Source organism: Mesorhizobium sp. M0491 (assembly GCF_040321265.1).
Lineage (GTDB): Bacteria > Pseudomonadota > Alphaproteobacteria > Rhizobiales > Rhizobiaceae > Mesorhizobium.
Genome location: NZ_JAMYRE010000005.1, coordinates 166,531 through 281,873 on the forward strand (window position 1 = coordinate 166,531; position 115,343 = coordinate 281,873).

The window sequence follows — 115,343 nt, forward strand, 5'->3', positions numbered from 1 at the left end:
CGGCCGTGCCGGCACCTTGAAGAAGGAAGGCGCGCCGGTCAGCTTCTCCTTCGACCAGGGCGTGCTGACCGCCGACTGCATGGTCATCCCCAAGGGCTCCAAGAACAAGGAAGCCGCGATGAAGGCGCTGGCGATGTTCGTCAGCCCGCAATTGCAGGCCAATCTGCCGCTCTATGTCGACAATGGCCCGGTCAATGAGAAGGCTTTCGAGACCGGCAAGATCCCGCAGGACAGGATCAAGGATATCAATTCGGCGCCCGAAAACGTCAAGAAGCAGGTGTTGCAGGATGCAGAATTCTGGCGCGACAATTTGGTCGAGGCGACGGAAAAGTTCAACAATCTGATCCAGCAATAGGCTGCGGCCGCAATCCAAACCACGGCAGGGCGACGCCTCGCCCTGCTTTCGCCGCCTCAGCCCCTGGGAGAGAAAAATCTTGTCCATTGCGCCATCCGCGTTGCCGATCGGCATGCGCGGGATCGAGAAACGATTTGGCAGCGTGCCTGTGCTGCGCGACCTCAACCTCGACGTTGAGGCTGGTGAATTCCTGACGCTGCTGGGGCCTTCCGGTTCCGGCAAGACGACGCTGCTGATGATCCTGGCCGGTTTCGTGCGGGCCAATGCCGGCTCGATCAGGGTCGGCGGCGACGAGATCATCACCACGCCGCCGCACAAGCGCAACATCGGCATGGTGTTTCAGAACTACGCGCTGTTTCCGCATATGAACGTCTTTCACAACATCGCCTTTCCGCTGAAGCAGCGCGGCGTCGCCGCCGCCGAGACGGCCGAGCGTGTCGAGAAGGCGCTCGATCTGGTGAAATTGCAGGGGCTGGGCGAGCGCCGGGTCGACCAGCTCTCCGGCGGCCAGCGCCAGCGCGTGGCGCTGGCGCGCGCCATCGTCTTCGAGCCGCGCATCGTTTTGATGGACGAGCCCCTGTCGGCGCTCGACAAGGGCTTGCGCGAGCACATGCAGATCGAGCTGCGCAGCCTGCACCGGCGGCTTGGCATGACCACGGTCTATGTCACGCACGACCAGCGTGAAGCCATCACCATGTCGGACCGCATCGCGGTGATGAACGCCGGGCGCATCGAACAGCTCGACAAGCCCGAAAGCCTCTACGCCAGGCCGCAAACGCAATTTGTAGCCGGCTTCATCGGCGAATCGAATTTCATTCCGGTCGAGTGCCGCAACGGCTCCGTCTGGTACGAGGAGCGAAGAATCCATACGGCGGCGGCGACGCCGGCGGCAGGCCAGTACCTGATGGTGGTGCGGCCGGAAAAGCTGCGGCTGCTCACCGATGCCGAACCGGCAAGCGGCGTCAACGTGCTCAACGCGACGCTCAGCGACATCATCTACCAGGGCGACAGCTTCGTCTGCTATGCCGTGCTGCGCGACGGCCGGCAGCTGACTTTGCGCGACTATTGCCGCAGCGATGTGCTGGCGAAAATGCCCGCACCCGGCCATCCAGTCTCATTCGGTCTCGATGCGCAGGACACGATCCTGGTGGCGGCAGACTGATGAGCGCGCAGACCGCCCTCATGCAGGAGAAAGCCGGCCGCGCGGGCCCGGATTTGAACACGCAGGCGCTGCGCACGGACGCGCGGCGCGAGTCGTTGCGGCTGCTGGCGCTGCTGTCGCCAAGCCTGTTGCTGGTCTTCGCCATCATCATCGTGCCCATCGGCTGGCTGTTCTGGCTGTCGCTGTTCGACGAAGCCGGCGCCTTCAGTCCCGCCAATTATGCGCGCTTCTTCGAACAGGCCTCCTACATCAAGACCTTCATCACCACCTTCAAGGTCGCCTTCATCGTCACCGGCGCCTGTGTCCTGCTCGGCTATCCCCTGGCTTATATGCTGTCGCAGCTGCCGCGCCGGGCGGCGTCGATCTGCCTGATCTTCGTCATCCTGCCGTTCTGGACATCGGTTCTGGTGCGCACCTATGCCTGGCTGGTGATCCTGCAGCGCAAGGGCCTGATCAACAGCTGGCTGATCGACCTCGGCGTGATCAGCCAGCCGCTGTCGCTCGCCAACAATTTTTCGGGCGTCGTCATCGGCATGACGCATATCCTGCTGCCGTTCCTGGTGCTGCCGCTTTACGCCTCGATGAAGACCATCGACACCGACTGCCTGCGCGCCGGCATGAACCTCGGCGCCGGCCCGGCCGCCACCTTCCGGCAGATCTTCTTTCCGCTGTCGCTGCCCGGCCTCGCCTCGGGCGTGGTCATCGTCTTCGTGCTGTGCCTGGGCTTCTTCGTCACGCCTGCGCTGATGGGCGGCGGCAAGGTCATCATGTGGGCGATGCGCATGGAACAGACCACCAGCCTCTATTCCAACTGGGGCGCGGGTGCCGCACTCGGCGTGGTGCTGCTGGTGGTCACGCTGGCGCTTCTCGGCCTGTTCCAATGGCTGCTCGGCGCGCGCGCCACAGGTGTCTGGAGTTCGCGATGAGCGAGGATGTCGGCCTGCCGATCTCGCACCGGCAACGTCTGTGGCTCTACTGCCTCGGCGGCCTCGTGCTGCTGTTCCTGATCGCGCCGTCGATCATCATCGTCATCATGTCGTTTTCGGATTCGACGCTGCTGCAATTCCCGCCGCAGCAATGGTCGCTGCGCTGGTACCAGACCTATTTTGGCTCACTGGAATGGCGCGACGCCACGATCGTCTCGGTCAAGGTGGCTGTTATGACCGTGCTGGTGGCGACGCCGCTCGGCACTGCTGCCGCATATGCCATCAACCGGGGCACGCTGCGCTTCAACGGCACCATCAACGCGCTGCTGACCGCATCGCTGATCGTCCCGGTGATTCTGATCGGCATCGGCACCTTCTTCCTCTATGCCCGCATCGGGCTCAACAACACGCTGACCGGGCTGGTCATCGCGCACACGGTGCAGGCCTTGCCGCTGGTGGTGCTGACGGTGCTGTCGGGCTTGCGCTCCTACGACATGAACCAGGAGCGCGTGGCGCGCAGCCTCGGCGCCGGACGTGTCGCCGCGTTCTGGCAGGTGACCATGCCGCAGATCCGCTTCTCGATCGTCTCGGGCGCGCTGTTTGCCTTCATCACCTCCTTCGACGAAGTGGTGGTTTCGCTGTTCATATCGGGCGGCGAGACCACGACATTGACGCGCCGCATGTTCAATGCGCTGCGCGACCAAATCGACCCGACGATCGCCGCCATCTCGACCTGCCTGATCGTGCTCTCGGTCGTGCTGTTGTCGGTTGCGCAGATCTTCGGCCGGCGGCATTGATTTCACCAGACCAATTCGCAGAAGTGACCAACTTGCAGACGTGACCAGGGGATATCCAGACAGAATGCGTGATTTCCAGTTTCCCGGCCGCTCGCCGGTTCGTGCCACCGAGGCGGTTGCCGCGACCTCGCATCCGCTTGCAACCCTTGCGGCCATCGACATGCTGCGCTCCGGCGGCAATGCCATGGATGCCGCCGTCTGCGCCGCCGCCGTGCAGGGCGTCGTCGAGCCGCAATCGACGGGCATCGGCGGCGACTGCTTCGTGCTCTATTCTCCCGGTGGACAAGGCAATGTACTGGCCTTCAACGGCTCGGGGCGGGCGCCGGCCAAGGCGACGGTCGACTGGTATCTGGACAAGGGTTTTAGCGAGCTTCCGAAACAGGGTGCGCATGCGGTCACCGTGCCGGGCGCCGTCGATGCCTGGAGCCGCCTGCTCGAGGACCATGGCCGCAAGGGCCTTGCCGAGGCGCTGGCGCCGGCCATCCATTATGCCGAAAACGGCTATGTCGTGCACGACCGCGTCGCCTTCGACTGGGCCGAGCCGGAAACCGACCTGTCAGCCGACGAGCATGCCGCGCGCATCTTCCTGCCCGGCGGCAAGGCGCCGAAGGCGGGTGACGTCCACCGGCAGCCGGAACTGGCGGCGACCTTGCGCATCATCGCCAAACACGGCCGGTCCGGTTTCTACGAAGGCGCGGTCGCCAACGATATGGTGGGCCGGCTCAACGAATTGGGCGGACTTCATTCGGCGGAGGATTTCGCCGCGACCAGAGGCGATTATGTGGCGCCGGTCAGCACCTCCTATGGCGGCCATGAGATCCACCAGATGCCACCAAACAATCAGGGGCTGACGGCGCTTTTGATGCTCAATTTGCTCTCGGGCTTCGAGCTTGGCGGGCTCGACCCGAATGGCGCCGAGCGCCTGCATCTGGAGATCGAGGCCGGGCGCCTGGCCTATCGCGACCGCGACCGCTATGTCGGCGACCAGGACCATGTCCCAGTGCCCGTGAAGCAGCTCCTGTCCGGCGCCTATGCCGACCGGCTGCGCGCCGAGATCGACCGCGACCGCGCCATGACGCATCTGCCGCGCGTGGAGCTGCCCGGCAGCGACACGGTCTACATCTCCATCGTCGACCGCGACCGCAACGCGGTCTCCTTCATCAACTCGACCTATTACTCGTTCGGCAGCGGCGTCGTCGGCCCCAAGACCGGTGTCGTGCTGCAGAACCGTGGTTCCAGCTTCCGCCTTGAGCCTGCGCACCCGAACGCGATCGCGCCCGGCAAGCGGCCGATGCACACGATCATGCCCGGCATGGCGACGAAGAACGGCCGCGTGGTGATGCCGTTCGGCGTCATGGGCGGCGGCTACCAGCCGTTCGGCCATGTCCATCTGCTGACCAACATGATCGACTTCGGCATGGACCCGCAGCAGGCGCTGGATGCGCCGAGGGTGTTCTACAATGACGACACCGCGGAGGCCGAGCGTGGCATTCCCACTGATGCGATCGAGGGCCTGCGCCGGCGTGGCCACCGCATAGCCGAGCCGCATCATCCGCTGGGCGGCGGGCAGGTAGTGCTGATCGACTGGGAGAAGGGGACGCTGACCGGCGCTTCCGATCCGCGCAAGGATGGTTTGGCGCTTGGCTACTGACGCAATCCGTTGTCCAATGGCGTATCCATATCGAGGCAAGCCCGTCAGCGGGGCTGCCGCCAATAGTCGTTCGAAATCCAGCCGGTGATCATGACCCAAACTGAAACCCACGCAGATCTCTCCCGCCGTCTCGCAGCGGGGGCGGACGATGCACCCGCCATCCTGGCACCCGACAGGGCGACGCTCAGCCATGGCGGATTGCGCAGCCTGATCGCCGACACGGCAAAACAGCTGCATGCGCGCGGCATCGGCCGGGGCGACAGGGTGGCGATCGTGCTGCCGAACGGGCCCGAGATGGCCACCGCCTTTATCGCCGTGGCGGCCGCCGCTTCGACGGCGCCGCTCAATCCCGCCTACCGGGCCGACGAGCTCGATTTCTACCTCACCGACATCGGCGCCAAGGCGATCCTCGTTGCGGAGGGCGAGACCGGACCGGCGGTGACGGTGGCCGAACGCCTCGGCATCGGCGTGCTGCGGCTTGTCGTGCAGCCCGGCACACCCGCCGGCAGCTTCACGATCGAGGGCGCAGCGATCGGACCGCAGGCCGCGCCCGACATGGCGCAGGACGGTGACATCGCGCTGTTGCTGCACACTTCGGGCACGACGTCGCGGCCAAAACTGGTGCCGCTCAGCCATGCCAACATCGCAGCCTCGGCTGCCCATATCGGCGGCACGCTTGGCCTGACGGCCGATGACCGCTGCCTCAACATCATGCCGCTGTTCCACATTCACGGCCTGATCGCGGCGGTGCTGTCGTCGCTGGCATCGGGCGGCAGCATCTACTGCACGCCCGGCTTCAACGCGCTGCGCTTCTTCCAGTGGCTGAGCGACGCGCGGCCGACCTGGTACACGGCGGTGCCGACCATGCATCAGGCGATCCTGCCCCGCGCGGCACGCAACACCGAGGCGCTGGCGGCGGCGCGTCTGCGCTTCATCCGCTCGTCCTCGGCGTCGCTGCCGGCACAGGTGATGGCTGAACTGGAGGCGACCTTCGGCTGCCCGGTGATCGAATCCTACGGGATGACCGAGGCCGCCCACCAGATGGCCTCGAACCGGCTGCCGCCGGGCCAGCGCAAGCCCGGCAGCGTCGGTGCCTCCGCCGGTCCGGACGTGGCTGTCATGGCGCCCGACGGGCGGCTGCTCGAACCCGGCGAGACCGGCGAGATCGTCATTCGCGGACCCAATGTCACGGCGGGCTACGAAAAGAACCCGGATGCCAACGCCACGGCTTTCGCGCATGGCTGGTTCCACACCGGCGACCAGGGCGTGCTCGACGAGGACGGCTATTTGCGCGTCACCGGTCGGCTCAAGGAGATCATCAACCGCGGTGGCGAAAAGATCTCGCCGCTCGAGGTCGACGACGTGCTGATGGACCATCCGGCGGTGGCGCAGGTCGTCACCTTCGCCATGCCGCATGACAAGCTTGGCGAGGAGGTGGCCGCGGCGGTTGTGCTGCGCGAAGGCATCAGCGCCACCGAGGGTGACATCCGCACCTATGCCGCGACGCGGCTTGCCGATTTCAAGGTGCCGCGCAAGATCCTGATCCTGGACGAGATCCCCAAGGGTGCGACCGGCAAATTGCAGCGCATCGGCCTTGCTGCCAAACTCGGGCTTTGACGATGAAGATCACCATCTTCGGCGCCGGTGCGATTGGCGGCTATCTCGCGGCCAAGCTCGCCATCACTGGGCGGACCGATCTTTCGATCGTCGCGCGCGGCGCCCATCTGGAAGCGATCAAGACGGATGGCCTTCGCCTGATCGAGGATGGCCAGGAGATTTCGGTCCCCGTCCGGGCCGCCGCCAAGGCCGAGGAGCTTGGCGCCCAGGATTACGTCGTGCTGGCGCTGAAGGCCCATTCGCTCTCCCCAGCCCTTGACCAGATCGCGCCACTGCTCGGGGACCACACATCAGTCGTCACCATGCAGAACGGCGTGCCCTGGTGGTATTTCCACGGCGTCGGCGGGCCGCTGGAAGGCACCAGGCTGAACGCGGTCGACCCCGGCGGCGCGATCTGGCAGCGGATCGGACCGGACCGCGTCATCGGCTCGGTCGTCTATCCCGCCGTCGAGGTCGATGCGCCGGGCCTCATCCGCCATGTCGAGGGCAAACGTTTCTCGCTCGGCGAACCCTCCGGCGAGCGCCGCGAACGGGTCACGCTTCTGGCCGAGGAGATGGTCAAGGCCGGCTTGCAAGCGCCGGTACGCGAGGACATCCGCAGCGAAATCTGGGTAAAACTGTGGGGCAATCTCTCCTTCAACCCGATCTCGGCGCTGACCGGCAGCACGCTGGCCGCGATTGTCGCCGACGATGGCACCCGCGCGCTCGCCCGCACCATGATGCTGGAGGCGCAGGCGATCGGCGAAAGCCTCGGCGTGCGTTTTCCCATAGCGGTCGACCGGCGCATCAAGGGCGCCGGCGATGTCGGCGAACACAAGACCTCGATGCTGCAGGACCTGGAGCGCGGCCGGCCGATGGAGATCGACGCGCTGGTGAGCGCGGTGCAGGAACTTGGCCGGCTAACGGACAAGCCGACCCCGACCATCGATGCCGTGCTGGCGCTGGTGCGCCGGCTGGCGGTGGAACGCGGGTGTTATGGGTGAGGTGAAAGGACAGGGCAAATCAGAGCCGTGGCGCGCGACGATCCAGGCCCTGAAGTACCTCGGCCTCATGTCCCAGCTTGACCAGGGTTAGCAGCATGCTGAACGCTATTCACCACGTCGCGCTCATCTGCACCGACTACGACCGGTCGCGACGGTTCTACGTCGAACTCCTCGGCCTCGATCTGATCCGGGAGGTTTATCGGGAGGAGCGGCAGTCATGGAAGGCGGATCTGCGGATCGGTCGGCCCAACTGGAATTGTTCTCCTTCCCTGCACCGGCGATGCGGCCATCCCACCCAGAGGCTACAGGCCTGAGACATCTGGCATTTGCTGTGGCTAATCTTGAGCCCGCAATTATCCGCCTGGAAGCCGCAGGCGTTGCCGTTGAGCCAATCCGGATCGACCCATACACAGACCAACGGTTTACTTTTTTCAGAGATCCGGATGGATTGCCGCTGGAACTTTACGAAGCCTCATAAGGAACGGTTCGCTTTCGCGGCGGGCGCTGTGTACTGACGGTCTCGGTATCGGCGGACCGCGAATCTGTGCTAAGCGCCGCCCAACCAACCAAAGGACGACACCAATGAGCGAACTGACCGTGGCCGAGGCGACCGAGAGCATCTATGCCTCGCTCCGGGCGGACAATGCCGACATCGACGCACATATCGCGACGCTTAAGGCGGCGCTGACGCGGGAGGGGATAAAACAGGCGGTGTTCGATCCTACCAAACTGGCGCAGAACAACCGCTCGGGCCGCAAGTTGATGCAGGCTTATTTTCGGCAGCGCGGCGTGAGCGTGAAGTTCTCAGACTAGAGCCGCGCGCGCTCCAACCGCACCACTGGGAGTTCTCGGCCGGTCCGTCGCCATCCGGACGTCGGGACTGTAAGTTCTAGTCCATGGGAGTTGTTTCAAGGCCGATCCTGGATCGCGGAGGGGATGTGACATGGTGGATTCTGACCGGATCGACAAGCTGATCGCAGCGGTGCCCCCCGCCTTGGCGCTTCGCGCCGGATTGGACCTTGGCATCTTCACCCGGCTCGGTGAAAGCGCGCTGACTGCTGACAGCCTCGGGGCCACGCTCAAAGTCGAACCCGATCGTCTGTCGCGGCTCCTCTACGCGCTCGCCAGCATCGGCCTCCTTGAAGTCAAGGATGGTGAATTTCGCAACGGAGCCGAAGCGTCGGCCTTCCTCGATGCGTCCAAGCCAAGCTATCGCGGCGGCGATCATGCGCTCCTGCGCGAGCTCTGGGGAGCCGACTTGCTGACCGCGGACTCGCTGCGACAGAACCGGCCGGCCGCGCTGCACGACTTTTCCGAAGCGGGACCTGAGGCCGCGGCCGCCTTCAGCCGCATGCTCGCGCCGGGCGGGGTGATTTTCGGCCGACATCTGGCCCAGGAGATGGACCTCTCGGCGGTCGGTTCGGTGATCGACATCGGCGGGGGTGCCGGGACCATACTGGTCGGGCTTCGCGAGCGGTGGCCGCACATTGCGGCGACGCTGATGGAACTGCCGACGGTCTCAGCGGTCGCGCCAGCCATCCTGTCGGAATACGGTGCCGACGACGTGGTTGTCGAAGAGGGGGACATAACCGTCGCGCCATCGGTCGGTCGGCACGATCTGGCGATCCTGAAGGCCGTCGTCCAGGTGCTTCCGCCGGACCAGGCGCGCAGTTCGATCCTGAACGCGGCGCGTTGCCTTACACATGGCGGCGAGATCGCAATTGCCGGGTGGGGTGTCGTCGATGACGACCGCCTCGGCCCGCCAGAGGGTGTCTTTCTCAATCTCACCTTCCTGAACCTCTATCGCCACGGCGAATCGTACACTGAGGGTCAGTATCGCGCGTGGATGACCGAGGCCGGATTCCGGGATATCTCCAGGTCGCGCCTGACGGACGGCTGCACGTTGTTTCGTGGACGCCTCACGGGCTGACTCAATAACAGCGATCTGCCGCGGCAAGTGCTTCGACGCGGTGAGCTTCGTCCAGTGCGCCAATCCGCCGGACCGATGCATAGAACCTGACATAGTCGCCCGAGCACAAGTCGAACAGGCGCAGAAACGCGGTCACCCGATCGCTATAAACGGACGTCGCGGCGAGCTTCGCGTTGTTGATCGGGGAGGCGAACCAGGCATCGTATCCCCGGTATCGGCCCCAGCGTCTGTCGCGCATGTGCCGGTAGCGCATCCGCAGCCGTTCAATAGCGGCCGTCTTTGCGGCCAGTTTTTGCTCCGAGGTGCCGGCGTTGGAATAGACTTGCGCCAACTCGTCCCGGGTCCGCGACACCAGCGCAAGAAATTCAGCCTTGCGTCTCCGGGCGGCTTCGTAACGGCGCAATGCGGCGGTATCGCCAGTCATGCGCAACCATTTTCTCACGCCGGTTGTTTCGACGGCGACAGCGAACGCCTCGTTGAATGCGGAATCGTCGTGCACGTAGACGCGCTGGTGGGCGAGTTCATGGAAAATCAGCCCTGCAAGATAGGTTTTATCCTCGCCGAACATCGTGCTTAGCAGCGGGTCACTTGACCAGCCGAGCGTGGAATATGCAGTGATGCCCGTCACATAGACGTCCATGCCCTGTTCTTGAAGTTCGACAGCGGTTTCAGTCGCGGACTTCCTGGAGAAATACCCCCGGTAGGGAACACAGCCGAAAACAGGAAAACACCATGTTCGCGGCGTCAGCGAAAATGCCGGCGCGGCGAAGACAGCCCATGTCACCGAGTCCCGACCAATGTCGACATAGCTGCGGTAGCTGTTGTTGTCGGGCAGCGCCAGTTCATCCGTTGCGAACTGTCGTATAGCGCTCGCCGATGCCATTCGGGCGCGCAACGCCTTCGGCGTCGAAGGATCCTCGATCAGTTTTCCGACATCCTGGCGTGCGGTCATGATCTGCAGATGACCCTTCATGGATTGCGCGTAGTAGGAAATGCTGGTGCAGCCGGTCACGCCGGACACCACGGTCATAACCGCAACCAATCGAAAGAATGCACGCATCACGATTTGTCCACAGCAGTGCTCACCCGTTCCGATGGGGTCGCGATTGCCCCAGGTCGCAAGCAGTCGCCTCGATTGATCGAGGTCTATAGTTTTCTGAAGAATCCGGACAGGTGCTCATTGTGGTGACGCATGTCACCACGCGCAAACCGCGTCCCACCAACCTGCAGCTGATCAGTCCTTTCCCGCCCGCCCGAAAATCCGCGCGTAAAATTCGCCGACGATGCCGCGCCGGAAGATCAGCACGCACACCATGAAGATCAGGCCGGTGGCGATGGTCACCGGAAAGCCGGAAGTGGCAAGCGTGTTTTCCAGGCCGATGACAAGGCTGGCGCCGATGATCGGCCCGACCATCGTACCGATGCCGCCGAGAAGCGTCATCAGGATCACCTCGCCCGACATCTGCCAGGTGACGTCGGTGAGCGTGGCGAACTGGAAGACGATCGCCTTGAGCGAGCCGGCCAGCCCGGCCAGCGCCGCCGACATGACGAAGGCGCCGAGCTTGTAGTTGGCGACGGAATAGCCCAGCGAAATGGCGCGATTCTCGTTTTCCCGGATCGAGCGCAGGATCATGCCGAATGGCGAATTGACGATGCGCCAGATGGCGAAGACGCCGATCAGGAACACCGCCAGCACGAAATAATACATGTTCAGCGAGACGTTCAGGTCGAGGACGCCTAGCAGCATGCCGCGCGGTATGCCCTGAATGCCGTCCTCGCCTTGCGTGAACGGCGCTTGCACGCAGAAGAAGAAGAACATCTGCGACAGTGCCAGCGTGATCATGGCGAAATAGATGCCTTGCCGGCGAATGGCGAAGAAGCCCATGACGAGGCCGAGCAAGGCCGCACCCACCATGCCGAGCAGAATGCCGGCTTCCGGCGGCCAGCCCCAGACCTTGACGGCATGCGCGGTGAAGTAGGCGGCGCCGCCAAAGAAGGTTGCGTGGCCGAATGACAGCAGCCCGGTGTAACCAAGCAGAAGATTGAACCCGCAGGCAAACAGCGCGAAGCACAGCATCTTCATCAGGAAGATCGGATAGACCAGGAAAGGCGCCACCAGCAGCGCCAGGATGCCGAGCCCGACCAGCGTCCATTCAAGCCGTGCCGAGGTTTTGGCCGATGTCTCGCGAAGCGTCAGTTCCGACATGTCAGGCGTCCCTTCCGAACAGGCCGGCCGGCCGGACCAGAAGCACAATCGCCATGATGACGAAGACCACGAGGTTGGAGGCCTCGGGGTAGAAGACCTTGGTCAGGCCTTCGGCAAGGCCAAGCATGTAGCCGGTGACGATGGCGCCAAGGATCGATCCCATGCCGCCGACCACGACGACGGCGAAGACGACGATGATGAGATCCGACCCCATAAGCGGGCTCACCTGATAGATCGGCGCTGCCAGAATCCCGGCAAGCCCGGCCAGCGCGGAGCCGAGGCCGTAGGTCAGGGTCAGCAGCAAGGGCACGTTGACGCCGAAAGCCTGGACGAGGCGGGGATTCTCCGTCGCGGCGCGCAGGTAGGAACCGAGCCTGGTCTTCTCGATCAGCGCCCAGGTTCCGAAGCAGACGATCAGCGAGGCGACGACGACCCAGCCGCGATAGTTGGGCAGGAACATGAAGCCGAGATTGGTGCCTCCCGAAAGCAGCGGCGGCACGGCGTAGGGGTTTCCCGAGACGCCGTAATAGTAGCGGAAGATGCCTTCGAGCACGAGCGCGAGGCCGAAGGTGAAGAGCAGGCCGTAGAGCGGATCGAGATCGTACAGTCTCGACAGCGCAAGGCGCTCGACCACGATGCCGAAGGCACCGACGATCAGCGGCGCAAGGATCAAGGCGGGCCAGTAGCCGATGCCGAGATAGGTGAGAAGCAGATAACCGACGAAGGCGCCGAGCATATATTGGGCGCCATGGGCGAAATTGATGACCCGCAGCAGGCCGAATATGACAGCCAGGCCCAGGCTCAGCATGGCGTAGAACGAGCCGTTGATCAGGCCGACCAGCAACTGGCCGAGGAAAGCCTGAACGGGGATGCCGAAGATCATCGTCATGGCGCCATCATACACCCAGGACTTCGTGGAGCTGCGTCATGCGGTCCGGCAGCTCGCCGACCGGAAACCCCGCCACCACCTTGCCGTGCTCCATCAGATAGAAACGATCGGCGACACGGCTGGCGAAGCGGAAGTTCTGCTCCACCAGCAGGATCGTCATGCCGCGCTTTTTCAACGTCGCCAGCAACGCGCCAATGCGCTGCACGATGACGGGGGCCAAACCCTCCGTCGGCTCGTCGAGAAGCAGCATTTTCACACCGGTTCTCAACATGCGCGCGATCGCCAGCATCTGCTGTTCGCCGCCCGACAGCCTCGTGCCTGGACTGTTGCGCCGCTCCTTCAGATTGGGGAACAGGTCGAAAATCTCCTCGACGCTCATGCCGCCCTGCGCGACGACCGGCGGCAGAACCAGGTTCTCGTCGACGGTCAGCGTCGCGAAGATACCGCGCTCCTCCGGCACGAAGCCGATGCCTTGATGCGCGGTCCGGTGCAGCGGCAGCCGCATCAGATCCTGGCCGTCGAAAGCGATCCGGCCGGTTCGCTTGCGGATCAGCCCCATGATGGCGCGCAGCGTCGTCGTCTTGCCGACGCCGTTGCGGCCGAGCAGCGTGACCGTCTCGCCGGCAAACACCTCCAGATCGACGCCGTGCAACGCATGGCCCTCGCCATACCAGGCGTTGAGGCCGCTGACTGCAAGCAGAGGTGCGGCACTAGTCATCGGCGGTGCCCATATAGGCGATCTTGACGCGCTCGTCGCGGCTGACGCTGGGGTAGTCGCCGGCGGCCAACACCTCACCGCGCTGCATGACCGTTATCCAGTCGCAAAGGTCGGCCACCACAGTCAAATTGTGCTCGACCATCAGAACGGCGCGATCCCTGGCCACCGAACGGATGAGGTTGGAAACGGTGGCCACGTCCTCATGCCCCATGCCGGCCATCGGCTCGTCCAGCAGCAGCACTTTCGGGTCGAGCGCCAGGGTCGTGGCGATCTCGAGCACGCGTTTCCTGCCATAGGAAAGGTCGCCGGCGAGCCTGTTCCTGGCGTCGTCGAGACCGACCGAGCGCAGCAATTCCTCGGCGCGCGGCGTCAGCCGGTCGAGCGCCGCCAGCGAGCGCCAGAACTGAACGCTGAGCCCGCCCGGCCGCTGCAGCGCGACGCGCACATTGTCGAGCACGCTGAGGTGCGGAAAAATCGCCGATATCTGGAACGAGCGCACCAGGCCCATCCGCGCGACCCTGGCCGGCGAGGTGCGGGTGATGTCGTGGCCGAGCAGCTCGATCCTGCCGCTGGTCGGCGCCAGGAACTTGGTGAGCAGGTTGAAGACGGTCGTCTTGCCGGCGCCGTTGGGTCCGATCAGGGCATGGATGTTGCCATGGCGGACATCGAGATCGACGTTTTTGACGGCGATGAAGCCGGCAAAGTCGCGCCGCAACCCGCGGGCGGAAAGCACCACAGGCGGCTCGTTCGCGCTCAGGTCAGTCGGCGCCATCGGCCGCGCCGATCACTGGCCGGCCGTCGGACAGCCGCTTTCCTTTTCGCTAAGGAAGGCCTCGTTGCCAGGAATGGTGGCGAGATATTTGTAGTAGTCCCACTCCTTGGTGCTCTCGGCTGGCGACTTGACCTGATAGAGGTACATGTCATGGACCATGTTGCCGTCCGCCTGCACTTTGCCGTTGGTTATCGCGGCGTCGTCCACGGGCATCGAATGCAGTTGCTTGGCGACCGCTTCGGTCTCGTCCGTGCCGGCCTTGTCGATCGCTTTCAGGTACTGCGTCACCGCCGAATAGGTCGAGGCCTGGATCATGTTCGGCATGCGGTTGGTGCGCTTGAAAAAGCGCTGCCCGAATTCGCGGCTCTTGTCGTCGCGATCCCAATAATAGCCTTCGGTCAGCACAACGCCCTGCGCCGCTTGAAGGCCAAGCCCATGCACCTCGGCCAGCGTGAACAGGAGTGCGGCAAGACGCTGACCGCCCTGCACGATGCCGAATTCGGCCGCTTGCTTGATCGAGTTGGAGGTATCGAGGCCGGCATTGGCCAGGCCGATGACCTTGGCGCCCGACGATTGCGCCTGCAGCAGGAAGGACGAATAATCGGTCGATCCCAGGGGATAACGCACCTCGCCCAGCACCTTGCCGCCATGGCTCTCGACGAACTTGGTGGTCTGATCCTTCAGCGAATAGCCGAATGCATAGTCGACGGTGACGAAGAACCAGCTGTCGCCGCCCTGCTGCACGAGAGAGCCGCCGGTGCCCACCGCTTGCGAATGTGTGTCATAGGCCCAGTGGAAGCCATAGGGCGAGCATTGTTTGCCGGTCAGCTCCGTGGTCGCCGCGCCGGTGACGATGTCGATCTTCTTCTTTTCCTTGGAAATCCCCTGGACGGCGAGCGCCACCGAAGAGGTCGTCAGTTCCATGATGGCATCGACCTGTTCGGTGTCATACCACTGCCGCGCGATGTTGGAGGCGATATCCGGTTTGTTCTGGTGGTCGGCGCTGATGATTTCTATCGGCGCTCCCTGCACCTTGCCGCCGAAATCCTCGACCGCCATCTTGGCCGCCTCGACCGACCACTTGCCGCCGAAATCGGCATAGACGCCCGACTGGTCGTTGAGGATGCCGATCTTGACCTTGCCGTCGGAAATTTCGGCGGCCGAGGCGGGGATCGCGGATGCGGCGAGAAGCGCTGCGGAAACGAAAAGGCTTACCTTCATGGTTGACTTCCTCCCATAGCGATGAATCCGACCGACCCTCCTACGATCGATCATCGCAATGGTATTGAACATGAGGAAGATAGGGACAGAGGGCAAGAGGCCGTCCCGGATTTCGTGTTCGAAGCGATGCGCTTTGGGGACAGAATGCCGGCGTTGAGCCCGAGATAGAAACACAAACACGTGAACCGCGACCCGCGGCGGTACTTGCCTCAGCCCTCGGCGGCGACGAGGTGGCCGTTGCCGACATCCCTCAGCGCCAGTTTCAACGGCGCCTCGCCGATCCTGCGGGTGGCGCTCGGGATCTCCTGGTCGAGGCGGGCGAAGCGGCTTCGCCGCTTAGCCGGATCGGGCACGGGCACGGCTTCGATCAGCCGCCTGGTGTAGGGATGACGCGGGTTGGAAAAGACCTGGTCGCGCGTGCCCATCTCGACGATCTGGCCGAGATACATGACGGCGACGCGGTCGGAGATGTTCTCGACCACAGCCATGTCATGCGAGATGAAGAGATAGGCGACGCCGAATTCGCGCTGCAATTCCTTCAACAGATCGAGCACGCGCGCCTGCACCGAGACGTCGAGCGCCGAGACGCTTTCGTCGGCGATGATCAGCTTCGGCCGCAGCGCAAGGGCACGCGCAATACAGACGCGCTGGCGCTGGCCGCCGGAGAATTCATGCGGATAGAGTTCCATCTGATCGGCCGACAGGCCGACGCGCTCGAACAGCGCGGCCACACGGTCGCTGCGCTCTTGCTTCGAGGCGATGCCATGGATCAGCAGCGGCTCGGCGACGAGTTCGCCGACGCGCATGCGCGGGTCGAGCGAGGCGTAGGGATCCTGAAAAATCATCTGCACGTCGCGGCGCACCGCCTTACGCTCGTCGCGGCCAAGGCCCGACAGATTGCGCCCGCCGATGACGATGTCGCCGCTGAAAGGCACCAGTCCGGCCAGCGCCTTGGCAGTGGTCGACTTGCCGCAACCGGACTCGCCGACCAACGCCAGCGTCTCGTTGGGCGCGATCGAGAAGCTGACGCCTTCGACGGCGTGAACGCGCCGGTTGACCCGACCGAAGAAACCGCCATGCAGGTCGAAGCGGACATGCAGGTCCTTGACCTCGGCGACATTGGCCGATGCCGTCGTCGTATCGGCCTCCCTGGATGTCTGTCGGCCGACGCCGCTGCCGATGCGCGGTACGGCGGCAAGCAGTTCGCGCGTGTAGTCGGCTTGTGGCCTGGAAAAAATGTCGGCGGTTTTCCCCTCTTCGACCATGCGGCCATGCCGCATGATGATGACGCGGTCGGCCATTTCGGCGACGACGCCCATGTCGTGGGTGATCAGGATGACACTGGTGCCGTGCTGGCGCTGCAGGTCGCGCAGCAGCTCCAGCACCTCGCCTTGCACGGTGACGTCAAGTGCCGTCGTCGGCTCGTCGGCGATCAGCACGTCCGGCTCGAGCGCCAGCGCCATGGCGATCATCACCCGCTGGCGCATGCCGCCGGACAGTTCGTGCGGAAACTGCTTTAGCCGGCTTTCGGCTTCCGAAATGCGCACCGCTTTCAGAGCCTCGATGGCGCGCCGGCGGACTTCGCCCTGCGACAGGCTGGTGTGTGCCTCAATGGATTCGGTGAGCTGCCGGCCGATCGACAGCACGGGGTTGAGCGAGGTCATCGGCTCCTGGAAGATCATGGCGATGCGGTCGCCGCGGATGCGCCGCATCCGGCGCTCGTCCAGAGTTGTCAGATCTGTATCGCCGAGATGGATTTTCCCAGACGATATGCGTGCCGAGGGCTGCGGCAGCAATTGCATGATGGCCAGTGCGGTCATCGATTTGCCGGAGCCGGATTCACCGGCAATGCAGAGCGTCTCGCCACGCGCCAAAGTCAGCGACAGGTCGGAGACGACCTCGCGCTCGCCATCTTCGCCGCGCACGCTGACGCAGAGGTTGGCGATGTGGAGGATGGGTTTGCTGGCGGCGATCATTGCGCGTGTGACCCGGAGGGGGATTTACTCCGGCACACCCCCCTCTGTCCTGCCGGACATCTCCCCCGCAAGGGGGGAGATTGGCGGCTTTGCCGCGGCGTCCATTCGTCACCGTTGAAAAGTGGCGAAGCCCGTCGTGACATCCGATCTCCCCCCTTGCGGGGGAGATGTCCGGCAGGACAGAGGGGGGTGCAGCGCCGGCCCAACCTCATTCAAACACGCAGCGCGGGAAGTAGAACGACACCACCCAGTTCGGCATGTCGACGATCTCGCTGATGCGGAGATCGCCGCAGACCGAGGCCAGCATGTAGGCCTCGACGGGGTCTATTCTGTAGCGGGTGGAAAGCAGGTCGACCATCTGGGCAACCGCCTCCTTTGCACCCGTCATCAGGTCCGGCCCAACTCCCGTCGTCACCTCATAGCCCTTGGCGTCGAGATGGCGCGTCACCGGGCCTGGCGTGGTGAAGCGCGGCGTCTTCAGCCTGGCATCCTTGACCAGGTCGAGCTTGAGCACGACGTCCATCGGACTTTCGATCGCCGTGCCGCAGACCTCGCCGTCGCCTTGCGCGGCATGGGTGTCGCCGACCGAAAACAGCGCGCCCGCCACTTCCACCGGCAGGTACAGCGTGGTGCCGGCGGCGAGATCGCGGATGTCGAGATTGCCGCCGACGCGTCTTGGCGGGACCACCGAGTGGTGACCCTTTTCCGCCAGGGCGTTGCCGATGGTGCCGGCGAAGGGTTTCAGCGGCACCCTCGCATTTTTGCCGAACAGCGCCGGCTCGAGCGAGGCAGCGTCGTACTTCCAGATGTTCAGCGCCGGCTCCTTGAAGTCGTCGGCGAGCAGCCCGAAGCCCGGAATGTTGGCCGTCCAGCCGAAGCCGGACGGTTTGAACATCTCGATCGTCACCTTCAGTGCGTCACCCGGCTCGGCGCCCTCGACGAAGATCGGCCCGGTCACCGGATTGACGGTGGCGAAGTCGAGCTTGGCGACGTCGGCGACCGTGCTGTCGGCCTTCAACTGGCCACCAGAGGAATCCAGGCACTGGAACTCGATGGTCGAGCCGGGCGCCACCCGCTCGACCGGGGCAAACGAATTGTCCCAGCCGAAATGATGTTGGCGCCCGTGGATGGTGTAGTCGCAGTTATTGCACATCTTTTACGTACACATTGTCGTAGTTGATCGGGATATGGACCGGGTCGACATAGAGGTTGTCGGCGCCGCCCATGCGCGCCGATTTCATGGTGAAGCGCTGCTCGTTGAAGACCGGCGCCCAAGGCGCGTCCTCCATCACCTTGTCGTAGATGGCGCTCCACATCTTGTCGCGTTCGCCAGCCTTGGCGGGATCGACCACCGAGTCGGCCTCGGCCGCCTTGGCGTCGAGATCCTTGTTGCAGTACCACGACCAGTTCCAGCCGCCCGGCACCGCACCGGCGCAGCCGAGGATCGGGCCGTAGAAGTTCGACGGATCGGGGAAGTCGGCGATCCAGGCCATGCCGCCGGACCAGATCATCGGTGCGCCGGCCTTGTCGCCGCCGGCGGCAATGACATTGGCCTGCGCCAGCGACTGGATGCTGGCCTTGATGCCAATGGCCGCCAGGTCCTGCTGGATCGCCTGGGCGATGCGCGGGTTGGGATCGGTGTTCATGGCGAACAATTGCGTCTCGAAACCATCGGGATGGCCGGCCTCGGCAAGCAGGGCCTTGGCCTTGGCGACGTCATAGGGATAGCCCTTGTATTCCTTGTCGTAGCCCGGCATCGACGGCGGCAGCGGCTGATTGGCCGGCACGGCGCGGCCGTTGATGATCTGGATCACGCGCGCCTTGTTGATCGCCATGTTGACCGCCTGGCGCACCTTCACATTATCGAACGGCGCCATGGTGGTGTTCATGGTGACATAGCCGGTGTGCAGCTGGCCGCCTTCGACGACGCGCGCCTTCTGCTCGGGATCAGCCATCACCTCCTGGAATTTTGCCGGCGGAATGCCGTCGCCGGGCACGTCGATCTCGCCCTTCTGCAGGCGCAGCAGCGCAACGATCGGCTCCTGGCCGATCTCGAAGGTGATCTTGTCCAGATGCGGCAGGCCCTTGTGCCAATAGTCCGCATTGCGCTCGAAGACGATGCGCTGGCCGAGTGTCCACTCGGCGAGCTTGAAGGCGCCGGTGCCGACCGGATGCTTGCCGAAATCGGCGCCGTATTTCTCGACCTCTTCCTTCGGCACGACATGCGAGAAGTTGATGGCCATGACATGCAGGAAGGTTGCGTCGGGGCGGGTCAGTTCGAACTTGACCGTGTAGGGGTCGACGACGGTGACGCCGGAGAGGCTCTCGGCCTTGCCGGCGGCGACATCGTCATAGCCCTTGATCGAGCCGAAAAAGCCGGCGCCGGGGCTCTGGGTCTTTGGATTGGTGACGCGGTCGAGCGAATATTTCACGTCGTCGGCGGTCATTTCGCGGCCATTGTGAAATTTCACGCCATGGCGCAGCTTGAAGGTGAAGGTCTTGCCGTCGGGCGAGATCTCGTTGCTTTCGGCGAGGTCGGGTTTCAAATTGGTGGTGCCCGGCTCGTAGTCCATCAGCCCGTCGAACAGGCTCTTGATCATCGACCAGTTCTGCCAGTCATAACCGATCGCCGGATCGAGCGTGGCGACATCGTCCTTGTAGGTGATGGTGATGGCGCCGCCCTGCTTGGCGTTCGGGTCGACGGCGTCTTCGGCGCGAACACTTGTCATGCCGAGCATCAGCGCCAGCGCCGATACCGCTACCGTGGATGCGAGAAACTTTTTCATTTTTATGTTCCCTTTCTCTGTCTGGTTTTCATTTTCATCTGAGCTTGATGCGGGGGTCGATGAAGGGCGCGATGACGTCGGCCAGCAGATTACCGAGCACGATGGCGAAGGCCGAGATCAGGGTGACGCCCATGATGATCGGGATGTCCACGCGCTGGATGGCCTGCCACGCCAGCTGGCCAATGCCAGGCCAGCCGAACACGCTTTCGACGACGACAATGCCACCCATGAAGATGCCGATGTCGATGCCGATCATGGCGATGACCGGCAGGATGGCGTTGGGCAGTGCATGGCGGAACAGGATGGCTCGCCGCGCCAGGCCCTTGGCGCGGGCGGTGCGGACATAATCCTGGCGCAGAACATCGATCATCGACGAGCGCATCATGCGGGCGTACCAGCCGGCGCCGAGTATGCCCATGGTCAGCGACGGCAGCACGAGATGACGCCAGGTGCCATAGCCGCCGATCGGGAACCAGCTGAGCCGCACGGCAAAGACGTAGAGCAGCAGCAGGCCGACGACGAATTGCGGCGCCGAAACGCCGACGAAGGAGGCGACCATCAGCGTCTGGTCGGTGGCGGTACCGCGCTTGACGGCAGCGATCAGGCCCATGCTCAGGCCGAGCAGCAGCTCGCACAGGATGGCGCCGACCATCAGCAACAAGCTGGCCGGCAGCCGTGAGACGATCAGCTCGGTGACTTCGGAGCGCTGGATGTAGGAGCGGCCGAGATCGCCGCTGATGAGCTTCGTGAGATAGCGCCAGTACTGGACGATGAAGGGCTGGTCGAGGCCGAGCTGCTGGCGGATGTTCTCGACCGTCTGCGGCGTGGCGCTGCGACCGGCGATCTGGCGCACCGGATCGGCGGGCAGGAGATAGAGCAGCGCGAAAGTGATCAGCGAGACGCCGAGCAGGATCAGCAGCGACTGGATCAGGCGGCGGCCGAGATAGGCGATCATGCCCGGCCCCTCTGCGTCGGATCGAGGATGTCGCGCAGTGCGTCGCCGATCAGGTTGAAGGCCAGCGCCAGCGCCAGGATCGCGGCACCGGGGAAGAACACCAGCCAGGGTGCGGCCTGGAAATAGGTCTGGTTCTCGAAGATGATGTTGCCCCACGACGCCGTCGGCGGCTGCACGCCGATGCCGAGGAAGGAGAGTGTCGCCTCGAGCAGCACCGTGGTCGAGATGCCGAGCGTGCCCCAGACGATGATGGTCGGCAGCAGATGCGGCAGGATATGGCGAAACAGGATGCGCGGTGCACTCGCCCCAATGGTGCGTTCGGCGTCGATGAATTCGCGCTCGGCCAGCGAAGAGGTTTCGGTGTAGATGACGCGGGCGGTCTGCACCCAGTTGACCAGCGCGATGACCATGGCGACGATCCACAGGCTGGGCTCGAACACCGCCGCCAGGCAAATGGCGAGCAGCAGTGCCGGAAACGCCATCATCAAATCGGTGAAGCGCATCAGCGCGCTGCCGATCCAGCCACGGAAATAGCCGGCGACAACACCGACCAGCGTGCCGATGAACAGCGCCACGCCATTGGCGACGATGCCGATGATCAGCGAGGTGCGGGCGCCGTAGAGGATGCGGGTCAACAGGTCACGGCCGAGCAGGTCGGTGCCCAGCCAGAATTTTGCATCCGGCGGCAAGGGCGAGCCCTCGATGGTCAGGCCGTCGAACATCTGCTCGTTGGGATCATAGCCAGTCAGCCATGGCGCCAGCACGGCGCCGGCAACGACAATGGCGACGATCATCAGCCCAAGCAGTGCGAGACGGCGCCTGACCAGCCGGCGCCAGACGCCGGCGCGTGGTTTGACCGGCATGCGCCCTGGCGCGGTGAGATCAGGCGCGATGGGACTGGTCATCGCCGCCTTCTTCCCCTGTTGCTTCTTCACTTGTCATTGCCACGATCCGCCGCGCGGCATCCTCGACGCTGATCTGCCAGCTCATAGCCAGCGAGCGAAGCTGCGCATAGGCGCGGCCGTCATCGGTGCCTTTCGCCAGTGCGGTGACCGCGCGCACGATGGTCTGGCGCTCGGCGACGCGCTGGCGAAGCGAGGCAATCTCACTGGCCAGGTGTTTTCGCGCCTCGAAACTCTGGCGCGCGATCAGCAGCGCGCTGTAGACGCCGGCATTGCCGACCGGCTTCAGGAGCTGGGCATCGGCCTTGTGCGACAGCGCCCATTCGATGCGGCCCGGCGCCTCGGAGCCGATCAGCGCCACCAGCGGCATCGGCGCCTCGCCCGGCTTCCAGGGGAACTGCTCGTCGAAACCGAGATCGGCGTCGAAGAACACGAAATCGGCCGCCAGCGCCTCGGGCGGCAGTTCCGGCCAGCAGTCCAGCGTGATCAGGCCGATGGCCGACAATTGCCTGGTGATCGCCTGCACCGTCGGATGCGGGCGATGCAGGATAAACGCCTTGGCGCCGCCGAGATTGGGGATGCGTGGGGCTCTCGTCACGACACCACCCTCAGGCGTGGGCGGCCGAATGTTTTTGCCGGGTCGTAGCGCGACAGATAGGGATCCGGCGCGACTTCGTCTTCGCGGCTGACGACCTCGAAGAAGCCGTCCGCGATCCGCCCGATGATCACCGGCAATGTGGCGTGCTGCGAGTGCGCGTCGATGGCGATCGGCCCGAGCCGGGTGGAGAAGCGGCGTTCTGCGAAGGCTCTGGAAAATTCCGCCGGACCGGCTTCGGGATTGCTGGAGAGCACGTCGGCCATCACCTGCACGGAGGCATAGGCGGAGGCCTCGAAAGACGAGGCGAAGGCGGCCGGCCGCGGCGCGAAGTACGGCCCGACCGATAGATGTCCCTTGCCGGATTCACCGATCGCCGGCAGCTCACCTTCGGTGAGGTTGCAGGAGATGACGGGACAAGTCTCGGGACTGAAGGCGGCATCCTCGTGACCTAGGTCGCGATAGGCCGCGAGGAAGGCGTAGGACGAGGTGCCGATCAGGTTGTTGAGGATGAAGTTCGGCCGCGTGGCGCGGATTTCCGCGATCAGACGCGACACGTCGGTCTCGCCGATGCGCAGATAGCGTTCGCCCAGAACCTTGCCGCCGGCATCGGCGATCAGGTCGCGGGCGACGCGGTTCATCTCCCAGCCCCAGATATAGTTCGAGCCAAGCAGGAAACCGTTGGCGCCGAAACGCGGCACGACATGCGCCATCAACGGCACCAGATGCTGGTTGGGGCAGGCGTGCATGTAGACGACGTGCTCGTTGGCCTCGAAGCCCTCATAGGGGCAGGCGTACCACAGCATGCCGCCCGCCTTCTCGAGCACCGGAATGGTTTCCTTGCGGCTCCACGAGGTGACGCACCCGACGACATGGCGCGCGCTGCTGGTCCTGAAAATATCCTCGCACAGCGTTGCGTAGCGGTCGGCATTGCTTTGCGGATCGCGCTCGACCGGCACCAGTTCGATACCTGAGCTGCGATCGGCGTTGATGTCGGCGATGGCGCGCATGGCGCCGATGCGGCACGCATCGGAGACGAGCTGATAGCTCCCCGAGCGGGAATATAGGACGCCGATCTCGATACGCCGTTTCAAACAGATCCCCAAAATGACAATGCCTCGCAGCCAGCGCCGGGAGGGCGAGGCATACGAGGCATTCTTGCCGCCCGGCGATCAGAGCCGGTATTTTGCGCTAGCGTATTCTGTCCGGCGGGTCAGTCAAGCCCTCAACGATATTTGCGTGACCGTCATCGCCGTTTCGCTGCCACTGGCCTCTGACCGTGTTGACGCGCATAGGTCACGCAGGCGTCCACCGTGCTGACACAAAGCGCGTCGCGCCTGTTCGGCATATTGTTGTCGCCGGCGTAGGCAACTTCGGCGACGCGACCGTCGACCATGCGAATTTGCGTATCGCAATAACCGCCGGGAGCGACATTGACGGAGCCACCGACCGCCGGGATCGCGCCCAATGCCATGGTTGGGACGACGATGCTGAGATTGCCGCGCTGAACGACGCGCTTATAGGACCAGATCTGGCCCGATCGGCCGGCGTCCGCGGTGGCGGTCGGAAACCCCGCGCACATGCGGACGTCGGCTTCGCTGAGGCCGACCATCTCCTTGCGAGCCGCCGCCGCGGTGGGGTCAACCTTGGCCACGCGCGACGTATCGTCGGGAACGACGCAGGAAGACTGGATGCCAACGAAGAGAATAGGAAGGGCAAGCTTTTGAATGCAGGAAAATATCATGCCGACCGTCAGATTGGTCCGATGTCAGATTTGCGTGGCACCCGCCGCTCCTTTCTACCTAGGCAGGCAGGCGAAGGGATCAACCCGTTCAGCTTCACGAAAAAGTGGCTGTGGCTGCAACATCGAGGATTGCGCGTCACGGGGTCTGCATTTCACGCAGGATCAATGGCCCTGCAAGTGCTTCCGGCGCCAGGCGGCGGGCGCTTCGCCGACTCGCGCGCGAAAGAACCGTGAAAAATACGCCGGGTCGTCGAAGCCGATCTCGTAGGCGATGTCCTCCACCGTGCGTACGGTGAACAGCAGCAGGCGCTTGGCCTCCAGCAGCCGCCTTTCGCTGACGACCCGCTTGACGCCGGCGCCCAGAACCGCATGGGCAGCCTTGTCGAGAAGATGCGGCGTGGTGGCCAGCGCCTCGACGTAGCGATCGACCGGCCAGTTGTCGCGGAAATGCGTGTCGGCGAGCCGACGCAGGCCCCGCGCCAGCGAAGCATCGGAAGAGGCGGCGGAGGCGGTCACGCCGGGGCTGAGGCGCGCAATTTGGGAGAGTGCGACGGCGATCAGCGCCGGCAGGACCCTGTCATTGCCGGCTTGCGCCTCGGCATATTCGGCGGCGATCATCTCCAGCACCGCCGCCAGTCTCGCCCACGCTGCGTGTCGTGGCAGACCGTCGGCAAAGACCGGCCTGTCCAGCGGCAGCAGGCTGTGAGCGGCGATGGCCGCGAGCGCGCCGTCGGCGACCGAGACGACGATGGCATCGGTGCCGGGTCCGATCGAGAAGCCATGCACGACAGCGCTCGGCACGAAGCTGACGGCAGGCGCCGAAAAGTCCCAGGATCGGTCTTCGATACGGTAGGTGCCGGAGCCGCTGGTCCAGTAGGTGATCTGGCCCATCTGCGGATGCTTGTGCGCCGCAACCTGACCAAGATGGATATTGCTGCGCGCAAGCACCGTCTCGACATGCAGGAAACCGACATCGAGCGGCCGCACAGGCTCGCCATAGACGAAGAAGTCGGGGATGGAATTCTGGCTCATGGCGCCTGAAAAAGTCCAATCGGTTTTGCCGTTCCGTCCATAACCGATGCATGCCCAAGGCGCTAGTGTTGCGACTCAAGAGGAGGACCATCATGCGATCAGAAGACTTCCGCGCCGACAAGGCACGGCCGTTCACCGGGGCCGAGTATCTGGAGAGCCTGCGCGACGGCCGCGAGGTCTATATCAATGGCGAACGCATTGCCGATGTCACCACGCACCCGTCGATGCGCAATTCGGCGCGGTCGCTGGCGCGCCTCTACGATGCGCTGCATGATCCCCTGCGACGGGACACGCTGACTTCGCCGACCGACACCGGCTCGGGCGGCTACACCCACAAATATTTCCGCGTCGCCAAATCCTCTGGCGAACTCGCCGCCCAGCAGACGGCGATCGCCGAGTGGTCACGCATGTCCTATGGCTGGATGGGGCGCACGCCCGACTACAAGGCGGCGCTGATGAATACGCTCGGCGCCAACGCAGACTGGTACGGGCCGTTCAGGGACAATGCCCTGTCCTGGCACAGGCGTGCCCAGGAAGCCGTGCTGTTCATGAACCATGCCATCGTCAACCCGCCGATTGACCGCCACAAGCCGGCCGAACAGGTGAAGGACGTCTTCGTCCACATCACCAAGGAGACGGATGCCGGCATCTACGTCTCCGGCGCCAAGGTGGTGGCGACGTCCTCGGCGCTGACGCACTATAACTTCCTGGCGCAGGGATCGGCGACGGTCACCGAGGATCCGTCGCTGTCGGTGATGTTCATCGTGCCGATGAATGCGCCGGGGATAAAGATGTTCTGCCGCGTCTCCTACGAGCAGACGGCCAACACGGTGGCGGCGCCGTTCGACTATCCGCTGTCGTCACGCTTCGACGAGAACGACGCGATCCTAGTGCTCGACAATGTCTTCATCCCCTGGGAGGACGTGCTGGTGCTGCGCGATGCGCAGAAGATCCTGTCCTTCCACCCGGCGTCCGGCTTCATGCATGGCTACTGCTTCCAGGGCTGCACGCGTTTCGCCGTCAAGCTCGATTTCCTCGCCGGCCTGCTGGCCAAGGCGCTGCGCGCCACGGGCGGCGATGCTTTCCGCGGCAACCAGGCGGCACTGGGCGAGGTCATTGCACTGCGGCACATGTTCTGGAGCTTTTCCAACGCCATGGCCTACAACCCGATCCCGTGGGCGAATGGTGCGGTGCTGCCCAATCTGGAAGCCGCGCTCGCCTACCGCACCTTCATGTCGGAAGCCTATCCGCGCGTCATCGACACCGTGCGCCGGGTGATCGCGTCCGGGCTGATCTACCTGCCGTCGTCGGTGCGCGACTTCAACAACCCCGAGATCGACAAGTATCTGGCGCAATATGTGCGCGGCTCCAACGACATGGGCCACATCGAGCGCATCAAGATCATGAAGCTTTTGTGGGACGCGACCGGCACCGAGTTCGGCGGCCGTCACGCGCTCTACGAGCTCAACTATGCCGGCGCGCCGGAAGAGGTGCGGCTGCAGGTGCTGAAAGGAGCTGAACGCGGCGGGCGGCTGAAGGCGATGGAAGAGCTCGTCGACACCTGCATGGCCGACTATGACGAGAATGGCTGGACGGGCGATACCTGGTTCAATCCGCTTGTCTCAACGGCCGAGTGAAACCAGATGGCCACGCAGATTTCGAAAACCGATTTCCGCGACGCCATGGCGAGGGTCTGCGCGCCGGTCAACATCGTCACCACCGATGGCCCGGCAGGGCGCGGCGGCTTCACCGCCACCGCCATGTGCAGCGTCTCCGACGAGCCGCCGACGCTGCTGGTGTGCATGAACGGGCGCTCGACGCAGGCCGCCATGTTCCTGTCCAACCAGCGCTTCTGCGTCAACGTGCTGACGCATGACCACATGCATCTGGCGGGAAAGTTCGCCGGCGCGACCAGGGACATGGAAGCGCGCTACTCCGCCGCACGCTGGCAGACGCTGACCTCCGGTACGCCGGCGCTGTCGGATGCGATCGTCAATTTCGATTGCGAGATCGAGACTGTGCATATCGTCGGCACGCACAATGTCATGATCGGCCGCGTCATCGATGTCCGGCACGGCAGCGGCGGCTCGGCCCTGCTCTATGTCGACCGCAGCTATACGCAGCCGACGCGGCTGGGCAGCTTTGGCGGGTGAAGCCGGGCGTCAGACGGTTTGGTGGCGGGAAGGCCTCCGCCTATCCCGTCCCCGGCCGTGCCATCAGCCAGTCTTTCACCCCCGCCGATCCAGCCTCGCCACCAGCCGGTCCCCCGCCCACTGGATGCCGCAGACCAGGATGATCAGCACGATGACCACGGCGATCATGATGGACGTCTCAAATCGTTGATAGCCGTAGCGGATGGCGAGGTCGCCGAGGCCGCCGGCACCGATGGCGCCGGCCATGGCCGAGGCACCGATCAGCGTCACCAGCGTCACCGTGAAGCCGGCGACAATGCCGGGCAGGGCTTCCGGCACCAGCACCTCGCGGATGATCGTCCAGCGGTTGCCGCCCATGGCGCGCGCCGCCTCGATCAGCCCGCGATCGACTTCGCGCAGCGACACTTCGGCGATGCGCGCATAGTAGGGCGTGGCGGCGATCGACAGCGGCACGATGGCCGCCCATGTGCCGATCGAGGTGCCGACGATCAGCCGCGTCACCGGGATGAGCGCGACCAGAAGAATGATGAAGGGCACCGAACGGAAGCCGTTGATGACGGCGCCAAGCGACCGGTTCACCCACAGGCTTTCGGCAATCCCGCCGCGTTCGGTGGCGATCAAGGCCAGGCCGAGCGGCAGGCCGAAGACCAGCGAGATGAGGCCGGAGGCGGCCGTCATCAGCACCGTCTCCCAGATCGAACGCAGCAGAAGTTCAAACAGGATCGGCGACATGGCCAAGCACCTCCACCCGCGCCTGGCGGGCCTTCAGGAATGTGATGATGTCAGCGAGATGATTTGCATCGCTGCCGGGAACCGAAAGGAACAGCGTGCCGACCGGCTGCTGCTGGATATGGTCGATGCCGCCATGGACGAGGCGGAAGGTGCCTGGAACAGCCGTGGCAAGGTCGGACAGCAATGGCCCGCTTGCCGCTTCGCCGGCCACATCCACGCGCAGGATCGTCTCCGCGCCGGCCCCCGGCAGCAGCCGGGCCGCCAGTTCGGCTGGCAGCTGCGGCCGGATGGCGCCGAGCAGGCTTCTGGTGATGTCCGAGCGCGGGTCGGCGAACACCGACCAGACCGGGCCTTCCTCGACGATGCGCCCGGCATCGATCACCGCCACGCGGTCGGCGATCGAGCGGATCACCTCCATCTCATGGGTGATCAGCAGGATGGTCAGGCCGAGCTGCCGGTTGATATCCCTGAGCAGCGCAAGGATCGAGCGCGTCGTCTCCGGATCGAGCGCCGAAGTGGCTTCATCCGACAAAAGCAGCGCCGGCCGTGCTGCCAGCGCCCTGGCGATGCCGACGCGCTGCTTCTGGCCACCCGACAGCGACGCCGGATAGGCTTTTGCTTTCTCCGACAGGCCGACGAGATCGAGCAGTTCGGCGGCGCGCTTCAGCCTCTCGGCTTTCGGGCGGCCCTCGATCTTCAGCGGCAGCGCCACATTGTCCTCGACGGTCTTGGCCGACAGCAGGTTGAAATGCTGGAAGATCATGCCGATGCGTCGCCGCAACGGCTGCAGGTCGCGCTCGCCTAGCCGGCTGATCTCGCGGCCCTCGATGAACACTTCGCCGGAGTCAGGCCTTTCCAGCCCGTTCAGGCAGCGGATCAGCGTCGACTTGCCGGCGCCGCTGCGACCGATGATACCGAGGATCTCGCCCTTGCGCACGGTCAGCGAAATGCCGTCGAGCGCCGCCGTCACACCGAAGCGGCGATTCAGGTCGACGAGGCGCACGACATCCTGAGATGCGTCGGGCCGGGCGCGGGTCGGATCGGTGGTGTCCCCGGATGCTGTGATATGCTGGTTCATGAATGTTCCTGTTCTCCGAAAACGCAATCGCGGCCCGCGCCTGAGCGCGGACCGCTGTTGCTCTCGAACCGGGCGTCCGGTCGACGATCGGATCAATAGGCGCTGAGGCCGGTGCCCTTGTAGACCTTGTCGAACTCGGCCTTCACCGCCTCGTTCTGATAGGAGGCCACCAGCGTCTTCACCCAGGCCTCGTTCTCGTTGCCGGCCTTCACCGCGATGAAATTGCGGTAGGGATTGTCGGCGATGGGCTCCTGCGCGATGCGGTTTTCCGGCGTCAGGCCGCTTTTCAGCGCCCAGTCGGTGTTGACCACGGCCGCGTCGAGATCCTCGACCGAGCGGCCGACGATGCCGGCGTCGAGTTCCTTGATCACCACCTTCTTGGCATTCTCTGCGATGTCGGCGGTGGTGGCCAGAATGCCGGTGCCGTCTTTCAGCTTGATCACGCCCTCGTTCTGCAGCACGCGCAGCGCCCGGCCTTCGTTGGATGGGTCGTTCGGCACGCCGACGACCGCGCCCTCGGGCAGGTCGGCGACTGCTTTGTACTTCTTCGAGTAGAGGCCGATCGGCCAGACGCCGGTATAGCCGACACGCACGATGTGATAGCCCTGTGTCTTGATCTGGTTGTCGAGATAGGGCTGGTGCTGAAAGGCGTTGGCGTCGATTTCGCCGCGCTCCAGCGCCTCGTTGGGCTGGGTGTAGTCGTTGAACACCACGGTCTCGATGGCGAGGCCCTTTTCGGCGGCTTGCGCGACGACGACGCGCCAGACATCCTCGTCCTCGCCGCTGATGATGCCGACCTTGATCGCCTTCTTGTCCTCGGCGAACGATGCATGCGGTGCCATCAGGCTACCGATCGCTACGGCCGATGCGAACAGCAGAGCCAAGCCGCTGCGCCGGTTGATGGTTGACCCTAAGGAAGATGGCAAAGTGTTTTTGAAGTCGGACATGATTGATCTCTGCGGTTGTGAAGTCATGCGGCCAAGCGGACTGCCTAGCCTTGATCACATCGTCAGGAATTCTATTGATTTAATCAAAGAACGCGTTTCGCCGTTCTCGCCAAAGCCAGGAATATTCTCTCAAAAATTCCAACGAAGAGAGAACAAGATGGCGCTCGGCCGACCGCCGCCGGATCTAAGGCGATCCTGGGCATCTCCGTGGGAAGGTCAGATTCGGAGGCAGGCCAGCGCCACGGTTGGTCTCAAAGCGCGATCCACGCGGTCTTGAGTTCCAGATATTTCTCCAGCGCGTGCAGCGACTTGTCGCGGCCGAAGCCCGACTGCTTGACGCCGCCGAGCGGCACGGTGATGTCGGCGCCGCCATAGGTGTTGACGTGGACGACGCCGGCATTGATGGCGCGCACCATGCGATGCGCGGTGGAGAGGTTGGCGGTCCACACCGCGGAGGCAAGCCCGTAGACGGTCGAATTGGCAAGCCGAACCGCCTCCTCCTCGGTTTCGAAGCGCATGACGCCGAGTACGGGCCCGAACACCTCCTCACGCGCAAGCTGCATGTCTTGCGTGACGTTCTCGAAGATCGTCGGCGCCATGTAGCTGCCGCCGGTCTCTGTCAGGATCCGTTCGCCGCCGGTGACGAGACGGGCACCTTCTTCCGTGGCCCTGGTGACGAAACCGAGGTTCTTGTCCAGCTGTTCGGCGCTCGATACCGCGCCGATGTCGCTGGAGAGATCGAGCGGGTCGCCGACTTTCAGCCGGGTCGTTGCCAAGAGAAGCTCGTCCATGAAACGGTCATAGACCGACGCCTGGACGAGCAGGCGCGAGCCAGCGACGCAGACCTGGCCGGAATTGCGAAAAATGCCGTTGGCCGAGACGACCGCCGCCTGTTTCAGGTCGGGAGCATCGGCAAAGACGATGTTGGGCGACTTGCCGCCGAGTTCGAGGAAGGCGCGTTTCAGGTTGGAGCGAGCGGAATATTCGAGCAGCCGTCGGCCGACCGGGCCGGAACCGGTGAAGGCGATGGCGTCGACATCCATATGCAGGCCGAGCGCCTCGCCGGTAACCGAACCACGGCCGGTGACGACATTGAGCACACCGGCGGGAAGTCCGGCCTCGCTTGCCAGTTCGGCCAGCCGCAGCAGCGTCAGCGAAGCGATTTCCGGCGGCTTGACCACCACGCAATTGCCGGCGGCAAGCGCCGGCGCAATCTTCCAGGCGCCGATCATCAGCGGAAAATTCCACGGCACGATGACGCCGACGACGCCGAGCGGCTCCTTGTGGATCAGTCCCAGAACATTGTCGGCCGTCGGCGCGATCTCGCCATAGACCTTGTCGATGGCCTCGGCGTAGTAGCGGATGGTGCCTGCCGCCGACAGCGGTTCGGCCTTGTAGGCCATGCCGATCTCGGTGCCATTGTCGCGCACGCCGAGCACGGCGAGCTCGTCGGCATGCTTTTCGACCAGCTCGGCGAATTTCGTCAGCACCTTCTTGCGAAAGGCCGGCGCTGATCGCGACCACGAGCCCTTCTCGAACGCCTTGCGCGCCGACTTCACGGCGCGGTCGATATCGGCGGCGTTGCCGTCGGCGATGCTGGCGAAAGGTCGGCCGTCGATCGGCGACGTCACCGGCAGGCTTGCGCCGCTTGTTGCCTCGATCTGCACGCCATCGATGAACAGCCCCCGCGCGCCGATCTCCGTCTTGCGCAGCGTGTCGATGGCATTCTGACTGATCATGGATGACGGACTCCCAGGGACACATGCAATGTGGTGGGCGCGCGGAATTCCCAGCCGCGAAACACCGGTTCCTTGCCGTGCACAAGGCTGAGATCGGGGAAGCGTTGGAGCAACAGCCTTACCGCAAGGCACATCTGCTCGCGTGCGAAAAACCGGCCCGAGCAGAAATGATGGCCGAAGCCGAAGGCGGCATGGTTGCCTTCGTTGCGGTTGATGTCGAAGCGGTCGGTATCGGCAAAGCGGCTCTCGTCGCGGCTTGCCGAAGAGACGAGGGCGGCCACCGCTGCACCGGCCGGGATCGTCACGCCGCCAAGCTCGACCGCCCGCGTCGTCTGCCGTGTCTGGGTGCCGATCGGCGCGACCCAGCGCAAGCCCTCGTCAACCGCTTTGGGCACGAAGGTCTCGGGATCGGCGAGCACCTGCCGCATCTGTTCGGGATGGGCCAGCAGGCCGGCGACGATCGAGCCGGCGCCATGTCCGGGCTCCTGCATGCCGCCGAGCAAGATCACCTTGATGCTCGGCATCAGGAAGTCGATTGGCCGCGTCGTGCCCTCCGGCATGCCGTCATGCAGCATATGCGACAGCGCGGAATCATCCGGTGCGTGGACAAGCCTTTCCAGCGTCGGCAGGATGGCGTCGCCAACCTCGGCGCTGATCGCGTCGGCGATCTCCTGCCGCTTCGGGTCGTTCTCGAAATTGATGGCGCCCTGGGCAAGGCCGTAGAACCAGCGGCGCAGCGTCGGCATCTCGATGTCGGCAAGGCCGAGCGAGCGCGCCAGGCTGAGCGTCGACACCGGCTCGAAATAGTCGGCCATTAGTTCGGCCGCACCCTGTTCGGCGATCCGGTCGAGGTAGGGCTCGGCGATCGATCGTACGAGGTCGCCGGCATAGGCGGCGACGGTGCGCGGCCGGTATTTCGGGTCGACGCCCTGTCGCAGCTGTTTGTGCGTCTCGCCATCGGTGGTCAGGATGGTCGGCTTGCCGAAGGAGCGCTCGACGGGCGACGAGCCGACAACGGCGGAGAAGATGTCGGGAGACTTGGCGACGCTCTCGACATCCTTCCAGCGGGTGACGAACCACAGATTGACCGCCGGCACGAAAGCGACAGGCGCACTGCGCCTGAGCTCTGCATAGATCGGGTAGGGATCTGCTTCCAATGCCTCGACGGTGATATTTTCGGCAAAGCTCAAATCCGCCACTCCCCTTTGTGGTGTAAGGGGCGGCGTGGCACGCCCCCCTTTGCTTTTCTCAATCTTTCAGCGGCTGGCCGAGGTTTTTGAACGCGACCGGATCGCGGCTCTTCAGCGCGCTGGCCAGCAGCAGGCCGACGATCGCGGCGATCAGCACCAGCCCCGGCAGGAACACGCCAAGGAAACCGCCGGCCCCGGACAGGCTGCCGAAATTGATGACGATCAGGTAGATGATGATGACGAAGGCGATGAAGGTCAGCCCGGGCAGGATGGTGGTCTTCATCGCGTTCTCCTGCGTCGATGGATTGGCGCGGAAGAACATCACTACGGCAAGCGAGGCCACCGCCATCATGACGATGACGCCGAGTGTCGCGACGTTAGTCAGCCAGGAGAACAGCGCCAGCACCGGATCGAGGCCGAGCACGGCGAAGAGGCCGACGACGACCGCGGCGAGCACGCTCTGGATGATGGAAGCGACATGCGGGCTCTGGTGCACCGCATGCGTCACGCCGACCGTCTGCGGCAACAGTTTTTCGCGGCCCGAGACATAGATATAGCGCGCAACCGCATTGTGGAACGCCAGCACGCCGGCAAACAGGCTCGACACGAACAGGATGCTCATCGCCTGCGACAGCATCGTGCCGGCGTAACGATCCGACAGGCCGAACAGGAAGGTCGTCGGATCCTGCAGCCCTTGCAGCGTCGGCAGCAGCTTGTCGACACCGGCGCCGACCGCCATCAGCCATGCCGTGAGCATGTAGAAGACACCGATCAGCACGACCGAAAAATAGGTGGCGCGCGGAATGGTGATCTTTGGATCGCGTGCCTCCTCGGCATAGATCGTCGTCGCCTCGAAACCGATGAAGGCGGCAAAGCAGAACAGGATGGCGATGGCCGGCGAGCCGCTGACGATCTGGCTCCAGCTGAATGGCGCCGCCGACAGGCCGCTGTCGCCGCCGGTCTTGAGGATGGCGATGTCGAGGACCAGCACCACAAGATATTCGCACAGCACCAGCACCGTCAGGATCTTGGCGGAGAGGTCGACCTGTCGGTAGCCGAGCACGGCCACCAGCGCGATGGCGATGAAGCTCCACACCCACCAGGGCAAATTGATGCCCCAGCCGGCGAACAGGCCTGATGTCGCGGCACCGAGCAGGCCCATGACCCCGATCTGCATGGCATTGTAGGACAGGATGGCGATCAGCGCCGTGGCGCCGCCGGCCATGCTGCCGAGGCCGCGCGCGGCATAGGCATAGAAGGCGCCGGCATTGCCGACATGGCGTGACATGGCGACATAGCCAACCGCGAACAAAAGCAGCAGCACCGTCACGATCAGATAGGTGCCGGCAAAGCCGGGGCCATTGCCCATCAGCATGCCGAGCGGCGTGCCGCCGGCGACTGCCGTGAGCGGGGCGGCCGCCGAAATCACCATGAAGGTGATGGCGCCGACGCCAAGACTGTTCTTGCGCAGCCTGTTGGCCGGCGCCTGTTCTGCAACTGCCGTCATTGATCCCTCCTGTTTGCAAACCCTCAGGCTCGCCGGCCGAATGGCCTGTCCCATGCACTCTGGTGGTCGGTTCATTATTTGAACCGTTATTTTGAATATAGACTTGCAAACAATGCCGATGCCTGTCAAGTTAATTCACACGTTAAATGATTGCCCGGAACCGGGAGGCAAATTTGAGTACGGTCGGAAAAGCGATCTCGCTTCTGGAGCTGTTCAGCGTCGACGAGCCCGAGCTCGGCCTGTCCGATCTGGCGCGCCGCTCGGGCTTCGACAAGGCGACGACACGGCGGCTGCTGGTTGCGCTGGCCGGCCATGGTTTTGTCGAGCAGGATATCGGCACGCGGCACTATCGCCTCGGCGCCGGCCTGTCGCGGCTGGCGCGCATCCGCGAAGCGCGCTTTCCCTTCCTGCAGACGGCTGTTCCGCTGGTGCGGGACCTGGCAGCATCGACGGCCGAGACCGTGCATTTGTCGGAATTCGGCGTCGACAGCCTGGTCACCGTCCATGTCGAGCATCCGGCATGGGCGAACCGGGTCAACATCGACATCGGTCAGTTGCTGCCCCTGCATTCGACCGCGTCAGGCATCGCCTATCTGGCCTTCGCCCGCGACGAGACCGTCAAGGCATGCCTGACGGGTTCGCTCGACGCTTTCACGGCCCATACGCTGATCGAGCCGGCCGCAATCTCAAGATCCATGAGCGAGGCGCGCGAGCGCGGCTATTCGATCTGCGACCAGGGCTATGAGGAAGGTGTGATCAGCGTCGCGGCGGCAATCCGCGGGGCGGATGGCTTTGCGCTCGGCACCATCGCGGTGGCGGCGCCAAAGGCCAGAACGACGGCAGCCGCGATCGCCGAACGGGGACTTGCCGTGAGGGAGGCGGCACGGGAGATTTCCATGCGCCTCAACGGCGAAAACCTGCAAATCTTGAGGAGGCAGGCCTGATGCCCTTGGAGACAGCGCCCCGCATCCTGGTCATCGGCACCGGCGACACAAAGGCCGAAGAGCTGCTGTTCATGAAACAGTGCATCGATGCGTCGGGCGGCAGCGCCGTGATGATGGATGTCAGCGTGCTGGGCGACCCGCCCTACAGCCCGGACCACGACAAGCACGCCGTGGCCCGGGCTGTAGATGTGACGATCGCCGAGATCGTTTCGAGCGGTGATGAGAACACCGCCATGACGCTGATGGCCGGCGGCGCCGTGCAGCTGGTGCGCAAGCTCCATCAAAGTGGCGAGATCGACGCCTTCATTGCCATAGGCGGCTCCATGGGAACCGATCTGGCGCTCGACGTGGCGCTTTGCCTGCCGCTCGGCGTGCCGAAATTCGTCGTCTCGACCATCGCCTATTCGCATCTCATCCCGCCCGAGCGCGTCGCCCCCGACCTGATGATGATCCTCTGGGCGGGCGGACTGTACGGCCTCAACAACATCTGCAGGCTGGTCCTGTCGCAGGCCTGCGGTGCGGTCGTCGGCGCGGCTAAAATCGTACTGGCGTCTCGCGCGTCGGCGCAGGCACCGGGGCCGACCATCGGCATGACCTCGCTCGGCAGCAGCTGCCTGCGCTACATGAAGACGCTGAAGCCGGCCCTGGAACGGCGCGGCTATGACGTTGCGGTCTTCCACACCACCGGAATGGGCGGCCGCGCCTTCGAATCGATCGCGGGCCAAGATCATTTCTGCGCGGTCTTCGACTTCAGCCTGCAGGAAATCACCAATCATCTCGCGGGATCCGTCGTCAGTTCCGGCGCCGACCGGCTGGAGAATGCCGGCGCTCGCGGCATTCCGCAGATCGCCGCACCCGGGGCGGTCGACATGGTCGATCTGCCGACCTGGCAGGATTTGCCGGCTAAATTCTCGACGCGGCCGTTTCATGCCCACAACAGGCTGATCGCTTCGGTCACCGTCGATGCCGACGATCGCCGCCAGGTCGCCAAGACCATCGCCGCCAAGCTCGGTGCCGCGAAAGGCCGCTCCGCCTTCATCCTGCCAACCGGAGGCATCCAGGAATGGGACGTGCAGGGCGAGCCGCTCTATGAACCCGAGGCTCTCGCGGCCTTCACTGACGAAATGCGCAGGGCTATTCCCGCCGGGGTCGAGTTCCACGAGATCGACGCTCACATCAACAGCGACGACTTCGTCGGCAAGGCGCTCGAGATCTTCGACCGCTGGGTCGAGGAAGGCATCGTCCCGCGCGGCAAGCCGGCCAAGGGAGTGGCAGCGTGAGTGCTGTTCCCGCCCAGGCGCTTGTCCTTGATTTCGGCGGCGTCGTCACCCGCACACTGTTCGAGACCCACGCCTTGACCGAACAGGCGCTCGGCCTCACGCCGGGGACGCTGCAATGGCGCGGGCCGTTCGATCCGGACAGCGATCCGCTCTGGCGCGCCATGCAAGCCGACGAGATCAGCGAGCGCGACTATTGGCGCACCCGCACAAGCGAGGTTGGCCGTCTCGTCGGCGAGGACTGGCAGGCGATGGAAACCTTCGTCCGGCGCGCGCGTGGCGCGGAGCCGGAAAAGGTGGTGCGGCCCGAAGCTGACAGCGCCATTCGCACGGTGCATGCGGCCGGCTTTCGACTGGCCATCCTGTCCAATGAACTCGACCTGTTCTACGGCGCCGACTTCCGCCAGCGGCTGCCGTTGCTCGGCCTGTTCGACACGATCGTCGACGCCACTTACACCGGCATCCTCAAACCCGACCCCCGCGCCTATGCCTTGGTCACCGAAGCGCTCGGCCTGCCGGCGGGTGCTTGCGTCTTCGTCGACGACCAGCGGCGCAATGTCGATGGCGGCTGTGCCGCCGGCATGCGCACGGTTCATTTCGACGTTGCTCACCCGGCCCAATCCTATGCCGAAGCACTCGGCCATTTCGACCTCGTTTCAGCAGCCTGAGATTATGCGGAGCCCTTTCATGCGCGACATCAATTTCCTCACCGAGACCAACGCCAAGCCGATCTGGCACCCAATGGCGCATCCGGCCGAGATGCGGGCCAACCCGCCAAAGGTGATCATGAAGGGCGAGGGCGTGATGGTCACCGACATCGCCGGCAACACCGTGCTCGATGCCGTCGGCGGCCTGTGGAACGTCAATCTCGGCTACAGCTGCGCCCCGATCAAGAAGGCGATCGCCGACCAGCTTGGCGCGCTGCCCTATTATTCCGGTTTTCGCGGCACCTCGACTGGACCGTCGATCGAACTCGCCTACGAACTCTGCGAATGGTTCGAGCCTGAAGGCATGGTGCGGACCTTCTTCACCTCGGGCGGCTCGGATTCGGTCGAAACGGCACTGCGACTGGCCAGGCAATATTGGAAGATCCGCGGCCAGGCCGACCGCACCAAGTTCCTGGCGCTGAAGAAGGGCTACCACGGCACCCATTTCGGCGGCGCGTCGGTTAACGGCAACGCCAATTTCCGCCGCAACTACGAGCCGCTGCTGCCCGGCGTCTTCCACATTCCCGCGCCTTGGACCTTCCGCAACCCGTTCGATGAGACCGACCCAGTGCGGCTGGCAAAACTCTGCGCCAGGGCGCTGGAGGACGAGATCGCCTTCCAGGGCGGCGACACCATCGCCGCTTTCATCATGGAGCCGGTTCTCGGCGCCGGCGGCGTCATCGTTCCGCATGAGAGCTTCATGCCACTGGTGCGTGAGATCTGCGACCGCCACGAGATCCTGCTGATCGCCGACGAGGTGGTGACGGGCTTCGGCCGCACCGGCGCATGGTCGGGCTCGCGTCTGTCCGGCGTGAAGCCGGATTTCATGACCATCGCCAAGGCGATCACGTCAGGTTATTTCCCGCTCGGCGCGACCTTGATCGGCGGAAAAGTCGCCGATGTCTTCGAGGCCGACAAGACCAGTTTTGGTGCGATCGGCCACGGCTATACCTATTCCGGCCACCCGGTCGGCTGCGCGGCGGGTCTGGCGGCCCTTGCCGAGACCAAACGGCTTCGCCTGAACGAGAACGCGGCGGCACGGGGCGTCGAACTCGCGGCCGCGCTGGAGGGGCTGAAGGCCAGGCATGCGATCGTCGGCGATGTCAGGTACAAGGGCTTGATGGCGGCGCTGGAGTTGGTCTCGGACCGCACGACGAAAAAGCCGACCGACAAGAAGACCATGGCCGTGGTTTCGGAGGCCGCCTATGAGGCCGGCGTCATGCTGCGTGTGTCGGGCAACACCATCATCCTGTCGCCGCCGCTCATCATCACCGCCGCCGATGTGACGAAGATCGGCGAAGCGCTGGATGCAGGCCTGTCGAAGGCCTGACGGGTTAGCTGGCCACAACGGAGTTTCAAGACGCAATGAGTCAATCGCAAGAAGCACTGGTTAGCCGGCGTTCCCGCCTGCTCGGCGCGAAATCGCAATTGTTCTATGACGAGCCCGTGCATCTGGTGCGCGGCGAAGGCGTCTGGCTCTACGATGCCGACGGCCGCAAATATCTGGACGCCTACAACAATGTCGCGCATGTCGGCCACTGCCACCCGCATGTGGTCGAGGCCTTGTGCCGGCAGGCAAGCCTGCTCAACACCCACACGCGCTACCTGCACACCGCCATCCTCGATTATGTCGAGCGGCTGACCGCGACCTTCGACACCAGCCTGTCCACAGCCATCCTGACCTGCACCGGCAGTGAGGCCAACGACATCGCGCTGCGCATGGCGCAGGCCGCCACCGGCCGCATGGGCATCATCGCCACCGACGCCACCTACCATGGCAACACCACGGCGGTTTCGCAGCTCAGCACCCGCATGCCGCCGGTCGGAGGCCGCGCCCGCAACGTCAGGCTGGTGCCGGCGCCCGACAGCTATCGCCATCCGGATGCGATGGCCAACGGCAAAGCCTTTGGCGACGCGGTGCGCGAAGCCATCGCGTCGCTGGAAGAGAACGGCATCGGCCTGTCCGGCATCATCCTCTGCCCGCTGCTCGCCAATGAAGGCTTTCCGACGCTACCCAGCGGCTTCTTCGACGGTGCCATGCGCGCGGTGCGCGACGCCGGAGGACTGGTCATCGCCGACGAGGTGCAGCCCGGTTTCGGCCGAACCGGCAGCCATTTCTGGGGCCACCAGCGCGCCGGCTTCGTTCCCGACATCGTCACCATGGGCAAGCCGATGGGCAACGGCCATCCGGTCGCCGCCGTGGTCACCACCAAGGACACATTGGCGACCTTCCGCAACGCTTTCCGTTACTTCAACACCTTTGGCGGCAATCCGGTTTCCTGCGCGGTGGCCAATGCCGTCCTCGACGTCATCGAGCAGGACGATCTCGTCGCCAACGCACGCGATGTCGGCGCCTATGCGCTCGGTCTGCTGCGCCCGCTGGCCGAGCGCCATGAATGCATCGGCGAGGTCAGGGGCGCCGGCCTGTTCTTCGGCGCCGAACTGGTTCACGACCGCGAGACGCGCGAGCCGGCGCCCGACATTGCCGAGCAGGCCGCCAACCGCATGCGCCATCGCGGAGTGCTGATGGGCAAGACTGGTATCCACGGCAATGTGCTGAAGATCCGCCCGCCAATGCCGTTTTCACGCGACAATGCCGACGTCCTGATCGGGCTGCTTGACGAGGTGCTTGGTGAAGTCGGCGGAGTGAAGGCGTGAGCGCTGTTTCCGCGCAGTCCGAGCCCGAGACGGCAGCCGATGTCACGGCGCTTGCCAGGCGCGCGCTCACCCATTGGGGCATTGATGAGGGTGAGCCGGAGCTGCTGAAATTCCGCGAGAACGCGGTGTTTCGCGTCATCTTGCCAACAGGCCAGCCGGCCGCCATGCGCATTCATCGGCTTGGCTATCACACGGACGCCGCCCTGCGCTCGGAACTGCAATGGATGGGCTTTCTGCAATCGGCCGGCATCGCCACACCCTCGCCGGTCGCCACGCCGGCCGGCGATCTGTTCGTGCTTGTCAGCGCCAACGCCTCAGTGCAACCCCGTCAAGTCGATTGCTTGAGCTGGCTGGAAGGCCGCGCCGTCGGCGCGCGAGGCGTGCCGCTGGATTTTACGCCCGAGCAGGCAAGACAGGTCTTTACCGCGATGGGGCGAACCATCGCCCACATGCACAATGTCACGTCTGCCTGGACGCCGCCCGCCGGCTTTGCCCGCCATGCCTGGGATTTCGATGGCTTCTTCGGTGCGAACCCGATTTGGGGCCGTTTCGAGACCTCGCCCTTCCTCGACGGCCCTCGTCGCGAGCTGATTTTCCAGGCGCGGGAAAAGGCCGTGGAGGCGCTGTCGGAGCATGAACGCAGCGCCCGCAATTTCGGCATCATCCACGCCGACCTGGTGCGCGAGAATGTGCTCGTCCATGACGGCGCGATCCGCATCATCGACTTCGACGATTGCGGCCATGGCTGGCACATGTACGACCTTGCCGTCGCGCTGTACCAGAACCGCGAGGAGGCGATCTATCCGCTGATCGAGGCCGCTCTGCTCGACGGCTATCGGCAGGAGCGGGAGCTGACGGCGCGCGACATCGCCGCGCTGCCGCTGTTTTCGGCTCTGCGCGCCTTCGCCTTTCTTGGCTGGGTGCAGAGCCGCGTCGAAGGCGACATCACCAGGGATGTCGGCATGCGCATGTCGGCCATCGCAGCCGATGTGGTGGTTGCCTATCTGCGTGGCGAATAGAGGCTGCCGTGCGGGTTGGCGGCGGAACCGTCAGCCCTTCGCGAAGTGAATGCTGACCGTGCCCGAACTGCCGAAATCGGCGACGATTGTGTCGCCGGGCCGCGCCTCGACCGGGCGCACGAAAGAGCCTGACAGCACCACCTCGCCGGCCGCGATCGACATGCCGTAGCGGGCGAGCCTGTCGGCCAGCCAGGCAATGCCCATCGCCGGATGGTTGAGCACGCCGGCGCCGAGCCCGGTTTCCTCGACCTCGGCATTGCGCGAAACGATGGCGCCGATCCAGCGCATGTCGGCCTCATCAGGCCGCTGCGGCCGGCCGCCGATGACGATGCCGGCATTGGCGGCATTGTCGGAAATCGTGTCGAAGAAGGTGCGTGCCTTCTTCGTCTCGGCATTGATGCGTTCGATGCGCGTGTCGAGGATTTCCAGCGACGGGGTGATGTAGTCGGTGGCGTTGAGCACATCGGAGATGGTCACGCCGGGGCCTTTCAGCGGCGCCTTCATGACGAAGGCGATCTCGGCCTCGACGCGAGGCTGGATGAAGCGGCCGGCCGGCACCGTCGCGCCGTCATTGAAGAACATGTCGTCGAACAGCACGCCCGAATCCGGCGTGTCGATGGCAAGAGCGTACTGCATCGCCTTGGAGGTTAGCCCGATCTTCCAGCCCTTCGGCTTCAGCCCGGCATCGATCTTGCGCGTCACCAGCGCCGCTTGCACGCGGTAGGCGTCCTCCATCGTCGCATCGGGAAAATCGAGGCTGAGCAGACGGATCTGGCGGCGCGACCGCTCGGCCTCGAACAGCCGTGCCGCGGCGTCTTCCACTTGCTCCGGGGTCATTGCGCTGCCCCGTCGACGACACCGTTTCTGAGCACGCCGATGCCATCGGCCTCCACCTCGATCACATCGCCGGGCTTCAGCCAGATCGGCGGATCGAAGCGGGCGCCGGCACCCGTCGGCGTGCCGGTGACGATGATATCGCCCGGCACCAGCGTCGTGAAGGTCGAGATGTAATTGATGATCTTGCGGAACGGGAAGATCATCCGGCTGGTGCGATCCTGCTGGCGCAGCTCGCCATTGACGCGGGTGGTCAGCGCAATGTCGGCAATCTGCGCCTCGTCGGTGAACGGCACCAGCCAGGGGCCGATCGAACCCGTGCGGTCGAAATTCTTGCCTTGCGTGACGTTGAACTTGGCATGGCGCACCCAGTCGCGGATGGTGCCCTCGTTGCACAGCGACAGCGCCGCAATATGGCCGAGCGCGTCGGCTTCCGCGATGCGCCGGCCTGCCTTGCCGATGACGATGACGATTTCGCCCTCATAGTCGAGCTGGGGTGATTCCGGCGGCCGCACCAGCGGCGCGCCATGGCCGACGAATGAACGGGGAAAGCGGATGAACAGCGACGGGTTGGAGGGCGCAGCCTGGCCGTCCTTGTACTCCTCGTTGCGGTCCGAATAGTTGACGCCAACGCAGATGATCTTTTCCGGCGACGGGATCGGGATTTCGTAGGCGATGGCGCCGAGCGGGAAATCGGCGGCGAAGGCCTCAGCCCCTTCCGCCAGCCGGCGCAAGGCGCCGGCCTCGATCACTTCGCGCAGCGTCGGCCACTGTCTGTGGCGCGCCGACAGGTCGACGACGCCCTTGCCCGTGATCGCGCCATAGCGCGCCTTGCCGCCGACGGTGAAGGTGGCGAGCCGCCCATGTCCAGTCATCCGGGTCTCCTCGTCCATCGTCACGGCGCAATGATCGGCGAAGCCGCCAAATCCGGCTGGCGCACCGCAGCTCCGGCAAATACACTACCCTCCTCGAACCAGCTTTTCGGCGCCGGCGCGCCCCACAGCGTCTGGCGCTGCGGGTCCTTGAGGTCCCATTTGATCGGCTCGAGGTCCGGATCGACCGTCTGGTAGTCCGAACAGTAGATCTCGATGCGGTGGTTGTCCGGGTCTCTGACATAGAGGAAGAAGGCATTGGAAATGCCGTGCCGGCCGGGGCCGCGTTCGATGTTCGGCAAATAGCCCGTCGTTGCCATCAGATCGAGCAGGTCGATGATGTTGAGCGGCGTCGGCACCCAGAAGGCGACGTGGTGCAGGCGCGGGCCGATGCCGTTGGTGAAGGCGATGTCGTGCACGCCGCCCTTGCGGTGCGTCCACGCCGCCCACAGTCTTCCGCTGCTGGCGTCCTCGGTATACTCGGTCACCCGGAAGCCGAGCTCGTTGTAGAAGGCGACGGACTCGTCGACATTGGGCGAGAAGCAGTTGAAGTGGTCGATGCGCAGCGGCTTCACGCCCTTGTACAGCGCGTATTTCTGGTGGATCGGCGGCAGCCGCTCCATCTCAGCGTAGAATTCGAGCGGAATGCCGTGCGGATCGCGGGTGCGGAAGGTTCGCGACTGGTAGGGTCGCTCGACCCATTTCACCGGCAGGCCTTTTCCCTTGAAGAAATGCACCGCTTTGTCGAGATCCTCGTCCGAGAAGACCTTGAAGCCGAGGTCGCGGGCTTCGGCCGTGGCCCCCTTCTTCAGCACGATACAATGGTGCCCGCGCTCCTCCAGCGCCCTGAGATAGATGGTGTCCGAAGTCTCGTCGGTGACCTGGAGGCCGAGCGTATCGACATAGAACGCACGGGATTTGGCGAGGTCGGTGACGGCCAGCTCGACATGGCTGAGGCGCACGATGTTGAAGGCGGGATAGAGATTGGGCTTGGGCAAGGGCATCTGATTTCCTCCGGTCAGCCGCCGAGTTTCTGGATCGCGTGCGCGGTCGTCGCGAAGGCTACGTTCTTCGTCTCCATGTAGAAGTCGAAGGAATGGTCCCCGCCGTCGCGGCCGATGCCGGAACTCTTGACGCCGCCGAACGGTGTCGGCAAATGGCGCACATTCTCCGAGTTGACCCAGATCATGCCGGCATCCAACGCATCGGTGAAGCGGAAGGCGCGGGTGACGTCGGACGTCCAGAGATAACCGGTCAGACCGTATTGGGTGTCGTTGGCCAGCGCGAGCGCTTCAGCCTCGTCCTTGAAGGGAATAGCGCTCAGCACCGGCCCGAAAATCTCCTCCTGCGCGATACGCATGCCGTTGGAGACGTTGGTGAACAGGGTCGGGCCGACATAACAGCCGCCGCCCGGCCCATCGACCTTGCCGCCGCCGACGGCGAGCGTGGCCCCCTCCGACCTGCCGATCTCGATATAGGACAGCACCTTCTTTTCATGCACCGGATGGATCAGCGGCCCGACCACCGTTTTCGGATCGAGCGGGTGGCCGACGACGATGCGCTTCGCCCTCTCCGCGACTTTGGCGGTGAAGCTCTCATAGACCGAGGCTTCAACCAGCAGCCGCGACGACGAGGTGCAGCGTTCGCCATTCAGCGAATAGATCATGAATACGACGGCGTCGGCGGCGCGTTCGAGATCGGCGTCGGCAAAGACGATCACCGGGTTCTTGCCGCCAAGCTCGAAATGCACGCGCTTCAACGTGTCGGCGCCTTGTTTCATGATCATCGAGCCGGTGCGGCTTTCGCCGACAAAGCCGATCGCCTTGATGTCGGGATGCTCGGTCAACGCCTTGCCGGCATCTTCACCCAGGCCGTTGACCAGGTTCCAGACACCCTTCGGCAGGCCAGCCTCCTCGGCGATCTCGACGAGCAGGCGGGCGGTCAGCGGCGAAAATTCAGCCGGCTTATGAACCACGGTGCAACCGGCCGCCAGCGCTGGTGCGATCTTCCAGGTCGACAGCATGAACGGCGTGTTCCACGGCGTGATGATGCCGACCGGGCCGATTGGTACCCGCGTGGTGAGGTTGACCTGGCCCGTGGTCCGCAGCGTCTCGCCGTCGCGCGCTTCGGGCGCACGGTCGGCGAAGAAGCGGAAATTCTCGGCACCCCGCAACGCCGCCTTGGCCATAAATTTCAGCGCCTGGCCGGTATCCATGCATTCGACGAAGGCGATCTCCTCGGCACGCGCCTCGATCGCGTCGGCGATTCTGTGCAGCAGCTTCTTGCGTGCCTCGCCAGGCATGGCGGCCCAGGCCGGGAAAGCCGCCTTCGCCGCCCTGGCGGCGCGGTCGATGTCGGCAGCCCCGCCGCGCGCGACGCTTGCCAGCGGCTTCAGGTCGACCGGCGACAGCGTTTCGAACGTCGTGCCGTCGAGCGCCGGCACCGCCTCGCCGCCGATCTGGTTCAACACGCCATCGTGCTTGAAGCGGGCCAGATAGGCCTCGGCCTTATTCAGATTGCCTTGCAGGTCGGACATGTCGGGTTCCGTCACTTGCCGCGCAGTCGCGGGTGGATTGCGTTTCTCTTCCAGCTGAGCACCGGGTCGATTTCCCGGATTTCGAGCGACAGGGCGAAATGCGGGGTCTCGAACAGCGTGCCAAGGTATTCGCTCACCGCCGCGGAGACAGCCTCGCCAGTCCGCTTCTTGTCGTCGGCGCTGCGGCCGGTGCCGATGCGAAACGACATGTCGAGAAAGGCGTTTTCCGGCAGCCTGTCGGCCATCGCGTAGGCCTCGGCGCGAAACGCCCGCACCCGCACGGCGCCGGTTTCGAACAGCCCGGTGTCCAGCACTGTGCGCAACACCAGAGCGCACAATTCGCCCATATCGACCTTGGCATCGAGATTGGCCGAATACTCGATGGAGAAGTGAGGCACGGCGTTTCGTTCCCTGGGTTATTGCCTTGTAGTTAACGCGTTAATTACATGCAGCATGCGCGAAGTCAAGCCTTGCATCGGGCTTGGCGCAACGATACGGGATGGCGGGAACGGGCCCTGGCAGGCGGATTCGGCCGAGGGAGGCCTGTTTCGATCGCAAGCGTGGGAGGCTCTTTTCTTGCTGCCGGAAAATACCCGTCGTTCTCTGCCGATGGCGCTGCTTCATGCCCGCGAAGCGGTGATGGCGCGGTTTCGGCCGATGCTTGCCGCGCATGACGTGACCGAACAGCAATGGCGCGTGCTGCGCGTGCTGAGCGAAGCCGGCCCGGTCGAGGCGACGGAACTCGCCGACCGCGCCTCGGTTTTGCCGCCCAGCCTGACGCGCATCATCAAGGCGCTCGAGGGACGCAAATTCATCACCCGCAACAAGGCCGAAGGCGACGGCCGCCGCGTCGTTCTAACCATTGCGCCCGCGGGTTCCGCCTTGATCGACGCCCTGTCGCCCGAGCGTCGTGTCATTTATGACGACATCGAACAGCGCTTCGGCCACGAAAAGCTCGAGCAGTTGCTCGATTTGCTGGAGACGCTGATCGATGGCGAAAGCTGATCGTTCCGGCTACCGCAGAAGTTTCGACGGTCGCTCGGGTTGACGGACCGCATACCTTGGACAGGCCGAAACACCCGATGGGGGTCAGCTAACCTCGCAACCTCACACCTTCCGGATCGAAGAACGGTATCGGCGCCACGACCGCACGCGTCGGCTGACCACCGATATCAATGTTCAATTCGGTGCCGACAGCCGTGAAGGGCAGCCGCAGATGCGCGGTGGCCAGCACCTTGCCGAGGGAATAGCCGTGGTCGCTGTAGGTGACGATGCCGGCGTCCTCGCCATCGGCCAGAACCTTGGCATCGGTCGCGGCCGGCTTGTCGCCGTCGAGGATCAGTCCGACCCATTGTTCGTCGAGGCCGGTGTCGCGGACCTTGAGAAGCGCCTCGCGGCCGACGAAATCGCCCTTGTCGAACTTGATCCAGCGGTCGAGGCCGACATGGAACGGGGTGCGGCTCTCGTCCATGTCGATGCCGTGCGCCGGGTAGGCCTTTTCCAGGCCCAGCGTGAACATCGCCAGCACGCCATAGGGTTTCAGGCCAAAGTCACGGCCGGTGCGCATCAGCGCGTCCCAGAGCGAGGCCGCCTCGTCGGCCGGCACGAACAATTCGAAGCCGAGTTCGCCGGTCACGCCGGTGCGCGAGATCAGCACCCGCGTGCCGTTGATATGGCCCGACGTGAACGACCAGCGCTTCAGTCCATCCAGATCGGCATCCGCAATCAACGCTTTCAGCAGTTCGCGCGAGCGCGGGCCCTGGATGGTCGGGAAGGCGATGGCCGCCGTGATGTCGGTGACATAGGCCTTGCGGCCCTGGGCGTGATGATGCAGCCAGGGCAGCATCTTCAGGCGGTTGACCGAGCCGGTCACCAGCATGAAGTGCTCCGGGCCCAACCGAAACACGGTGAGGTCGTCCATGATGCCGCCATCGTCGCGACAGACGGTGGAATAGCGCACCTGCCCCGGCTTCATCGCGGCGGCGTCATTGACGATGACATGGTTGACCAGCGCCTCGGCGTCCGGCCCCTTGACGTCCATCTTGCCCATCGTGCTGAGATCCTGCACGCCGACATTTTTGCGGGTGTTCAGGTGCTCGTCGGCAATGTCGGAATAAGTTTTGGCCGAGATGAAATCGCCCCCGACACGACCCATGGTCGCGCCCAGCCCGACGATGCTGCTGTAGAAAGGGGAACGCCGCTCAGCCAAGGAAGTCTCCATCATCCAAGAAAAACGGCAGCGCCAGGCGGCGCTGCCGAAGGTGATTGCGTCAGGATCAGCCGCCGTAGACGTCGAACGCGAAATATTTGTCGTTGATTTCCTTGTATTTTCCGTTGGCGCGCAGCGCGTCGATGGCCGTATTGAGCTTGTCGGCCAGTTCCTTGTTGCCCTTCTGCAGCGCGATGCCGACGCCGGGGCCGTGAATGGCCGGATCGGCCGTCAGAGTGCCGAGCAGCTTGCAGCAGGCGCCGTCGGGCTTCTTCAGCCATTCGGTCAAGATGATCGAGCCGTCCATCATCGCGTCGAGGCGGCCATTGGCCATGTCGGTGCGGGCGTCGTCGCCGGTCGGATAGGCCTTGACGGTGGAGCCTGAATATTTCTGCTCGGCGAATTTCTGGTGGATGGTCGCGGTCTGCACGCCGAGCGCCTTGCCTTTCAGGTCGTCCGGCGAGGTGCCCGCGACGGTTGAGTCCTTCGGTACGGCGATGGCCGGCGGTGTCTGGTAGTATTTGTGGGTGAACTCGACCTTCTCGGCCCGCTCGGGCGTGATGGTGATGTTGATGATGGCGTCGAACTTGCCGGCCTGCAGCGCCGGTATGGAACCATCGAAATCCTGCACGCTGAACTCACACTCGGCCTTCATCTCGGCGCACAGCGCCTTCCCCAAGTCGATGTCGAAGCCACCCAGCGTGCCGTCGGCACTGGCGTAATTGAAGGGCGGATAGGCGCCCTCGGTACCGATCCTGAGTTTTTTGTCCTGGGCGGAGGCGGCGCCCGTGGCAAGGGTGAGAGCGACGGAAGCGGCAAGCACGAAACGACCGGAAAGACGCATGTTCGAGTTCCCCGTTGAAAGCGGGAAGTCTACGGTCTTCCAGGCGTGTGACGGAGACGGAAACGACATGCGCTGCGGCGATCGCGGCGCGGCGGGCGATCCAGGCCAGGCGATCGGTGGTGCGTTACCCGGCGCGCTGCTTGTTGGTCGCCGCCCGGTCGATGGCCAACTCCCCGGCCGAGAGGACAACGCCAAACTTTTCGGTGGCTTCCTCTGATGTGTAGTACCCCAGCGCCACGTCGCGCAGCACCAGATCCGGATCGCGCTGCAGCGGATCGCCGTAGCCGCCGCCGCCCGGCGTGCCGACGCGCACGCGGTCGCCGGCCTTGAGCGCAATGTCCTGCTCCTTCGAAAGGTGCAGCGGCACATGTTCCTCGCCGTTGCGGAAGACGGTCACCGTGTTGACCGCGCCATCCCTGCCGCCGAGTGCGCCCTGTGGGCCGAAACGGCCGTGGTCCATGACGAAGGAGGCCCGGGCGTCACCGCGCAGGATTTCGACCTCATAGGCGAGGCCGAAACCGCCGCGATGCTTGCCAGCGCCGCCCGAACCCTCGCGCAAGGCATAATGGCGGTAGAGCACCGGGAATGCCTGTTCCATGATCTCGACCGGTGGCGACTTCGAGATGCCGATGGTCGAGCAGCCATTGGTCAGCCCGTCATGGCCTGAATTGCCGCCATAGCCGCCGCCGGAGATCTGGTACATCACATAATCGCGGCCGCGCGCCGGGTCGTTGCCGCCAAGAGCGAAATTGCCGCTGGAGCCGGCGGGCGCCGCCGTCACCTTGTCGGGCAGCGCCTGCACCATGGCCGCGAACACCGCCTCGGCGATGCGCTGCGACACTTCGGCGGCGCAGCCCGAGACGGGGCGCGGGTATCTGGCGTCGAGGAAAGTGCCTTCCGGCCGCTTGACTTCAAGCGGTTCGAAGGCACCGGCGCTGATCGGCACATCAGGGAAAATGTGGCGCATGGCGAGATAGACCGAGGACAAAGTCGTCGCCAGCACGCTGTTCATCGGCCCGGCGCAGGGCTTTGACGAGCCGGTGAAATCGAAAGTCAGCGTATTGCCTTTTTTCTCGACGGCGAGCGCGATGGTCAGCGGCTCGTTGACCACCCCGTCGGAATCGACAAACGCCTTGGAATGGTAGGTGCCGTCGGGAATGGCTGAGATGTTGGCGCGCATCTGCTCGGCGGCGCGGCGGCGCAGTTCGGCGATCGCCTCGACAACGGTTTCGTCACCGTAACGATCCAGGATTCCGTTAAGCCGGTCCTGGCCGATCAGCAGTGCGGCGGCCTGGGCCCTGATGTCGCCGATGCGCTGGTCGGCAACGCGGATGTTGGAGCAGATGATGGCGTAGATCTCCGGATCGAGCACGCCCTTCTTGAACAGTTTTACGGGCGGCAGCCGCAGGCCTTCCTGCTCGACCGCGGTCGCGGAGGCCGAAAAACCGCCCGGCACCGAGCCGCCAATGTCTGGCCAGTGGCCGGTGTTGGACAGCCAGCAGAAGATTTTTCCGGCCCGGTAGACCGGCATGGCGAAGCGCACATCCATCAGATGGGTGCCGCCGAGATAGGGGTCGTTGACGATGTAGATGTCACCCGGCTCCGGGGCTAGGCAGCGGCCGTCGGCGATCATCTCGATCACCGTCCTGGTCGAATATTGCATGACGCCGACGAACACCGGCAGGCCTTGGCTTCCCTGCGCGATCAGCGAACCATCGACAGCCGAATAGATGCCGTCGGAGCGGTCGTTGGCTTCGGCGATGACAGGCGAGAAAGCGGCGCGAGAGAACGTAAGGTCCATCTCGTCGCAGACCTGTTGCAGGGCCGCCTGGAGGACCGAAAGGGTGATGGCGTCGAGTTTTGCCATATCAATGTCAGGCATCTCAGGCCTCGCCGATGTCGATGATGATGTTGCCGTCGGCGTCGCAGCGTGCGCGGTCGCCGGGCTCGAGTACGGTGGTGGCGTCCATCTGTTCGAGGATCGCCGGCCCTTCGATTTCAGCGTCAAGCGGCAGTTTTTCGCGTGCATATACCGGCGTATCGTGCCAACGCCCGCCATACCAGACCGGCCGGATTTCGCGCCTTGCCTCATCCAGCGTTGTTGCGCGCCCCGCCGGATCGATCAGCCGCGACAGATCGATCGCCGGACGCACGCCGGTCACCGACGTGTTGAGATTGACGAGGTTGGCGCGGATTTCCGGCAGTTCGACCTTGAAGCGGGCGAAATAGGCCTTTTCGAAAAGCTGCTGCAGTGTTGCCCGCGTCACCGATGAGGACGGCAGCGGCACGTTGATGATGTGGGTCTGGCCGACGAACTGCATGTCGGCGGAGTGGGTAACGCGGATCGTCTCCGGCTTCACCGCTTCCTTGCCGATCAGCTCTTCACCTTCGTTTCGGTGGCGTTCCAATACAGTAGGAAGCTGTTTTTCGTCGAGCACCGCCACCGGCTGGTTGATGGTGTTGACGAAGTCATGGCGCAGGTCGGCGACGACGCAGCCGAGTGCGTTGGTGATGCCCGGACGCGCCGGCACCAGCACCTTGGGCAGGCCGAGTTCGCGCGCCAGGGCGGTCGCATGCAGCGGGCCGGCGCCGCCAAAGGCGAACAGCGCGAAATCACGAGGGTCATGGCCGCGCGACACCGAGACCATGCGGATGGCGCCGGCCATCTTCATGTTGCCGAGCCGCAGCACCGCGCCCGCCGCCTCGACGCCGGACAGGCCGGTCGCCTTGCCGATCTTGTCCTCGAAAATGCTGGTGACGCGCTCTGATGTGACGGGATTTTGGACCGCCAGCAGCTTCTTCGGCGCCAGCCGGCCGAGCACCAGATTGGCGTCGGTAATGGTTGGCTCGAGGCCGCCACGTCCGTAGCAGATCGGGCCGGGATTGGCGCCGGCACTTTCCGGACCGATCTGGATCAGGCCGGCCGCATCGACGCGGGCGATCGAGCCGCCGCCGGCGCCGACCGTGTGCACCGCCACCATCGGCACATGGATCGGCATCGCATATTCGATCTCGATCTCGTTCGAGACTGCCGGCTCGGCATTGCGGATCAGCGCCACGTCGGTCGAGGTGCCGCCCATGTCATAGGTGACGAGGTTTTCGAAGCCGGCGCGTTTTCCGGTATAGGCGGCGGCGATGACGCCGGAGGCCGGGCCGGACATGACCGTCTTGGCCGATTCACGTGTGACGAAGCGGGCCGAGATCATGCCGCCATTGCCGTTCATGATCAGGAAGTCGCGGGCATAGCCTTTTGCGCCCAATTCCTTGCGCAGCCGCTCGACATAGCGCTCGAGGATCGGCTGCACGGAGGCGTTGACCGACGCGGTGACGCCGCGCTCGAACTCGCGCGCCTCCGACAGCAGCGCGTGGCCTGCCGTGATGTAGCCGTTCGGCCAGAGCTCGGCGGCGATTTCGGCGGCGCGCCGCTCATGTGCCGGGTTGGCGTAGGAATGCAGGAAATGGATGACGAGGGATTCGCAACCGGCCGCGATCAGCGTCTGCACGGCGTCGCGCATCTCGGTCTCGTCGAGCGGCGTGCGCACCGCGCCCGATGCTTCGACGCGCTCCGAGACTTCGAGCCTGAGATTGCGCGGAATGATCGGCACGAAGCTGCCGGTCATGCCATAGGCCTGCGGCCGCGTGCGCCGACCCAGTTCGATCACGTCGCGAAAACCGCGCGTGGTGATCATGCCGGTTTTCGCCAGCCGGCGTTCCAGCACCGCATTGGTGGTGGTGGTCGTGCCATGCACGATGAGGTCGATGCTATCGATGGCAAATCCGGTGGCGCCGAGTGCCGAAACGACACCGAAAGCCTGGTTGTCCACCGTGGTCGGCGTCTTGGCCAGATACACCCGGCCGCCGTCGCTTCCGTCGATCAGGAGCAGGTCGGTGAAGGTGCCGCCGACATCGATACCGGCGACGACATTTCCCCGGGAATTGCGCGCTTGCGCCGAAATATTCTCTTCCATCGTCGAAACCCGAAATGCGCGGACTACGGATATGCGCCAGTTTGGAAAGCTGTTTTAAGGGAGCATCTTGACGCAAATATCGTTTGTATACTAATAAATTCCGGACACAAGAGCTTGCCGCTTTGCAGTGTGCGAACAGCCCGCCGGGATCTGAATGGTCCGGGCGTGCAGGTGAAAGTTTGGCGCCCGCGTCCACGGTTGGGCCAGAAGGTTGGATTTGATGAACACCACATCCGCTCTCAACACCGTCGGCGCCCGACCGCTGCAGTTCCCGATTCCGGCCAACGTCTATGCCGAAACCGTCGTCTCGGTGAAGCACTACACCGACCGGCTGTTCTCGTTCCGCATCACCCGTCCGCAGTCGTTGCGCTTCCGCTCCGGCGAGTTCGTCATGATCGGCCTGCCCAATGCCGAGAAGCCGGTGTACCGCGCCTATTCGGTGGCAAGTCCGGCCTGGGACGAAGAGCTGGAATTCTTCTCGATCAAGGTGCCGGACGGCCCGCTGACCTCGGAGCTGCAGAAGATCCAGGTCGGCGACACCGTCATCATGCGCCAGAAGTCGACCGGCACGCTGGTGGTCGACGCGCTGACCCCGGCCAAGCGGCTGTTCATGATCTCGACCGGCACCGGCATCGCGCCTTTCGCCAGCCTGCTGCGCGACCCTGACACCTACGACAAATTCGATCAGCTGGTCCTGACCCATACCTGCCGCGACAATGCGGAACTCACCTACGGCCAGGAGCTGGTCGCGGCGTTGGAAAGCGACCCGCTGATCGGTGAACTGACCACTGGGCGCGTCACGCTCTACAATTCGACGACCCGCGAAGAGTCGGCACGCATGGGCCGCATCACCGCGCTGATCGGCTCCGGCAAGTTCTACAGCGATCTCGGCATCGACAAGCTCAGCCCGGAAACCGACCGCATCATGATCTGCGGCTCGATGCATATGCTGAAGGACGTCAAGGACCTGGCCGAAAGCCTCGGCTTCGAGGAAGGCTCGCTGAGCCATCCAGCGACTTTTGTCGTCGAGCGCGCCTTCGTCGGCTGAGCCGCACCAACATCTCGAAGTCTATGCTTTTGACCGCACGGTCAAAATTGCTGCTTTCGCCGCCTTTTTCGGTTATGACCGCCCGCAGGACTCGTGAAGTACGGCTTCACGGGCTATCTTCGGCACACGTCGCTGAATGAAAGGGCAGGAGATGAGCAGCACAATCCGAGAAGCCGATATCGGCTCGTCCAAGGTGACGCCGCTGCCGGCGCGTGCCGCCGCCAACACAGCCGTTCCACCGGACCATCGCATTGCGCGCAATCCCGGCATGAAGCTCGATCTCGGCTTCATGGAATCGGTGCGCAGCGTCAACCGCTCGGCGCTGGAACGGCGCGTCGCCAGCCTGACCAAGCGGCGCTCGATCAAGGCCGACAACCAGGCGGCCTGGCTGCTGCGCGCTGTCGCCTGCATGGATTTGACGACGCTGAATTCCAACGACACCGAGGAGCGTGTGCGCCGGCTCTGCGCCAAGGCGATCAATCCGTTCCGCCGCGACATCGTCGAGGGCCTGGGCATATCAGGTGAAACCATCCGCCCGGCCGCCGTCTGCGTCTACCATCCCTTCGTCACCACCGCCGTCGATGCCGTGCGCGGCGCCGGCATCCATGTCGCCGCCGTCTCCACCGCCTTCCCGCATGGTCTGGCACCCCTGTCGACCCGCCTGCAGGAAATCGAAGCCTCGGTCCGCGACGGCGCCGACGAGATCGACGTGGTCATTCCACGCGGGCTGGTGTTCGGCGCCAAATGGCGCGAGCTATACAATGAGATCGTCTCGATGCGCGCCGCTTGCGGTGACGCGCATCTGAAGGTCATCCTCGGCACCGGCGACCTCGCCACGCTGCGCAATGTCATGCTGGCCTCGATGGTAGCGATGATGGCAGGCGCCGACTTCATCAAGACCTCGACCGGCAAGGAAAGCGTCAATGCGACGCTGCCCGTCGGCCTCGCCATGGTGCGCGCCATCAGGGCCTATTTCGAGGAAACCGGCTATCTCATCGGCTTCAAGCCGGCCGGCGGCATTTCCACGGCCAAGGCCTCACTCGACTGGCTGGTGCTGATGAAGGAAGAACTCGGCCGCCCATGGCTGGAGCCGGACCTGTTCCGCTTCGGTGCGTCGAGCCTCTTGACCGACATCGAGCGCCAGCTCGAGCACCATCTGACCGGACACTATTCGGCCAATCATCGCCACGCGATGGCTTGAGAGATTTACCCCCACCCCGATCGGCAAGCCGATCGACCCTCCCACAAGTGGGAGGGGTGAAGGAGGCGCCCAATGAACATTCTCGACCGCTACCACGCCATGGAATACGGCCCGGCGCCGGAAGCCCGCAACGAGGCCGATGCATGGCTTGCCGCGCGCGATTTCGGCAAGGCGCTGTTCATCGGCGGCGACTGGAAAGCCGCGTCCGGCGGCAAGACTTTCGAAACCAGCGAGCCGTCTTCCGGCAAGCTGCTGGCCAAGATATCCGACGCCAATGCCGTCGACATCGACGCGGCGGTTGCGGCGGCCACCAAGGCGCTGCCGAAGTGGTCGGCAGCCTCGGGCTATCAGCGCGCCAAGGTGCTTTATGCCATCGGCCGCGCCATGCAGCGCCACCAGCGCCTGTTCGCAGTGCTTGAGACCATCGACAACGGCAAGCCGATCCGCGAAAGCCGCGACATCGACGTGCCGCTGGCGATCCGCCATTTCATACACCATGCCGGTTGGGCGCAGGCGCTGGACAAGGATTTCCCCGGCCACAAGGGTGTCGGCGTGGTCGGCCAGATCATCCCGTGGAACTTTCCGCTGCTGATGCTGGCCTGGAAGATCGCGCCGGCCCTCGCCGCCGGCTGCACCGTGGTGCTGAAGCCGGCCGAGTTCACGCCGCTGACATCAATCCTGTTTGCTGAGATCTGCGAGCGCGCCGGCGTGCCGAAAGGTGTCGTCAACATCGTGCAGGGCGGTCCTGAGGCCGGCGGGGCCATCGTCAACCATCCCGGCATCCAGAAGATCGCCTTTACCGGTTCTTCCGAAGTCGGCAAGATCATCCGGAAAGCCACCGCCGGCTCGGGCAAGAAACTGTCGCTGGAACTTGGCGGCAAGTCGGCCTTCATCGTCTTCGAGGATGCCGATCTCGACAGCGCCGTCGAAGGCCTGGTCGACGGTATCTGGTTCAACCAGGGCCAGGTATGCTGCGCCGGTTCGCGACTGCTGGTCCAGGAAGGCATCGCCGACGCCCTGATCGCCAAGGTCAAGACGCGGATGAGCCGGCTGCGCGTCGGCAGCCCGCTCGACAAGAACACCGATATCGGCCCGCTGGTCGACGCCACACAGCTCGAGCGCGTCAAGGGCCTGGTCGCCGAAGGTGCCAGGCAGGGCGCCGTCTGCTGGCAGCCGGATGCGGCGCTGCCGTCTTCCGGCTACTACCATCTGCCGACGCTCGCCACAGGTGTTTCGCCGGCTAACATATTGGCGCAAGAAGAGGTGTTCGGCCCTGTTCTGGCGACCATGACCTTCCGCAATACCGAGGAAGCGATCGAGCTCGCCAACAACACGCGCTATGGCCTCGCCGCCTCGGTGTGGAGCGAGAACGTCAACCTTGCCCTGCACGTCGCGCCGCAATTGAAGGCCGGCGTGGTCTGGGTCAACGGCACCAACATGTTCGACGCCGCCTGCGGCTTCGGCGGCTACCGCGAGAGCGGTTTCGGTCGCGAAGGCGGGCGCGAGGGCATGTTCGAATATCTCGCGGCGAAACTGCCGCTCGGCCAGATCATCAAGCCGGCGACGACCTCCGCACAGCCAGTCGAGCAGGCCGACGGCTCGGCAATCGACCGCACGGCAAAGCTATTCATCGGCGGCAAGCAGGTACGGCCGGACGGCAATTATTCGCTGGCTGTCGCCACCGCCAAGGGCAAGCTGGCCGGTGAGGTTGGTCTCGGCAGCCGCAAGGATATCCGCGATGCTGTCTCCGCAGCCCGCGCCTGTAGGGGCTGGCCCGAGGCGACCGCCTATAACCGCAGTCAGGTGCTTTACTATCTGGCCGAAAATCTCTCCGGCCGCGCCGCCGAGTTTGCCGCCCGCCTCACCGAGCTGACCGGCGCCAGCGCCAAGGCCGCGCGGGAAGAAGTAGAACAGTCCATAGAGCGCCTCTTCCTCTATGCCGGTCTGGCCGACAAGTTCGAGGGCCGCGTGCACCAGCCGCCGGCGCGTGCCGTGACGCTGGCGCTTCATGAACCGGTCGGCGTCGTCGGCATCGTCGCCCCCGACAGCTCGCCGCTGCTCGGCCTGATCTCGCTGGTCGCACCGGCGCTGGCCATGGGCAACACCGTGGTCGCGGTGCCTTCGGAGCGCTATCCGCTGCTGGCCACCGATCTCTACCAGGTCATCGAATATTCCGACGTTCCCTCAGGCGCCATCAACATCGTCACCGGTCGCAGCGCCGAACTTGCCGGCGTGCTGGCCAAGCATGACGATGTCGACGGGCTCTGGGTGTTCGCCGATGCTGAGACCTGCGCCCAGGCGGAAGCCGAGTCCATCGGCAACCTCAAGCGCATCTGGAGCGGAAATGGCCGCGGCCTCGACTGGGCATCCGACGAAGCCGCCGGCGACGCCTTCCTGCGCCGCGCCGTCGAGGTCAAGAATGTCTGGGTGCCTTACGGCGATTAATGTATGTCGCCCAAAAGTGCGCAGCGGTTTTGGGGCAACGACATATATAAAGGCAAAGAGCCAAAGCGCGTCGCGCGCTTTGAGCTCCCCCCGGTGCTGTCGAGACCGTGTTCGGGGTTGACGCACGGACAGATGTTCTTTAACGAGAAAAAACATCTTTATCAGTGAACGATCAACGGCGCAGGCTGCACGATCATGCGTGACTGGCACATGACGCCTTGGCCAGCCGCAGGTAGACCCGAACTATCCCAGTGGACGAGGAGAACAGTATGGCGGATCTGGCAGGCAAGGTCGTTGTCGTCACGGCAGCGGCGCAAGGCATCGGCAAGGCGAGCGCACTGGCCTTCGCAAAAGCTGGCGCCATCGTCTACGCCACCGACATCAACGAGGCCCTGCTGGCGGAACTCGCCAAGACGCCGGGGATCAAGACCCGCAAGCTGGACGTGCTCAACGACGAAGCCGTCAACGCCGCCTTTGCCGAGATCGGTGTCGTCGACGTGCTGTTCAACTGCGCCGGTTTCGTCCATTCGGGCTCGATCCTGGAGATGAAGGACGGCGACCTCGATTTCGCGCTGAACCTCAATGTTCGCGCCATGATCCGCACCAGCCGGGCTGTGCTGCCCGGCATGCTGGAACGCGGCGACGGATCGATCATCAACATGGCCTCGCTGGCCAGTTCGACCAAGGGCGTGCCCAACCGCTTCGTCTATGGCCTGACCAAGGCCGCCGTCATCGGCCTGACCAAGGCGATCGCCGCCGACTATGTCGGCAAGGGCATACGCTGCAACGCCATTTGCCCCGGCACGGTCGAGAGCCCGTCGCTGCAGGACCGCATGCACGCGCAAGGCGACTACGATGCCGCCCGCGCCGCCTTCATCGCCCGCCAGCCAATGGGCCGGCTCGGCACGCCGGAGGAAATCGCCGATCTCGCCGTCTATCTGGCCGGCGCCACCTACACGTCCGGGCAGGCCTACAATATCGACGGCGGCTGGTCGATCTGACTGCGGAAATCATACGCGAGCAGGACGATCTGGCCCTTTCCCGGCGTTTAACAGGGGATCGAAGAGTCTGAAAATCCCGCGCGCCGGCTATCTTGTATGGCGATCGCGCTTGTCCGTAGTCAGGTCGATGGGTACGGTCCGCCGGTTCCTTGAAGGAGCATCGCCTTGGCGGAAAGTTTGCAAAGGGCCACGAGGCCGCAATCAGGAGAAGGATTTAGATGAAACTGCTGCGCTATGGCGAGGTGGGAAGCGAACGTCCCGGCCTGCTCGATGCGGATGGAACGATCCGTGATCTCTCCGCTCACGTCACCGATATCGGCGGCAAGACGCTCGACCCGGCATCGCTGGCTGCACTGGCCAAGCTGGATCCCAAGTCGCTACCGGCGGTTTCCGGCAGCCCGCGCCTCGGCGCCTGCGTTACCGGAACCGGCAAGTTCATCTGCATCGGCCTCAACTATTCCGACCACGCCGCCGAGACCGGCGCCACCGTGCCGCCGGAGCCGATCATTTTCATGAAGGCAAGCTCGGCCATTGTCGGGCCGGATGACGACGTGCTGATCCCGCGCGGCTCGGAGAAAACCGACTGGGAAGTCGAACTGGCCGTGGTCATCGGCAAAACCGCCAAATATGTCAGCGAGGCCGATGCGCTCGACTATGTCGCCGGCTATAGCGTTGCCCACGATGTCTCCGAACGCGCCTTCCAGGCCGAGCGCCAGGGCCAGTGGACCAAGGGCAAGTCCTGCGACACGTTCGGCCCGACCGGCCCGTGGTTGGTGACCAAGGACGAGGTAGCCGATCCGCAGAACCTCAAAATGTGGCTGACCGTCAACGGCAAGACGATGCAGAACGGCTCGACCAAGACCATGGTCTATGGCGTCAAGTATCTGGTTTCCTATCTCAGCCAGTTCATGTCGCTGCACCCCGGCGACATTATTTCGACAGGCACGCCGCCCGGCGTCGGGCTCGGCATGAAGCCGCCGGTGTTCTTGAAGGCCGGCGATGTCGTGGAGCTGGGCATCGAAGGGCTGGGCCAGCAGAAGCAGACGTTCAAGGCTGACGTGTAGGCTTCTCTGTTCTCTCCTTGTGTCTCTGGAATGAGAAGAGGAAGGGGCGGTTTCGCGCCTTTCCTCTACCCCGTCGATCGGGGGAGAGGTGGCGAGCGAAGCTCGACGGAGTGGGGGCTCGATCCGCTCGTCTGTCGAAGCGACTGTACTGACACGTCAGTCCCTATCCTATGGCGGTTTTGGCTTTGGTCCAGGTCTTCCCCCACTCCGTCGCCGCTTCGCGGCGCCACCTCTCCCCCCTCCGGAGGGAGAGGAAAGGAAGAGGGTGTCAAGCTACTTCAACACCTTCCCATCAGCGCCAAACCGATACGTCTTCGCCGGATCCGGCGTCGCATACAGCGTGGCACCCGGCTCGGCATCATAAACACCAAAGATCCGCACGGTGATCAGCCCCGCCTTCTCGCAGTCGAGATACAGATTGGTGTCGGCGCCGAGATGCTCGGCGTGCACCACCGTTCCCTTCCAGGCGCCGGATTTCGGATCGACGGTCAAATGTTCCGGCCGCACGCCGATGGTCTTGGCGGTTTCGCCGAGGCGGGCGCCGTCGACGAAATTCATCTTCGGTGAGCCGATGAAGCCGGCGACGAACTCATTTGCCGGCGAATTGTAGAGCTCCATCGGGCCGCCGATCTGCTCAATCCTGCCGGCATTGAGCACGACGATCTTGTCGGCCAGCGTCATCGCCTCGACCTGGTCGTGGGTGACGTAGATCATCGTTGCCTTCAGCCGGCGATGCAGCTGCGCGATCTCCAGCCGCGTGTTGACGCGCAGTGCCGCATCGAGGTTCGAAAGCGGCTCGTCGAAGAGAAAAAGCTTTGGCTCGCGCACCACGGCGCGGCCGATGGCGACGCGCTGGCGCTGGCCGCCGGAGAGTTCGGCCGGCCGTCTTTCGAGATAGGGCTCCAGCGACAGCATCGATGACGCGATGCCGATGCGGCGCTCGATTTCGGCCGCCGGCGTTCCTGCCTGCTTGAGGCCAAGGCCCATATTGTTCTTCACCGTCAGATGCGGGTAGAGCGCATAGGTCTGGAACACCATGGCGATGCCACGCTTGGCCGGCGGCGTGGCCGAGACGTCCGCGCCGTCGATGACGACGCGGCCCGAGGTCGAATCCTCCAGTCCGGCAATGACTCGGAGCAAGGTCGACTTGCCGCAGCCAGACGGGCCGACGAAGACGACGAATTCGCCGTCGTTCACTTCGAGGTTGATGCCCTTCAGCACCTCGACCGGCCCGAAGGCCTTTTTCACGTTCTCAATGTTCAGCGAGCCCACGGCGATCCTCCGGATTGGAATGTGGGCGCGAATGCAACCCGTGACGACAATTCTGCGGTCACAATCGCACCGCCTTTCCACTGCGCACGCTCTCGTCTGCGGCAAGGCAGACGGCGAGCGATTTGACCGCGTCGTCCATATGTTTGGTGAGATCCAGATCCTCGCGGATCGCCTTCAGCACGAAGGCCTGTTCGAGGTCGCAGAGGTCCTGATGGCCGGGTTCGCCTGCCATCGACAGCATTTCGTCGGCCTTGAGAAACTTGCCGTCCGCGCCGGTCGCGGCGCTGTGCAGGCGAATGGTCGAGGTCTTGGTGTGGGTGTCGATGTCGTCGGACTTGACGCCTTCCTTCATCACGATCGATACGCAGCCCTTGGGCGAGATCACGTCTTTCACGAAGAACGCCGTTTCCGAAATCATCGGCCCCCAGCCGGCCTCATACCAGCCGACCGACCCGTCATCGAACAGCACCTGCAGATGGCCGTAATTGTACATCGAGGGTGCCACCTCCTCGGTCAGCCGCACGCCCATGCCACGCACCTCGATCGGTTTGGCATCGGTGATCTGCAGCATGACGTCGAGATAGTGCACGCCGCAGTCGACGATCGGCGACGTCGTCTGCATCAACTGCTTGTGCGTCTCCCAGGTGTGGCCCGAGGATTGCTGGTTGAGGTTCATGCGGAAGACATAGGGGCCGCCGAGCTTGCGGGCCTCGGCGATCAGCCTGATCCAGGACGGGTGATGGCGCAGGATATAGCCGATCACCAGTTTTCTGCCATTGGCCTTCGCCGCCGCGACGACGCGCTTGGCGTCGGCCACGGTCGTTGCCAGCGGCTTTTCGACGAAGACATGGCAGCCGGCCTCGAACGCTTTTACCGCATAGTCGGCATGGCTGTCGGAATAGGTGGCGATGCAAGCGACATCGGGCTTTTCGTCACGCAGGGCGTCATCGAAGGAGCGCCTGATGCCGTAACCCGACAGCCCGTCCGGCAGCGGCACGTCGGAGCGGTTGATCAGCGCTGCGATCTCGAAACCCGGATTGGTGTGATAGGCCAGCGCATGGCTGCGGCCCATATTGCCGAGGCCGGCAACGACGACGCGAAGAGGTGTTTCAGAGTTCACTTGACGGCTCCGGACGTGATGCCGCGGATCAGCTGCCGCGAGAAGATGACGTAGAGGATCAGCACCGGCATGATCGCCAGCGACAGGGCCGCCAGGATGGCGTTCCAGTTGGTGACGAACTGGCCGAGGAACAGCTGGGCGCCGAGCGTCACCGTCTTGGTTTCCTCCGACGGCGCCAGGATCAGCGGGAACCACAGGTCGTTCCAGATCGGGATCATGGTGAAGACGGCGACGGTTGCCATCGATGGCCTGACCAGCGGCAGCACCAGGCGGAAGAAGATGGTGTATTCGGACAGGCCGTCGATACGGCCGGCATTCTTCAGATCGTCGGACACCTGCTTCATGAATTCCGACAGGATGAACACGGCAAGCGGCAGGCCCTGCGCGGTGTAGACCAGGATCAGCGCCGTCAGCGTGTTGACCAGCCCGCTCGCCACCATCAATTGCAGGATGGCGACGGTGCCCAGCCGGATCGGGATCATAATGCCGAGCGCCAGATAAAGCCCCATCAGCGAGCTGCCGCGGAAGCGGTATTCCGACAGCGCGAACGCCGCCATGGCGCCGAACAACAGCACGAAGAACAGCGAGGCGACGGTGACGACGAGGCTGTTCTGGAAATAGTGGATGAAGTCGCCCTGGCCGATCACCGTCGTGTAGCCGATCAGGTCGAAGGTTTTGGGCGTCGGCGGCGTCAGCGGCGCGCCGAAGATGCCCGCGCGCGACTTGAACGAGTTCATGATGACGAGGATCACCGGAAACAGCGCGATCGCCGTGTAGGTCAACAGGATCGCGTGGGCGCCGATGGTGCGGGGCACGGAACGGGTGGCGGTGCTCATTGGGAGGTCTCCTGACGCACACTTCCAAGGAATGGCGCCAAGGCACCCCCCTCTGTCCTGCCGGACATCTCCCCCGCAAGGGGGGAGATCGGATGTCGCGACTGCTTTCGCCAATCACCGACGCAGCAAGATGGCCGGCAAGGCCAACGCTGCCAATCTCCCCCCTTGCGGGGGAGATGGCCGGCAGGCCAGAGGGGGGTGTTCAAGCTCGACATCTCGCCCCTCAGAACTGGTAGCGACGCAGGCGCGTCTGGACGAGGAAGAGGTAGACGCAGACGCCGCCGAGGATGATCAGGAACATCATCGTGGCAATCGCCGCGCCCATATTGGGGTCGCCGGTCTGCAGCTGGAAGCCGAAGAAGGCGCGGTAGAGGAAGGTGCCGAGAATGTCGGTCGAATAGTTCGGCCCGGCGAGCGCGCCTTGCGCGGTGTAGATCAGGTCGAAGGCGTTGAAATTGCCGACGAAGGTGAGGATCGAGATAATGCCGATCGACGGCAGGATCAGCGGCAGCTTGATCTTCCAGAACTGTGAAAGGCCGGTAATCCCATCGCATTCGGCGGCCTCGATCACCTCTTCGGGGATCGACAGCAGGGCGGCATAGATCAGCATCATCGGGATGCCGACGAACTGCCACACCGAGATCAGGCTGAGTGCGGTCAGTGCATATTGCTCCTTGCCGAGCCACGGCGTGAACAGGCTTTTGAGGCCGACGAGATCCATCAGATGCGGCGCCACGCCCCACAACGGGGACAGGATCAGCTTCCAGGCGAAACCGACGATGACGAAGGACAGGATGGTCGGCACGAAGATCGCCGTGCGGTAGAAGGCCGCGAACCTCAGTCTCGGGCTGGACAGCAGGGCGGCCAGCATGACGCCGATCGGGTTCTGCACGATCATGTGGATGATGAAGAACCAGGTGTTGTTCCTGAGCGCGTTCCAGAAACCCACCGACCAGTTGGGGTCGCCGAACAGCGTGCGGAAGTTTTGCAGCCCGACGAAGACCTGATGCTGCTCGATGTTGCGGAACAGCGACAGCTGCAGCGTGCCGGCGAGCGGCAGGATCATGATCGCCGAGTAGACGAGCACCGCCGGCGCCAGGAAGATGCCGATGTGCCAGCGGAACGGTCTTTTCGGTCTGATATCTGCGGCCATGAGTTCGGTCCCCGCCGTCTCTCGGTTCCAAAGGGTATCGATCTAGATGATGCCTCGATGCACGGCCCTGACATCCTTACCGGATGCGGCAAGAACAAGGCCTGCGACTGATCAGCTAGCCTTCCCCACAACAGTGAGGGTAAGGCCGGGAGGCGGTGCCGACAATCGCAATCTGAATAGGTGCACTGTGAAGGAGGTGGTCCGGAACCGGCCAGGCGTGCGCCCGGCCGGCTCCGTTGCCTGAGCTCTACTTCGCCGGCTTGTACCAGCTGTCGAGGCCGGTCTGCAGCTTCTTGGCGGCAGCTTCCGGCGTATCGGTGCCGTTGATGACGTTGGCCGATTCGACCCAGGTCTCGTTCTCGAGGTTCGGCGTGCCGCGCGACAGGATCTGGTAGGTCGAACGGATCGTCGGCTTGCACTTGGCGCGCCAGGAGACGAATTCCTGCGCCAGCGGGTCTGCCATCTTCACCGGCGCGGAGTTCAGGCTGAAGAAGCCCGGCAGCGCGTTGGCGTAGATGGTGGCGAAATCCGGCGAAGCGACCCAGGACAGGAAGGTCTTGGCCGGATCGGCGTTCTTCGAAGCCGCATTCAGGCCCATGCCGATATCGGTATGGTCGGAGATGTAGCAGGTGTCGCCGGCCTTCTCGACCGGCGGCGGGAAGGCGCCCATCTTGAACTGCGCCTGGGTGTTGAACAGGCCGATTTCCCACGAGCCGGCCGGGTAGATGGCGGCGCGGCCGAGCGTGAACAGGTTCTGACTATCCGGATAGGTCTGCGCCTCGAAGCCGTCGCCGAGATAAGGCTTCCACTTGGCCAGTTCCTCATAGGGCGCGACCCAGTCCTTGTCGGTCAGCTTTTGCTCGCCCTTGATCAGCGCCGCGCGGCCGTCCTCGCCCTTCCAGTAGTTGGGGCCGATGTTCTGGTAGCCCATGGTCGCGGCTTCCCAGAGATCCTTGGTGCCCATCGCCATCGGGATGTAGGTGCCGTCGGCCTTGATCTTGTCGAGCGCGGCGAAGAACTCGTCGCGGGTCTCCGGCACCTTGATGCCGAGCTTGTCGAAGGCGTCCTTGTTGTAGATGAAGCCGTGGATGACCGAGGCCATCGGCACGCAGAAGCTCGCCTTACCGTCGTCGGTCTGCCAGGCGGATTTGGCGACGGGTGAGAAGTTCTCCATGCCGGGTAATGCCGAGAGGTCGGCAAGGTTGCCCTTCTTGAACAGCTCGAGCGACTTGTCGAATGGGCGGCAGGTGATCAGGTCGCCCGCCGAACCGGCGGCGAGCTTGGCGCCCAGCGCCGCGTCATATTCGGTCGGAGCCGACGGCGCGAACACCACCTTGATGCCCGGGTTTTTGGCTTCGAAGGCCGGGATCAGCTTGTCCTTCCAGATGGCAAGGTCGTCACCGCGCCAGCTTTCGATGTTGAGCGTTACGTCTGCGGCATAAGCCACCCCGGCCGAGCCGAGAATGCTGGTGCCCAAAAGCAGTGCCGTCAGTAGTTTCGTTGTCATGCTCAGTCTCCCTGTTGACCTTTTTCAGGTTCGGTTTTGATGAGAACGGAGGCAGTGCGCCCTTTGCTCCCCTCTATCGCGGAAAGGGCCGGCCGCAGCTTCTGGCCGGCCTCTTCCAGTATCTTCTGCGCCGCGTCAGTGCTGTCGGCGCCGGCGGCGAGCAGAATGGCGGTCTTGACCGCGCCGCCGCTCTTCTCGAGCAGGCGGGCCGCCTCGTCCGTGTCGCGCCCGCTGACGGCGGCGACGATGCGCGCCGCGCGGTCGCGCAGCTTGATGTTGTCGGCCATGAGATTGACCATGTAGCCGTCATGCACATGGCCGAGATGGATTGCGGTCAGCGTCGACAGCATGTTGAGCGCGATCTTCTGGGCGGTGCCGGCGCCCATGCGCGTGGAGCCGGCGATCAGCTCCGGTGGCGTTTCGAGCAGGATGGCGGTTTGTGCCTGGCGCAGCAGCGCAGAGTCCCTGTTGTTGGCGATACCGATGGTGGCAGCGCCGCGGCGCGCCGCTTCCTCGATGGCCCGCACCGCATAAGGCGTCGTGCCACTGGCGGAAATGGCGATCAGGCAGTCGCCCTTGCGGAGGCCCGCCTTGGCGACCGCTGCCGCGGCCTCCTCGGCATCGTCTTCCGGCCCGCCGGCCAATGTGCGGAAGGCGTCGTCGCCGCCGGCGATCAGGATGGCAATACGGTCACGATGAATGCCGAAGGTGCCCGGAAGCTCCAGCGCATCGGCCAGTGCCATCAGGCCTGAGCTGCCGGCCGCGGCGTAGGCAAGCTTGCCCCCGCTCTTCAGCCTGCCCGCGATGATCTCGGCGGCCCTGGCAATGGATGGAATGGCATGGCGCACGACCTTCGCGGCTTCGATCTGCGCGTCGGCCAAATAGGAAAGGACGGTGTCCGGGGCCTGGATATCCAGCCCCTCGGCATTTTTGTGAAGCGCTTCGGTGCGCGTTTCGGCCATCCCGGTTCCTCCAATACCAGAACAATACCAAAAAAATACCACTTGTCCACACGCATTAACGAATTCGCTGGTCGGAAATCGCTGAGCCGACGAGATACGCAGATTTTCCAATAAAATACGGCTTAATCTTTTTGAAACGGAAATTAACCCTTGGCTATTGGTATTTTATTGGTATTGTCCGCCTGGAGGAGAAATCACGTGAATTTCGTGCTCGGAATCGATGGCGGCGGCACCAGCTGCAGGGCCGCCCTGGCAACGGCGGACGGCATGGTGATCGGCCGCGCCAAAAGCGGCGCCGCCAACATCCGCACCGACCTGACCGGCGCCCGCTCGAACATCGTCGAGGCCGCGCGGCAGGCGTTCCTCGCCGCCGGGCAGGATGCGGAATTGATCCCGCGAACTCCCGCAATTCTCGGCCTTGCCGGCGCCAATGTCGGCACCTACCGTCAGCAGCTCGAAGCGATCCTGCCGTTCAGCATCAGCCGCGTCGAGACCGACGCCGAGATCGCACTGGAAGGCGCTGTCGGCTCCGGCGACGGCGCCATGGCGATCCTCGGCACCGGCACCGCCTATATGGCGCGCAGACAAGGCAAATCGCGCGCCATCGGCGGCTGGGGCTTCCAGGTTGGCGACCAGGGCAGCGGCGCCCGTATCGGCCGCGACCTGCTCGAACAGACACTGCTTGCCTATGACGGCGTCCGCGAAGGTTCGCCGCTGACGCAGAGCATGCTGGCCGTGTTCCGCAACAACCCGGAGGACGTCGTCGAATTCACCACCAATGCCAAGCCGGGCGACTTCGGCGGCTTCGCACCCAAGGTGTTCGAGCATGCCGAGAAGGGCGACAGCGTCGCCAACTGGATCCTCGACAGGGTGGTCGCCGATGTCGAAGCCTCGCTCGGCGCGCTCGACCTTGCTGACGACGCGCCGCTGTGCCTGCTCGGCGGGCTGGCGCCGCTCTACGCGCCGCGCCTGTCTGCCCGCTACCGGGCGCTGCTGAAGCCGCCGCTCGACGACGCACTGGGCGGCGCGGTGCAGATGGCGGTTCGCCTTTTCGCCGGACACGCGGAGGCAACTCGATGAGCGACGCCGCCGACCAGATCTTCGCCACGCTCAAACATCAGGCGCAAAGCGGCGCGCCGCTTTATCTGCAGCTTCGCAAGAGCATCGAGGACGCGGTCAATCGCGGCCTGATCGGGCCGGGCGACGCGCTGCCTTCCGAGCGCGACATCGCCACCAAGGCCGATATTTCGCGGGTCACCGTGCGCAAGGCGGTGCAGGACCTCGTCAAGGGCGGCATCCTGGTGCAGCGCCACGGCTCCGGCACTTTCGTTGCGCCGCGCATGGAGCGTGTCGAACAGTCGCTGTCGCGGCTGACCTCGTTCACCGAAGACATGGCGCGGCGCGGCATGGCTGTGCGTTCGGCATGGCTCGACCGCGGCCTTTACGCACCTTCGCCCGACGAGATGATGGTGCTCGGCCTGTCCTCGAGCGAACTGGTGGCGCGCGTGGCGCGCCTGCGCATCGCCAACGACACGCCGCTGGCGATCGAGCGCGCCTCGCTGTCGGCCAGCGTGTTGCCCGATCCGGCTGATATAGGCTCCTCGCTCTATGCGGCGCTGGAATTGACCGGCAACCGGCCGGTGCGGGCGGTGCAGCGCATTTCCGCCGCCAATCTCGGCGACAGCGACGCGCGCCTGCTCGAAGTGCCGCCAGGCATTGCCGGCCTGCACATCGAACGCATTTCCTATCTGGCGAGCGGCAAGGTGATCGAATTCACCCGCTCCATCTACCGGGGCGACGCCTATGATTTCGTCGCCGAACTGCGGCTGACAGGGCCGAGCGAAGAGGGCCGACCATGAGCACGACAGAAATGACCCATATGCGGCGCGAGATCGAGGAGGTCCCGCAAGCGGTCGCCCGCCTGCTCGACGGCTCCGGCGCCGTGCTGACCGAGGCCGGGCGCGGCATCCGCGAACGCGACCCGCAGTTTGTCGTCACCGTGGCGCGCGGCTCGTCTGACCATGCCGCCACCTTCATGAAATATGCCGTCGAACTGACCGCCGGCCTCGCCGTCGCATCGGTCGGACCGTCCATCGCCTCGATTTACGGCCGCAAGCTCAGGCTCGCCGGCTCGGCCTGCCTGGCGATCTCGCAGTCGGGCAAGAGCCCCGACATCGTCGCCATGGCCGAGACGGCACGGGCCGGCGGCGCGCTGACCATCGCCATCACCAACACCGCCGATTCGCCGCTGGCGCGTGCTTCGGACTATGCAATCGATATCCTGGCCGGCCCCGAGCGCAGCGTGGCGGCCACCAAGACCTTCATCAATTCGGCCGTCGCCGGCCTCGCTCTGATGGCGCACGCCACCGGTGACGAAGCGCTGCTGGTGGCACTGGCCGGCTTGCCGGAGCATTTCCGCAAGGCGATCGCCTGCGACTGGATGAGCGTGCTGTCTGAGACGATCGAGAAACAGAAATCGCTGTTCATTCTCGGCCGCGGCCCGTCGGCGGCGATGGCCAATGAGGCGGCACTGAAGTTCAAGGAGACCTGCGGCATTCATGCGGAGGCCTACAGCGCCGCCGAAGTCATGCATGGCCCGCTGGCGCTGATCGGCCCCGATTTTCCGGTGTTGGCGCTGGCCGCGCGCGATGCGTCCGAACCGTCCATCGCCGAGGCCGCCGACAGCCTGGCGGCCAAGGGAGCGCCGGTGTTCGTCACCTCGGCACTAGGCAAACGCGCCGTGCGCCTGCCTCATGTCGCCACCGGCCATCCCCTGACCGACCCGCTGACGCTGATTGTGTCCTTCTACATGTTCGTCGAGGCCTTTGCCCGCCACCGCGGTCTTGATCCGGATACGCCGCGCAACCTTCGCAAGGTAACGGAGACAGTATGAGCGGCCGCTTTGCCCTGACCGGCGCCCGGATTTTCGACGGCGACGACTGGCATGAAGGCCACGCGCTTGTCGTGCGCGACGGTCTCGTCGAGGCCATTTTGCCCGCCGGCGCCATCGCCTCGGATATCCGCGTCGTCGACACCGGCGGCGGCGTGCTGACGCCGGGCTTCGTCGACCTGCAGGTCAATGGCGGTGGCGGCGTCATGCTCAATGACCACCCCGATGTCGCTTCGATCGAGACCATCTGCCGCGCACATGCGCCCTTCGGCACGACGGCGCTGCTGCCGACTCTGATCACCGACACATCAGACATCACCGCCGCCGCTGTCGCCGCCGGCGAGGCAGCGGCGCGCCAGAAGGTGCCTGGGTTTCTCGGACTGCATCTCGAAGGCCCGCATCTGTCGGTCGCCCGCAAGGGCGCACATGATCCGGCGCTGATCCGGCCGATGACGGACGCCGACCAGGCGATGCTGATCGCCGCGCGGCAAAAACTACCGGTGCTGCTCACCACCATTGCCCCGGAATCCGTCGAGCCGGCGCGCGTCGCGGCACTCGCCAAGGCCGGCATCATCGTCAGCCTTGGCCATTCCGATACCGGCTATGCCGCCGCCAGCGCCTTTGCAGAGGCCGGCGCCTCGATGGTCACCCATCTGTTCAACGCGATGAGCCAGATCGGCAATCGCGAACCTGGACTGGCGGGGGCTGCCATCGACATCGGCAGCTTGTCCGCCGGTCTCATCGCCGACGGCATCCATGTCGACCCGGCCACGATCAAGATCGCGCTGCGCGCAAAGCAAGGTCCCGGCAAAATCGTGCTGGTCACCGACGCCATGGCGACAATCGGCACCGACATGACGTCGTTCACACTCAACGGCCGCACCATCTATCGAAGGGATGGCAGCCTGAGGCTCGCCGACGGAACGCTGGCGGGCGCCGATCTCGATATGATCTCGGCCGTTCGTTTCATCCACCGCGTCGTCGGGGTCGAGCTTTCCGAGGCCTTGCGCATGGCCTCGCTCTATCCGGCGCAAGCAATCGGCCAGTCGCACCGGCTGGGCCGATTCGCCAACGGCACGGCCGCGGACATGGTCGCGCTGTCGGACGATCTCGACACGAAGGGCGTCTGGATCGGCGGCGAAAAGGTTTTTGCGGCCGGTTCCGCCACTGCGTTGATTTCAGGTTCAAGTCGGCTGACGTCATGAAACCTTTTGATTTTGAGGTCGTTGTCGGAGCGTATGTCCGAGGCGAAACCCAAATTGAAACAGGCCGACGGCATCAAACCGCGCGATGCCTTGAAGCCGCGACAGCAAGCGCCGCGTGACCAGAGGCCACGCCACGAGGAGTTGCGCGAAAAAAAGCCGTCGGCCGCCGAAGCTGCCCCCGAGGTCGACGGCCAGCCGGGACCGCCACCGGAGGCTGTCGAGCCCGATCCGCAACTGACGCTCGAAGAGGCCGAGCAGGCGCGCAAGAAATATCTGCTGCGGCGTTTCTGGATCAGCGCGCGCGGTTACTGGAGCCGGCGCGGCGACCGGCTCGCCTGGCCGTTCACGATCGGGGTGTTGCTTCTAATCTGCATCAATATCGGCTTCCAGTATGGCATCAATGTCTGGAACCGCTCGATGTTCGATGCGCTCGAGCAGCGCAACGCCCGCAGCGTCTACTTCCTCAGCGCGCTATTCGTACCGCTGGTGATCTGCAGCGGCAGCCTTGTCGTCGCGCAGGTTTACCTGCGCATGACGATCCAGCGCCGCTGGCGTTCCTGGCTGACCACCGCGGTCATTGCGCGCTGGCTGGCAAGCGGTCGCTACTACCAATTGAACCTCGTCGGCGGCGACCACCAGAACCCCGAGGCCCGCATGACCGAGGATTTGCGCATCGCCACCGAGTCGCCGGTCGATTTCATCGCCGGCGTCCTCAACGCGTTCCTGTCGGCCTCGACCTTCATCGTCGTGCTGTGGACCATCGGCGGCGCGCTCACCCTGCCGATCGGCAGCGAGAGCATTACCATTCCCGGCTTCCTAGTCATCACCGCGATGATCTATGCCGCCATCACCTCGACCTCGATGGTGGTCATCGGCCGCCATTTCGTCCGGCTCTCCGAGCAGAAGAACCAGGCGGAAGCCGAATTGCGCTACACGCTGACGCGCGTGCGCGAAAACGGCGAGAGCATCGCCTTGCTGGGCGGCGAGGAGGAGGAGCGCAGCGGCATCGACAGGAATTTCGGCCATGTGCTCAGGCAATGGGCGCTGCTGACGGGCCAGCACATGCGCACGGCGGCGGTGTCGCAGGGATCGAGCCTGTTTGCGCCGGTCGTGCCGATCCTGCTGTGCGCGCCAAAATTCCTCGAAGGCTCGATGACGCTTGGCGAGGTGATGCAGGCAGCGTCTGCCTTTGGCATTGTGCAAGGCGCGTTCGGATGGCTGGTCGACAACTACCCGCGTCTTGCCGACTGGAACGCCTCGGCGCGGCGCATCGCCTCGCTGATGATGTCGCTCGACGGGCTCGAGCGTGCGGAGCAGAGCGACGCGCTCGGACGCATCCAGCACGGCAAAACCGAAGACGGTGCGATGCTCAGCCTCGACGATCTCTCCGTCACGCTCGACGACGGCACCTCCGTGGTCAAGGAAACCGAGGTTGCGATCGAACCGGGTGAGCGCGTGCTGGTGGCCGGCGAATCCGGCTCGGGCAAGTCGACGCTGGTGCGGGCCGTTGCTGGCCTGTGGCCATGGGGCGGCGGCAGCGTCAATTTCCACGCCGACAGGCGACTGTTCATGCTGCCGCAACGCCCCTACATCCCCTCGGGCACGCTTCGCCGCGCGGTCGCCTATCCCGCGGCGGCGGACAAGTGGACGATCAAACAGATCAAGGCCGCCCTCGACAAGGTCGGCCTTGCCTATCTTGCCGAAAGGATCAAGGAAGAAGCGCCATGGGACCAGACGCTGTCGGGCGGCGAAAAGCAGCGCCTCGCCTTCGCGCGCCTGCTGCTGCACCGCCCCGATATCGTCGTGCTGGATGAAGCAACCTCGGCGCTCGACGAGAAGAGCCAGGACACCATGATGGCGACGGTGATCCGCGAATTGCCTGATGTCACCATCATCAGCGTGGCGCACCGGGCCGAGCTGGAAGCCTTCCACAGCCGCAAGATCACCCTCGAACGGCGCGAGGGCGGCGCCAAGCTTGTCAGCGACATCAATCTCGCCCCACGCAAGCGCAACCTGCTGAAGCGCGCCTTGTGGGGTTCCGGCAGCCGGGCCGAAAGGCCGCGCAAGGAGTAAGGCGCCCCTGCCCCAGCGCAACTATGATGCGTATATGTCCTTGTAGGTGTCGCGCAGCAGGTTCTTCTGTACCTTGCCCATGGTGTTGCGCGGCAGTTCATCGACGAAGATCACCCGCTTCGGGTGCTTGTATTTCGCCACCCGCCCGGCGATGGCGCCGAGAATTTCGGCATCGGTGATCGGCGATGACGGCGCACGCACGACGACGGCGGTGACGCCTTCGCCGAAATCCGGATGGGCAACGCCGATGACGGCGCTTTCGCTAACCCCGTCGAGCGCGTCGATCTCGCTTTCGAGTTCCTTCGGATAGATATTGTAGCCGCCCGATATGATCAGGTCCTTGCCGCGGCCGACAATGTGGACGTAGCCGTCGGCGTCGACCATACCGAGATCGCCGGTGATGAAAAAACCGTCGGCGCGGAATTCCGCCTTGGTCTTCTCCGGCATACGCCAATAGCCGCCGAAGACGTTGGGGCCTTTGACCTCGATCATGCCGACCTCACCCTGCGCAAGTGCTGCGCCGCTGTCGGGATCGGCGATGCGAAGCGTGACGCCGGGCAAGGGGAACCCGACCGTACCGGCGCGCCGCTCGCCCTCATAGGGGTTCGAGGTGTTCATGTTGGTCTCGGTCATGCCGTAGCGTTCGAGGATCGCGTGGCCGGTGCGCTCGCGCCAGGCCTTGTGCGTCTCGGCCAAAAGCGGCGCCGAGCCGGAAATGAACACACGGATGTTTTTTGCCGCCTCATGGGCCAGCCCATCCTGCTGCAGCAGGCGCACGTAGAAGGTCGGCACGCCCATCAGGGCCGTGGCACGCGGCATCAGCGAGACGATGCGGGCCGGATCGAACTTCTGCTCGAACAGCATCGAGGCGCCGGCCATCAGGACGACATTGGTGGCGACGAACAGGCCGTGCGTGTGGAAGATCGGCAATGCGTGGATCAGCACGTCGTCTCCAGTGAAACGCCAGTGCTCGACCAGCACGCGCGCGTTCGAAGCAAGGTTCTCGTGGCTGAGCATGGCGCCTTTCGAACGGCCGGTGGTTCCCGACGTGTAGAGGATTGCCGCGAGGTCATCCGACCCGCGCGCCACGTCATGAAAATCCGTCGGCAGCCGCGAGGCCTGGTCGGTCAGCGATCCCCGGCCGTCGCGGCCGAGCGTGACGGTGACGGCGCCCGTCTTTTCCGCCAGCGCGCCGATATCGGCCGCTCTTGCCGGATCGCAGACGACCAGGCGTGGTTCCGCGTCGCCGAAGAAATACTCCAGCTCGGCCAGCGTATAGGCGGTGTTGAGCGGCAGGAAGACGGCGCCGGCTCGCAAGCAGGCGAGATAGAGCATGACCGCTTCCGGGCTCTTCTCGACCTGCACGGCAATGCGGTCACCGGGTTCGACATCCAGTTGCAAGAGCGCATGCGCAAGCTGCGCAGAGCGGGCCAGCATATCGCCATAGGTGAGCAAGCGGCCATCATCGGTCTCCATCAGCAAGCGCGCTGGCGCCGGCATCCGGGACCGGAACGCATCGAACAGATGATTGCTCATGAAGACTTCCTGGGGTGCTACGGCGCTGAGCATGCGCCTGTCGCGGCATGCCTCGGCGGCGAGAGTTCGCGGTTCTTGGCCGCGCCGTCAAGCCCGCCGACAGCAGTTCACGCCAGCCGCTCTCCACGCAGGCTGAGCGCAAGAAACGAGCGCAAGAGACCCGCCAGGAAACGACTGCTATCGCCGAGCGCGTTTGCCGGCGAGTTCCTTCGTTTCGTCGTCCTGCTCGAAGCGCTTCATGCACATGGCGGCAGTCAACCGGTAGTGGTTGAGCAGTGCCTCGACGGCACCGTCGGCATTGCCGTCCAGGGCACATTCGGCGATCAGGCGATGCTCGCCGAAATCGTCGCGCTGGACGCCTTCGCCATCATTGGCCATTTGCCGGTAGCGATAGGCGTGATCGGAGAGCTGGTCGCAAAACCCCACCAGCCATTGCGACCGGCAGGCCGAAATCAGCACCCTGTGAAAGATGCGATGCAGCCTCTCCCAATCGGGATTGAGCGAGACGAGGTTCTGCGGCGAAAAACGTGACGCACGGCCCAGGCGATGCAGCGCCAGCACGAGTTGTTCTTCCCATTCGGCGGTGCGGTGGACGATGGATTCGCGAAGCGCCCGCTCCTCGAGCCAGCAGCGGGTGCGCGTCAGCTCTTCGAGTTCCGGCGCACTGACCGGCATGATGAAGAAGCCGCGCTGGTCGTGCCGGCCGAGAAGTCCTTCCGAGGCGAGGCGATTGAGAGCCTCGCGGACAGGTGAGGCGCCGGCCCCATATTTGGAGACAACCCATTCGACCCGCAGTTTGCTCTCGGTTTCAAGGACACCGCCGAGAAGATCGTCCCGCAATTGCTGATAGACCGTACTGGCAAGCGTGCTCTTCGGTCCCGCAGCGTCGTCGTTCAGATTGGCAGCTCCGTATGTCATAGCGACTCCTTGTCCCCAAGACTTGGCCTGGGCGATTCGAGTCTGAAAGCATCCGCCGTCTCGTACTTGTACCATACAGCGCGAGCATTCGCCTGCTCAAGCAGAAGATCACGTTATTGTACTTTAGCACAAAGGAATATGCGGCATTCCGGAGTGCAATGCTGTAATTCCGCGCATTTTCACAACCTGTGGAAACTTAACATGTTTTGTATGCACGCAGGAGAATCTGTCTTTCTGTTCTTTTGTATGCGCGCGAGATCAACTGTCTGCTTTGGGCATAGGCCGGCGGACCTTGAGACCGAATCAGGCAACCGCTCAGCCCGATGCCGTTACGCATCAGATATTCACAAGCCCCGCCCGGGACCAGAACCTTAGCCGGCATGTCGGGCCGACCGCGGGAACACCGCCGGTCAGCCGGCTGCGTTGTCGGCTGCCGTCCTGATCGCCTGGATGTTCTGGCGATAAGCCTCGACGCTGCCGCCCTTGAAGATGTAGGCGCCCGCCACCAGCACGTCGGCGCCGGCAGCGGTGACCAGCGGCGCGGTTTCGGCTGAAACACCGCCGTCGATCTCGATGCGGATCGGCCGGCCGCCGATCAGGGCCTTGACCCGCTTCACCTTGTCGACAACCGCCGGGATGAAGGCCTGGCCGCCGAAGCCCGGATTGACGGTCATGATCAGGATCAGGTCGAGCCGGTCGAGCACATATTCGACCACGCTTTCCGGCGTCGCCGGATTGAGCGACACACCGGCCTTCTTGCCAAGGTTCCTGATGGTCTGCAGCGAGCGGTCAAGATGCGGGCCGGCCTCGGCATGGACGGTCAAACCGTCGCAGCCGGCCTCGGCGAAAGCGGCCAGATAGGGGTCGGCCGGGGCAATCATCAGATGGCAGTCGAAGAAGGCCTTGGTGCGGTTGCGGATCGCCTTGATCACCGGCGGGCCAAAGGTGATGTTGGGCACGAAATGCCCGTCCATAACATCAAGATGGATCCAGTCGGCGCCGGCCGCCGCCACCGCTTCGACCTCATCGCCGAGTTTGGAAAAATCCGACGCCAGCACCGATGGTGCAATCAGGGTCTTTCTGCTCATGGGTGCGGCCTTTCCGAGTGTCCTTCTCGTTCGGCCACCCTATCGACTGCCTAATGTGCCACAGCCGACTTGTCGAGGGTGCAGGCGCGGGCACCGCGCAGGCTGACGTGCCAGCATCCCCGATCACGTGCGGCCAATTCCCGCTTGCCCCCACAGCTACGAAGAAAAACCCGCCGAATTGCTCCGGCGGGTTTCTGGTCTCGTGTCGAGCAGTGGTTATTGCTGCTGGAGCTTCAGGATTCTGTCTTGAGCCGGATCCTGCCGCTGTTCGACCTGCGGCCTGCTCCGTGGCAGTACCTGCTGCAGCAGCAGGCCGGGGTTGAGCTCCAGCGACGGTTGTCCGCGGACGGGCCGGCAGTTCGGATAGCGCCCGATCGTGCCTTCCGGGCAGCGCCGCCTGATGATCGGCTGGCATTGGCCGTTGATCATCTGCGAGCCCGGTGCGCATTCCACCTCCTGTCTGGGCTTGCGGCATGCGCCGTTGATCACCTGCGTCCCACGCGGGCAGACACACTCGCCGCGCTTGTTGTGGACCTGGCCGCGTATGTCGCATTGCTCCTGCGTCGGCTGCTTGCGCCGGCAGGCATTGCCCCGCACCTCGGTACCCCTCGGGCAGACACAAATGCCGTTGGCGTCGTGGACCTGACCACGGATCGTGCACTGCTCAGGCTTTGGCCGGATCGGACGGCAGGCGCCGTTTCTGACCTCGGTACCCCTTGGGCAGACACAATCGCCATCCGCGTCGTGGATCTGACCACGGATGATGCACTGCTCAGGCTTTGGCCGGATCGGGCGGCAGGCACCATTGCGCACCTCGGTCCCTCTCGGGCAGACGCAGTCTCCATCGGCGTCGTGAACCTGACCACGGATCGTGCACTGCTCAGGCTTTGGCTGGATCGGGCGGCAGGCATTGCCCCTGATCTCGGTTCCCCTGGGGCAGACACAATCGCCATCCGCATTGTGGACCTGGCCACGGATGGTGCACTGCTCGGGCTTGTCGGTCCTGACACATCTGCCGTTCTCGAGCCCGGTTCCGCGTGGGCAGACGCAACGGCCGTCCTCGGTGCGGATCTGGCCTTCGAGCAGCACACAGCGCTTCGGCTGTTCCGGCTTCGGCACGATACCACCGCCCGGCGAGCACTGGCCGTTGCGGTAGGTGGTGCCTTCCGGGCAAACGCAGCGGCCGGCATCGTTCATGACGAAGCCTTGCGAGCATTCCTTCTGCGTCTCCTGGCCAATGGTGAAGGGATGGCAGGCATAGGCCTTGCCGCGATCGCCCTCGATGTTGGCCTGGTCGTCGGAAAGCACGTCGCCACCGCCTTGCACCCGTGTGTCGGGAGAGAGCACGCCGACGCAGTTCTGGCCGCTGACATTGCCCTGCAGATTGGCCAGGCGACCGTCGTCGGGAATGACCACGGTGACATGGTGCACCCGGCTTTCGCCGGCGCCGAGCGACAAATTGGCAATGCAGGACAGTGGCAAGATTGCCGGTTCCGGCGAACAGCCAAAGGGCGGATCGATCGACGTGATCTCAACGCCTTCCAGCCTGCCGAGACCCTCCACGCCGATCGCATCGCCAATGCGGACCGGCCCGGAGAAGGGGGTCGTTCCGTCATTGGTGATGGTGATCTCGAACGAACAGGGTTGGCCGAGCCTGCATTCACGGTCGCCGGTCTTTTCGACACGGATGGTCGAAGAACCGCCGCCCTTGGCGCAGGCCTGGCCAAAGGGATAGACGACGTCGTCGCCCGGTGCCGGCCCATAGGAGCCGCGCGCGCAGTTTTCGAACGCGCCATTGGCCGAGACCGTCACGTCGAAGTGGCGGCTGGTTCCAGGTACCATGACGGCACCGGGAATCTGGCACGACAGCGCGTTGGCCGGAACCGGTCCACACGCCCATTCCGCACCGTCAGGGGTGACGGTTTGGATCTGGACAGGCGCGCCGCCGGCAACCAGCGTGGCGGCATCGTTGACCCGCACCGGGCCGGTGGGGGCAGCGGTGCCAAGGCTGATGACGGTGATGCGGCAAGAGATGACCGCAGCGCCGGCGAGCGAGCCGTTGCACACCTTGGTGATGCGCAAGGTCGGCTTGCCGCCATTGGGATGACGGAAGCGTTCCTTTGCGCAGGCCTTGTTGTTGGTGAGATCGTTTTCACCGGGGATGGGCTTCACCGTCGCGCAATTCTCGACAGTGTCCGACTGGTAGCCGGCCGGCATGACCGCCTTGACGACGATCGGCGTCGAGCCGCCCGGAGGCAGCGAGATGCCCGCATTGTCGCAGCGGAACAGCCCGGGGCCGGTTGGTGCGCAGGTCCATGGCGGGCTCGGGCCGAAGGTCGAGGAGGCTGGCGCGCCGCCGGGATAATTGTCGATGACCGTCAGCGGTCCATTGTAGGTGGCGCTGCCGTTGTTGATGATGTCGATCACGAAGTAGCAGATGCCGTCGGCCGTGCAGACCGGGATACGGGCACGCTTCTTCAGGATCAGGTCGACCTTCTTTTCGACCGGCGGCCGGCAGTCGCGGTCACGGTCGCCACGTCGGCAGACCGGGATCGAGGCACAGCCGCGGTCGTTCGACTGGCTGCCGAACAGTGGCTTGTCGCTGGCGCCGTAATTATAGGTGGCGCAGTTGCGCAAGACGCTGCCTTGCCAGCCTCCGGCCGGCTTGAAGCCGAGCTTGAGGTCGACGGAGGCCCCCGGATTGAGCGTGGTCACCGGATGGGTGCAAATCATAGGGGTGGTGCCGGGTACGCAGACCCAGGGCGGATTGGGCCCTGAATCGAGTGTCGAGCCGGCCGGCAGCGTCACCTCGTCGAGCACGATCTTGCCGTGGTAGGCACTGGTGCCGACATTGGTGACCCTGATGGTGAAGTCGCAGCCGCCGCCCATCGTGCAACGCGTCACGTCGGCGCGTTTCTCAACCTTGAGGTCGGGCTCCTTGTCCTTGGGCGGGCACCTCTGGTCACGCGGGATGACGATGTCGATGGTCTGCGTGCAGCACAGGCCCCAGCCTTCCTTCGGACCGGCATAGGTTTCGATGCCGGTGACGATGAGGTGGATGACGTCGCCGGGCGATGCGCCGACGATCTTCCAGTTGAGCACACCGCCGCCCGCCGGCACCAGTTGCGTGTCGGGGATGATGGTGATGCCTGATGTGGTCGTCGAAACCTGCACCCATTTGCCGCCCATCTCCGGGCCGACCGGCATGTGGTAGATGAAGGCACCGCCGCCGGGCACGCAATCGACCGTGCCGCGTTCCACCTTGAAGCATTCCTTGCCGGGAGGTGGCGGCGGTGGGTTGCACTTGGTGACGTCGATCTTGATCGAGGTCTTCACGCCGGTCTTGAAATCGCCGTCGTCGGGCTTGCTCGGATCCTGCGACGGGATGATGGTCCCGGTGCCCGGTCCGGCGGTCACCTTGATCATCCCCTGGTTGTCGACGATCGTCGGCGCGGGAAATGCCGCATGATCGATCTTGGCCGTGATCTTGAAGTTGATGACGCGCTCGTTGGGAGCGCCGGCGCCGTCGAGATCGGAAGTGGAGATGCGGAAGTCTGAAACAACAGCGGTATCGTTGGGACCCGCCGAGGTGCTGATCGTCGCGCCCGGCAGTGGTCCGCCGGATGAATCCGTGCCGTCGCCGGACACATTGACGTTGACGATCTCAAGGCCGTGCGGAAGCTGGTCCTTGAAGTCGACCCGGACCTTCTTCAGCCTGGCCTCAAGGCTCGGGTCGGCAAGGCCCTGCGGATCGCCGCGCAGGCCGAAGCTCAGCGAATAGACGACGTAGTCGCAGCCTCGTTGAGTGCCTTTCTTGGTGAAGAAGGGCACGACCCGGTCGGGCCTCGGAGTGATGACGCGCGAACTGTCGAGATCGAGCTTCAGCTCCGGGGTGATCGGGGCAGCGCCTTCCGCAAAGCCTTGCACCGGGGTTAGCATGGCGACCGCGATACCGGCCGCCATCAGCCAGCGCGCGCCGCGCCTGGCGTATGACAGGGGTTTCATGATCGTCTCCACGATGGTTTCTTGAGTGTTGGTTGCGAATGGGGAGAGTGCGAGATTTTTCATCTTCCCCTCCTCAACGTTCGCAGCTGACGGCTGGGGTTCGGAGCGGCAAGATCATCTTGCAGCAAGGGTAGTAGCCACCCTTGTCCTTGTCGGACTTCCTGTAGAAGCAAAGTCCAACATCCACTCTGTCGCCCGGATAGTGGCCAGTAATGTCGATCGTGTAAGGCTGGCCGGGCGCATGCGACTGGGATGATGTCACCCCGACGCCTGGCGTCCTGGACTTTGTCTCATTCGAAGGTTGGGCCTTTATCGAATCGCCGCCGAAGCCGGCACGGTCATGGAGATAGAGATCGGCCTGGAGGCCGCGAGGCGTACAGTAATACCTGATATCCTCGACATCGATGCACGGAGGCAGATTGCCGGGCGGTGGGAAGTCCGGCGGGTAGAAGGGGGGCAGGTAGCCGCCCGGGATTTCTTCATAATAGCCGGCGCGGCCCTCGCAAGGATGCCAGACGGCAACGTCGCCGACATGACCCTCGACCGCCGGGTCTTCGAAATAGCCGTCGAAGTCGACGAACCAGGAGCCGAAGGGCGGCACATTGGCCGGCTTGACCAGCTCTTTCGGCGTGATCTGCACGCCGTGCACGGCGAGCGGCCCGCCGGCGGCGAGCTGTTCGGCGAGAGCCGGATTGTCGCGCAATTTGTCGCCGGTGTTGACCAGCGTCTGCGTGCAGACCGATGTGTCGAGAGTGCCGTCGGAATCATAGCCATACTGCAGGTCGAGACCGCCGGCCGACTGCCGGTTGCCCTGCGGGAAGCCGACCGCATATTCCTGCGGCACTTCGACCCAGACCGATTCCGTTTCCGGATCGTCCGGGTTCTCTCTGAAGTAGCGGATGACCTCGCCCTTGCCGGAATCGGCGAACTGGCTGTAATCGTAGCGGTTCTCGACCGGGCCGCGCTGGGCCAGGTACATGAAGCCGCTGTTGTCGAAGGCGATGTCGGTGACGGCGTAGTCCTTGTCGGCCTTGACCGTCAGTTCCCAACGCGGGTCGCCGGCAAAACTGCCGTTGCGGGCAATGCCCACCGACCAGATTTCAGACTTTTCACCGACCGAATAATAAAGCCGGCCGCCATGATAGGAGACGGCCCAGATGCGGCGCTCGTCCTGCGTGTAGCCCCAGCTGTCGGGGTCTTCGCTGTCGAAAGCCGCACCCTGTATGTCCATCACCGAACCATCGTCGGCGATCGGAGCTAGCCCATGCGCCGGGCGCCCGGCAACGCCGTGGTCGAAGCTGTCGATCAGCGTACCGGTGGCATCGATGCGATGGATCAGGCCGGTGTCGAGATCGGAAGCGAAGAACTGGCGATGAGCGGCGTCGAAGGTGAGATTGCCGATACCGGGACCGCTGTTGGTGTCGATGTCGGCAAACTTGGAGACCTGGCCGGTGATGCCGTCGATTTTCCAGATGGTGCCCGGCCCGCCACCGTTTTCGGTGCCGAACTGGCCGTCCATGAAGGTGGCGCCGGCCGCGCCGCGGCGTTGCCGCTCGGGGCGGCCGTCATCATCGGCGTCAAGGGTGACGATACGGATGCCGTGCAGCGAGGTGGCGCCGGCATAGAGATTGGGAATGCCCGATGGAACGCCGTCGCGCACGCCGTCATCATAGGTGACGCCGAACACCTGGCCGATCTGCTCCGCCGTCACCTCGAGGGGCGGCGGGGTGTTGACCAGTTGCCCGGAGGCCGGGCCGCCCAGATGCGAGACGTCGAACACGCGCAAGGTGGCGCGCGTGGTGTCGATGAAGGTTTCGTCGACCGGATCGACGCCGGGCGGCAGGCCCCCTTTTTCGGAATCAGGGGGGTCGAAATTGGGAATGACGGTGCCGGAAAACCCGGTCACCGCCATCGAACCGGGATAGATGATCCGGGTTTCCTGCGCCTGGGCGGCGCCCAGCCACAGGCCGAGTGCCAGCGCCAGCAACCCGCCTGGATGCACAGCGCGGCGCAAGCCGCCATCAAGAGACGACACGAACGAGCCGCGGATGCGAGACATGACACTACCCCCGTAGTCGACGGGAGAACGTCGGGTCTGGCCGCGCAAATCAGGGCAAGGCGCGGCGGTCCGGCTCGTTCTTCCCTGATCGAATTGTCTGCTTTCCTCAAAATCACGATACGCCTGCTCTTACGCAGGGTCAACGGAATCAGCGGGAAGCCCAGCGCATCGACCTCGTCCCGAAGGCGTTGGTCGCGCCGAGCTCCTGTTGTTCCCGGAGACCGCAGAGCCTCTGGGTTATTGGTCATGGGGGCTTCCTTTCCGGGCCGCACCATGCGGCACCTGGAGATCAGTCGCGGGCGGAGGTGGAAAGGTTCATGGAAGCCTTGCGCAGAATGCTTGCGCGCGATGCCGCCTGTTCTTATATACGCGCCAAGCCGTTCGGCGCCGGAATGCCGGTTGCCGGAACGGGATTTCTTGTGAACAGGGGCTTTCGTCGGAACGCCTGTACGGGTCCTGAGAGCCTGCTTAGCGGAGAGACTAGAAAAATGGCAAAAGTAATCGGTATCGATCTCGGCACCACCAACTCCTGCATCGCCATCATGGATGGCAAGGAGCCGAAGGTAATCGAGAATGCGGAAGGCGCGCGCACGACGCCTTCCATCGTCGCCATCTCGGGCGACGACGAACGTCTGGTCGGCCAGCCGGCCAAGCGCCAGGCGGTCACCAATCCTGAAAACACCATCTTCGCGGTCAAGCGCCTGATCGGCCGCCGCTATGACGATCCGGTGACGGAGAAGGACAAGAAGCTTGTCCCCTACAAGATCGTCAAGGGCGACAATGGCGATGCCTGGGTCGAGGCCGGCGGCAGGAAGCAGTCGCCCTCGCAGATTTCGGCCATGATCCTGCAGAAGATGAAGGAGACGGCGGAAGCCTATCTCGGCGAAAAGGTCGAGAAGGCGGTCATCACCGTTCCAGCCTATTTCAACGACGCCCAGCGCCAGGCGACCAAGGACGCCGGCAAGATCGCCGGCCTCGAAGTGCTGCGCATCATCAACGAGCCGACCGCGGCAGCGCTTGCCTATGGCCTCGACAAGAAGGAAGGCAAGACCATTGCCGTCTATGACCTTGGCGGCGGCACGTTCGATATTTCGGTGCTCGAAATCGGCGACGGCGTGTTCGAGGTCAAGTCGACCAATGGCGACACCTTCCTCGGCGGCGAGGATTTCGACATGCGCCTGGTCGAATACCTGGCGGCCGAGTTCAAGAAGGAACAGGGTATCGACCTGAAGAACGACAAGCTTGCCCTGCAGCGCCTCAAGGAGGCGGCTGAAAAGGCCAAGATCGAGCTGTCGTCGACCACCCAGACCGAGATCAACCTGCCCTTCATCACCGCCGACGCGACCGGGCCGAAGCACCTGACGCTGAAGCTGACGCGCGCCAAGTTCGAGCAGCTGGTCGACGACCTGGTCCAGCGCACGATTGCCCCTTGCAAGGCGGCGCTCAAGGATGCCGGCCTGAAGGCCGGCGAGATCGACGAAGTCGTCCTGGTCGGCGGCATGACCCGCATGCCCAAGATCCAGGAGATCGTGAAGCAGTTCTTCGGCAAGGAGCCGCACAAGGGCGTCAATCCGGATGAAGTCGTTGCTCTCGGCGCCGCCATCCAGGCCGGCGTGCTGCAGGGCGACGTCAAGGACGTGCTGTTGCTCGACGTGACGCCGCTGTCGCTCGGCATCGAGACGCTGGGTGGCGTGTTCACCCGCCTGATCGAGCGCAACACGACGATCCCGACCAAGAAGAGTCAGGTGTTCTCGACGGCCGAGGACTCACAGTCGGCCGTGACCATCCGGGTCTTCCAGGGTGAGCGTGAAATGGCCGCCGACAACAAGGCGCTCGGCCAGTTCGACCTGGTCGGCATTCCGCCGGCGCCGCGCGGCGTGCCGCAGATCGAGGTCACCTTCGATATCGACGCCAACGGCATCGTCAACGTTTCGGCCAAGGACAAGGGCACCGGCAAGGAGCACCAGATCCGCATCCAGGCATCGGGCGGTCTTTCGGACGCCGACATCGAGAAGATGGTCAAGGACGCCGAGGCCAATGCCGAGACCGACAAGAAGCGGCGTGCGCTGGTCGAGGCCCGCAACCAGGCCGAAGCGCTGCTGCATTCCTCGGAGAAGTCACTGAAGGAATATGGCGACAAGGTTTCGGAAGGCGAGCGCACGGCGATCTCCGACGCGATCGCGGCGCTTAAGACCGCGACCGAAGGCGACGACCCGGCCGACATCGAAGCCAAGAGCCAGGCGCTTGCCGAGGCTTCGATGAAGCTTGGCCAGGCCATGTACGAGGCTTCGCAGAAGGAAGCGGCGGAAGCCGACGCCAAGGCGGACGCCGCCAAGGACAGTGACGTTGTGGACGCCGATTTCGAGGAAATCGACGAGGACGACGACAAGAAGAAGTCGGCCTGAACCGTTTGACGGCAAGATAAAGCGAAAAGCCCGGCGAAGGCCGGGCTTTTTGCAACCCCTTGCAGAAAAACAGCGGGCCTTGCTGAAAAAATGCAGGCAAAGCCGCGTCGACACTGGCATCCCCCTTCCATCGCACCTAAATCGAAGCGTCAGTGCCGGCAAGAGACGCAACAATGCTTCAAGACGTTGAGCATCCGGACAGCGGGAAAAAATGAAAGCTGATTTCTACGAGACGCTGGGCGTCCAAAAAGGCGCCGACGAGAAGGAGCTCAAGAGCGCTTTTCGCAAGCTCGCGATGCAGTTCCATCCCGACCGCAACCCCGGCGATCATTCCTGCGAGCACAAGTTCAAGGAAATCAACGAAGCCTACGAGACGCTGAAAGACCCGCAGAAGCGCGCGGCCTATGACCGCTTCGGCCACGCCGCCTTCGAACAGGGCGGCATGAATGGCGGCGCGCAAGGTTTCGGCGCCGGCGGTTTCGCCGATATCTTCGAGGACATTTTCGGCGACATGATGGGCGGGCGCCAGCGCCGCTCGTCGGGCGGCCGCGAGCGCGGCGCCGACCTGCGTTATAACATGGAAATCACCCTGGAAGAGGCTTTTGCCGGCAAGACCGCGCAGATCCGGGTGCCGGCGTCGATCTCCTGCTCCGAATGTTCGGGCAGCGGCGCCAAGCCCGGCACCCAGCCCGTCACCTGCTCGATGTGCAACGGCCACGGCAAGGTGCGCGCCACGCAAGGGTTCTTTTCGATCGAGCGGACCTGCCCGCAATGCCAGGGGCGCGGCCAGACGATCAAGGATCCGTGCCCGAAATGCGCCGGCCAGGGCCGCGTCACCGAGGAGCGTTCGCTGTCGGTCAACATCCCGGCCGGCATCGAGGACGGCACCCGCATCCGCCTTGCCAATGAGGGCGAAGCCGGCCTGCGCGGCGGGCCCTCGGGCGACCTCTATATTTTCCTGGCGGTCAAACCGCACGAGTTCTTTCAGCGCGACGGCGCCGATCTCTATTGCAAGGTGCCGATCTCGATGACCACGGCCGCCCTTGGCGGCTCCTTCGAGGTGACGACGCTGGACGGGACGCAGACCAAGGTCAAGGTGACCGAAGGCACGCAGAACGGGCGCCAGTTCCGCCTCAAGGGCAAGGGCATGCCTGTGCTGCGCCAGCCCAATATCGGCGACCTCTACATCCAGACCGCGGTCGAGACGCCGCAGAACCTCACCCGCCGCCAGCGCGAACTGCTGGAGGAGTTCGAACAGCTCTCCTCGCAGGACAATTCGCCACAATCGAGCGGCTTTTTCGCCCGCATGAAGGATTTCTTCGAGTCGTTCGGCGAACGTTGATGCACTTTGGCCCGCCTAAGCCGATTTGCAACGCGTAAATCCTTGAATCTCGTCACCCCTTGAGACGCGACGAAAATTATCTTATCCACGACATGCGTCCGGCCGCGCCTTGCCTAGCACCGCTCAGGTGCTAAGTAACTTGCGGGGAGCGCTGAGGAGAGCTTGCATGACACGTGGCCCTGGACTGCGGAAGGCGCTTGTCGAAAAGTTCGACGACGAACTCAAATTCTTCAAGGGCTGGATCGACAAGCCGAAGGCGGTTGGTTCGATCGTGCCGACCAGTTCGGTCACCGCGCGCAAGATGGCCTCGATCGTCAATCCTAAATCCGGCCTGCCGGTGCTTGAGGTCGGTCCCGGTACCGGCGTAATCACCCGCGCTATCCTGGCCCAGGGCGTGCGGCCCGAAAACCTCTACGCGGTCGAGTATTCCGCGGATTTCGTTCGTCATCTGCGGCGGCTTTATCCCGGCGTCAACGTCATCGAGGGCGACGCCTTCAACCTCAACGCCACGCTTGGCGACAAGAGCGGGATGATCTTCGATTCCGTCGTTTCCGGCGTGCCGCTGCTCAACTTCCCGGTCGCCCAGCGCATTGCCTATATCGAAAGCCTGCTCGACCGCATCCCGGCCGGACGGCCGATCGTGCAGTTGACCTACGGCCCGATGTCGCCGATCCCGGCCGGCCGTGGCAATTATACGGTCAAGCATTTCGATTTCATCCTCCGCAACATCCCGCCGACCCAGCTGTGGATCTACCGCCGCGAAGCGCATTAATTTCTCGGCGCAGGGTTGTTCGCGGATCGCCAGTGCTCACCGCATACCTTGGCGATGGCGGGAACGTCCCTCGCTTCGTCATCCACGGGCGGAGCAAGGAGCGCAGCGACGCAGCGCAGACCCGAGGATCCATGCCGCGACTTCCGAGCGCCGCTACGGCGCAGAATTCTGTTCCGCTGCACTCCTGGATAGCTGTCACGGAATGGATTCCAGGGTCTCCACGACGGAGCTTCGCTCCTGCTTCGCCCAAGGATGACGAAGTTGGCGTTGATTTGCTCGATCCTTGGCTGTACCTGTCCGGGAACAAGGGTGGCCAATGGCAGTGATCCCGAAAATCCTCGTCTTCGCCGGCTCGGTTCGCAGCGGCGCCTATAGCGGCAGGACCGCCGACGTGGCGCAGAAGGAACTCGCCATGCAGGGCGCCGAGGTGACCCGCATCTCGCTTGCCGACTACCCCCTGCCGATCATGGACGAGGATTTGGAAAAGGAAAAAGGCGTTCCTGAAAACGCCCAGAAACTTGGCCGTCTGGTGATCGCCCATGACGGGCTGCTGATCGCCACGCCCGAATATAATGGCTCCATTCCGCCGCTGCTCAAGAACACGATCGACTGGGTGAGCCGGGTGCGCAGGGATGGCGGCCGGCCGGTGAGGCCGCTGGCCGGCAAGGTCGCCGGCCTCTGTTCGTCCTCCAGCGGGCACTTTGCCGGCATCCGCTGCATCAACCATCTGCGCGCGGTGCTGGTGCGCTGCCAGATGGAGGTGGTGACGCCGGAATGCTCGGTGCCCGACGGCGGCGGCGCCTTCGACGAGGATGGAAACTTCCGTGACGAAAGACTGCACAAATCGATGGAGCACCTATGCCGCACCCTGATCGAAACCTCGCGCATGCTGTCCACCCGGATCGAGGCGTGATCGCAACGACGATGCAGGCACAATCCATACAGGCACGATCCATGCAGGAAAGACTGATAGTCGGCCTCGATGTCCCGACCGTGAGGGAGGCCGAGCAGGCGGTGCGCGAACTCGACGGCGTCGTCTCCTTCTACAAGATCGGCTACCAGCTTGCCTTCGCCGGCGGGCTCGATTTCGCCAGGGAACTGGCCAGCGGCGGCACCAAGGTTTTCCTCGACATGAAGCTGCTCGACATCGACCACACGGTGGCCAAGGGCGTCGAGAACATCGTCAAGATGGGCATGACCATGCTGACCATCCACGCCTACCCGAAGGCTATGCAGGCCGCCGTAGAGGCGGCCAGAGGCAGCGACCTTTGCCTGCTTGCCGTCAGCGTGCTGACCTCGATGGACGAGCAGGACATGATCGATGTCGGTTACGAATACGACCCCCATACGCTGGTGCTCAGGCGCTCGGAACAGGCGCTGCATGCCGGCATGGGCGGCATCGTCTGCTCGGCCGCGGAGGCCGAAGCGGTGCGCCGCATCGTCGGCCCCGACATGGCGGTGGTGACGCCCGGCATCCGGCCGGCGGGCAGCGATCATGGCGACCAGAAGCGCGTGGTGACGCCGGGCCAGGCGATCCGCAACGGCGCCAGCCACCTCGTCGTCGGCAGGCCTATCATTGCTGCGGCCAACAAACGGGAAGCGGCCGAAGCCATCCTCGACGAGATGCGCTCGGCCTGAGATTTCCAAGAACAAGTTCGGAGACCAAGAAAATGCCCAAGGGATACTGGATCGCCCGTGTCGATGTGCGCGACGCGGAAGGCTACAAGGACTACGTCGCCGCCGCCAAGCCTGCCTTCGAGCGCTTCGGCGCGAAGTTCCTGGCGCGCGGCGGAGAGCATGAAAAGGCCGAAGGCCCCGGCCGAGCACGCAATGTCATCATAGAGTTCGAATCGCTCGCCGCCGCGCATGATTGCTACCATTCGCCGGAATACCAGCGCGCCGTCGCCATCCGTCAGAAGGTCGCCGACGGCGAGATCGTTCTGGTCGAGGGCGCCTAAAATCCGCCTCGAGCAGTTTTGACGAATCGCGGGTGTGACGGACGGCATACCTTGGCGATTGCCGCAAACGCCCAGCGCCTTCGTCATCCACGGGCGAAGCAAGGAGCGTAGCGACGCAGCGCAGACCTCTGGAGCTGCTCCGCAGCCCAAGGGATCCATGCCGCGACTTCAAAGCGTTGCAGCGGTGTAGAATTCTGCTCCGCTGCATTCTTCGGCCAAGGTCGCGGCATGGATCCCAGAGTCTCCGCGACGGAGCTTCGCTCCTGCTTCGCCCTAGGATGACGAAGTTGGGAGGCTTCGGCCAATCTCGAACGCTTAGGATGGTCCACCAACGAACGATGAAATCTCGGCCGTCGATAGGCATCCTGTCAAATCCCTGCTGCAGCGCTAGTAGCAGGACTTCAGACGAAATCCTGCAGGTTTACGTCCGCAGTTTGGCGCCGCTAAGCAGGGCTCCGACATCAGGTACATGGCCGGGGCGGCCCATCGCGCAATCAACGTCCGAGTCCGAATAGCCGCATCCAGTCTTGCGATGCGGGGCGAACTGTAGGTTGACATGCAGGTATTTACCTGCATATTATGCCTTACAACAGAGTGAGGCAGATGGACGCCGACAAGGTTTTCAAAGCGCTGGGCGACCCGACACGCAGAAGGCTGCTTGACCTTCTGTGCGAGCAGAACGGGCAGACGCTCGGTCAGCTTTGCGAAAACCTGGACATGGCCAGGCAATCCGCCACCCAGCACCTCGATCTGCTGGAGGCGGCCAATCTGGTGAGCACGGTCAAGCGCGGCCGCGAAAAGCTGCATTTCATCAATCCCGTGCCCTTGCACGAAGTCTACGAGCGCTGGGTACGGAAATTCGAACGGCAGCGGCTCAGCCTGCTGCACGACCTGAAGCAAGAACTCGAAGGAGAAGACCAATGACCAGGGAAACGACCAGCTTTGTCTACGTGACCTATATCCGCTCGACGCCGCAGAAGGTGTTCGAGGCCATAATCAAGCCCGATGTCGCAAAGCGCTACTGGGGCCACGAGAACGTCTCCGAATGGACGCCGGGCTCGAAATGGGAGCACATCCGCGCCAATGACGAACGGACCGTCGAACTCGTCGGCAATGTCGTCGAGATTTCGCCGCCGACCCGCCTCGTCATCACCTGGGCGAACGCTTCGCAGGCGGACGATCCATCGAAAACCAGCCGGGTGACGTTCGCCATCGAAGAATACGACACCATGGTGCGGCTGACCGTCAGCCATGACGAGCTCGAGGCCGGCAGCGGCATGGCGAAAGGCGTCAGCCAGGGCTGGCCGGCGGTGCTGTCGAGCCTGAAATCCTTCCTCGAAACCGGCAGCGGCATCGACATTTTCGCCAAGCCGAAATCGGCCTGATGTTGCGACCTCAAGCAGAATCAGACCCGTGGAGAATGGCAATGACCAAACGCTTTACCGGCGGCTGCGCATGCGGCGCGATCCGTTACGAAACCAATGACGAGCCGATCTTCCAGAACCACTGCCAGTGCAGCGATTGCCAGAAGCGCTCAGGCACCGGCCACGGATCCTACCTGACCTTCGGCCAGCGCGCCGATATGGCCATCACCGGGGAAGTGAGCACCTGGCGCGTGGCGGGCGCCAGCGGCAATGAAAAAATCCATACCTTCTGTCCAACCTGCGGAACGCCGGTGTTTCTGATATCCGTCGCCATGCCGGAATTCATAGCGGTCCACGCGGCCAGCCTCGACGATCCGGAACAGTTCAGCCCGCAGATGGTGACCTACACGAGCCACGGCCATGCCTGGGACAAGATGGATCCGTCTTTGCAGGCGGCCGAGCGAATGCCTGGCGGGTAGCGTCTGCTGGTTAGCCCGCCGACACAAGGCGCACAGCTATCGGTCGACACCGGTCAGCCGGCTGGCCGCAGTTTCGGCCATGGCGCCGGCCAGATCGAGGCCCCATTGCTGGCGGCAATAGGCGCGAAAATCGAAGCAGGGCAGGCCGGGGCAAACCTCGAACTCGATGAGGTGGACGGTGTCGTCGGCCTCGACCCTGAGATCGATGGAAAACACATCGCGCAGGCCGAGCCCGCTCATCAGCCGCCCGGCGATCGCACGTATCGTGGCGTCGGCGGCCGGCTGGCTGTCGGCAACCGCAACGAGCTCCGGTTCGGCGTAATGTCCCTCCGCCTTCGCTGCCTCGCCGGTGTCGCCGTAGAGCGCCAGGCTGTCCGCCATGGTCTGGAAATCGGCGCCTGAATCGACAAAAGCCACGCCAAGCGCTTCGACCCCGGCGCCTGGCACCAGGCCGAGGAAACTGGCGCGCACGTTGCGGCCGGCGACATAGGGCTGGACGACGACATCGTCGCGATAGGCCGAAAAGACGCGCCGGCTGAGTTCCAAAGCGTGGGCGAGATCGCAACAGCGCGAATCCGGCCAGATGCCGATCTTGGCGCCGAGCCGGTTGGGCTTGACGAACCAGCCGGCGGGCGAGGCCGGCGGCTCGACCAGCCATTGGCCGTCGCGCGCAAGCCCGGCCTGCGGCACCGGCAGGCCGAGTGCGCCGAGCACGGCGCCGGAGCGGAACTTGTCCTGGCAGAGCGCGAACAGCGCATCATCTGCGCCGATCGTCTTGAAACCGCCCAATCGCGCCAGAGCGGGCGCCGCGCCGCCGCGAAAATAGGCGATGCCGTCGGTCAGCGTCCAGACCAGCGTTGTGCTGGGATGCTCGCCGGCGAGCACGCCGGTGGCCTCGTCCAGCGCCACCGGCGTGAACGACAGGCCGCGTGCCTGGCAGGCACGGCCAAGCATGTCGAATTCGGGGGCGAGGTCGGTCGACTGCGCCAGATAGGACGCGATTTCCGCAGCGCGCTGCGGTGCATGACCGTCGGCGACCAGACGGTGCAGGCAGGCCTTTTCCGGCTCATGGACGAGGATCAGTTTCGGCTTGCGGCTGGGCATGAGATGACGATCCCCGGCAGTAGGATTGCCTACCATCGCATGGTCAAGGCGTCAGGCTCTCGTGAAACCGACACGGCGCGGGCGGTTGCGTGACAACGCACCGTCCGACCGCAGAATCCAGTTCGCTCAGGCGATCAGCACGCGCGGCTCGAAGCGGCCGTTGACGGGAATATCGAGCAGAAAGGTCATGCCGCCCTGCAGATCCAGCAGACGCTGCTTCTCATCCTTGCCCGACCAGGCGGAAGTGACCGCCAGCCGGTCGGCCTTGGCGCCGACAAAGGCCGGGCAAGATGGCTGCGTCACCGGCATGGCGACCGTGCGGACGAGCTTGCCGTCGGGTCCGTAGGCTTCGATGACGCTGCCGCCCCAGACGGCGTTCCACAGGATGCCGTCGCGGTCGAGCACGGACCCGTCGATATAGCCCTTGGCCGAGCGGTGATCGACGAACAGCTTTGGCTCACCGGCAGGCAGGCCGGTCGCCGGGTCGCAGGCGACGCGCATCAGCAGCCCGGTCGAGGTGTCGGTGTAGTGGGCGATTGCGCCATCCTCGGTAAAACAGATCGAATTGGAGACGGTGATGTCCGAAAACAGCCGGCGCAGTTCGCCTCTGAAAAACCAGTAGATCGAACCCGCACCCTTTTCCTCGCCCTTGCCCATGGTGCCCATCCACAAGGCGCCGCAGGGGTGGACCCGGGAATCGTTGGAGCGCGTAACCGGATTGCCGGCCTCGACAGACGTGTGCAGCGTCAGTCTGCCGGTCGCGACATCGCGGACATAAAGGCCGGTTTCGGCGGCGATAAGCTGGCGCTTGTCATCGATGACGGCGATGGCGCTCGCCATCTGGCCAAGCTCATGGACGGTGGTCGCGCCGCCGGAAAGCCGCTTTTCCAGAAGCTGACCGTTGACGATGTCGAACCAGTAGAGCGTATCGGTGGCGGGATCGTAGCTCGGTCCCTCGCCGAGCTGGCAGACGTGATCGGAAAAAACCGTAACGATCGCTTCGCTCATCCTGCTTCTCCGAACACCGCATCCCAGGCCGCCACGGCAGCATGCGCACGCGCGGCCACCTCGTCGACGCTCATGCCCGGCTTGAACAGGCTGGATCCCAGTCCAAAGGCGGTAACGCCCGCCGCCTTGTAGCCGGCAAAATCTTTTTCGGAGACGCCGCCGACGGCACCGACCAGCGTTTGCGCCGGCAACACCGCGCGCAGCGCTGAAATGCCGCCGGCACCCAGCACGCTCGCCGGGAAGAATTTCAGGGCTGAGGCGCCGAGCTTGATCGCCAGCAAGGCTTCGGTCGGCGTGAACACGCCGGGCATCGTCACCATGCCGTAATGCATGGCGCGCGCCATCACCTCGGCATCGATGTTGGGACTGACCAGCAGCCGCCCTCCGGCCTGGTGCAAGCCATCGACATCGGCCGGCGTCAGCACCGTGCCGGCACCGACCAGTGCCGTTTTCGGCAGCACTTGGACGATGCGGGCGATCGACGAGAACGGTTGCGGTGAGTTCAGCGGCACTTCGATCGCCTCGATGCCGGCGTCGAACAGCGCCTGGCCCATGGCCATCGCCTCGGTGGGCTTGAGCCCGCGAAGGATGGCGACCAGCCCGCGCTTGAGTTTTGGAAACGGTGCGGTCTGGCTCATCGGGCTGCTCCAATTCTGGCGATCATGCCGTTCTCACGCGCCGCCTCGACGAGACCGGCACGCACCGCTTCGTCGGCGTCGACGGCCCGAACCTCGAGGCCGGCAAGGCCGAGTGCCTCGCCGTACAGCGTTCCCAGCGCGCCGGAGGCGACCAGTACGATGGGTTCGGCACCGGCGCCGTGCCGGCGGCTGGCGGAGGCGATCTCGCCGCCGATCAGAAGGCCGGACAGGCAGGCGGCGGCATCGTCGGCTTTGAGATCCTGCAGCAGGCCGGCGGCGCGGATGGAAAACAGCCGCGAGGTGACATCGCCGCCTTCACCCAATGCGGTTTCGCACCAGCGGCGGAAGAACGGATTGTCCGATGTGACGGGCTTCGGATGTTCGCCGAGCGAATGGCGCAGGATCGAATGCGCGGCAAGCACGGAAAACAGCTCGCCGGTCGGCCAGGTGCCGAAGCCGGCAACCGCGCCATCCTCTATCAGCACCCATTTCGAATGGGTGCCGGGCATGCAGACCAGCTGGCGCCCCCTGGCCGGCAGGCCGGCGCCGGCGAGCTGGGTTTCCTCGCCGCGCATGACGTCGGGCGCATCGGCCAGCCGCTGGGCAAGACCCGGAACGATGCGGATGTCGCGGCTCTGGCCGGGCACGCTGGCGGCACCAGCAAGAATGGCGCTAAGCGGCGCCGGCACGGTGACATAGGGCGCTTCCAGCCAGCCCTGGCGGGATCCGGCCATGCCGCAGATGATGACGGGCAGCGCCGCTGGTGCTCCCATCGCCGCCAGATGCCCTTCGAGGATGGTCGAAAAGCCCTTCTGCTGCGCCGTGATCAGGCCATCGTCGCCACGGCGTTCGGCAAGCACCTTGCCTTGCCCATCGATCAGCCAGACCCGCATGCGGGTCGTGCCCCAGTCGACGGCGGCGACCGCCGGTGCGTTGCCGGCTGTGCTCACAGGAAACCTCCATCGACGATCAGCATCTGCGCTGTCAGCATGCGCGAGGCGTCCGAAGCGAGGAACAGCACGGTGCCGACGATGTCGTCCGGCTGCATCACCTGCTTGATGCACTGCTTGGCGACATGGGCGGCAAGCCCCTGTTCGGTCACCCAGAGCTCCTTCTGCCGCTCGGTGATCACCCAGCCAGGCGCAATGGCGTTGACGCGGATGCCGTCGACACCGAGCTTGCCGGCCAGCCCCTTGGTCAGACCCAGGATGCCGGCCTTGGCGGCCGTGTAGGACGGCATGTCGGGGTGGTTGATCAGATAGGATGTCGAGGTGAAGTTGATGATCGAGCCGCCGCCGGCCCGCTTCATGCCCGGCGCCACCGCTTGGGCGGTGAAGAAATGCGGCCGCAGATTGATGGCCTGGTTGTTGTCCCAGAACTCGACCGTCACATCCTCGACGGCGTGGCGTTCATCCCAGGCCGCATTGTTGACCAGGACGGTGACATCGCCATGCGCCTCGGCCGCCCTGGCTGCCGACGCCCGCAAGGCATCGACGTCGCGCAAATCGGTCTTGAGATAGAGCGGCCTCTTGCCGAACGCTTTTTCGATGCGGTCGGCAAGGGCCATGCTCGGGCCGTCGGCGATGTCGATGAAGGCGACATTGGCGCCCTGGCGCACGAAACCCTCGGTCAAGGCCGCGCCAATTCCGGAGCCGCCGCCGGTGATCAGCACCGAGGCTCCTTCGAGGTCGGCAAAATGCGCCGATGGCATCATTTCTTTTCTCTCCCAGCGCATGACCCCGAAAATCAGATCGATTTTGGGAAAAGGATCATGCGCGAATGTTAAATGCTACAGCGCCTTTGCGCGTCTTGAAAAACGCGCGGCGCTGTAGCGTGACCGGCGCGCATCCTAGCCACGCAAGGCGCGCGGGCAAGGGCGAACCGTCGAATTTCAGGGCTTATGTCAGACAAAACGACAATGCGCCGCATCGGATTCGTACGGCGGCATTGTCGGGATCGGGGATCACGGGGATCGCCGGTCAGATCGCCTTGGCGCGCAGGGCGCCGCGGAAGGAATCACGGAGATAGCCGAGCGTGGCGTCGGCATCGACGGGCTTGCCGAACAGATAGCCTTGCCCGCCGGCACAGCCGAACTGGACGAGGCGGTCGGCCTGCGCTTCCTGCTCGATGCCTTCGGCGACGACGTCCATGCCGAGCCCCTCGCACATTGCGAGAATAGCCCGGATGATGTGCTCCGAGGGACGGTCGTCGAGAATGGAGGAGACGAAGGCGCGATCGATCTTGAGCTTGTCGAAATGGAATTCGCGCAGACGGCCGAGCGAGGACTGGCCGGTGCCGAAATCGTCGAGCGAGACGCGGATGCCGACGCGGCGCAGATCCTCGACGATCTGCGCCGCAGAGGCCGGGTCGTTCATCAGGCCGGTCTCGGTGATCTCGATCTCCAGCCGCCGCGGATCGAAGCCGGTGCGATCGAGGATCGCCAGTATGTGCAGGCCGGTGTTCTGGTCGACGAGCTGCGAGGGCGACAGGTTGAAGGACAGGAACAGATCCTTCGGCCAGCTTCTGGCGGCCTCGGTCGCCTTGCGCAGCACCAGCTGCGACAACGGGCCGATGATGCCACGCTCCTCGGCGATGGGAATGAAGACGGTCGGCGGCACGGAACCCAGGTCGCGATCCGTCCAGCGCGCCAGCGTCTCGAAGCCGATGGTGCGGCGCGTGTTGAGGTCGACGATGGGCTGGAAATGCGGCTCCACCTCGCCGGCCGAGACAGCCCGGCGCAGCGCCTGTTCGATGCGGGTGACGCGCTTGGCCGCTTCTTCCATCTCACGGGTGTAGACGACGACGCGGCCACGGCCGGAACGCTTGGCGTGATAGAGCGCCGTCTCGGCCTTGTTGATGAGGATCTCGGTGGTCTCGTCGCCCGAATAGAACAGCGAGCAGCCGACCGAGGCCGAAAGCCTGGCGGTGCGTTCGCCGACATCATAGGGCGCCGACAGGATCTCGATCAGCATGCGGGACTTTTCGGCCGCTGCATCCTCGCTGAACACCAGAGGATAGAGAAAGGCGAATTCGTCGGCACCGATGCGGCAGACCGTGGAATGGCCGTCCATCGAGGCGCGCAGCCGCATCGCGACCTGGATCAGGATGTCGTCGCCGGCCTTGTGGCCGAACAGATCGTTGATCGGCTTGAAGCCGTCGAGGTCGAGAATGCCGACGGTAAAGGGCGCGGGATCCTCGGCACGGTCGGCGATCAGGCGATCGACCTTGTCGAAGAAGCGGCGATGGTTGCCAAGCCCGGTCAACGGATCGGTGAATGCCAGATCCGTGCTCTCCCTGTTTGCCTGACCGGTGCCAAACGAAGTTTGCATCGGTGTCCCTGTTTTGTGACGTCGGAATTTATTTTCAGACTGGCAGCAAACCCTTTAGGAAACGTATCGCGAGATCGATTTTCCACGGGCAACCGCGACTGTTTCGAAGGATCGATGAAAGCAGCGCATTCGGGTGTCGGATGCCAATCCTAGGAATGTCGCGATTGGCAGACGGGCAGTGAGCCTGTACAGGCAAGACAGTCGTCCATCCGAGCCGCCGGAGACCCGCCATGAAGCTGAAAATCGCCGTCCAGATGGACCACATCTCCACCGTGTCGATCGCCGGCGACACCTCGTTCGCGCTGTCGCTGGAAGCGCAGCGGCGTGGCCATGAGCTGTTCCACTACACGCCGGATCGGCTGTCGTTGCGCGACGGCAAGGTGTTTGCCCGCATCGAGGAAATGCAGGTGCGCGACGAGAAGGGCAGCCACTATTCGCTGGGCGAGAAGGTGCGCACCGATCTGTCGGAGATGGATGTCGTGCTGCTGCGCCAGGATCCACCCTTCGACATGAACTACATCACCACCACGCACATCCTGGAGCGCATCCATCCGAAAACGCTCGTGGTCAACGACCCGGCCTGGGTGCGCAACAGCCCCGAAAAGATCTTCGTCACCGAATTTGCCGACCTGATGCCGGACACGCTGATCACCAAGGATCCACTCGAAGTTGCCGCCTTCCGCAAGGAGTTCGGCGACATCATCATCAAGCCGCTGTACGGCAATGGCGGCGCCGGTATCTTCCACATGCTGGAGGCCGACCGCAACCTTGCCTCGCTGCTGGAAATGTTCGGCCAGATGTTCCGCGAACCCTATATCGTGCAGCGCTATCTCAAGGACGTGCGCAAGGGCGACAAGCGCATCATCCTGATCGACGGCGAGCCGGTCGGCGCCATCAACCGGGTGCCGGCCGAACACGATTCCCGCTCCAACATGCATGTCGGCGGCCGCGCCGAAAAGACCGAACTGACGGAGCGCGAACGCGAGATCTGCGCCCGCATCGGGCCGTCGCTGAAAGAGCGCGGCTTCATCCTCGTCGGCATCGACGTCATCGGCGACTACATGACCGAGATCAACGTGACCTCGCCGACCGGCGTGCGTGAGGTCAAGCGTTTCGGCGGCGCCGACATCGCCAGCCTGTTCTGGGACGCGGTCGAGGACAAGCGGCGGACGTAACCGTTTTCACTTTGTCTTAACCATGTTCCGGTTTCTGCAACCGGCCACAACCCAGCCGCGACCGGCGCGGCTGCATATTCTTGTAATGTTCCTCATTTGATCGGGCGATTGCATAAGCCCGCTGCTGATCGACACCGGCGATGGGCTTTCCCTCCCCGCCACTGACCTTGCTGTTTCCACTTGGTTGCGCGACGGCTAATATGTGCGTGTAGTTCGAAGCCTGAAGGCCCGCGCCATGAAAATCAATGTCGTCTACGCGCATCCACTAGCCGACAGTTACCAGGCGGCGCTCCACAAACGGGTCGTTCAGACCCTCAAAGCCAGGGGTGACGAGGTCGTTGATTTCGATCTCCATCAGATGAAGTTCGATCCTGTGATGCATGCCGAAGAAAGACATGGCCACTTTGACCCTGCCCAGGCACCCAGCGACTTGCAGGTTTACATCGACGCGTTGAGATGGGCGGAGGCATGCGTTTTCTGCTTTCCGACATGGTGGTCAGGCATGCCCGCAATCTTGAAGGGTTATTTTGATCGAGTTTGGCGACCGGGGGTGGCTTACGAGTTGCCGGCAGACGGTGGCGTGATCAAGCCGGCGCTATTGAACATCCGGCGGATGGGCGTTGTTACCACATGCGGGTCGCCGTGGTGGTATACTGAACTGTACATGCAAAACCCGGGAAGGAAGGTGCTGCTGCGCGGTCTCAAGACTATGTGCGGCCGCAACGTGAGGCACCTCTACCTGACGAGATATTCCGTCGAAAACATCTCTGATGACCAGAGGGAAATGTTCGCCCGCAAGGTGGAGCGCCTGTTCGACAAATTCTAGCCATCTATGCTCGGGTATGTCATCTTTGATGCCAGCGAGCCTTTGACGGAGCGGGCGCTCAAGCTTCCGATCAAAGCCTAGCTTATGGACGGCGCTCCTTGCCGGCAGAATTCTCACCGTGGTGAAGCTATATGTTCTCGTAATGTTCTTGCTTAACTCCGAAATCTGTGGTTGTCTTCTTTGACTTCGCTCACACCCTGATCGCCAGGGCATGGGCGAACTACTGTCCGGGGGTACAAAAAATGGTGGCGCGGGTTCGCACGGTCGCTTTCCAAGGCATCGAGGCCGTGCCGGTCGACGTGCAGGTGATGATCGCGCCCGGCAAGGTCAACATGCATATCGTCGGCCTGGGCGACAAGGCGGTGGCCGAAAGCCGCGAGCGGGTGCAGGCCGCACTGCATGCTTCCGGCCTGTCGATGCCGTCGAAGAAGGTGACTGTCAATCTGGCGCCGGCCGACCTGCCGAAGGAAGGCAGTCACTACGACCTGCCGATCGCGCTTGGCCTGATGGCTGCCCTTGGCGCCATCCCGGGCGACATGCTAGCCGGCTATGTCGTGCTTGGAGAATTGTCGCTCGATGGCACGATTGCCGCGGTCGCCGGCGCCTTGCCGGCGGCGATCGCGGCCAATGCCGAGGGCAAGGGCCTGATCTGCCCGTTCGCCTGCGGACCGGAAGCGGCCTGGGCTGGAAAGGATTTCGACATTCTGGCGCCGCGCAGCCTGATTGCCGTCGCCAATCATTTTCGTGGCACGCAGGTGCTGTCGCGCCCCGAGGCCGGCATCCACGCCGCGGCGCTGGATCTGCCCGACCTCGCCGACATCAAGGGCCAGGAGACCGCCAAGCGGGCGCTGGAGGTGGCGGCGGCCGGTGGTCATAATCTGCTTATGATCGGACCGCCAGGATCGGGCAAATCGATGCTGGCGCAGCGGCTGCCGTCGATCCTGCCGCCGCTGGCGCCGAAGGAATTGCTCGAAGTCTCGATGATCGCCTCGGTGGCGGGGGAACTCGGCGAAGGCAAGCTGACCGACCGGCGGCCGTTCCGCGCGCCGCACCACTCGGCCTCGATGGCGGCGATGGTCGGCGGCGGCATCCGCGCGCGGCCGGGCGAGGTGTCGCTGGCCCATCACGGCGTGCTGTTCCTCGACGAGTTTCCCGAGTTCACGCCGCAGACGCTCGATGCGCTGCGCCAGCCGCTGGAGACCGGCGACTGCATGATCGCGCGGGCCAACCATCGCGTCACCTATCCGGCGCGTATCCAATTGGTGGCGGCGATGAACCCATGCCGCTGCGGCATGGCCGGCGAGCCAGGCTATCGCTGCCTGCGCGGCGAGCGTTGCCGCACCGACTATCAGGCGCGCATTTCGGGCCCGCTGCTCGACCGCATCGATCTCAGGATCGAAGTGCCGGCGGTCTCGGCCAGCGACTTGATCCGGCCCGACCGGGCGGAGAAGAGTGCCGATGTGGCGATGCGCGTGGCACGCGCCCGCACCATCCAGCGCGAACGCTTCGAGCGGCTCGGCGCCACCCGCGCCACCACCAACGCGCATTGCTCACCGTCGATCATCGAGGAAATCGCCATGCCTGACGCCACCGGCCTGTCGCTGCTCAAGGACGCCAGCGAGAAGCTCGCCTTTTCCGCCCGCGCCTACCACCGGGTGCTGAAAGTGGCGCGCACACTGGCCGATCTCGACGCCAGCGAAACCGTCGGCCGAATCCATCTGGCCGAGGCGATCTCCTACCGCATGAGCTCGGAGCGGATGGCGCAGGCGGCGTAGGTCCCTCGCCGCCCGACAAGCCGACCTCGCCACGTTGCCTTCCGCGATCACGCCATAACCCCGCGCCTGCGAATCGATCATCTCCACGGTGCGGCGGACCTGATTGTCCGCTTGGCCGGCGTCCTCACCACCCAACGGCCCCCAACCGAGCGGGCGCCGGCCATTTCTCCCTCTTCCGGAGGCGTGGACGTCACCTGCATCGGACCAAAGTCTTGGTCTCTGCATTGGACATTCCTTATTTAGACAATGCGAATATGGTTGCGGTCGGGGAGCCCGCTATGTTCATTGACTACTACGAAGTTTTGGAAGTTAGCCCGAACGCCAACTCGGAAACGCTGGAGCGCATTTTTCGCTATTTTGCGATGCGCTATCATCCCGACAATCGCGAAACCGGCGATGAAGCCCGCTTCAGTGAAATCGTGGAAGCCCACAACACGCTCAAGGATCCGGTCAAACGCGCTCAATACGACATCGCGTACAAGGACCATGCCGGCCTTCGCCGCGAGCTGACCGAGGAAGCCAGCAGCACCAAGGGCGTCGAGCGGGATGTCGTGATCCAGGCCAGGCTGCTGTCGCTGCTTTACGCGAAGCGCCGGCACGACGTCAGCAATCCCGGGATCGGAGATGTGGAGCTCGAACGCTTGTCAGGCTGTCCGCGAGAGCATCTCGAATTTCATCTCTGGTATCTGAAAGCGAAGGGCTGGATAGCAAGAGTGGAAAACGGGACGATCGCGATTACGGTGGAAGGCGTCGATCGGGTCAACTCCGAACACCGTCGCGATCCCACCATCCGGCTCCTGGACCATACGGCTTCCTGACGCCTTGTCTGTGGCCGGAAGCAAATAGCATCCGCCGCACCAGTCGCGGACGCGCCTTCAACGCCGCTGGCGATTTCACCACCGTCGAGCGAAATACGACAAAACCGATCCGTTGCCTCAGGCTTGCTGCGCCTTCAGTTCCAGCCGCCGCGCGTGCAGCACCGGCTCGGTGTAGCCGTTGGGCTGGACGCGGCCCTTGAAGACCAGGTCACAAGCGGCCTGGAAGGCGATCGACTTGGTGAAATCGGCGGCCATGGGCTGGTAGAGTGGGTCGCCCGCGTTCTGGCGGTCGACGATGTCAGCCATGCGCTTCATCGTCGCCATCACCTGGTCCTCGCTGCACACGCCGTGGTGCAGCCAGTTGGCGATATGCTGTGAGGAAATACGCAGCGTGGCGCGGTCTTCCATCAGGCCGACATCGTTGATGTCAGGCACTTTCGAGCAGCCGACGCCTTGGTCGATCCAGCGCACGACATAGCCAAGAATGCCCTGCGCGTTGTTGTCGAGTTCCTTCTGGATGTCTTCAGGCGACCAGTTCGGCCGCACCGCGACCGGCACCGACAGGATGTCGTCGAGCTTTGCCTTGGGCCGGTTCTTGAGTGCGGCCTGCACGGCATGGACATCGACCTTGTGGTAGTGCGTGGCATGCAGCGTCGCCGCCGTCGGCGACGGCACCCAGGCGGTGTTGGCGCCAGCCTTGGGGTGGGCGATCTTCTGTTCCAGCATTGCCGCCATCAAATCCGGCATCGCCCACATGCCCTTGCCGATCTGGGCGTGGCCGGCCAAGCCGCATTCCAGCCCGGTGTCGACATTCCACGCCTCGTAGGCGGAAATCCAGGCGGCCTGCTTCATGTCGCCCTTGCGGATCATCGGGCCGGCTTCCATCGAGGTATGGATCTCGTCGCCGGTGCGGTCGAGGAAGCCGGTGTTGATGAACACGACACGCTCTTTTGCGGCGCGGATCGCCTCCTTGAGGTTGACGGTGGTGCGCCGCTCCTCGTCCATGATGCCCATCTTGATGGTATTCTCAGTCATGCCGAGCAGGGCCTCGACGCGGTCGAATATCTCGACGGCGAAAGCGACCTCCTCCGGCCCATGCATCTTGGGTTTCACGACATACATCGAGCCGGCGCGGGAATTGGCGCGGCGGCCGTTCGGCCCTACATCGTGCAGCGCGATCAGCGCCGTCATCGCCGCATCCATGATGCCTTCCGGAACCTCGTTGCCGTCGCGATCCAGTATCGCCGGATTGGTCATGAGGTGGCCGACATTCCTGACCAGCATCAGCGAGCGGCCGGGCACGGTCAGCGTGCCGCCGGCGGGCGCGGTGTAGGAGCGGTCAGGGTTGAGCTTGCGGACAAAACTCTTGCCGCCCTTGGTGATCTCTTCCGTCAGATCGCCCTTCATCAGGCCGAGCCAGTTGCGGTAGACGACGACCTTGTCTGGCGCATCCACCGCCGCGACCGAATCCTCGCAGTCCTGGATGGTGGTCAGCGCCGATTCCAGGATGACATCGGCGATGCCAGCCGGATCGGTGCGGCCGATCTGGTTGTTGCGGTCGATCACGATCTCGATGTGCAGGCCGTTGCGCACAAGCAGCACGGTATCGGGATTGGCGGCATCGCCACGATAGCCGACGAATTGCCTGGGGTCGGCCAGTGTCGTCGAGCCGGCGCCGGCGCTTAGCCGCAGGGCGCCTTGCGCCAATGACAGACCGTTGACCCCGGCCCATTTGCCCGAGGTGAGCGGGGCAGCCTCGTCGAGGAAGGTCTTCGTCCAGGCAACGACCTTGGCGCCGCGCGCCGGATTGAAGGCTTTGCCCTTTTCGGCGCCATCCGTTTCGGGGATGGCATCGGTGCCGTAGAGCGCATCGTAGAGCGAACCCCAGCGCGCATTGGCGGCGTTGAGCGCATAGCGCGCATTCATCACCGGCACGACCAGCTGCGGTCCGGCAACATCAGCGATTTCGGGGTCGACATTGTCGGTCGACACGCTGAAGGGCGGGCCCTCCAGAACGATATAGCCGATCTCTTTCAGGAAGCCCTTGTAGGCCTCCATGTCGACCGGCGCGCCGTGATCGCGATACCAGCCATCTACCTGTTCCTGGATGGCGTCACGCGCTGCCAGCAGCGCCCGGTTCTTCGGCGCCAAATCATGGATGATGGCCGAAAAACCGTTCCAGAAGGCGTCCGCTTCGATCTCCGTGCCCGGCAGCGCTTCCCTGGCCACGAACTCATGCAGCTCGCGGGCAATCCGCAATCCGGCGATCTCGATGCGGTCGGTCATCAGGCTACTCCAGATGAAAGGCTTTGCGGGCCTTTGGCATGTCAGGTTTGCCGGGTCAATTCAGCTTAGGGTGAAGGTGGCGTATTTCGCCGCCCCGCTCAAACCGCAATGCGCGGCCTTCCCGAGGCCACGGCCACGACATGCGCCTCGATGAACATGCGCTGGGCTTCGACGGTCGAGACCCGGAATTCGGTGGCGACGTCGATCTCGGCGCTGTCGGTGCCGGCATCCCTGGCGCGCTCCGCGACGATGGCGCGGACATCGGCCTCGGCCGCCGCGATCGCCGTCGCCTCGTCGAGGAAATCGCGCACGGTCTCGCCCGAGGCGAGACGAAACAGCCCTTCCATGGGCTGGCTGACCCGCGCCTCGGCCGATACCCTGACCTGGCCGACGACGGCGCCGAGCGCGTTGGCGACATCGGTATCCCTGGGCACCACGCAGTCATTGCCGATCAGCGGCGGCAGCCCGGCATAGTGCAGCGGCGCCGAGGCGCCGAGGCCGATGACCGGGCGGTCGAGCGCAACGCTCAGGCGGGCGATGCCGGGATGCGCGTCGACCGCGCGCTGCACCAGGGCGTGCGCCACCGTCGACGCGCCATCGAGCCCATCCTCGGCAAAGGCGGTCTCGAGGATATATTCGGCCGACCAGCGCGTCAGCGTCACCAGCACCCGTTCCGAAATCGCTTCCGGCGAAGCGGCGATGTTCTGGCCACGGCCGTCACGCTTGCGGGCGAACAGTTCGGCGCCGAGGCGCGCGGCGATGGGATCCCAGTTCGCCTGCTTGCCCAGCACATGGGCGGCGTCCGACGGGGTGAAGCCGGCGACATGCACCAGCCCGCGCGACACCAGCCGGTTCAGCGTCGCGTTCTGCGCGTTGGAACTCAAAAGCCTGTCGACGGCGAGCGGCACGGCACCGATCAGCTCGTAGAGCCTGGCTTCGGCGCCGGTCAGGCCGGCGGCGAGCCGGTCCGGCACGCCGGTGCGCACCGCGAAGCGGCCGTCCATGCGGCCGGGATTGGGCGCCCGCAGCTGGCGTTCGAGTTCGGAGGTGACAGCTGTACCGTGCGCCATGCCGGCCAGCGCCAACGGCACCAGGCGGCGCGGCCCGAGCAGGATCTTCGGGTTGAGCGCGCCATCTTCCAGCGCCACTTCGGAATCGCCGCCGAGGCCGAAGGTGCGCATGGCGACGGCCTCGACCATGGTGCGGAAGCCGCCGACGGTGGCGCCTTCCGGGTCGAGCCTGGGACGGCCGCCGTCGAGCACGGCGACGTCGGTGGTGGTGCCGCCGATGTCCGACACCACAGCATTGTCGAGCCCGGTCATGTGGCGGGCGCCGACCAGGCTGGCGGCCGGGCCGGACAGGATGGTCTCGATCGGCCGCTGGCGGGCAAACGCTGCCGAAACCAGCGCACCGTCGCCGCGCACCACCATCAGCGGGGCTGCAATGTTGCGCGCCTGGAGAAAGCCTTCGGTTGCCGCCACCAGCCGGTCGATCATTGAGATCAGCCTGGCGTTGAGCAGAGTGGTGAGTGCCCGGCGCGGGCCGCCGAGCTTGGCCGACAGCTCGTGGCTCGATGTGACCGGCAGGCCTGTCTTTTCGCGGATCAACTCGCGGGCGGCGATCTCATGCGCCGGATTGCGGGTGGCAAAATAGGCGCAGACGGCAAAGCCGGACACCGAGGCGCCGAGTTCCGGCAACGCCGCCTCCAGTCCAGACAGATCGAGCTTGGCGGCATTGCCGTGCACATCGTGGCCGCCCGGACAAAAAACCACCGGATCGGTGCCGAGCGCGGCCTTCAGCCCGTCGCGGGCGAGGTCGCCCTCGGAAAAGCCGATCATCACCAGCGCGACGCGGCCGCCCTGGCCCTCGACAAGCGCGTTGGTGGCAAGCGTCGTCGACATCGACACCAATTTGATGGCGGCGGGATCGGTGCCGGCTTTCTGCAGCACCGCGTCGACGGCGCCGGAAATGCCAACGGCGAGGTCATGCCGTGTGGTCAGCGCCTTGGCCTTGGCCAGCACCTTGCCCTTGTTCGGCCCCTCTTGCGGGCCTTCCGTCTCAGACCACAACACGGCATCGGTATAGGTGCCGCCGGTGTCGATCCCGAGGAACAGCGGCTTTGGCTTGGTCTTGGCTGTCATTTTTGGCGGCGGTCCGGGTGGCAATTTATTTGTCCCTGCCCTTAGCCGATACGGAGCGGACGATAAAGCCGCGAGCGCTGGGCCACGGTAGGTAGGTTGGTGGTGGTGAACAAGCGAGGTCGGCGGGACAGCACCCCCCTCTGCCCTGCCAGGCATCTCCCCCGCAAGTGGGGAGATCGGATGTCATCCCCGCTTTCGCCAATCTTCAATGCCGAAAAGGGCGCCGCCGGCGGAAACTGCCAATCTCCCCCCTTGCGGGGGAGATGTCCGGCAGGACAGAGGGGGGTGCTGTCCCGCCGGCCAAAACAGCTACCCCACAAACCCCACCTTCTTGTGCGTGCCATCGCAGAACGGTTTGTTGGCGGAATGGCCGCAGCGGCAGAGGAAGGCGCGTTGCGTACGGTCGACCGTATGGCCGGTTCCGGTGACGATCTCGAGATTGCCCTCTAGCTTGAGCGGGCCATTGGTGGTCGGCGTCACTTTCAGCGGACCATTCCTCGCTTCGAGCGCCAGCGTGTCCTTCAGCGGTGGCTCGCCGGTGGCGGCAAAACCTGACTTGTTGTGGCTACCGTCGCAGAACGGCTTGTTTTCCGAGGCGCCGCAGCGGCAGAGCGTGGCACGATAAGAAGTCTCGCCGTCGAGCACGATCCCGGCGTGTACCGCCAGCGGGCCGTTTTCGCGCAGCCGCACGGTGTTGACCACCGGCGGCTGCTCCTGCGGCCCGCCATCCTTCCTGATGTAGGTGATGGCGCCCGAGGGGCAGCTTTCGGCGATGGCAACGATCTTCTCGACGCTGGCCGCCTCGGGATGGATCCATTGGCCCGGCGCGTTGGGCACGAAGACATTCGGATCGCCGAGCACGCAGTTGCGCGAATGGATGCAACGCTTGCCGGAAAACCCGACGTCGATCTTGTCGCTTTCGACCATGCCGGCCATAGCTGAGCTCCTTTTGCCTGAAGCGCGTCGCGTCTGAACAGTTCGAGGCGGCGCGCGCTGGGTATTTGCACAGGCCATGGCTTCCGGCCCGAAGACCGTCAAGCTGGCAAACCGGTCAGGGGACCAGCTCGATCTCCTCGGTCTCGCCGCCGTTGCAGGTGTAGCAGCAATCTTCGCATTTTTCCGTGTTGCCTGGACCGACGCCCCAATAGGTGCCCTCATCGCCATCGACCCAGGCGCCGTAGCAGATCGATTCGCCCGCGTTGCAGGATATCGGCAGCTGCTTGGTCTCGCCGTCGTCGAGGACGTAGTCCTTGTCCTCGCCCGGCCAGACATAGTCGCGATCCTGGCTGTAGAGCTCGACGCGCATGGCGTTGGGGTGGCTGTTCTTGATGGCGAAGGTGACATCGTCGGCTTGCGCCGCCGACGCAACCAGCATGACGAAGGACAGCGCGGCCAGCATGCGGCGCGCATAGGCATGAAACATGATAACCCCCGAACAAGCGGCCCACCCGGCCGCGGGGCGACCATTGCATGCAGCGCTGAATCGCGGAAGTGGACCGGACGGGCCGATCCCCGACTTAATTTGGGTCCAACGAAACTTCCGCGCTCTACGGCACCAGATCGATCGTCTCGGTGGAATGTTCCACGCAGATGAAGCAGCAGGTGTCGCAGGGCTGGTCATTGTCCGGCCCGACGCCGGCGGAGATGCTGTCATTGCCGTCGGCCCAGGCGCCGTAGCAGATATGTTCGCCCTGATTGCAGGACAGCGGCACGGATTTCTGCGACTCGGGTTCGATCAGGAACACCTTGTCATTGCCCGGCCAGACCGTCTCACGGTCGCGGCTGAACAGCTCGACCGCGACAGATTCCTTGCGCAGGTTCTTGACGAAAAAGGCCATGTCGGCGGCCTGCGCCGGGGCGGTGAAGACCAGCGCTGCCAGTGCAACCATACGAAACAGCGTCACGGCCTGGATCTCCCGAATCATCGCGGCAGAATCGCATGCCTGCCCGTAACTAGGAAGGCGCGGAACCCTGCGTTGCGATGTCATGCCCCAGCCGCACCGTTTCATGCACCAGAAGGTCGAGATCCTCGCGCCGTGTGCGATGGTTGGTGATCGCCACGCGCAACCAGTGCTCGCCATGCACCGTGGTGTCCGAAAGGGCCGCAATGCCCTGTTCCTGCAGCCGCAGCATGATCTCCGTGTTGAGCGCCTTCAGAGCCTCGCCTGTCAGACCGGGCTGATAGCGGAAGCAGACGATGTTGACGGTCGGCGATGCCGCCAGCTGCAACCGCGGTGCGGCCTCGATCAGGCCGGCAAGATAGACGGCCTGAGCAATGTTCTGGTCGATCAGGCGGCCGAATTTCTCGACACCGTGCTCCTTCAGTGCCATCCACACCTTCAGCGCGCGAAAACCGCGCGACGTCTGCAGGCCGTAGTCGTGCAACCATTCGCCGGAAGCGAGGCCGCGCGGCATCGATTCCAGATATTCCGGCGTCACAGCGAAGGCCCCGCGATGCGCGGCGGCATCCCTGACCAGGGCGCAGCCGACCTCGAATGGCGCGTGCAGCCATTTGTGCGGATCGAGCGCGACCGAATCCGCCCGTTCGATGCCGGCGACGCGATGGGCATTTTCAGGCGCAATGGCGATCAGCGCGCCGATGCAGCCGTCGACATGGAACCAGAGGTCTTCCTCATGTGCCAGCTTCGCAAGCGCCTGCAAATCGTCGATCGCCCCGGTGTTGACCGTGCCGGCCGTACCGATGACGCAGGCCGGTTTGAACCCTGCCCTGCGGTCCTCGGTGATCGCCGCACGCAAGGCAGCGATATCGATGCGCAGCCCGGCATCGGTCGGTATGCGGCGCAGTGCCCGGTTGCCGAGGCCGAGTGCCTCCATCGCCTTGCGGTGGCACGAGTGGATCTGCTCCGAGCCGTAGAAGCGCAGCGGCTTTTCGATGGCGGCGACACCGTGCTCACGCACGTCGATGCCGGCCTTGACATTGCGCGCCACGGTCAGCCCTATGATGTTGGCCATCGAGCCGCCGCTGACCAAGGTACCGCCGGCAGAAGCTGGAAAGCCCAGCATCTCCTTGCACCAGTTCACCACCTGGCTATCCATCAGCCCGGCGGCGTGGTTGCCGCCGCCGAGGTTCGAGCCCTGGATAGCCGCCAGGAAATCGCCGAGCGCGCCGGTGAAGTTGCTCGACCCCATATACCAGGACCAGAAGCGCGGATGGATATTGCCCATCGGATAGGACATCACCGTGCGGGACACCTCGGCATAGACAGCATCCAGCGGCGCCGGGGAGCGCGGCAGCGGCGCCGAGAAGGCCTTTCTCACATCGGCCGGCATCTCCCGCCAGACCGGGCGGTCGCGCACATCGCGGAGATAATCGACCGCATCGTCGATGACCCGGTGCGACAGGGCCTGCACATCGGCCCAGTCCAGGGGATCGAGCGTTTCCTCGGCCACCAGGCCGAGGTTTTCTTGCACGGCGTCCATGACGGATCTCCCGTCAAGCCGCGGGAAACTGACAGCCGGGCGTCGAGCGCGACAGGGCAGTCTCGTCGGCATCCATCTCGGCCTCGATGCCGTCGAACAGCGGTGTCGACATGTAGCGCTCGCCGGTGTCGGGCAGCATGCACAGGATCACCGCGCCAGCCGGCGCCTTCTCCGCGACCTGCCGTGCCACGGCGAAGGTCGCGCCGCCGGAAATGCCGGTGAAGATGCCCTCTTTCCGCGCCAATTCTCTGGCCCATTTGATGCCTTCGGGTCCGGCGATCGGCATCACCTCGTCATAGAGGCTGGTGTCGATCGCCTCCTGCAGTACGTTGGGGATGAAATCCGGCGTCCAGCCCTGGATCGGGTGCGGTTCAAAGGCTGGATGGCTGGCGGCCGGGGCACCATCGGCGCCGCGCTGCTGCACCTTGCCGCTGCCGATGAGCTGCGCGTTGGCCGGCTCGGACAGCACGATACGGGTTTCCGGACACTCGCGGCGCAGCACGCGCGCCACGCCGACCACCGTGCCGCCGGTGCCATAGCCGGTGACGAAGCAATCGAGCCGCGAGCCGGCGAAATCATTGACGATCTCGCGCGCCGTCGTCGCCTCGTGGATGGCGGCGTTGGCGGCCGTCTCGAACTGGCGGGCGAGAAACCAGCCATTGGCCTCGGCCAGTTCCACCGCCTTCTTGTACATGCCGAAACCTTTTTCAGCGCGCGGCGTCAGCACCACCCTGGCGCCCAGCATGCGCATCAGCTTGCGGCGCTCGACCGAAAAACTGTCGGCCATGGTGACGACCAGCGGATAACCCTTCTGCGCGCAGACCATGGCGAGGCCGATGCCGGTGTTGCCGCTGGTCGCCTCGACCACCGTCTGGCCCGGCTTCAGCGCACCGCTGCGCTCGCCCTCCTCGATGATGTTGAGCGCCAGCCGGTCCTTCACCGAAGCGCCGGGATTGAAGTACTCGGCCTTGACGTAGATCGTCGCGTGGGCCGGTCCGAGATTGTTGATGCGAACCACCGGCGTGTCGCCGACGGTGTCGAGAATGCTGTCGAACAGGCGGCCGCGCCCGGCCGTGGTTCTGATCTTCTGCTGCTGCAACATCTTGGTCTCCCTGATTGTCATCGTGTTTTGTCTTCACGGGCCGGTTACAAGCCAGCGGGTTGGGCGGCGAGGTTTGGTGACCTTGCCGCGCTAGGACTGACATGCCGCACAGCGGCAATGGCTGTATCGGGCGCTGAAATCCGCTGCCGGATGCGCCGTGTCGTGTTTGGTGATACAGGAGAGGCCGACAGGCCAGCGTGGGAGCAGGCGTGGAAACGCACGTGGAATCCAACCGATCGAGGCTGGACGTCGAGATGCCGGTCCTTTCCGTGCGCCTGCTCGGGCCGCTGATGATCTCCCACGACGGCGCTCCGGTTACCCTGCCTGCGTCACGCAAGCTGCGCGCGCTGCTCGCCTATCTGGCGCTGGCGCCGCATCCGGTCGGCCGCAGTCGCCTGTGCGAGTTGTTGTGGGATGTGCCGAACGACCCAAGGGGCGAACTGCGCTGGTGCCTGAGCAAGCTGCGGAGCACGCTCGACGCGGTGGGCCGACACCGGGTCGCGACACAGGGCGACACGGTCGCACTCGATCTGAGCGATTGCCTGGTCGATGCGCTGGAGGTGAGCCAGGCCGCCACGCAAGGGCTCGGCACCCTTGATGTCGAGCGCTTGCGGGCGCTGGCCAGACTGTTTGCCGGCGATTTCCTCGACGGGCTGGAGCTCGAGCGCAGCCCGCATTTCAACAGCTGGCTGACCGCGCAGCGCCGCCGCTTCCACTCGTGCCACGTCGCCGTGCTGGAGCAACTCGTCGGCAGCCTGGCGGCAGACAGCGACGAGGCGATCGCCCATCTCGACACATGGGTGGAACTGGCGCCGTTCGACCGGCGTGCACATGCGGCACTTTTGGCAGGTCTGGCCGGACGCGGCGAGATCGGCGCGGCTGAAGAGCATCTGGCGGCGGCAGAACAGTTGTTCAAATCGGAAGAACTGGATTTCGCACCGCTTCGCGCGGCCTGGCGGGCGATCCGTGACCGACAGTCGGGCATCTCGCTTCGGACGGCCTGCCTGTCCACACTATCGCCATTGGTGGCCACGCCGACCGCACCCGGCCCGGTCGAGCCCAGCCATGCTTCGCTGGCGGTGATGCCGTTTGTCGAGGAGGTCGGCGGCGCACGCGGCGGATTGGCCGACGGTTTCACCCACGACATCATCACCCGCCTGGCCAAGCTCAGGGACTTCTTCGTCATCGCGCGCGGATCGGTGTTTGCGCTGGCAGAGCAGAACATCGCGCCCGAGGATGCCGGCCGCCGGCTGAATGTCGACTATGTCGCCACCGGCACCGTGCGCAGCCCGTCCGGCCGCCTCATCGTCAGCGTCGAACTGATCGAGGTCCGCAGCGCCAGGATCGTCTGGGCCGAGACCTTCGAGCGCAGGCCCGATGACATCTTTTCCGTGCTTGACGACATCGGCAACAGCATCGTCTCCTCGATCTCGGCCGAGATCGAAACGGTCGAGCGCAACCGCGCCATGCTGAAGGCGCCCTGCTCGCTCAACGCCTGGGAGGCCTATCATCGCGGCCTCTGGCACATGTACCGCTTCACCCAGGCCGAAAACGAGCAGGCGCGGCATTTCTTTGCCCAGGCCCTGCAGCTCGACCCGACCTTCGCCCGCGCCTATGCCGGCCTGTCCTTCACCCACTGGCAGAACGCCTTCCAGCGCTGGGGCGACCGCGACCGCGAAAGCGCGCTGGCCTTCGAGAGCGCCGGACACAGCCTGCTGGTCGACGACCACAATCCGGCCGCGCATTGGGCAATGGGCCGGGCGCTGTGGCTGCGCGGCGAGCAGGACGGTTCGCTGCTCGAACTGGAACGGGCTGTCGATCTCAGCCCCAACTTCGCGCTCGGCCACTACGCGCTGTCCTTCGTGCATTCGCAGTCGGGCGACCCGCGAGCGGCGATAGGCTCTTCCGATCATTCGCGCCATCTCAGCCCGTTCGACCCGCTGCTGTTCGGCATGCTGGGCGCACGCGCCATGGCGCATGTCCGGCTCGGCCAGTTCGAGGAAGCGGCCGAATGGGCGCTGAAGGCGGCGGCGCGGCCCAACGCCCACGCCATCATACTGGCGATCGCCGCACACTGCCTGGCGCTGGCCGGACGGCTCGACGAGGCGCGCGGCTTCGCCGCCGCCATTCGCAAGACAAGGCCGGACTATTGCGCCGACGATTTCATCGGCACCTTCCGCTTCGAGCCGGACGCCGTGACGCTGTTCCGGCAGGGCGCCAGGCTTATCGGGCTGAACTGAGCCTGGCATCGCCATCTGGGGCATCGCTTGGGAATTTCGCCTCAATTCCGCTGGGTTAACGAAGTCGGAAGGAGTTGTTTAACCGTTCGCGGCTATGTCACCGCGTGGGGGACCGACAAAGTGAGTATGATGAGCAACAGCTCCGACAAGCGCAATGAATGGCGCGCCATCTTTTACGTGCAAGCTCGCGTCGCCATCCTGTTTGTCCCGGTGGTTGCCAGCCTGCTGATCATAGCGGCGCTTGCCGGAAACGAACGCAAGTCCGTTCCCAGCATGATCGACCCGACCGTCACCGGCTCCGTGCGGTAAACCAGCGGTCATCGGTTCTTCGAGACACTCTCGGAGGCGTGCGCTATCGGCGGTTTTCATTTGGCGTTAAAATCATCCGATGGCACTGAATGAGTGGGCCCGAACGATCAAGCGCGATGTGCATGCGCTCTACCTCGCCGCTCGCGATCCCCGAACGCCTTGGTATGCCAAGGCGCTTGCCGTGTGTGTTGCAAGCTATGCCTTGTCGCCAATCGACCTGATCCCCGATTTCATTCCGGTGATCGGCTATCTCGACGACGTCATCCTTGTCCCTTTGGGCGTCCTTGCCGTGGTCAGGATGATACCGCCCGAGGTGATGGCGGAACACAGAAAGACCGCCGCGCTGGCCGCCGACAGGCCGGTGAGCCGCTACGCGGCGGTGATCATTGTTTGTATCTGGGCTGCCTCGATCGTGCTGGCCGGGTGGCTGGGATATCTGTATTTCGCCGACTGACTGCCAAGCCGTTCTGCAGGGGGGCGGCCGCCAAGAAAGCCCGGATGGATCGCGCTTTTCTCGGGATTCCTTCGCCATCTGCCGTCGCTCAAACAAAGCGCGGGATCGGGCCGTTCTGCGGGGTCACATCGTCGCCAAGCTCGATAAAAACCTCGTCGACATAGCACCATGCCCAGCCTTCGGGTGGATCGTAGCCCTCGATGATCGGATGCTTGGTGGCGTGGAAATGCTTGGTGGCGTGGCGGTTGGGCGAGTCGTCGCAGCAGCCGACATGGCCGCAGGTGCGGCAGAGCCGCAGATGCACCCATTGCGACCCACTCTGCAGGCATTCCTCGCAGCCGAGCGCGCTCGGCGTCACCTTCCTGATGTCGCGCGTATGTCTGCATTCATCCATGATGCTCTCCTGCCATTCGAGGTGTATCGGCGTTGCCGCGCGCGAGATATGCATGCAATGCCGCGACCACCTGGGCGCCTTCGCCGACAGCCGCCGCGACACGTTTGACCGAGCCGGCGCGGACGTCGCCTATGGCGAACACGCCGCTGCGGCTGGTCTCCATCTGCGCCGATCCTATGTCCGAGCCGGTGCGCACGAAACCTCTGGCGTCCAGCGCCACATCGCAGTTCGCCAGCCAATCGGTGTTCGGATCGGCGCCGATAAAGAGGAAGAGATGGCGGATCGAGCGCGTGGTTTCCGCGCCGTTGGCGCGGTTGCGCCAGCGCACTGTTGCAAGATTGCCCTCTTCGCCCTCCAGAGCCTCGATTTCGGTCCCGGTCAGCACCTCGATGTTCGGCTGCGCCCGGATGCGCTCGACCAGATAGCGCGACATGCTGGCATCGAGGCTGCCGCCGCGCGCCAGCAGCGCCACTTTCCGCGCATGACTGGCCAGATAGACGGCCGCCTGTCCGGCCGAATTGCCGGCGCCGACCAGCGCCACTTCCTGGCCCGCGCAAAGCCGGCCTTCGATGGGCGACGCCCAATAATGCACGGACGTTCCCTCGAACCGCGCCAGATTGGCGATGTCGAGGCGGCGATAGCGCGCGCCGCTGGCGATCACCACGCTGCGCGCGCGCACGGTCTCGCCGTCGCCGACATCGAGCAGATAGCGGGCGCCTGACGCGTCGGCGGCAGCGCTCAAAAGCTTCGCCTCGTCCGGGATCACCATTTCGACGCCGAATTTCTGCGCCTGGTTGTAGGCGCGCGCCATCAGCGCCATGCCCGAAATGCCCGTGGGGAAACCGAGATAGTTCTCGATGCGCGAGGAGGCGCCGGCCTGTCCGCCGAAGGCACGGCAATCGAGCACGATCGTCGACAGGCCTTCGGATGCCGCATAGACCGCCGCCGCCAGCCCTGCCGGGCCGGCGCCGACGATGGCCACGTCATACACCGTATCGGCATCGATCGGCCGCAGCAGGCCGATGCAGCGGGCGAGGTCCTTTTCACCCGGGTTCATCAGCAGCCTGCCGTTTGGACAGAGCACGATCGGCAGGTGGTGCGGATCGACCTCGAAGCGTTCTACCAGGGTTTTGGCGCAGGGATCGCTGTCTGAATCGAGCACGCGGTGCGGTTGGCCGCTGCGGGCGAGGAAACCCTGCAGCCGCAACACGTCGGCATTGTCCTGGGGTCCGATGATGATCGGCCCGCTGGTGGCGCTCTCCAAAAGCCCGACGCGACGCAGAATCAGCGCCCGCATGATGCGCTCGCCGAGATTGGCCTCCTGCACCATCAGGTCGCGCAGCCGCTGCGAGGCGATGACGAACGCCTCCACCGGTTCGGCGGCCTGCGCATTGACCAGCGAGGGACGGGCCGAAAGCTGCGCCAGTTCGCCGACAAAGCTGCCTGGACCGTGGGTGAAGATCGTCTCGCGCCTGCCGAGCCCGCCATCCTGGGTGATATCCACGCTGCCCGACAGCACGACGATCAGACCGGGCGCCACATCGCCCGCCGTGACGATGTTCTCGCCGGCCGCATAGGCGCTGGCCTCGCCGAACCGGCGCATGCGGTCGATGTCCACCTCGGCCAGCGTGGGGAACGCCTGGTCGCGGCGGGCACCGAAGATCTGGGTGGTGGATTGAGCCATGGTTGAGCGTAGCGAAGCGGGCGCGGAGTTTGAAGCGGTTTGTTGGAGCCCTGACCAGGAGGGGAGGTCTGGCTGGTAGACACCACGCCGTCGTCATCTCGGGCGAGGATCCAAACCGAGACACCAGCCGAAGAACCTCAGTCGGAAGGCCTTCGTCAGTGGCTGAAGACTCGTTCCAAAGCACCCGGCTCATTGTGCATGGCAAGTTTGTCCATGATGGTGACGCTGGCCTCGTTGAGACCTACCACCTCCACCTCGACGCCCTCGCGGCGGAACTTGAGAACGGCGGTGTCGACTGCGCCGACGCCAGTGAGGTCCCAGATATGAGCGTGAGTGACGTCGATGACGGCGCGCTGGAGGCGCTCCTTGAAATCGAACGCGTTCAGAAAGTCCTCCGCTGAAGCGAAGAATAACTGGCCCTCGATAAGGTAATGGCGCTCCGGGCCGTCGCCACTGAGGGTCGAGGTGACGCGGAAAATCTGCGA

General features: G+C 64.3%; 101 protein-coding genes and 1 pseudogene (2 of these 102 only partly in view). 45 read left to right on the plus strand and 57 right to left on the minus strand.

The features are described 5' to 3' along the window. The 10 genes and pseudogenes from NKI69_RS08125 to NKI69_RS08170 all read left to right on the plus strand — a co-directional run. Window positions 1-355, plus strand: partial view of an ABC transporter substrate-binding protein gene (locus tag NKI69_RS08125; protein WP_352720895.1) — the end only. It extends 686 nt beyond the left edge of the window; 355 of the gene's 1,041 nt are visible here — the last part of the coding sequence; its start codon lies beyond the left edge, outside the window; the stop codon is at window positions 353-355. 79 nt (window positions 356-434) lie between these two features. Beyond that, the gene (locus tag NKI69_RS08130; RefSeq protein WP_352720897.1) at window positions 435-1,517 is read left to right on the plus strand and encodes an ABC transporter ATP-binding protein; all 1,083 of its coding nucleotides are present in this window, start codon (window positions 435-437) and stop codon (window positions 1,515-1,517) included. Beyond that, window positions 1,517-2,443 (plus strand): ABC transporter permease, encoded by a 927-nt coding sequence (locus NKI69_RS08135; RefSeq protein WP_352720899.1) that lies wholly within the window; start codon window positions 1,517-1,519, stop codon window positions 2,441-2,443. The genes NKI69_RS08130 and NKI69_RS08135 overlap by 1 nt, the downstream gene beginning before the upstream one ends. After that, entirely contained in the window at window positions 2,440-3,240 is an 801-nt protein-coding gene (locus NKI69_RS08140) for an ABC transporter permease (protein WP_023810805.1), read from the plus strand. Before NKI69_RS08135 ends, NKI69_RS08140 begins: the two co-directional genes overlap by 4 nt. A 64-nt stretch (window positions 3,241-3,304) precedes the next feature. Beyond that, the gene (ggt, locus tag NKI69_RS08145) at window positions 3,305-4,891 is read left to right on the plus strand and encodes a gamma-glutamyltransferase (protein ID WP_352720901.1); all 1,587 of its coding nucleotides are present in this window, start codon (window positions 3,305-3,307) and stop codon (window positions 4,889-4,891) included. A gap of 90 nt (window positions 4,892-4,981) precedes the next feature. Continuing rightward, on the plus strand, window positions 4,982-6,508 hold the full coding sequence (locus NKI69_RS08150) for an acyl--CoA ligase (RefSeq protein ID WP_352720903.1): 1,527 nt from the start codon (window positions 4,982-4,984) through the stop codon (window positions 6,506-6,508). A gap of 2 nt (window positions 6,509-6,510) precedes the next feature. Beyond that, window positions 6,511-7,491: a 2-dehydropantoate 2-reductase gene (locus tag NKI69_RS08155; protein ID WP_352720905.1), complete on the plus strand. Its 981-nt coding sequence runs from the start codon at window positions 6,511-6,513 to the stop codon at window positions 7,489-7,491. A 95-nt stretch (window positions 7,492-7,586) separates the two neighbouring features. Continuing rightward, window positions 7,587-7,969, plus strand: a pseudogene (gene gloA2 / locus NKI69_RS08160) (SMU1112c/YaeR family gloxylase I-like metalloprotein). Window positions 7,970-8,073: 104 nt separating this feature from the next. Beyond that, entirely contained in the window at window positions 8,074-8,304 is a 231-nt protein-coding gene (locus tag NKI69_RS08165) for a hypothetical protein (RefSeq protein ID WP_023810809.1), read from the plus strand. A gap of 130 nt (window positions 8,305-8,434) precedes the next feature. Further along, window positions 8,435-9,421: a methyltransferase gene (locus NKI69_RS08170; protein WP_352720907.1), complete on the plus strand. Its 987-nt coding sequence runs from the start codon at window positions 8,435-8,437 to the stop codon at window positions 9,419-9,421. Between the two features lies 1 nt (window position 9,422). On the opposite strand, the gene NKI69_RS08175 is transcribed toward NKI69_RS08170, so the two are convergent. The 15 genes from NKI69_RS08175 to NKI69_RS08245 all read right to left on the minus strand — a co-directional run bounded on the left by NKI69_RS08175 (window position 9,423) and on the right by NKI69_RS08245 (window position 25,217). Continuing rightward, on the minus strand, window positions 9,423-10,481 hold the full coding sequence (locus NKI69_RS08175) for an aminopeptidase (protein WP_128304151.1): 1,059 nt from the start codon (window positions 10,479-10,481) through the stop codon (window positions 9,423-9,425). Between the two features lie 174 nt (window positions 10,482-10,655). Next, window positions 10,656-11,627 (minus strand): branched-chain amino acid ABC transporter permease, encoded by a 972-nt coding sequence (locus NKI69_RS08180; RefSeq protein WP_352720909.1) that lies wholly within the window; start codon window positions 11,625-11,627, stop codon window positions 10,656-10,658. A gap of 1 nt (window position 11,628) precedes the next feature. After that, entirely contained in the window at window positions 11,629-12,516 is an 888-nt protein-coding gene (locus NKI69_RS08185) for a branched-chain amino acid ABC transporter permease (RefSeq protein WP_023810813.1), read from the minus strand. Between the two features lie 7 nt (window positions 12,517-12,523). Then, window positions 12,524-13,234, minus strand: a complete 711-nt coding sequence (locus tag NKI69_RS08190) for an ABC transporter ATP-binding protein (RefSeq protein ID WP_023810814.1) — start codon at window positions 13,232-13,234, stop codon at window positions 12,524-12,526. After that, window positions 13,227-14,006, minus strand: a complete 780-nt coding sequence (locus NKI69_RS08195) for an ABC transporter ATP-binding protein (protein ID WP_352720912.1) — start codon at window positions 14,004-14,006, stop codon at window positions 13,227-13,229. Before NKI69_RS08195 ends, NKI69_RS08190 begins: the two co-directional genes overlap by 8 nt. Window positions 14,007-14,018: 12 nt before the next feature. Further along, on the minus strand, window positions 14,019-15,227 hold the full coding sequence (locus NKI69_RS08200) for an ABC transporter substrate-binding protein (protein ID WP_027040146.1): 1,209 nt from the start codon (window positions 15,225-15,227) through the stop codon (window positions 14,019-14,021). Window positions 15,228-15,436: 209 nt separating this feature from the next. Continuing rightward, window positions 15,437-17,203, minus strand: a complete 1,767-nt coding sequence (locus tag NKI69_RS08205) for an ABC transporter ATP-binding protein (protein ID WP_352720914.1) — start codon at window positions 17,201-17,203, stop codon at window positions 15,437-15,439. Window positions 17,204-17,411: 208 nt separating this feature from the next. Further along, a complete protein-coding gene (locus NKI69_RS08210) occupies window positions 17,412-18,356 on the minus strand; it encodes an acetamidase/formamidase family protein (protein WP_352720916.1) in 945 nt (314 codons plus the stop codon). Then, window positions 18,346-19,941 (minus strand): ABC transporter substrate-binding protein, encoded by a 1,596-nt coding sequence (locus NKI69_RS08215; RefSeq protein WP_502900163.1) that lies wholly within the window; start codon window positions 19,939-19,941, stop codon window positions 18,346-18,348. Before NKI69_RS08215 ends, NKI69_RS08210 begins: the two co-directional genes overlap by 11 nt. Before the next feature lie 82 nt (window positions 19,942-20,023). After that, window positions 20,024-20,944, minus strand: coding sequence for an ABC transporter permease (locus NKI69_RS08220; protein ID WP_023810821.1), 921 nt, complete (start codon window positions 20,942-20,944; stop codon window positions 20,024-20,026). Further along, a complete protein-coding gene (locus NKI69_RS08225) occupies window positions 20,941-21,807 on the minus strand; it encodes an ABC transporter permease (protein ID WP_196815320.1) in 867 nt (288 codons plus the stop codon). Before NKI69_RS08225 ends, NKI69_RS08220 begins: the two co-directional genes overlap by 4 nt. A 19-nt stretch (window positions 21,808-21,826) precedes the next feature. Then, on the minus strand, window positions 21,827-22,444 hold the full coding sequence (locus tag NKI69_RS08230) for an ANTAR domain-containing response regulator (RefSeq protein ID WP_023810823.1): 618 nt from the start codon (window positions 22,442-22,444) through the stop codon (window positions 21,827-21,829). After that, window positions 22,441-23,535: a transporter substrate-binding protein gene (locus NKI69_RS08235; protein ID WP_352720921.1), complete on the minus strand. Its 1,095-nt coding sequence runs from the start codon at window positions 23,533-23,535 to the stop codon at window positions 22,441-22,443. Before NKI69_RS08235 ends, NKI69_RS08230 begins: the two co-directional genes overlap by 4 nt. Before the next feature lie 152 nt (window positions 23,536-23,687). Further along, entirely contained in the window at window positions 23,688-24,095 is a 408-nt protein-coding gene (locus NKI69_RS08240) for a hypothetical protein (RefSeq protein WP_245273201.1), read from the minus strand. 252 nt (window positions 24,096-24,347) lie between these two features. Continuing rightward, entirely contained in the window at window positions 24,348-25,217 is an 870-nt protein-coding gene (locus NKI69_RS08245; protein ID WP_352440627.1) for a helix-turn-helix domain-containing protein, read from the minus strand. A 92-nt stretch (window positions 25,218-25,309) separates the two neighbouring features. On the opposite strand from NKI69_RS08245, the gene NKI69_RS08250 reads away from it, so the two are divergent. Both NKI69_RS08250 and NKI69_RS08255 read left to right on the plus strand, forming a co-directional pair. Then, entirely contained in the window at window positions 25,310-26,854 is a 1,545-nt protein-coding gene (locus NKI69_RS08250; RefSeq protein ID WP_023810827.1) for a 4-hydroxyphenylacetate 3-hydroxylase N-terminal domain-containing protein, read from the plus strand. Between the two features lie 6 nt (window positions 26,855-26,860). Continuing rightward, window positions 26,861-27,370: a flavin reductase gene (locus NKI69_RS08255; protein ID WP_023810828.1), complete on the plus strand. Its 510-nt coding sequence runs from the start codon at window positions 26,861-26,863 to the stop codon at window positions 27,368-27,370. Window positions 27,371-27,445: 75 nt separating this feature from the next. Here the strand turns inward: NKI69_RS08255 and NKI69_RS08260 are convergent, their stop codons facing one another. The 6 genes from NKI69_RS08260 to NKI69_RS08285 form a co-directional block, all read right to left on the minus strand. After that, window positions 27,446-28,102, minus strand: coding sequence for a methionine ABC transporter permease (locus NKI69_RS08260; protein WP_023810829.1), 657 nt, complete (start codon window positions 28,100-28,102; stop codon window positions 27,446-27,448). Then, window positions 28,083-29,180, minus strand: coding sequence for a methionine ABC transporter ATP-binding protein (locus tag NKI69_RS08265; RefSeq protein ID WP_023810830.1), 1,098 nt, complete (start codon window positions 29,178-29,180; stop codon window positions 28,083-28,085). The genes NKI69_RS08260 and NKI69_RS08265 overlap by 20 nt, the downstream gene beginning before the upstream one ends. A gap of 92 nt (window positions 29,181-29,272) precedes the next feature. Then, complete coding sequence (locus tag NKI69_RS08270; RefSeq protein ID WP_023810831.1) at window positions 29,273-30,127, minus strand: MetQ/NlpA family lipoprotein; 855 nt, start codon at window positions 30,125-30,127, stop codon at window positions 29,273-29,275. Between the two features lie 251 nt (window positions 30,128-30,378). Further along, complete coding sequence (locus NKI69_RS08275; RefSeq protein ID WP_023810832.1) at window positions 30,379-31,866, minus strand: aldehyde dehydrogenase; 1,488 nt, start codon at window positions 31,864-31,866, stop codon at window positions 30,379-30,381. Next, complete coding sequence (locus NKI69_RS08280) at window positions 31,863-33,056, minus strand: cytochrome P450 (protein WP_352720924.1); 1,194 nt, start codon at window positions 33,054-33,056, stop codon at window positions 31,863-31,865. The genes NKI69_RS08275 and NKI69_RS08280 overlap by 4 nt, the downstream gene beginning before the upstream one ends. A gap of 58 nt (window positions 33,057-33,114) precedes the next feature. Further along, entirely contained in the window at window positions 33,115-34,563 is a 1,449-nt protein-coding gene (locus NKI69_RS08285) for an APC family permease (RefSeq protein WP_023810835.1), read from the minus strand. Window positions 34,564-34,736: 173 nt separating this feature from the next. Between NKI69_RS08285 and NKI69_RS08290 the strand changes: the two genes are divergently transcribed. Genes NKI69_RS08290 through NKI69_RS08315 form a run of 6 tightly spaced genes read left to right on the plus strand, consistent with a single transcriptional unit; the run spans window position 34,737 to window position 41,168 of the window. Further along, on the plus strand, window positions 34,737-35,507 hold the full coding sequence (locus NKI69_RS08290; RefSeq protein ID WP_352440634.1) for an IclR family transcriptional regulator: 771 nt from the start codon (window positions 34,737-34,739) through the stop codon (window positions 35,505-35,507). Beyond that, window positions 35,507-36,787 carry a Tm-1-like ATP-binding domain-containing protein gene (locus NKI69_RS08295; protein ID WP_023810837.1) on the plus strand — a complete coding sequence of 427 codons (1,281 nt, stop codon included), beginning with the start codon at window positions 35,507-35,509 and terminating at the stop codon, window positions 36,785-36,787. The genes NKI69_RS08290 and NKI69_RS08295 overlap by 1 nt, the downstream gene beginning before the upstream one ends. Next, the gene (locus NKI69_RS08300; protein WP_023810838.1) at window positions 36,784-37,452 is read left to right on the plus strand and encodes an HAD family hydrolase; all 669 of its coding nucleotides are present in this window, start codon (window positions 36,784-36,786) and stop codon (window positions 37,450-37,452) included. The genes NKI69_RS08295 and NKI69_RS08300 overlap by 4 nt, the downstream gene beginning before the upstream one ends. Before the next feature lie 19 nt (window positions 37,453-37,471). After that, window positions 37,472-38,821: an aminotransferase class III-fold pyridoxal phosphate-dependent enzyme gene (locus NKI69_RS08305; protein ID WP_352720927.1), complete on the plus strand. Its 1,350-nt coding sequence runs from the start codon at window positions 37,472-37,474 to the stop codon at window positions 38,819-38,821. Between the two features lie 35 nt (window positions 38,822-38,856). Further along, window positions 38,857-40,149 (plus strand): aminotransferase class III-fold pyridoxal phosphate-dependent enzyme, encoded by a 1,293-nt coding sequence (locus tag NKI69_RS08310; protein WP_352720929.1) that lies wholly within the window; start codon window positions 38,857-38,859, stop codon window positions 40,147-40,149. Then, window positions 40,146-41,168, plus strand: a complete 1,023-nt coding sequence (locus tag NKI69_RS08315) for a phosphotransferase enzyme family protein (protein ID WP_023810841.1) — start codon at window positions 40,146-40,148, stop codon at window positions 41,166-41,168. The genes NKI69_RS08310 and NKI69_RS08315 overlap by 4 nt, the downstream gene beginning before the upstream one ends. Window positions 41,169-41,198: 30 nt before the next feature. On the opposite strand, the gene hpaH is transcribed toward NKI69_RS08315, so the two are convergent. The 5 genes from hpaH to NKI69_RS08340 are packed head-to-tail and all read right to left on the minus strand — an operon-like array spanning window position 41,199 to window position 45,808. Next, complete coding sequence (hpaH, locus tag NKI69_RS08320) at window positions 41,199-42,005, minus strand: 2-oxo-hept-4-ene-1,7-dioate hydratase (protein WP_023810842.1); 807 nt, start codon at window positions 42,003-42,005, stop codon at window positions 41,199-41,201. Further along, entirely contained in the window at window positions 42,002-42,877 is an 876-nt protein-coding gene (locus NKI69_RS08325) for a fumarylacetoacetate hydrolase family protein (protein WP_023810843.1), read from the minus strand. Before NKI69_RS08325 ends, hpaH begins: the two co-directional genes overlap by 4 nt. Window positions 42,878-42,897: 20 nt before the next feature. Further along, the gene (gene hpaD, locus NKI69_RS08330) at window positions 42,898-43,878 is read right to left on the minus strand and encodes a 3,4-dihydroxyphenylacetate 2,3-dioxygenase (RefSeq protein WP_023810844.1); all 981 of its coding nucleotides are present in this window, start codon (window positions 43,876-43,878) and stop codon (window positions 42,898-42,900) included. Window positions 43,879-43,892: 14 nt separating this feature from the next. Further along, window positions 43,893-45,410: a 5-carboxymethyl-2-hydroxymuconate semialdehyde dehydrogenase gene (gene hpaE / locus NKI69_RS08335; protein ID WP_023810845.1), complete on the minus strand. Its 1,518-nt coding sequence runs from the start codon at window positions 45,408-45,410 to the stop codon at window positions 43,893-43,895. 11 nt (window positions 45,411-45,421) lie between these two features. Then, window positions 45,422-45,808 carry a 5-carboxymethyl-2-hydroxymuconate Delta-isomerase gene (locus NKI69_RS08340; RefSeq protein ID WP_352720931.1) on the minus strand — a complete coding sequence of 129 codons (387 nt, stop codon included), beginning with the start codon at window positions 45,806-45,808 and terminating at the stop codon, window positions 45,422-45,424. 211 nt (window positions 45,809-46,019) lie between these two features. Between NKI69_RS08340 and hpaR the strand changes: the two genes are divergently transcribed. Beyond that, window positions 46,020-46,415 (plus strand): homoprotocatechuate degradation operon regulator HpaR, encoded by a 396-nt coding sequence (gene hpaR / locus NKI69_RS08345; protein WP_127276380.1) that lies wholly within the window; start codon window positions 46,020-46,022, stop codon window positions 46,413-46,415. Between the two features lie 88 nt (window positions 46,416-46,503). Here hpaR and NKI69_RS08350 read toward each other — a convergent pair whose 3' ends face one another. The 4 genes from NKI69_RS08350 to NKI69_RS08365 form a co-directional block, all read right to left on the minus strand. After that, window positions 46,504-47,634, minus strand: a complete 1,131-nt coding sequence (locus NKI69_RS08350; RefSeq protein WP_031213091.1) for a glycine cleavage T C-terminal barrel domain-containing protein — start codon at window positions 47,632-47,634, stop codon at window positions 46,504-46,506. Between the two features lie 52 nt (window positions 47,635-47,686). Next, window positions 47,687-48,463 (minus strand): ABC transporter substrate-binding protein, encoded by a 777-nt coding sequence (locus NKI69_RS08355; protein ID WP_352720933.1) that lies wholly within the window; start codon window positions 48,461-48,463, stop codon window positions 47,687-47,689. Between the two features lie 124 nt (window positions 48,464-48,587). Beyond that, on the minus strand, window positions 48,588-50,330 hold the full coding sequence (locus NKI69_RS08360) for a hydantoinase B/oxoprolinase family protein (RefSeq protein WP_023810849.1): 1,743 nt from the start codon (window positions 50,328-50,330) through the stop codon (window positions 48,588-48,590). A 16-nt stretch (window positions 50,331-50,346) separates the two neighbouring features. Next, window positions 50,347-52,431 (minus strand): hydantoinase/oxoprolinase family protein, encoded by a 2,085-nt coding sequence (locus NKI69_RS08365; RefSeq protein WP_023810850.1) that lies wholly within the window; start codon window positions 52,429-52,431, stop codon window positions 50,347-50,349. A 220-nt stretch (window positions 52,432-52,651) separates the two neighbouring features. Between NKI69_RS08365 and NKI69_RS08370 the strand changes: the two genes are divergently transcribed. The 5 genes from NKI69_RS08370 (at window position 52,652) to NKI69_RS08390 (ending at window position 59,190) form a co-directional block, all read left to right on the plus strand. Beyond that, window positions 52,652-53,479: a ferredoxin--NADP reductase gene (locus tag NKI69_RS08370; protein ID WP_023810851.1), complete on the plus strand. Its 828-nt coding sequence runs from the start codon at window positions 52,652-52,654 to the stop codon at window positions 53,477-53,479. 151 nt (window positions 53,480-53,630) lie between these two features. Further along, window positions 53,631-54,680, plus strand: coding sequence for a deoxyribose-phosphate aldolase (gene deoC, locus NKI69_RS08375; RefSeq protein ID WP_031213095.1), 1,050 nt, complete (start codon window positions 53,631-53,633; stop codon window positions 54,678-54,680). Between the two features lie 72 nt (window positions 54,681-54,752). Further along, window positions 54,753-57,125 (plus strand): aldehyde dehydrogenase family protein, encoded by a 2,373-nt coding sequence (locus NKI69_RS08380; RefSeq protein WP_023810853.1) that lies wholly within the window; start codon window positions 54,753-54,755, stop codon window positions 57,123-57,125. 269 nt (window positions 57,126-57,394) lie between these two features. Continuing rightward, the gene (locus NKI69_RS08385) at window positions 57,395-58,126 is read left to right on the plus strand and encodes an SDR family oxidoreductase (protein WP_023810854.1); all 732 of its coding nucleotides are present in this window, start codon (window positions 57,395-57,397) and stop codon (window positions 58,124-58,126) included. Between the two features lie 218 nt (window positions 58,127-58,344). Continuing rightward, window positions 58,345-59,190, plus strand: a complete 846-nt coding sequence (locus NKI69_RS08390) for a fumarylacetoacetate hydrolase family protein (protein ID WP_023810855.1) — start codon at window positions 58,345-58,347, stop codon at window positions 59,188-59,190. A 273-nt stretch (window positions 59,191-59,463) separates the two neighbouring features. Here NKI69_RS08390 and NKI69_RS08395 read toward each other — a convergent pair whose 3' ends face one another. The 6 genes from NKI69_RS08395 to NKI69_RS08420 all read right to left on the minus strand — a co-directional run bounded on the left by NKI69_RS08395 (window position 59,464) and on the right by NKI69_RS08420 (window position 66,040). After that, the gene (locus NKI69_RS08395) at window positions 59,464-60,462 is read right to left on the minus strand and encodes an ABC transporter ATP-binding protein (RefSeq protein WP_023810856.1); all 999 of its coding nucleotides are present in this window, start codon (window positions 60,460-60,462) and stop codon (window positions 59,464-59,466) included. Between the two features lie 58 nt (window positions 60,463-60,520). Next, window positions 60,521-61,582 carry a Gfo/Idh/MocA family protein gene (locus NKI69_RS08400; protein WP_023810857.1) on the minus strand — a complete coding sequence of 354 codons (1,062 nt, stop codon included), beginning with the start codon at window positions 61,580-61,582 and terminating at the stop codon, window positions 60,521-60,523. Next, on the minus strand, window positions 61,579-62,418 hold the full coding sequence (locus NKI69_RS08405; protein WP_023810858.1) for a carbohydrate ABC transporter permease: 840 nt from the start codon (window positions 62,416-62,418) through the stop codon (window positions 61,579-61,581). The genes NKI69_RS08400 and NKI69_RS08405 overlap by 4 nt, the downstream gene beginning before the upstream one ends. A 223-nt stretch (window positions 62,419-62,641) precedes the next feature. Further along, window positions 62,642-63,571, minus strand: a complete 930-nt coding sequence (locus tag NKI69_RS08410; protein ID WP_023810859.1) for a carbohydrate ABC transporter permease — start codon at window positions 63,569-63,571, stop codon at window positions 62,642-62,644. Window positions 63,572-63,818: 247 nt separating this feature from the next. Continuing rightward, a complete protein-coding gene (locus tag NKI69_RS08415) occupies window positions 63,819-65,078 on the minus strand; it encodes an ABC transporter substrate-binding protein (RefSeq protein ID WP_023810860.1) in 1,260 nt (419 codons plus the stop codon). Window positions 65,079-65,080: 2 nt separating this feature from the next. Continuing rightward, on the minus strand, window positions 65,081-66,040 hold the full coding sequence (locus NKI69_RS08420; protein WP_023810861.1) for an N-acetylmuramic acid 6-phosphate etherase: 960 nt from the start codon (window positions 66,038-66,040) through the stop codon (window positions 65,081-65,083). Window positions 66,041-66,238: 198 nt separating this feature from the next. Between NKI69_RS08420 and NKI69_RS08425 the strand changes: the two genes are divergently transcribed. The 5 genes from NKI69_RS08425 to NKI69_RS08445 are packed head-to-tail and all read left to right on the plus strand — an operon-like array spanning window position 66,239 to window position 72,208. Beyond that, entirely contained in the window at window positions 66,239-67,120 is an 882-nt protein-coding gene (locus NKI69_RS08425; protein WP_023810862.1) for a glucosamine kinase nucleotide-binding domain-containing protein, read from the plus strand. Beyond that, window positions 67,117-67,899, plus strand: coding sequence for a GntR family transcriptional regulator (locus NKI69_RS08430; protein ID WP_023810863.1), 783 nt, complete (start codon window positions 67,117-67,119; stop codon window positions 67,897-67,899). The genes NKI69_RS08425 and NKI69_RS08430 overlap by 4 nt, the downstream gene beginning before the upstream one ends. Next, window positions 67,896-68,933, plus strand: a complete 1,038-nt coding sequence (locus NKI69_RS08435; RefSeq protein WP_031213096.1) for an SIS domain-containing protein — start codon at window positions 67,896-67,898, stop codon at window positions 68,931-68,933. The genes NKI69_RS08430 and NKI69_RS08435 overlap by 4 nt, the downstream gene beginning before the upstream one ends. Then, window positions 68,930-70,135: an N-acetylglucosamine-6-phosphate deacetylase gene (gene nagA / locus NKI69_RS08440; protein WP_023810865.1), complete on the plus strand. Its 1,206-nt coding sequence runs from the start codon at window positions 68,930-68,932 to the stop codon at window positions 70,133-70,135. The genes NKI69_RS08435 and nagA overlap by 4 nt, the downstream gene beginning before the upstream one ends. Before the next feature lie 33 nt (window positions 70,136-70,168). Continuing rightward, entirely contained in the window at window positions 70,169-72,208 is a 2,040-nt protein-coding gene (locus NKI69_RS08445) for an ABC transporter ATP-binding protein/permease (protein ID WP_023810866.1), read from the plus strand. Window positions 72,209-72,229: 21 nt separating this feature from the next. On the opposite strand, the gene NKI69_RS08450 is transcribed toward NKI69_RS08445, so the two are convergent. The 5 genes from NKI69_RS08450 to NKI69_RS08470 form a co-directional block, all read right to left on the minus strand. Further along, a complete protein-coding gene (locus NKI69_RS08450; RefSeq protein ID WP_352720939.1) occupies window positions 72,230-73,744 on the minus strand; it encodes a malonate--CoA ligase in 1,515 nt (504 codons plus the stop codon). 177 nt (window positions 73,745-73,921) lie between these two features. Beyond that, window positions 73,922-74,662 carry a GntR family transcriptional regulator gene (locus NKI69_RS08455; protein ID WP_128305144.1) on the minus strand — a complete coding sequence of 247 codons (741 nt, stop codon included), beginning with the start codon at window positions 74,660-74,662 and terminating at the stop codon, window positions 73,922-73,924. 410 nt (window positions 74,663-75,072) lie between these two features. After that, complete coding sequence (gene rpe / locus NKI69_RS08460) at window positions 75,073-75,750, minus strand: ribulose-phosphate 3-epimerase (protein ID WP_352553280.1); 678 nt, start codon at window positions 75,748-75,750, stop codon at window positions 75,073-75,075. A gap of 216 nt (window positions 75,751-75,966) precedes the next feature. Further along, the gene (locus NKI69_RS08465) at window positions 75,967-79,818 is read right to left on the minus strand and encodes a DUF7929 domain-containing protein (protein ID WP_352720943.1); all 3,852 of its coding nucleotides are present in this window, start codon (window positions 79,816-79,818) and stop codon (window positions 75,967-75,969) included. A gap of 10 nt (window positions 79,819-79,828) precedes the next feature. Then, window positions 79,829-81,814: a hypothetical protein gene (locus tag NKI69_RS08470; protein ID WP_352720945.1), complete on the minus strand. Its 1,986-nt coding sequence runs from the start codon at window positions 81,812-81,814 to the stop codon at window positions 79,829-79,831. Between the two features lie 488 nt (window positions 81,815-82,302). On the opposite strand from NKI69_RS08470, the gene dnaK reads away from it, so the two are divergent. The 9 genes from dnaK to NKI69_RS08515 all read left to right on the plus strand — a co-directional run bounded on the left by dnaK (window position 82,303) and on the right by NKI69_RS08515 (window position 90,134). Beyond that, on the plus strand, window positions 82,303-84,219 hold the full coding sequence (gene dnaK, locus NKI69_RS08475; RefSeq protein ID WP_023810872.1) for a molecular chaperone DnaK: 1,917 nt from the start codon (window positions 82,303-82,305) through the stop codon (window positions 84,217-84,219). A 211-nt stretch (window positions 84,220-84,430) separates the two neighbouring features. Beyond that, the gene (dnaJ, locus tag NKI69_RS08480) at window positions 84,431-85,561 is read left to right on the plus strand and encodes a molecular chaperone DnaJ (protein ID WP_023810873.1); all 1,131 of its coding nucleotides are present in this window, start codon (window positions 84,431-84,433) and stop codon (window positions 85,559-85,561) included. Window positions 85,562-85,727: 166 nt separating this feature from the next. After that, on the plus strand, window positions 85,728-86,333 hold the full coding sequence (gene pmtA / locus NKI69_RS08485) for a phospholipid N-methyltransferase PmtA (RefSeq protein ID WP_023810874.1): 606 nt from the start codon (window positions 85,728-85,730) through the stop codon (window positions 86,331-86,333). 316 nt (window positions 86,334-86,649) lie between these two features. Then, window positions 86,650-87,246 (plus strand): NADPH-dependent FMN reductase, encoded by a 597-nt coding sequence (locus tag NKI69_RS08490; protein WP_023814188.1) that lies wholly within the window; start codon window positions 86,650-86,652, stop codon window positions 87,244-87,246. An 11-nt stretch (window positions 87,247-87,257) separates the two neighbouring features. Beyond that, on the plus strand, window positions 87,258-87,971 hold the full coding sequence (gene pyrF, locus NKI69_RS08495) for an orotidine-5'-phosphate decarboxylase (RefSeq protein WP_031213922.1): 714 nt from the start codon (window positions 87,258-87,260) through the stop codon (window positions 87,969-87,971). Between the two features lie 32 nt (window positions 87,972-88,003). Next, window positions 88,004-88,291 carry a DUF1330 domain-containing protein gene (locus tag NKI69_RS08500; RefSeq protein WP_023762651.1) on the plus strand — a complete coding sequence of 96 codons (288 nt, stop codon included), beginning with the start codon at window positions 88,004-88,006 and terminating at the stop codon, window positions 88,289-88,291. 603 nt (window positions 88,292-88,894) lie between these two features. After that, window positions 88,895-89,215, plus strand: coding sequence for an ArsR/SmtB family transcription factor (locus NKI69_RS08505; RefSeq protein WP_056592605.1), 321 nt, complete (start codon window positions 88,895-88,897; stop codon window positions 89,213-89,215). After that, complete coding sequence (locus NKI69_RS08510) at window positions 89,212-89,676, plus strand: SRPBCC family protein (protein WP_224697392.1); 465 nt, start codon at window positions 89,212-89,214, stop codon at window positions 89,674-89,676. The genes NKI69_RS08505 and NKI69_RS08510 overlap by 4 nt, the downstream gene beginning before the upstream one ends. A 41-nt stretch (window positions 89,677-89,717) precedes the next feature. Continuing rightward, entirely contained in the window at window positions 89,718-90,134 is a 417-nt protein-coding gene (locus NKI69_RS08515; RefSeq protein ID WP_352720948.1) for a GFA family protein, read from the plus strand. A 36-nt stretch (window positions 90,135-90,170) separates the two neighbouring features. Here the strand turns inward: NKI69_RS08515 and NKI69_RS08520 are convergent, their stop codons facing one another. The 6 genes from NKI69_RS08520 to NKI69_RS08545 all read right to left on the minus strand — a co-directional run bounded on the left by NKI69_RS08520 (window position 90,171) and on the right by NKI69_RS08545 (window position 96,213). Continuing rightward, a complete protein-coding gene (locus tag NKI69_RS08520) occupies window positions 90,171-91,238 on the minus strand; it encodes a D-alanine--D-alanine ligase family protein (RefSeq protein ID WP_352720950.1) in 1,068 nt (355 codons plus the stop codon). Between the two features lie 126 nt (window positions 91,239-91,364). After that, complete coding sequence (locus tag NKI69_RS08525; protein ID WP_352720952.1) at window positions 91,365-92,246, minus strand: SMP-30/gluconolactonase/LRE family protein; 882 nt, start codon at window positions 92,244-92,246, stop codon at window positions 91,365-91,367. Continuing rightward, the gene (locus NKI69_RS08530; protein WP_352720954.1) at window positions 92,243-92,884 is read right to left on the minus strand and encodes a 2-dehydro-3-deoxy-6-phosphogalactonate aldolase; all 642 of its coding nucleotides are present in this window, start codon (window positions 92,882-92,884) and stop codon (window positions 92,243-92,245) included. Before NKI69_RS08530 ends, NKI69_RS08525 begins: the two co-directional genes overlap by 4 nt. Then, window positions 92,881-93,834, minus strand: coding sequence for a 2-dehydro-3-deoxygalactonokinase (locus NKI69_RS08535; protein ID WP_352720956.1), 954 nt, complete (start codon window positions 93,832-93,834; stop codon window positions 92,881-92,883). The genes NKI69_RS08530 and NKI69_RS08535 overlap by 4 nt, the downstream gene beginning before the upstream one ends. Next, window positions 93,831-94,598, minus strand: a complete 768-nt coding sequence (locus NKI69_RS08540) for an SDR family NAD(P)-dependent oxidoreductase (RefSeq protein ID WP_128305155.1) — start codon at window positions 94,596-94,598, stop codon at window positions 93,831-93,833. The genes NKI69_RS08535 and NKI69_RS08540 overlap by 4 nt, the downstream gene beginning before the upstream one ends. Window positions 94,599-94,863: 265 nt before the next feature. Continuing rightward, a complete protein-coding gene (locus NKI69_RS08545; RefSeq protein ID WP_128305156.1) occupies window positions 94,864-96,213 on the minus strand; it encodes a putative bifunctional diguanylate cyclase/phosphodiesterase in 1,350 nt (449 codons plus the stop codon). Window positions 96,214-96,443: 230 nt separating this feature from the next. On the opposite strand from NKI69_RS08545, the gene gshB reads away from it, so the two are divergent. The 4 genes from gshB to NKI69_RS08565 all read left to right on the plus strand — a co-directional run bounded on the left by gshB (window position 96,444) and on the right by NKI69_RS08565 (window position 100,807). Next, a complete protein-coding gene (gene gshB / locus NKI69_RS08550; RefSeq protein WP_352442625.1) occupies window positions 96,444-97,388 on the plus strand; it encodes a glutathione synthase in 945 nt (314 codons plus the stop codon). 235 nt (window positions 97,389-97,623) lie between these two features. Continuing rightward, window positions 97,624-98,214: an NAD(P)H-dependent oxidoreductase gene (locus tag NKI69_RS08555; protein ID WP_128305158.1), complete on the plus strand. Its 591-nt coding sequence runs from the start codon at window positions 97,624-97,626 to the stop codon at window positions 98,212-98,214. A gap of 242 nt (window positions 98,215-98,456) precedes the next feature. Beyond that, window positions 98,457-99,989: a YifB family Mg chelatase-like AAA ATPase gene (locus NKI69_RS08560; RefSeq protein WP_128305159.1), complete on the plus strand. Its 1,533-nt coding sequence runs from the start codon at window positions 98,457-98,459 to the stop codon at window positions 99,987-99,989. 278 nt (window positions 99,990-100,267) lie between these two features. Then, a complete protein-coding gene (locus NKI69_RS08565) occupies window positions 100,268-100,807 on the plus strand; it encodes a DnaJ domain-containing protein (protein WP_127296986.1) in 540 nt (179 codons plus the stop codon). Between the two features lie 117 nt (window positions 100,808-100,924). On the opposite strand, the gene NKI69_RS08570 is transcribed toward NKI69_RS08565, so the two are convergent. The 7 genes from NKI69_RS08570 to NKI69_RS08600 form a co-directional block, all read right to left on the minus strand. Then, on the minus strand, window positions 100,925-103,093 hold the full coding sequence (locus NKI69_RS08570) for a malate synthase G (RefSeq protein WP_352720959.1): 2,169 nt from the start codon (window positions 103,091-103,093) through the stop codon (window positions 100,925-100,927). Between the two features lie 98 nt (window positions 103,094-103,191). Next, complete coding sequence (locus NKI69_RS08575; RefSeq protein WP_352720961.1) at window positions 103,192-105,234, minus strand: hydantoinase/oxoprolinase N-terminal domain-containing protein; 2,043 nt, start codon at window positions 105,232-105,234, stop codon at window positions 103,192-103,194. A gap of 309 nt (window positions 105,235-105,543) precedes the next feature. Further along, window positions 105,544-106,170, minus strand: coding sequence for a CDGSH iron-sulfur domain-containing protein (locus tag NKI69_RS08580; protein WP_352442629.1), 627 nt, complete (start codon window positions 106,168-106,170; stop codon window positions 105,544-105,546). Window positions 106,171-106,285: 115 nt separating this feature from the next. Beyond that, window positions 106,286-106,657 carry a hypothetical protein gene (locus NKI69_RS08585; RefSeq protein WP_023814184.1) on the minus strand — a complete coding sequence of 124 codons (372 nt, stop codon included), beginning with the start codon at window positions 106,655-106,657 and terminating at the stop codon, window positions 106,286-106,288. 124 nt (window positions 106,658-106,781) lie between these two features. Continuing rightward, complete coding sequence (locus tag NKI69_RS08590) at window positions 106,782-107,138, minus strand: hypothetical protein (RefSeq protein ID WP_023814183.1); 357 nt, start codon at window positions 107,136-107,138, stop codon at window positions 106,782-106,784. A gap of 49 nt (window positions 107,139-107,187) precedes the next feature. Then, window positions 107,188-108,675 carry a pyridoxal phosphate-dependent decarboxylase family protein gene (locus tag NKI69_RS08595; RefSeq protein ID WP_023814182.1) on the minus strand — a complete coding sequence of 496 codons (1,488 nt, stop codon included), beginning with the start codon at window positions 108,673-108,675 and terminating at the stop codon, window positions 107,188-107,190. Between the two features lie 13 nt (window positions 108,676-108,688). Beyond that, the gene (locus NKI69_RS08600; RefSeq protein WP_023814181.1) at window positions 108,689-109,777 is read right to left on the minus strand and encodes a PLP-dependent cysteine synthase family protein; all 1,089 of its coding nucleotides are present in this window, start codon (window positions 109,775-109,777) and stop codon (window positions 108,689-108,691) included. A 254-nt stretch (window positions 109,778-110,031) separates the two neighbouring features. On the opposite strand from NKI69_RS08600, the gene NKI69_RS08605 reads away from it, so the two are divergent. The 3 genes from NKI69_RS08605 (at window position 110,032) to NKI69_RS08615 (ending at window position 112,780) form a co-directional block, all read left to right on the plus strand. Further along, complete coding sequence (locus tag NKI69_RS08605) at window positions 110,032-112,017, plus strand: BTAD domain-containing putative transcriptional regulator (protein WP_352720964.1); 1,986 nt, start codon at window positions 110,032-110,034, stop codon at window positions 112,015-112,017. 126 nt (window positions 112,018-112,143) lie between these two features. Continuing rightward, window positions 112,144-112,326 carry a hypothetical protein gene (locus NKI69_RS08610; RefSeq protein WP_502896789.1) on the plus strand — a complete coding sequence of 61 codons (183 nt, stop codon included), beginning with the start codon at window positions 112,144-112,146 and terminating at the stop codon, window positions 112,324-112,326. A gap of 79 nt (window positions 112,327-112,405) precedes the next feature. Further along, complete coding sequence (locus tag NKI69_RS08615; RefSeq protein ID WP_352720966.1) at window positions 112,406-112,780, plus strand: YkvA family protein; 375 nt, start codon at window positions 112,406-112,408, stop codon at window positions 112,778-112,780. An 88-nt stretch (window positions 112,781-112,868) separates the two neighbouring features. Here NKI69_RS08615 and NKI69_RS08620 read toward each other — a convergent pair whose 3' ends face one another. The 3 genes from NKI69_RS08620 to NKI69_RS08630 form a co-directional block, all read right to left on the minus strand. Then, complete coding sequence (locus NKI69_RS08620) at window positions 112,869-113,174, minus strand: UBP-type zinc finger domain-containing protein (RefSeq protein ID WP_023814177.1); 306 nt, start codon at window positions 113,172-113,174, stop codon at window positions 112,869-112,871. Continuing rightward, window positions 113,167-114,858, minus strand: coding sequence for an FAD-dependent oxidoreductase (locus NKI69_RS08625; protein WP_352720968.1), 1,692 nt, complete (start codon window positions 114,856-114,858; stop codon window positions 113,167-113,169). The genes NKI69_RS08620 and NKI69_RS08625 overlap by 8 nt, the downstream gene beginning before the upstream one ends. Window positions 114,859-115,013: 155 nt before the next feature. Beyond that, window positions 115,014-115,343 carry the 3' end of a SulP family inorganic anion transporter gene (locus tag NKI69_RS08630; protein ID WP_127296996.1) on the minus strand. The gene runs 1,155 nt beyond the window's last position, so 330 of the gene's 1,485 nt are visible here — the last part of the coding sequence; the start codon falls outside the window, past its right edge — the gene reads right to left on this strand; it ends in the stop codon at window positions 115,014-115,016.

Coding starts and splice junctions, on each gene's coding strand:
- NKI69_RS08545 (WP_128305156.1), bottom strand. CDS start 96,213: ATGCAAACTTCGTTTGGCACCGGTCAGGCAAACAGGGAGAGCACGGAT.
- NKI69_RS08505 (WP_056592605.1), top strand. CDS start 88,895: ATGGACGCCGACAAGGTTTTCAAAGCGCTGGGCGACCCGACACGCAGA.
- NKI69_RS08570 (WP_352720959.1), bottom strand. CDS start 103,093: ATGACCGACCGCATCGAGATCGCCGGATTGCGGATTGCCCGCGAGCTG.
- nagA (WP_023810865.1), top strand. CDS start 68,930: ATGAGCGGCCGCTTTGCCCTGACCGGCGCCCGGATTTTCGACGGCGAC.
- NKI69_RS08385 (WP_023810854.1), top strand. CDS start 57,395: ATGGCGGATCTGGCAGGCAAGGTCGTTGTCGTCACGGCAGCGGCGCAA.
- NKI69_RS08250 (WP_023810827.1), top strand. CDS start 25,310: ATGCGATCAGAAGACTTCCGCGCCGACAAGGCACGGCCGTTCACCGGG.
- NKI69_RS08185 (WP_023810813.1), bottom strand. CDS start 12,516: ATGACGATGATCTTCGGCATCCCCGTTCAGGCTTTCCTCGGCCAGTTG.
- NKI69_RS08350 (WP_031213091.1), bottom strand. CDS start 47,634: ATGATGGAGACTTCCTTGGCTGAGCGGCGTTCCCCTTTCTACAGCAGC.
- NKI69_RS08180 (WP_352720909.1), bottom strand. CDS start 11,627: ATGTCGGAACTGACGCTTCGCGAGACATCGGCCAAAACCTCGGCACGG.
- hpaD (WP_023810844.1), bottom strand. CDS start 43,878: ATGCCCTTGCCCAAGCCCAATCTCTATCCCGCCTTCAACATCGTGCGC.
- gshB (WP_352442625.1), top strand. CDS start 96,444: ATGAAGCTGAAAATCGCCGTCCAGATGGACCACATCTCCACCGTGTCG.
- NKI69_RS08190 (WP_023810814.1), bottom strand. CDS start 13,234: ATGACTAGTGCCGCACCTCTGCTTGCAGTCAGCGGCCTCAACGCCTGG.
- NKI69_RS08525 (WP_352720952.1), bottom strand. CDS start 92,246: ATGAGCGAAGCGATCGTTACGGTTTTTTCCGATCACGTCTGCCAGCTC.
- NKI69_RS08560 (WP_128305159.1), top strand. CDS start 98,457: ATGGTGGCGCGGGTTCGCACGGTCGCTTTCCAAGGCATCGAGGCCGTG.
- hpaE (WP_023810845.1), bottom strand. CDS start 45,410: ATGTCCGACCTGCAAGGCAATCTGAATAAGGCCGAGGCCTATCTGGCC.
- NKI69_RS08620 (WP_023814177.1), bottom strand. CDS start 113,174: ATGGATGAATGCAGACATACGCGCGACATCAGGAAGGTGACGCCGAGC.
- NKI69_RS08415 (WP_023810860.1), bottom strand. CDS start 65,078: ATGACAACGAAACTACTGACGGCACTGCTTTTGGGCACCAGCATTCTC.
- NKI69_RS08355 (WP_352720933.1), bottom strand. CDS start 48,463: ATGCGTCTTTCCGGTCGTTTCGTGCTTGCCGCTTCCGTCGCTCTCACC.
- NKI69_RS08275 (WP_023810832.1), bottom strand. CDS start 31,866: ATGATCAGTCAGAATGCCATCGACACGCTGCGCAAGACGGAGATCGGC.
- NKI69_RS08270 (WP_023810831.1), bottom strand. CDS start 30,127: ATGTCCGACTTCAAAAACACTTTGCCATCTTCCTTAGGGTCAACCATC.
- ggt (WP_352720901.1), top strand. CDS start 3,305: ATGCGTGATTTCCAGTTTCCCGGCCGCTCGCCGGTTCGTGCCACCGAG.
- NKI69_RS08520 (WP_352720950.1), bottom strand. CDS start 91,238: ATGCCCAGCCGCAAGCCGAAACTGATCCTCGTCCATGAGCCGGAAAAG.
- NKI69_RS08175 (WP_128304151.1), bottom strand. CDS start 10,481: ATGCGTGCATTCTTTCGATTGGTTGCGGTTATGACCGTGGTGTCCGGC.
- NKI69_RS08435 (WP_031213096.1), top strand. CDS start 67,896: ATGAGCACGACAGAAATGACCCATATGCGGCGCGAGATCGAGGAGGTC.
- hpaH (WP_023810842.1), bottom strand. CDS start 42,005: ATGACCCCGGAGCAAGTGGAAGACGCCGCGGCACGGCTGTTCGAGGCC.
- NKI69_RS08585 (WP_023814184.1), bottom strand. CDS start 106,657: ATGTTTCATGCCTATGCGCGCCGCATGCTGGCCGCGCTGTCCTTCGTC.
- NKI69_RS08390 (WP_023810855.1), top strand. CDS start 58,345: ATGAAACTGCTGCGCTATGGCGAGGTGGGAAGCGAACGTCCCGGCCTG.
- NKI69_RS08305 (WP_352720927.1), top strand. CDS start 37,472: ATGCGCGACATCAATTTCCTCACCGAGACCAACGCCAAGCCGATCTGG.
- NKI69_RS08625 (WP_352720968.1), bottom strand. CDS start 114,858: ATGGCTCAATCCACCACCCAGATCTTCGGTGCCCGCCGCGACCAGGCG.
- NKI69_RS08135 (WP_352720899.1), top strand. CDS start 1,517: ATGAGCGCGCAGACCGCCCTCATGCAGGAGAAAGCCGGCCGCGCGGGC.
- NKI69_RS08420 (WP_023810861.1), bottom strand. CDS start 66,040: ATGGCCGAAACGCGCACCGAAGCGCTTCACAAAAATGCCGAGGGGCTG.
- NKI69_RS08600 (WP_023814181.1), bottom strand. CDS start 109,777: ATGTTGCAGCAGCAGAAGATCAGAACCACGGCCGGGCGCGGCCGCCTG.
- NKI69_RS08615 (WP_352720966.1), top strand. CDS start 112,406: ATGGCACTGAATGAGTGGGCCCGAACGATCAAGCGCGATGTGCATGCG.
- NKI69_RS08150 (WP_352720903.1), top strand. CDS start 4,982: ATGACCCAAACTGAAACCCACGCAGATCTCTCCCGCCGTCTCGCAGCG.
- NKI69_RS08515 (WP_352720948.1), top strand. CDS start 89,718: ATGACCAAACGCTTTACCGGCGGCTGCGCATGCGGCGCGATCCGTTAC.
- NKI69_RS08285 (WP_023810835.1), bottom strand. CDS start 34,563: ATGACGGCAGTTGCAGAACAGGCGCCGGCCAACAGGCTGCGCAAGAAC.
- NKI69_RS08540 (WP_128305155.1), bottom strand. CDS start 94,598: ATGATGCCATCGGCGCATTTTGCCGACCTCGAAGGAGCCTCGGTGCTG.
- NKI69_RS08410 (WP_023810859.1), bottom strand. CDS start 63,571: ATGGCCGCAGATATCAGACCGAAAAGACCGTTCCGCTGGCACATCGGC.
- NKI69_RS08380 (WP_023810853.1), top strand. CDS start 54,753: ATGAACATTCTCGACCGCTACCACGCCATGGAATACGGCCCGGCGCCG.
- NKI69_RS08595 (WP_023814182.1), bottom strand. CDS start 108,675: ATGGACGCCGTGCAAGAAAACCTCGGCCTGGTGGCCGAGGAAACGCTC.
- NKI69_RS08465 (WP_352720943.1), bottom strand. CDS start 79,818: ATGAAAAATCTCGCACTCTCCCCATTCGCAACCAACACTCAAGAAACC.
- NKI69_RS08565 (WP_127296986.1), top strand. CDS start 100,268: ATGTTCATTGACTACTACGAAGTTTTGGAAGTTAGCCCGAACGCCAAC.
- NKI69_RS08490 (WP_023814188.1), top strand. CDS start 86,650: ATGGCAGTGATCCCGAAAATCCTCGTCTTCGCCGGCTCGGTTCGCAGC.
- NKI69_RS08310 (WP_352720929.1), top strand. CDS start 38,857: ATGAGTCAATCGCAAGAAGCACTGGTTAGCCGGCGTTCCCGCCTGCTC.
- NKI69_RS08265 (WP_023810830.1), bottom strand. CDS start 29,180: ATGAACCAGCATATCACAGCATCCGGGGACACCACCGATCCGACCCGC.
- NKI69_RS08225 (WP_196815320.1), bottom strand. CDS start 21,807: ATGCCGGTCAAACCACGCGCCGGCGTCTGGCGCCGGCTGGTCAGGCGC.
- dnaJ (WP_023810873.1), top strand. CDS start 84,431: ATGAAAGCTGATTTCTACGAGACGCTGGGCGTCCAAAAAGGCGCCGAC.
- dnaK (WP_023810872.1), top strand. CDS start 82,303: ATGGCAAAAGTAATCGGTATCGATCTCGGCACCACCAACTCCTGCATC.
- NKI69_RS08580 (WP_352442629.1), bottom strand. CDS start 106,170: ATGGCCGGCATGGTCGAAAGCGACAAGATCGACGTCGGGTTTTCCGGC.
- NKI69_RS08610 (WP_502896789.1), top strand. CDS start 112,144: ATGATGAGCAACAGCTCCGACAAGCGCAATGAATGGCGCGCCATCTTT.
- NKI69_RS08140 (WP_023810805.1), top strand. CDS start 2,440: ATGAGCGAGGATGTCGGCCTGCCGATCTCGCACCGGCAACGTCTGTGG.
- NKI69_RS08200 (WP_027040146.1), bottom strand. CDS start 15,227: ATGAAGGTAAGCCTTTTCGTTTCCGCAGCGCTTCTCGCCGCATCCGCG.
- hpaR (WP_127276380.1), top strand. CDS start 46,020: ATGGCGCTGCTTCATGCCCGCGAAGCGGTGATGGCGCGGTTTCGGCCG.
- NKI69_RS08450 (WP_352720939.1), bottom strand. CDS start 73,744: ATGAGCAATCATCTGTTCGATGCGTTCCGGTCCCGGATGCCGGCGCCA.
- NKI69_RS08405 (WP_023810858.1), bottom strand. CDS start 62,418: ATGAGCACCGCCACCCGTTCCGTGCCCCGCACCATCGGCGCCCACGCG.
- NKI69_RS08445 (WP_023810866.1), top strand. CDS start 70,169: ATGTCCGAGGCGAAACCCAAATTGAAACAGGCCGACGGCATCAAACCG.
- NKI69_RS08295 (WP_023810837.1), top strand. CDS start 35,507: ATGCCCTTGGAGACAGCGCCCCGCATCCTGGTCATCGGCACCGGCGAC.
- NKI69_RS08605 (WP_352720964.1), top strand. CDS start 110,032: ATGCCGGTCCTTTCCGTGCGCCTGCTCGGGCCGCTGATGATCTCCCAC.
- NKI69_RS08370 (WP_023810851.1), top strand. CDS start 52,652: ATGAACACCACATCCGCTCTCAACACCGTCGGCGCCCGACCGCTGCAG.
- NKI69_RS08155 (WP_352720905.1), top strand. CDS start 6,511: ATGAAGATCACCATCTTCGGCGCCGGTGCGATTGGCGGCTATCTCGCG.
- NKI69_RS08165 (WP_023810809.1), top strand. CDS start 8,074: ATGAGCGAACTGACCGTGGCCGAGGCGACCGAGAGCATCTATGCCTCG.
- pmtA (WP_023810874.1), top strand. CDS start 85,728: ATGACACGTGGCCCTGGACTGCGGAAGGCGCTTGTCGAAAAGTTCGAC.
- NKI69_RS08170 (WP_352720907.1), top strand. CDS start 8,435: ATGGTGGATTCTGACCGGATCGACAAGCTGATCGCAGCGGTGCCCCCC.
- NKI69_RS08500 (WP_023762651.1), top strand. CDS start 88,004: ATGCCCAAGGGATACTGGATCGCCCGTGTCGATGTGCGCGACGCGGAA.
- NKI69_RS08205 (WP_352720914.1), bottom strand. CDS start 17,203: ATGATCGCCGCCAGCAAACCCATCCTCCACATCGCCAACCTCTGCGTC.
- NKI69_RS08430 (WP_023810863.1), top strand. CDS start 67,117: ATGAGCGACGCCGCCGACCAGATCTTCGCCACGCTCAAACATCAGGCG.
- NKI69_RS08245 (WP_352440627.1), bottom strand. CDS start 25,217: ATGAGCCAGAATTCCATCCCCGACTTCTTCGTCTATGGCGAGCCTGTG.
- NKI69_RS08470 (WP_352720945.1), bottom strand. CDS start 81,814: ATGTCTCGCATCCGCGGCTCGTTCGTGTCGTCTCTTGATGGCGGCTTG.
- NKI69_RS08210 (WP_352720916.1), bottom strand. CDS start 18,356: ATGTGCAATAACTGCGACTACACCATCCACGGGCGCCAACATCATTTC.
- NKI69_RS08360 (WP_023810849.1), bottom strand. CDS start 50,330: ATGGCAAAACTCGACGCCATCACCCTTTCGGTCCTCCAGGCGGCCCTG.
- NKI69_RS08325 (WP_023810843.1), bottom strand. CDS start 42,877: ATGACTGGACATGGGCGGCTCGCCACCTTCACCGTCGGCGGCAAGGCG.
- NKI69_RS08530 (WP_352720954.1), bottom strand. CDS start 92,884: ATGAGCCAGACCGCACCGTTTCCAAAACTCAAGCGCGGGCTGGTCGCC.
- deoC (WP_031213095.1), top strand. CDS start 53,631: ATGAGCAGCACAATCCGAGAAGCCGATATCGGCTCGTCCAAGGTGACG.
- rpe (WP_352553280.1), bottom strand. CDS start 75,750: ATGAGCAGAAAGACCCTGATTGCACCATCGGTGCTGGCGTCGGATTTT.
- NKI69_RS08510 (WP_224697392.1), top strand. CDS start 89,212: ATGACCAGGGAAACGACCAGCTTTGTCTACGTGACCTATATCCGCTCG.
- NKI69_RS08215 (WP_502900163.1), bottom strand. CDS start 19,941: ATGCTCGGCATGACAAGTGTTCGCGCCGAAGACGCCGTCGACCCGAAC.
- NKI69_RS08455 (WP_128305144.1), bottom strand. CDS start 74,662: ATGACATACGGAGCTGCCAATCTGAACGACGACGCTGCGGGACCGAAG.
- NKI69_RS08220 (WP_023810821.1), bottom strand. CDS start 20,944: ATGATCGCCTATCTCGGCCGCCGCCTGATCCAGTCGCTGCTGATCCTG.
- NKI69_RS08575 (WP_352720961.1), bottom strand. CDS start 105,234: ATGACAGCCAAGACCAAGCCAAAGCCGCTGTTCCTCGGGATCGACACC.
- pyrF (WP_031213922.1), top strand. CDS start 87,258: ATGCAGGCACAATCCATACAGGCACGATCCATGCAGGAAAGACTGATA.
- NKI69_RS08365 (WP_023810850.1), bottom strand. CDS start 52,431: ATGGAAGAGAATATTTCGGCGCAAGCGCGCAATTCCCGGGGAAATGTC.
- NKI69_RS08260 (WP_023810829.1), bottom strand. CDS start 28,102: ATGTCGCCGATCCTGTTTGAACTTCTGCTGCGTTCGATCTGGGAGACG.
- NKI69_RS08195 (WP_352720912.1), bottom strand. CDS start 14,006: ATGGCGCCGACTGACCTGAGCGCGAACGAGCCGCCTGTGGTGCTTTCC.
- NKI69_RS08255 (WP_023810828.1), top strand. CDS start 26,861: ATGGCCACGCAGATTTCGAAAACCGATTTCCGCGACGCCATGGCGAGG.
- NKI69_RS08555 (WP_128305158.1), top strand. CDS start 97,624: ATGAAAATCAATGTCGTCTACGCGCATCCACTAGCCGACAGTTACCAG.